We start from the raw sequence: 112,952 nt of genomic DNA, 5'->3' as shown, positions 1-112,952 counted from the left end.
CACCCGCGCGTTCTCGGCCACCCTGCACGCGCTGTGGAGTGAACTGACCGAGGAGCACGTCGAGCGGGCGTTCGCCGCCGCCCCCTTCCTCGCGGAGATCCGCGAGGTGTGCGCCGACATCCGCGCGCGCGGCGAGCACTCCCTGGTCATCACGATGTCGACCGACTTCTTCGCCCGCCGCCTGCTCGACTTCGGCTTCGACGAGGTGGTGGCCTCGCGCTTCCCCGCGCTGCCCTTCCGCGAGCCGCTCGACCCGGCCGATGTCCTCACGCCCCAGGACAAGGTCCGTGTGACCGAGGAGGCCCGCACGCGCGCCGGCATCCCCCTGGAGCGGTGCGTGGCCTACGGCGACTCCCTGTCGGACGCCCCGCTGTTCGGGCACGTGCCGCACAGCGTCGCGGTCAACGCCGACCACCACGTGGCGCGGCTGGCCCGCGCCCGGTACCGGGGCACGAGCCTGATGGGGGCCTACGTCCGGGGCCGCGCGCTGCTCGCCGGGGGCGCGGTGCCCGAGGCGGACGCGGTGGCGGGGGCCGGCGGAGGGCCGGCCGTGGACTAGCCGTCCAGCAGCCGGTCGAAGGCGTCCTCGGGCAGGCCGAGGTCCATGCGGATGCGGAACCGGGTGCGCACGAGTTCCATCAGCAGGTCGTGGACGTAGGGCGAGACGTCCTGGTGGCGGAACCGCTCGATGCCCAGCGTGGCCCAGGTGTGCGCGCCCTTGAGGTCGTCGTGGGCCTGCAGGGTCTCGGCGATGTGGATGTAGGTGGGCAGGTTGCGTGGGCCCTCGGCGCGCAACCGCTCCAACTGGGCGTAGGCGGAGTCGATGAGGTCCAGTTCCAGCAGCGCGCCGGCCTGCAGGGCGCGGGCGTCGATGATGGTGACCCCGCCGTCGTCGATGGCGCGCTGGTAGGCGGCCGAGGCGCGCTCGAACTCCTGGGCCATCTCCCACTGCTCGCCGGCGCGCACGAAGATCTCGGCGCGCGAGATCTCGCTGTCGGCGTCGACGCTGTTGGCCAGGCCCAGGAGTTCCAGGGCGACGTCGACGTGGTCGCCCGACTGGACGGCCCGGAACTCCAGCCGGTCCAGATCGGCGGTCGTCACGCGGGTCACTGCCACCCTCCCTCGCTGGCCGTCGTCCTGCCCGTCGTTGCCCGTTGGCGGTGCGCGGCGCCGGTCGTCCGCCGCACCGCCCTCACCCGCGCGCCGCGCGTTCCAGCGCGCTCCAGAACCCCTGCCGCAGGGCGTCGCGGACCTCGTCGCGCAGCAGGAAGTCGATCGGCAGCGCCGATCCCTGCAGCAGCCGCGCCTCCAGGTCGGAGGGCATGCGCGGGCGGCGGGCCAGCACCGCCTCCATCCACAGGGCCGGCGCGTCGCGCGCGATCGACTCGGCGAAGTCGCTGCCCTCCTGCCGTGCGGCCGTCACCGCGTCGTCGACGCTGCGTGCCGCCGGGGCTCCCGCCGACAGCGGGCCGACGCGCGGTGTGGGGTCGGTGTAGGGCCCGTGCTGGACCCGGTTGTCGGGCTGGGGGCCAGTACCCGGTGCGGTACCCGGTCTGGGTCCGCCGACGCTCCCGTAGCGGGAGTCACCGTCCGTACTGACCCCAAAAGTAGGGTTTGGGCCGGTGTTACCTCCGTACCCCGGATTCTCGCCGGTATTACCCCCGTAGCGCGGGTCCGCCTGCGGCGGTGGGGTGTTGCGGGTTGGCGGGTTGTCGCGGTCGTACTGGTGCCCCGCCATGGAGGGGTGGCCGCCCGTCGGCGGCATCGGGGCCTGGTGCGCCCCGCCCTGGTGGGCGCCGGCCTGGTGGGCGCCTGTGGGGTGCTGGCCGGGCGGCCGGGCCTGCTGCGGTGGCCCGCCGTAGGGGTTCTGGGTGCCGCGCATGCCCGGGTGGGCGCCGGTGCTGGGCGCGGGGAACCCGGTGTCGGCCGGGGGCTGGCTCCCGGCCATGCCGGCGTGCGCACCGGTCACGGGCGGCGGGGTGTGGCCGCCCGAGGGGAAACCGTTGGCGTCGATGGGCCCGGAGTGGTTGGGGCGCGGGCCGTCGACCCCGCCCGCGCCCTGCGGCGCGAGGTGGTCGCCGCCGCGCTGGGCCAGGCTCTGCCGCATGGCCCGCAGCTGGTCCATGGCGCTGCCGGTCATGGCGGGCTGCGCCCCGGTGTTGGCGAACACGGCCTCCAGGCCCGAGGACGCCGGCGGGGTGGGCTCGACCCGGCTGGAGCCCGGGTGCGCCGTCACCGGGCGGCGGGTGACCTCGGGGGCGCTGCGGGAACGCCCGTTGCTGAGCGGGGTGGTGGTCTCGGAGGCGTCCTCGTCGCCCAGGCCCGACAGCAGCGTGACGTAGGGGCGCAGGTGGCCCGCGCCGATCTCGATGAGGTCGTCGCACTCCCGTCGCAGCGCGCGCGAGATGGTCCAGTTGCCCTCGACGGAGATGTGCACGACCGTGACGCGGACGCCGAGATCCTGGACGTCGGCCACGACCTGGGCCATGTCCTCGTCGCCGGAGACGAGCACGGCCTCGCACAGCACGCCGGTGCGGGCGAGTGTGGTCAGGTCCCGTTGGACGTAGCTCTCGACGCCCTCCCGTCTGCCGGGACGGATTCGCGCGGCTCTGAACTTGATACCGGGGATGTCCGCGATTCCGTCCTGCTCCTGGGTCCGGCGGCCGTCGGCGGTCGCCTCGTACCAGTAGCAGCGCAACAGCGGGAGTTGCGTACGGTCGCGCGCCACCTCGTTGAGGAGTTGCACGAGTCCGGCGTAGTCCCATGACACGGAGTCGCGGTTGCGGGTTCCGTGCACTGCCATCGCGCCATCGGCGAGGAGGTAGCCGGCGTCTACGAACAGCGCGCAGCGATCCACGCGACACCGCCCCTTCCCGTTGGTTCGTTCCCCGGGGCGACGGATACGCACCGGGTCCTGCCGGCGTTCGGCACTCGGCCCGCAGACGGGCCGCGCCACAGCCTAACCAAGTCTGTGCCGCCGTGTACCCGGCCCCTGCCGCCTTCAACGCCGCGACGTGCGGGGACGGGGTGCGGATCGGGCCGGACCGGTGCGGCGGCCCGGTAGACCCTCACGTGCGCAGCGGCGCGGTGACCGCCACCGCGCCCGCGAGGTAGGCGTCCTGGGCCGACACCAGCCGGAGCTCGGGCTCGCGCGGCAGCACCGCGGAGAAGCGCCGGACGTCGGCGCCGAACCCGTGGGGGTTGCCGCGGGCGCCCCGGGCGGTGCCGGTGAAGGCGTTGCCGGCCGTGCCGCCGCTCGGCGCCAGGGGGCGGCCGTTCAGCAGCACGCGGTCGCCGCCCAGGCCGGCGTCGCCCTCCCACGCCACGACGTCGACCGTGGCCGGCACGGCCGAGGGCAGCAGCCCGGCCAGCGGCACGCGGGCGCCCTGGGGGTCGTGGAAGACCGGGCGGGCGGAGTCGAGCACCATCGCCTGGTTGACGGGCGCCGCCGGGTCCTCCACGACCACCACCAGGCTCCAGCCGGCGTAGGTGCCCACGCCGGTGCGCTGCGGGATGTCGGCCACCCACCAGCGCCCGCCGCCGTGCGCGCGCACGAGGTCGGTGACCTCGGCGAACGCCTGGTAGACGGGGTATCCGGGCAGGTCGGCGGAGCGCACGGATTCGGCGGTGACCGTGGTGTAGGAGCCGGCGCCGGGGCCGCGCAGGGCCGCCGCGGCGTGGTCGGGTGCGCCGCCGGCGGCCGAGAAGTACAGCCCGGCCCACCGGACCTCGCCCCCCGGCGGCAGCTCCCAGTGCGCCGAACTGGAGGACCGGGTGGCCGGATCGTCGTCGAGGTCCAGGCGGCGCATGCGCCAGAAGTCGTTGTCCGGCCGCACGCCCGAGGGGTCGCGCGCCTCGGCGCACGAGGGCGGGTGGTGGCCGCGGGGCTCGCCGGTGCCGGGGGCCTCGGCTGAGGGCGGCGCCGAAGGGCTCGCCGGGGCCGAGGGCGGCGCCGGACTGGAGGGGACCGGCGGTGCCGGCTCCTGCGGGCGCGGCGGGGCCGCCGGGGAGGCGGTCGGCGGCTTGGGCGCCGGGGGCCGGCTGGGCTGGGGTGAGGTCGGCGGCGGCGGGGCGCTGGGCCACGGCGGGCGGCGGTCGTCGGCCTCGGCCGGGGGCGGCGCCGGGGACTCCGGCCGCGGGGGCTCCGGCGAGCCGTCGGGAGGCGCGGTCGCGGGCTCCTGGAGTTCGTCGGGGTGGAACGGCCACCCGGGCTCCGGGTGCCAGGGCCACCAGTGGCCGTGCGGCTCGGGCGGGGCGCAGGTCTGCAGCGCGCCGCCGACGGTCTCGGCGCGCACCCGGCCTGCGGTGGCGTAGCGGGCGGCGGTGCCGTCGGGGTCGACGCCGCGGCTGCCGGTGGCGGTGGCGCGGACGCCGCCGGAGCGCACCGACACCCGCAGCGCGCCCCCGGAGCCGGCCTCGGGGGAGACGTCGACGTCGATGTACTGGGTGCTGGCCGCGCCGGAGGCGATCCCCGGAGTGGTGCAGCGGCCGCCCTCGGCGGTGGCCGCGCAGCTCCAGTCGCCGGAGCCCTCGGCGAAGGGCACGGCGTTGCCCGCGCGGGCGGACTCGCTGACGGTGACCCCCGCCGGGAGGGTGATGTCGGCGGTGACGTCGTCGTCGGTTGCGCCGCCGGTGTTGCGCACGCTCAGCACCACGATCCCGGCCCGGCCCGGCACGAGCGCGCCGACGGGGTCGATGGCGGCGGTGAACGCCGGGGCGGCGGCCGGCCGCCCCGCGGGCGGCTCGGGGGCCGCGGGACCGGGCGCGGCGGGCGCCGCGGGGTCGGCCGGGCGCGGTTTCGCGCCCGGGGCGGGTTCGGGCGGCCGGGCGTCGGGCGGCGCGGGCGCCCCGGGCGGCGGCGCCGGGCGCGGTTTCGCGCCCGGGGCGGGTTCGGGCGGCCGGGCGTCGGGCGGCGCGGGCCGCGCGCCCGACGGCGCGGGCGGGGCGGGCGGCGCGGCGGCGGGCGGCTCCTCGCGCGGCACGGTCTGCTCGTTGGCCACCAGCGCGACCGCCACCGCCGCGGCGACGGCCGCGGTGGCCGCGCCGCCCGCCACGGCCTGCTGCTGGCCCTTGGGCAGGCGCGCCCACCAGCCGCCGGCCAGCGGACCGGCCGGCAGCGCCGCGAGGTAGCCCGCGGCGGCGGGGCCGGCGAAGAGCGGCAGGACCACCCCGCGCAGCCCGACGTTGACGTCCATCAGCTCGGCGCAGACCTCGCGGCAGTCGGCGCACTCGTCCAGGTGGCGGTCGACGAGGCCGGTGTCGCGCTTGGCGAGCGCGCCGCGCACGTAGGCGCCGAGGCGGTCCAGGGCGGGCCGGCAGGACTCCGCCGCCGACCCCGCCAGGTGCATCTGCAGGTAGGCCTGGCGCAGGCCCTCGCGCGCGCGGTAGGCCAGCGCGGCGACGCTGTTGGGCTTCAGCCCCAGGCTGGGGGCGGCCTCGGCGGGCTTGACGCCCTCGATCTCGGTGTACCAGAGCACCGCCTGCCAGCGTTCGGGCAGCGAGAGGTAGGCGCGGGCGATCAGCGACCGCTCCAGCCCCTCGACCGCGGGGTCCACGAACGGCTCGCCGGAGTCGAGGCTCTCCATCTCGTCGGTGACGACCTGGCGCTTCTCGCCCCGGGCGCGGTCGTAGACGACGTGGCGCAGCGCGGTCAGCAGGTAGGGGCGGAAGCCGTCGCGCGGGCCGCCGCCGCGCCGCACCACCGACAGCACCCGCGTGAAGGTCTCGGCGACCACGTCGTCGACCTCGGCGTCGCCGCGCACCAGCTGGCGGGCCAGGCCGCGCGCCGCCGCCGCGTGGCGCGTGTAGAGCGCCTCGAACGCGTCGGTGTCGCCCTCGCGGACCCGCAGGAGAAGCTCGTCGTCGCCGATGAGTGGCTCTCCGTGATCGCCGTAAGGCTCGGTCATGCCATGCCCTTCCCCCGGTGCGTCCGGCACGCGCGCGCGGCGCCGCACCGGGTCGTCGTGCGCGGTGCGGCCGCCGGTGTGGTGCGGCGTGGGCGGCCGTCGTGGCGAGGCCGCGGAAAAAAATATCCCGCACTCGCGTCATGGCCGCCACCGAACCGAGTGATTCGGGTGAGCACATCGGGGCGCGCCCGCTTCGACCCGCACCGCGCACCGCCGGCAGAGGGGAGTGACATGGGGACGAGTGAGCACACCGGCACCGCCGTGGCGGCCGGGAGGGACGCCAGCGCGCGCCGGCTCCGGCAGGGGTGGTGCAGGCGCAGCCGGCGCGACCGGGGCGAGCCCCACGACGACTGGTGGAGCCCGGCCGTCGAGGCGGTGTGCGCGGCGGTGGTCGAGGACCTGCGCGGCCGCGCCACCGGCGACACCCCCGCCCTCGCGCACGCGTGCGCGCGGCTGGGGCGGGCCCGGGCGCGGGCGGGCATGGGGGTCGGCGCGGCGCTGGAGGACCTGGCGGCGCTGTTCGCCGAGGTCGCCGAGGCGCCGGACACCGCGGGCGGCGCCTACCGGGGCGGGCCGCCGTTCGCGCTGGTCCGGGCGGCGGCCGAGGGCTGGGCCGAGGGCCGCCGGGGCGGCGACCACTGCCAGGACCCGCTGACCGGCCTGTCCACCGCCGCCTACCTGCGCACCCGCCTGGGCGAGCTGTACCGGGGCGGGCTGCCGTGGTCGGGGGCCTGCGGCCACGGGCTGGTCGTCGTGGCGCTGCCGGCCTGGCTGGACCCCTGGCGGCGCACGGCCCGGCTCATCGTGCTCGGCCACGAACTGGGGCGGTTCTTCGCGGCCGGGGAGACGGTGTCGCTGCTGAGCCGCTACCGCGTGGCGGTGGTGGCGGCGGCCTCGGGACGCACCGCGGAGCGGCTGCGGCTGCTGCGCGCCCGCGTGGGGGCCGGCGGCGACGGCACCGAGGTGTGGTCGGTGCCGCTGCCGCCCACCCACGCCGAGGCCGTCGACCTGCTCGACACCATCGCCGCCTCCGAAGACGGGAGGCCCTGACACCGGTCGACTCAGACGCCGTCGGCGCTGCGCGGCCCCGCAGAGGGGGCGTGGGCCCGGTGCCGACGGCCGCCGGACGGCGCGACTCGCGGAGGGGGCGAGCGCGGCCGGCCGGCCGTTACCGGCCCGGCGGCGGTCTTCTGGCCCCGAGGGGCGGCCGCTCGCGCCGGCCGGTAACCACGGGGAGCGCCGCGAGGCGCTTCCGGGAGGCGCGTCCGCAAGGGGAGGCGGGCGCGCCTCCGCCGTTCCGGCCGGGCACGCGCGGGCGCCGGGCGGCGCGGGGCCCCTCTGGCGGGTTCGGGGCTTGCGCTACAGCCGGGCGGCCAGGTCGAGCAGGTCGGCCGCGGTGGGGGCGGGCGCGTCGGCGCGGTCGAGGACCGGCCAGCCGCGCAGGGCGGCCAGCCGGGCGCACGGCGCGAGGCGGGGGTCGCTCAGCAGGTAGCCGCAGGGCGCGTCGGGCCAGTCGGCGGCCATGGGCAGCGGCTCGGTGTCGAACCCGTCGGGGACCGGCACGGCGCCGCTGACGGGGGTGTCGGGGGTGCCGGCGGTTCCGGTGCCGAGCTGGGCGCGGCGCAGGTCGGCGCGGGTGGGCGTGCCGGGCTGCGGCAGCAGGGAGTCGACCAGCAGGTACCCGGCGACGGGGCGGTGGGCGGCGCGCTGGGCGGCGCCGATGCGCGGCAGCAGCGGGCCGGCGGCGCCGTGGGCCACCAGCAGCAGCGGCGCGGGAGGGGCCAGCCGCGCGATCGCCAGCGCGGCGCCGGCGACGTGGCGGGCGGCATAGGGCGGCGCGGGGTCGCCGGGGACCTCGACGGCCGCGGCGGCGGCGCCCAGGCGGCGCAGCTCCCCGGGCAGCGCGGCCCACCACGGCGGCGTCTCCAGCGGACCGGGCACCAGCACCAGGGCGGGTCCGGCCGGGGCGGGGGGCGGCGGGGGCACGGGAGGACCGGAAGGACGGGGGTGTCCGGGGTGTTCGGCCACGCGTCAGCGCCGGGTCTCGGACACGAGCCAGGCCAGGTACTCGGCGCTGCCGCCCTCGATGGGCACGGCGATCACCTCGGGCACGTCGTAGGGGTGCGCGGCGGTGAGGTGGTCCACGAGGTCGCCGAGGCGGTCGCGGGCGGTCTTGAAGGAGACGCGCCACTCGGTGTCGGCGCGGATTTCGCCCTCCCACCGGTAGTGGCTGGTGATCGGCGCCTCGACCTGGGCGCAGGCGGCCAGGCCGCGCTCGACCGCGGAGCGGGCGAGTGCGGCCGCCGACTCGGCGGTGTCGGTGGTGGTCTCGACGCGGACGTGGGCGGGTGCGCCGGGGGCGCCGCCGGGCGTCTGGGTCATGGCCGCCTCACTGCCTCTCTACCGGACGGGGCTTCCAGCGGTCGCCTGTGGACGGCGCGCACGGCGACTCACCGGCACGTTCTAGGCTCGTAGACCATGAGCGACCGCGAAGTTCTGCTGCAGCACATCAACGATAAGGCCGTCGTGCGGGGCCGCGTCACCCTGTCGTCGGGCCGCGAGGCCGACTACTACGTCGACCTCCGCCGCATAACGCTGGACGGCGCCAGCGCGCCGCTGGTGGGGCGGGTGCTGCTGGAGGCCACCGCCGACCTCGGCTACGACGCCGTGGGCGGGCTGACCCTCGGCGCCGACCCCGTCGCCACGGCCATGCTGCACGCGGCGGCCGCGCAGGGCCGGGCGCTCGACGCCTTCGTGGTGCGCAAGGAGGGCAAGGCCCATGGCCTGCAGCGGCGCATCGAGGGCCCCGACGTCGCCGGGCGGCGGGTGCTGGCGGTCGAGGACACCTCCACGACCGGCGGTTCGGTCCTCACCGCCGTCGACGCCCTGCGCGAGGCCGGCGCCGAGGTCGTGGGGGTCGCGGTCATCGTGGACCGGGGCGCGCGCGAGCGCGTCGCCGAGGCCGGGCTGGCCTACCGCGCGGTCTTCGAGGCCGGCGACCTCGCGGTCTGACCGCGCCGGGCGCCGCCGGGCGCGCGCGGGCCGGCGGGGGGCACCGAGGCGGCCGGCCGCACGGGGGTGGGACACGGCCCCGGAAGGCCGGGCGGCGGTCAGGGCTCGACCGTGAAGGTGTGGCCGGGCTCCTCGCCCGAGATGTCGCGCGGCTCGCCGTGAACGTACAGCTCCACCGCCGAGGGGTCGCCGATCGTCACGCTGAGCGGCCGGGACTCGTCGAAGGTGACGTATTCGCCCCGGCCCATGGCGGCGTCGGTGAGCACGTCGCCGCCGGGCACCCGGACGAGCACGTCGCTGGACTCCCCCACCACCTCGATGTAGAGGGTGCCGGTGGTCACCTCGCCGGCCTGGGCGGCGGCGGTGTCGGCGCTCTCGGGCACGGCGGAGTCGGGGTTGCCGGCGGGAAGCGACCGGTAGAGGAAGTAGCCGCCCAGGATGACCAGGGTGATGAAGAGCACGATCGCGCCGGCGATGGCCAGCATCTGGCCGATCCCGCGCGGATCATTGCGATGTCGTCCCACGGTGCTGAATGTAGCGTGTATCACCGGGGACAATCGACGGTGGGAACACACAGACCTGTCCGAACCCGGCCGGGCGGGCGGAAACCAGGGGGTAGACCGCGTAAAGTAGTGGCCGCACACGCACCGTGACCAACGGGACGGGGGCGGCGCCGCGCGCGGCCGTCCTGGTCTAGACCTTTCGTTCGGCTGCCGACTTCGCGATACTTGCTCACGCACAAGGGCACTGCCGGAACAGCACGCGGGACCGCGGGGCCGGCGGAACCGCCTCGTACGACACTCCAGGCCAACCAGGGAGTCAACACCATGCCTATCGCCACCCCAGAGGTCTACACGGAGATGCTGGGCCGCGCGAAGTCCCAGGGCTTCGCCTACCCCGCCATCAACGTGACCTCCAGCCAGACCCTGCACGCCGCGCTGCGGGGCTTCGCTGAGGCCGAGAGCGACGGCATCATCCAGGTGTCCACCGGCGGCGCGGAGTTCCTGTCCGGCGCGACCGTCAAGGACATGGTCACCGGCGCCACCGCGTTCGCCGAGTTCGCGCGCATCGTCGCCGACAAGTACCCGGTCAACGTCGCGCTGCACACCGACCACTGCCCCAAGGACAAGCTCGACGGCTTCGTCCGCCCGCTGCTGCGCGCCTCGGCCGAGCGCGTGGCGCGCGGCGAGCAGCCGCTGTTCCAGTCGCACATGTGGGACGGCTCGGCCGTCGAACTGGAGGAGAACCTCCAGATCGCCGAGGAGCTGCTGGCCGCCTCCAACGACGCCCGCACCATCCTGGAGATCGAGGTCGGTGTCGTCGGCGGCGAGGAGGACGGCATCGTCGGCGAGATCAACGAGAAGCTCTACACCACCCCCGGCGACGCCCTGCGCACCGCCGAGGTCCTGGGCCTGGGCGACAAGGGCTACTACATGACCGCCCTGACCTTCGGCAACGTGCACGGCGTCTACAAGCCCGGCCACGTCAAGCTGCGCCCCGAGGTCCTCAAGGAGGCCCAGGAGGCGGTCAGCGCCAAGTACGGCAAGGCCAAGCCCTTCGACTTCGTCTTCCACGGCGGCTCGGGCTCCACCATGGAGGAGATCCACGCCGCCATCGAGTACGGCGTCGTGAAGATGAACATCGACACCGACACCCAGTACGCCTTCACCCGGCCCATCGCCGACCACATGCTGAAGAACTACGACGGCGTCCTCAAGGTCGACGGCGAGGTCGGCAACAAGAAGGCCTACGACCCCCGCGCCTACGGCAAGGCCGCCGAGGCCGGCATGGCCGCGCGCGTCGTCGAGGCCGCGCAGCACCTCAAGTCCGCGGGCAACAAGATGAAGTAGCGCCCGTCCAGACCGGTCCCTGGTTCCCCACGGACCAGGGGCCGCGCGTGCCCGGCCGCCTCACTTCCTTGGGCGGACGTGGTGGCCGGGCACGCCCCACCGCGCATGCCGCCCCCCGGTGGTCCCCGGCCGCTGGCAGGATGGGGGCATGGACCTGCACAACAACCTGCTGGGCGAACCTCCCGCCACGCACCTGCCCGACCTTCCCGAGGCCCGCGAGCTGCTGGCCGCCGGCACCGACCCCGCCGAGGTCGCCGCGCGGTTCCCCGCCTCCTCCGCCGCCTGGGCGGCCCTGGCCGAGCGCGCCTTCGCCGCCGGCGAGCCCGTCGCCGCCTACGCCTACGCCCGCACCGGCTACCACCGCGGCCTGGACCAGCTGCGCCGCGCCGGGTGGAAGGGCCACGGGCCCGTCCCCTGGGAGCACGAGCCCAACCAGGGCTTCCTGCGGTCGCTGCACATGCTGGGCGCGGCCGCCGGTGCGATCGGGGAGTCCGACGAGGCCGAGCGCTGCGCCACGTTCCTGCGCGACAGCAGCGAGACCGCGGCGCGCACCCTGGCCTCCTGACCGCCCGCCGCGGGCCGCGCCGCCGGCGCCCGGTCCCGCCGCAGCTCAGCGCCGCGACCCCAACATTCCTCGCTTAACGCCCGAGCAGCGGTCGTGTACGCTCAATGCGCAAGGGCCCCTGTCGCTTTCTTGCGCCGGGGGCTTTTCACTGTGTCGTGCACGGTGCCGTCCACGTCGGCCACCGTGCCGTTGTGCGGTGCACCGCGCGAACATCCACGGTCCGATCGGAAGAATGCAGAGGTAGACCCGGATGCCGGCGATCACGCTCGTTGGAGCCCAGTGGGGGGACGAGGGCAAGGGGAAGGCCACCGACCTGGTGGGCAACCGCGTCGACTACGTGGTGCGCTACCAGGGCGGCAACAACGCCGGGCACACCGTGGTCATCGGCGACCAGAAGTACGCCCTGCACCTGCTGCCCTCCGGGATCCTCTCGCCCGACGTGGTGCCGGTGATCGCCAACGGGGTGGTGATCGACCCCGGTGTGCTGTTCGAGGAGCTGCGCGGCCTGCGCGAGCGCGGTGTGAACACCGAGCGGCTGCTGGTCTCGGCCAACGCCCACCTGATCATGCCCTACCACCGGGCCCTGGACAAGGTCACCGAGCGGTTCCTGGGCAAGCGGCAGATCGGCACCACCGGGCGCGGCATCGGCCCCACCTACGCCGACAAGATCTCGCGCACCGGCATCCGCGTGCAGGACATGTTCGACCCCAAGATCCTGCGGCAGAAGCTCGAACTCGCGCTGCACGACAAGAACCAGATCCTGACCAAGGTGTTCAACCGCCGCGGGCTGGAGATCGACCAGGTCTTCGAGGAGTACACCGGCTACGCCGAGGAGCTGCGGCCCTACGTCGCCGACACCTCCCTCATCCTCAACCGGGCGCTGGACGAGGGCCGCACGGTCTACCTCGAAGGCTCCCAGGGCACCCTGCTCGACATCGACCACGGCACCTACCCGTTCGTGACCTCCTCCTCGCCCACCGCCGGCGGGGCGTGCGCGGGCGCCGGCATCGGCCCCACCCGCATCACCAAGGTCGTGGGCATCCTCAAGGCCTACACCACCCGCGTGGGCTCGGGCCCCTTCCCCACCGAGCTGCACGACGAGTGGGGCGAGTGGCTGCGCCAGAAGGGCGGCGAGTACGGGGTCACCACCGGGCGCAACCGCCGCTGCGGCTGGTTCGACGCCCCCATCGCCCGCTACGCCACCCGCATCAACGGCATCACCGACTTCTTCCTCACCAAGCTCGACGTGCTCTCCGGGCTGGAGCGCATCCCGGTCTGCGTGGGCTACGACGTCAACGGCACCCGCCACGACGAGATCCCCATGACCCAGACCGACTTCCACCACGCGGTGCCGGTCTATGAGTACCTCGACGGCTGGAACGAGGACATCTCCCACGCCCGGACCTTCGAGGAGCTTCCCAAGAGCGCCCAGACCTACGTGCGTACCCTGGAGGAGATGGTCGGCGCCCCGATCTCGGCCATCGGTGTCGGCCCGGGCCGCGACCAGACCCTGGAGCTGCGCTCCCTGGTCTGAGCACGTCGCCCCGTCCCTGCCCTCCCCACAACACGCAAAGGGTTCATGAAGTGAAAGCCCTGGTCCTCGGCGGCGGCGGCCGCGAACACGCGCTCGTCCGCGCGCTGTCCCTCGACCCCGGCGTGACCGACCTGCACTGCGCCCCCGGCAACCCCGGCACCTCCGAGCTCGCCGAGAACCACGTCATCAACGTGGTCGACGGCCTGGCCGTCACCCAGCTGGCGGCCCGCATCGGCGCCGAACTCGTCGTCATCGGCCCCGAGGCCCCGCTGGTGGCCGGGGTCGCCGACGCCCTGCGCGAGCGCGGCATCCCCGTCTTCGGCCCCGACAAGGAGGCCGCCCGCCTGGAGGGCTCCAAGGGCTTCGCCAAGGAGGTCATGCAGGCGGCGGGCGTGCCCACCGCGCGCGCCCGGCTGTGCCGCTCGCCCCACCAGGTGGCCGAGGCGCTGGCGGAGTTCGGGCCGCCCTACGTGGTCAAGGACGACGGCCTGGCCGCCGGCAAGGGGGTCGTGGTCACCGAGGACCGCGCCGCCGCCGAGCGCCACGCGCGCGAGTGCGGCCGGGTGGTCGTCGAGGAGTACCTGGACGGCCCCGAGGTCTCGCTGTTCGTCGTCAGCGACGGCGTGCACGCCGTTCCGCTGCTGCCCGCGCAGGACTTCAAGCGCGCCTACGACGGCGACCAGGGCCCCAACACCGGCGGCATGGGCGCCTACGCGCCGCTGCCCTGGGCCCCGCCCGGACTCGTCGACGAGGTCATGGAGACCGTCGTGCGGCCCACCCTGGCCGAGATGGCCCGGCGCGGCGCCCGCTACCAGGGGCTGCTCTACGTCGGCCTGGCGCTGACCTCCGCGGGCCCGCGCGTGGTGGAGTTCAACGCACGCTTCGGCGACCCCGAGTGCCAGGTGGTGCTCGACCGCCTGGCCACGCCCATCGGCGCGCTGCTGCAGGCCACCGACACCGGCGGCCTGCCCTCCGACACCCGCCTGGACTGGCGGAGCGGCGCCGCGGTCACGGTGGTGGTCGCCGCCGAGAACTACCCCGGCGACCCCGTCAAGGGCGACCTGATCACCGGGCTCGACGCCGCCTCGGCGGTCGAGGGCGCCTACGTGCTGCACGCGGGCACCGCCTGGAGCGGCGCCCGCGACCTCAAGGCCAACGGTGGCCGCGTGCTCGACGTGGTGGGCACCGGCGACACCCTCGCCCAGGCGCGCGAGCGCGCCTACGCGGCCGCCTCCCGCATCGAGCTGCGCGGCTCCTTCTACCGCCGCGACATCGCCGAACGCGCCGCCGCCCAGGCGTCCTGACCCCTCCGGAGGAGGGCCCGTTTTCCACAGGTCCTCCTCCGGATGCCCGGTTCCGCTTCGGCACCTGCGAAAATGGGCGCGTGATCGAGCGCTATACCCTTCCCGAGATGGGGCGCGTCTTCTCCGACGCCCATAAGTACGAGCTGTGGTGCCGGGTCGAGACCCTGGTGCTTGAGGCCCACGCCGCGGCCGGCACCGTGCCCGCCGACGTGGTCGAACCCGTGCGCGCCGCGCCGCCGCCCACGCCCGAGCGGGTGGCCGAGATCGAGGCCGTCACCCAGCACGACGTCATCGCGTTCCTCACCGCCTGGGCCGACAACACCGAACCCCGCGACGCCGCGGCCTGGGTGCACTTCGGCATGACCTCCTCCGACCTCCTGGACACCGCGCTGGCCGCCCAGCTGGTCGAGGCCACCGACATCCTCCTGGCCAAGGCCGACACCCTGGTCGCCGCGCTGCGCGACCACGCCCTGGAGCACCGCCACACCCTGCGGGTGGGCCGCACGCACGGCATCCACGGCGAACCCGACGTCTGGGGCCACCGGGTGGCCGACTTCGCGTTCGGCATGGCCCGCTCGCGCGACCGCCTGCGCCGCGCGCGCGAGGCGGTGGGCGTCATGGCCATCTCGGGCCCGGTGGGCACCTACTCCAACATCGACCCCGCCGTGGAGTCCTACGTCGCCGAGCACCTGGGCCTGCGCCCGGCCGACGTCTCCACCCAGGTGGTGCTGCGCGACGGCATCTCCGAGTGGGTGTCGTGCCTGGCGATCATGGCCACGGTGTGCGAGGCGGTGGCCCTTGAGGTCCGCCACGGCCAGCGCACCGAGGTCCGCGAACTGTGGGAGCCGTTCGGCAAGGGCCAGAAGGGCTCCAGCGCCATGCCCCACAAGAAGAACCCCATCATGTCCGAGCGCATCTGCGGCATGGCGCGCAACGTCCGCGCGCAGATCGTCCCGGTCATGGAGGGCATCCCGCTCTGGCACGAGCGCGACATCTCCCACTCCTCCACCGAGCGCATCTCGCTGCCCGACGCCGCGATCGCCACCGACTACCTGCTGAACCTCACCACCAGGCTGGTCACCGGCCTGGTCGTCGACACCGGCCGCATGCGGGCCAACCTCGACTCCACCCACGGGCTCATCTACTCCTCCACCGTGGTCTCCGAGCTGATCGAGACCGGCGCCTCGCGCGAGGACGTCTACGCCCTGGTGCAGACCGCCGCCATGCGCACCTGGGACACCCAGGCGCCCTTCCGCGACACCCTGCGGGCCGAGGCCGCCGCGCGCGGCGTCACGCTCGACGAGGCCCGCCTGGACGAGGTCTGCCGCCCCGAGCGGTTCGTGCGGCGGCTCGACACCGTCTTCGACCGCCTGAAGGACCTGAGCTGAGCCCGGCGCCCCGGCCCCGAGGAGGAACCCCATGAGCGGCTTCGTCGTCAAGCCCGAACCCGTCCAGGTGCCGGGGCTGACCCACCTGCACACCGGCAAGGTCCGCGACCTCTACACCACCCCCTCCGGCGACCTTGTCATGGTCGCCAGCGACCGGGTGTCGGCCTTCGACTGGGTGCTGCCCACCGAGATCCCCGGCAAGGGGCGGCTGCTGACCCGGCTGTCGCTGTGGTGGTTCGAGCGGCTGGCCGACCTCGTGCCCCACCACGTGCTGTCCGACACCCCGCCGCCGGGCGCGCCCGCCGACTGGGCCGGGCGCACCCTGGTCTGCCGCAACCTCGACATGGTCCCCGTGGAGTGCGTGGCGCGCGGGTACCTGGCCGGTTCCGGCCTGGCCGAGTACCGCGCCGGCGGCACGGTGTGCGGGGTGCCGCTGCCCGAGGGCCTGCTCGACGGCTCCCGGCTGGACCCCCCGATCTTCACCCCGGCCACCAAGGCCGCCGTCGGCGAGCACGACGAGAACGTCTCCTTCGAGCACGTCGCCGCGCTGCTGGGGGCCGGGCCCGCCGCCGAGCTGCGCGACCTCACCCTGGCCGTCTACGCCCGGGGCCGCGCCCTCGCCGAGGAGCGCGGCATCGTACTGGCCGACACCAAGTTCGAGTTCGGGCGGGCCCCCGACGGCACCCTGGTGCTGGCCGACGAGGTCTTCACACCCGACTCCTCGCGGTTCTGGCCGGCCGACTCCTGGGAGCCCGGCCGCCCCCAGCCATCGTTCGACAAACAGTTCATCCGCGACTGGTTGACCTCGCCGGAGTCCGGCTGGGACCGCGCGGCCGACACCCCGCCCCCGCCGCTGCCGCCCGAGGTCGTCGAGGCCACCCGCGCCAAGTACGAGGAGGCGGTCACCCGGCTCACCGGGCGGCCCTTTGGGCGGTCCTAGCCGCGCCGCGCGCGACCCCGCCGCACCGCCCGCCGGGCCCCTCCGGCGGGGTCCGCGCCGCGCCCGCGGGGTGCGCCCCGCCACCGCCATTGCCTGCCCCGCAGGCACATCCGTATCGGTGATCCCGGCCACCTTGGGAGCGAACCGTACGCGCAGGACATACAGTGGTACCGGTCCTTTGCCGGGCGGCCGCAACGGTCGAGACGCCGCAAAGGTCTATACAACACCTGCCATCTCCCGGGACCGGGACGGCGACGCGGTCAAATACCTCATCCCCATCGGCGGTATGACACCGTCCGGATCGGGCACACGACCCGTAGTGCCGTTTGACCCCGTCGACCGACTCCGGACATGCGGTGGCGAGCGGGCAGAGCACCTCCATCAGGAACGCTTCGCCCGTTGTCCGCGTCCCACTGCATAGACACGATCCCGACGAGTACGACCCCTAAACCTGAATCGCCTCACGAAGGAGCACATGAGCATGGGCCAGGAGGTTCGTTACCGCGTCCGAGGCGGTCGTCCCCTCAACGGGACGGCATTCATCCAGGGCGCGAAGAACGCCGTGCTGCCGATGATCGGCGCCGCCCTGCTCGCGGCCAAGGGCCGCACGGTGCTGCGCAACGTCCCCATCATCGAGGACGTCAACCGCGCACTTGAGCTGGCCGAGCACATCGGGGCCAAGGTGGAGTTCCACGAGGCCGAGCGCACGGTGGTGATCGACGCCTCCCAGCTCAACGACCCCGAGCGCGCGGTCCTGCCCGCCCACATCGCGGCGCGTTTCCGCGGCTCGGTGCTGTTCGTGCCCGCGCTCATGCACCGCATGGGCCGCGCCCGCATCGAGGGCGTCGGCGGCTGCAACCTCGGCAGCCGCAAACTCGACTTCCACTACCGCGGCTTCGCCCGGCTCGGTGCGAAGGTCACCGAGGACGACGAGCGCAACCACATCAACATCGAGTCTCCCCACCTCACCGGCGGGCACCTCTACCTCGACACCCCCTCCCACACCGGCACCGAGAACCTGATCATGGCGGCGTCGCTGGCCCGGGGCACCACCGTCATCGAGCACGCCGCGCTGGAGCCCGAGGTCCTCGACGTCATCGAGTTCCTCAGCCGCATGGGCGCCAAGATCAGCGGCGGCGGCACCGGCTTCATCACCGTCGAGGGCGTCGAGGAGCTCACGGCGGTCGAGCACACCATCATGTCCGACCGCATCGACGCCGGCGTCTTCGCCATGGCCACCGCCGCGGCCGGCGGCGACGTCAGCCTGGTGGGCGCCAACCTGGAGCACCTGGGTGTGGCGCGCTGGAAGCTGGAGCAGATGGGCGTGGAGTTCGCCCAGCAGGGCGCCGTGCTGCACGTGCGCCGCGAGCCCGGCGCACCCCTGCGCCCCATCAACGCCGTCACCTCGCCCTACCCGGGCTTCGCCACCGACCTCCAGTCGCCGCTGATGGCCCTGGCCACGCTCGCCGAGGGCGAGAGCTACCTGCACGAGGCCATCTACGACGGCCGGTTCGCGCTGGCCGACGAGCTGACCAAGATGGGCGCCAAGATCGAGGTCGACGGCACCCGCGCGATCGTCCACGGCCCCTCCGCCCTGCGCGGCGCGCCCGTGGTGGCCCACGACCTGCGCACCGGGGCCGCGCTGGTGCTTGCCGGTCTGGTCGCCGATGGCGAGACTGTGGTGGCACCTGGTTACCTGGTCGACCGCGGTCACGCTCAGTTCGCCACCCGACTTGCCGCCCTCGGCGCGGACGTGGTACGCGAAAGCGCCGAATAGACACCGAAATCCCAGCACAGGCCGGGGCGGGAGGGCAACCTCCCGCCCGGGCTTTCGGCGTTCTGTGAGAAACGATCTTCATTGGCCCCGCACAATGGGTACGATCTCGGCAATCATGCCGTGACAGGGAACAGGGTCGGGAAACCAGTGGGCGCACATAGTGAAGAGCGTGGAATGGTAGCGGGGAGCAGCCCGAGGTGAGTGCGCAGCGAACTGGCGATCTGACGATTGGTGTCATCGGGCCGCACGAGGTGGTCGAACGGGTCATGCTGATGGGCCCGGGGTCCACGGGGCCGCTCAACGCCAGACTCATCGCCGCCGCGTATCGAGATGAGCAAGAGGCCACCGACAAGGTGCTGCGCCTGGGTTCGGCGATCGACGCGTATCTGTTCGCCAGTCCCGTCCCTTACGAGTTCGCGCGTAAGGCCGGCGTGCTCACCATGCCCGCCACCTACGTGCCGCTGGGCGGCGCCAGCCTGCACGAGGCCCTGCTGCGAGCCACGCTCGACGAGCGGCTCGACCCCACCAAGGCCAGCCTGGACGTCCTGAGCCGCTCCGACGTCGTCGAGGCCTACTCCGAGGTCGACCTCCCCGTCGACGGCATCCACGTCCACGAGGAGCTGACCACCACGGCCCAGCTCACCTCGTTCCACGAGGCCCTGTGGCGGCGCAAGGCCACCCGCATGGCCATCACCTGCGTGCGCGGGGTCGCCGAGCGCCTTGAGGCCATGGGGGTGCCCGTCACCCGGCTGCGGCCCACCAACGCCGGGGTGCGCAGCGCGCTGCAGACCGCGGGCCTGCTCGGCGCCCACCACCGGCTGGAGGAGGCGCAGCTGGGGGTGGTCGTGGTCGACGTGCCCACCCTGCGCGACTCCACGCGCCGCTCCACCCCCCGCTACTGGCGCGACGAGCTGCGCCTGGCCCTGCACCGGCTGCTGCTGCAGGAGGCCCACCGCATCAACGCCACGGCCCACCCCGTGGACGACCACACGTTCATGGTCACGGCCACGCGGGGCTCGCTGGTGGCGGCCACCGAGGGCTTCCGCCAGCCGCCGTTCGTCGACCGCATCAAGGCCGAACTCGGCATCGCCATCGAGGTCGGCATCGGCATGGGCCGCACCACCCAGGACGCCGAGACCCACGCCCGCGCCGCCCTCAGCCGGGCCCAGGCCACGCGGCAGAGCTTCGCCGTCGACCGCGAGGGCCGCTCGCTGGTGCCGGCGCAGCGGGCGCCGCAGCGCCAGTCGGCCGAGCCGCTGCGCACCAAGGGCCGCGAGACCCTGCTGCGGCTGTCGGAGAAGATCGCCGAGGAGGACGGCCCGCTGGTGGTCGACGCCGAGAACGCGGGCCGGATGCTGGGGGTCACCCCCCGCACCGCGCGGCGGCTGCTGCGCACGCTGGTCGAAGAGGGCCTGGCCTGGCCGCTGCCGCCCAACCGCACCCTGCAGCCGGGGCGGCCGCGCCAGCTCTACCGGCTGATCATCGAGAAGCTGGACAAGGACAAGGCCGGCAAGTAGGCGGCGGGAGGGGGCACACCCGCCTCCCGCCGCGGGACGGCGCCGCGCTCAGCCCCGGTTGCGGCGGGGGAACGCGCGGGCGCGGTCCAGGAACGCGTCGTTCTCCTCGGGCGTGCCGATGCTGACCCGCAGCCCCTCGCCGGCGAACGCGCGCACGGCCACCCCGGCCTCCTCGCACGCCTCGGCGAACGCCGCGGTGTCGCCGTGCAGCCGCAGCCACACGAAGTTGGCCTCGGTCGGCGGGACCTCCCAGCCGTCGGCGAGCAGGGAGTCGCGCACCCGCTCGCGCTCCTTGACGGTGGCCGCCACCCGCTCCAGCAGCTCCCGCTCGGCGGCCAGGGACGCCACGGCGGCGGCCTGGGCCACGTGGTTGACCGCGAAGGGCACCATGGTCTTGCGCAGCGCGGCGGCGATGTGCGGGTGGGCCACGCAGAAGCCGACCCGCAGCGCCGCCAGCCCGTAGGCCTTGGAGAAGGTGCGCAGCACCACCACGTTGGGGCGGTCGCCGTAGCGGGCGATCCCGTCGGGGACCTCGGGGTCGCGCACGTACTCCCGGTACGCCTCGTCCAGGACCACCAGCACGTGGTCGGGCACCCGGTCGAGGAACGCGGTGAGGGCGGCCTCGCGCACGGCGGTGCCGGTGGGGTTGTTGGGATTGCACACGAAGACGGCGCGCGTGCGGTCGGTGACGGCCGCGGCGAGGGCGTCGAGGTCGTGGGTCTCCCCCAGGAGCGGCACGGTGACGGGGGTGGCGCCGGACAGCTCCACCAGGAGCGGGTAGGCCTCGAAGGACCGCCACGCGTACAGCACCTCGGCGCCGGGCTCGGCCACCGCCTCCAGCAGCTGCTGGATCAGGCCCACCGAGCCCGCGCCCACGGCGATCCGGTCCTCGGCCACGCCGAACCGGGCGGCCAGCGCGGCGGTGAGGTCGGCGGCGCCGGAGTCGGGGTAGCGGTTGAGGTCGGCGGCCGCGGCCGCGACCGCCTCCAGGACCGAGGGCAGCGGGCCGTAGGGGCTCTCGTTGGAGGAGAGCTTGACGGCGCGGCCGTCGGGTCCGGTCACCTTCCGCCCGGGCTTGTAGGCGGGGATGGAGGCGAGGACCTCCCGGAGATATGGCGGATTCGGCTCCGACACCGTTGTCCTTCCTCGATACTCTGTGCGATATCCAGGCTACGTTCGGCGATCACCGCTCGAAGGCGGGCCTGCGGACCTCAGCGGCAATATCGCACAGAAGAGGAAACAGCACCATGGAGCACCCCCGGACTTCACGGAGGGCGGCGGGCGCGGCACTGGCCGTTGCCGCCGTCCTCGCCCTGAGCGCGTGCGGCGGCACCGAGGGGGGCGGGTCCGCGGCCGAGGCCGACCCCAACGCCGAGGCCGCCGCCCAGCTCAACCAGGCGCAGCTCGTGCAGTACGGCGAGGCCGCGATCGTGCCCGAGCACAGCGAGATGGGCACCTACTCCCGGCTGGTGAGCACCCGCCAGACCGAGCGGCTGCGGGAGTCCACCACCCTCGACAAGCCCGAGTGCATGGACGCCGTGAACGCGTGGGGGCGGCTGCCCGAGGTCCGCGACGCCCCGGCGTCGCTGGCCACGTTCGCGCGGGGCCGCGACACCATCTCCCACACGCTGCTGCGGGTTCCGGCCGAGGCCGCCGAGCAGGCGCTGTCGACCTCGGTGCCCGAGGGGTGCGGCAGGTACGAGGCCGTCCTGGAGGACGGCACCACGGCGTCCTACCGCCTGGAGGAGCTGGACGTCGCCCAGGTCGCGGACGGCTCGCGCGCCTTCGCCGTCGAGACCGAGGTCGAGGGCGAGACCGTGTGGATGTACGGCCTGCTCTACCGCAACGGCGACCACCTGGGCGCCACCTCGGTGCTGGGGCCCAACGCCGAGGACGACTACCGCGACCTCATGGTCGGGTTCACCCGCAAGGCCGTGGAGCGCGAGGACGAGATCACGGCCTAGCCGGGCGCCCCGGCCGGGCGGGCGGGCCCCGGCGCGCCCGCGGGAGTCCACAGCGCGCCGCGCGCCGGGTGGCGCCGCCGCCCCGGATCCACTACAGTTCCCAGTGATCGAACACGTGTTCGATGAAGGGAGTGGGGGGCATGACCACGGCAGCGCACGTCCCAGGTCGGACCGCGCCTCGGCCCGCCGGGGTCGGGCGCGCCCCCCACTCCCCTTTCGACGACCGCCGCGCCCTGCGCCGGGTCGACTGGGGAGCCCGGTCCTCTGCGGCTTTCTACCGGTCTCTAGAAGCCGCTCTAGAGCCGCGTATAGAGTCCGATCCCATGGATCCCGTGCGCAACCCCTACGCACCCGGCGCCGGCCAGCGTCCCCCCGAACTCGCCGGGCGCGAACGCGAGGTCCGCCAGTTCGAGGTCGTCCTCGAACGCGTGGCGCGCGGGCGGCCCGAACGCAGCATGGTGCTCACCGGCCTGCGCGGGGTGGGCAAGACCGTCCTGCTCAACACGTTCCGGTCCATGGCCATCCAGCGGCTGTGGGGTACCGGCAAGATCGAGGCCCGACCCGACCAGTCCATCCGCCGCCCGGTCGCCGCCGCGCTGCACATGGCGCTGCGCGAACTCGCCCCGCGCCACCGGGCGCCCGACCGCATCGAGCACGTGCTGGGGGTCCTCAAGGCGTTCGCCCAGGCCGACTCCGACCCGCCCTCCGGCCGGTCGGGCAGGGGCGCCCGCGGGGGCCCGCGCTGGCAGCCGGGCATCGAGGTCCCGGCGGTGCGCGGCCGGGCCGACTCCGGCGACCTTGAGATCGACCTGGTCGAACTCTTCGTCGACGCCGCGTCGATCGCCACCGACCTCGGTGTGGGGATCGCCCTGTTCATCGACGAGATGCAGGACATCCCGGCCGACGACATCTCGGCGCTGTGCACGGCCTGCCACGAGCTGTCGCAGAACGGCGGGCCGCTGATCGTGGTCGGCGCCGGCCTGCCGCACCTGCCGGCGGTGCTGTCGGCCAGCAAGAGCTACTCCGAGCGGCTGTTCCGCTACGCCCGCATCGACCGCCTCAGCCGCAGCGCGGCCGACCACGCGCTGACCGCGCCGGCCGAGCTTGAGGGCGTGGAGTTCGGCCCCGAGGCGCTGGCCGCCCTCTACGAGATCTCCGACGGCTACCCGTTCTTCGTGCAGGCCTACGGCAAGGTCACCTGGGACCACGCCCTGCACAGCCCGATCACGGCCGAGGACGTCGCGATCGCCGCCCCCGAGGCCGAGGAGGAACTGGCGGTCGGCTTCTTCGGCAGCCGCTACGAACGCGCCACCCCCGCCGAACGCGACTACATGCGCGCCATGGCCGCCCTGGGCGACGACCCCGTGCAGACCACCGAGGTCGCGACCTCCCTGGGCCGCAAGCCCTCCAGCCTCTCGCCGGCCCGCGACAGCCTGATCAAGAAGGGCCTGATCTACAGCGCCGAACGCGGCACGATCGCGTTCACGGTCCCGCACTTCGGCCGCTTCCTGCGCCGCCGCCCGGACTGAGCGCCGACCTCTTCCGTTGTCTAGCGGAATCTAGGGAATTCCCAATACAGGCCTAGAAGGCCTGACACGCGCCCGGCGATGCCGTTCTCTACGCCTGTCTAGACGATCCGCTAGACACGCCTATACTCCGCCAGGGCCGCCCCGCCCCGGCAGCTGACCTCGGGATTCGCATTTCATCCGAAAAGCCACCTGGCCACCTGGTTGGACGCATTGTCACCACTCGTGACCTGCGGTGATGGACAAATACGCGATCTTTGCCCTGACCTGGTGTCCAGGGTTTTCCTATGTCAGGAGGACACCGCATGGTTGATATCGTCTCGCGCTCCGAGTGGGGAGCGCGTTCCCCCCGCGGAAGCGACACCACCACGTGGTCGTCGCGAACCGAGTACATCGTCCACTACTCCGAGGGGCCGACCGACCAGTCCGTGAAGTCCATCCAGGACTTCCACATGGACTCCAACGGGTGGTCCGACATCGGCTACAACTTCCTGGTCGACGTCGAGGGCACCGCGTATGAGGGCCGCGGCTGGCTGGTCATCGGCGCGCACGCCACCGGGCACAACACCTCCGGTATCGGGGTGTGCTTCATCGGCCGCGACGGCGACGCCACCTCCGCCGCGAAGGACACCATCCGCGCGCTCTACGACGAAGCCGTCCGCAAGAAGGGCGGGAGCCTGTCCGCCAAGGGGCACCGCGACGTCGGATCGACCTCGTGCCCGGGCGACGACTTGCACAGCTGGGTCCACAACGGGATGCCCGCCGGCGGCGGGTCAGGGTCTGGGAACGGAGAGGACGACATGGTCGGACTGCGCAAGGGCGACACCGGCGAGCGGGTCAAGTACCTGCAGGTGATCTTGATGAAGGCGGGCTTCGACCTGCCCGAGTACGGTGCCGACGGCCACTACGGCGACGAGACCGAGAAGGCGGTGCTCGCCGCGCGCAAGAGCCAGGGGTCCGAGCAGGACTTCGGCGACCGCATCACCGGCTGGGCCGCCGCCCAGATCATGACCGCCTACGTGAAGAACGTCGCCTAGCAGGCCGCGCTCCGCCAGTTCGGGGGGCGACCTGGCGCCCGCCCGCGGGAGACGGGCCCGTCCGGAGTCGGGGGGCTCGTGTCCCGCCCGGGTGCCGGCCGCGCCGTGGCCCCCGGACACCGGGCGGCCGGGCGGATCAGCAGCCGAGGCAGTCGGTCGAGAACACCTCGGCGCCGTTGACCTCACCGGTGAAGGACCCCTGGACCCCGTCGGTGAAGTCGCGGTCGCCGGTGTCGAAGGAGCCGTTGAACGCGACGTCGGCCCCCTGCTCGGTGGTGCCGGAGCAGTCGGCCGTGATCTCGCCCTCGGTCTCCTCGCCGACCTCGCAGTCCAGTTGGCCCTCGATGGGGAACCCGGCGGAGGCGAACGCGTCCTCGGCCGCCACCCGCAGCCCCTCGGCCGCGACCTCGCCGAAGACCTGCTCGCGCCCCTCGGGCGTACACCCGACCAGCGCCGCTCCGACAGCCAGGACCACCACGGACGCCGCCAACCCGTGCCGCATATGCTCGCTCCCTCGTCGTCGTCGAGAACAGCGTATGCGCGATCGCGGCCCCCGCCCATGGCCCCCCAGGCGGATTCCGCCTCCCCCGTTCGTCTGAGAAGAGGCGTACTCCCCGCGGCCGGCCCGGCCCACCGCCGTCAGTCGGCGGAGCCGTCGGATTTGGGCATGACGTAGCCGCTGACGAAGCCGACCAGGCCGAAGGCGACGGCGGCGGTGATGCTGGGGACGAGGAGGGCGTCGGATGCGGCCGTCACCCAGTCGGGGCGCAGGAGGAGCACACCGGCGGCCTGGGTGGCCACCAGGGCGGTGGCCAGGGCCAGGAACACCAGCAGGGTGGCGGTGAACGCGGCGCGGCAGGCGGTCTGGGCGCGGTCGCGGAGCGGAGCGGGCATGGCGGTGTCCTTTCGCGGCTGTCAGGTGAGGACGGGCAGGACGCCCCAGGCGACCAGGCAGCCGATGAGCATGATCGGGAGCATGTAGTAGACGATCAGCGGCAGGAACGTTCTCTCCGGGCGGGCGCCGGTGAGGCCGGCCGCGACGGAAGATCGAGCCCGACGCCGGCGGTGAGGCGCCCTCGGTGGAGGCGAAGACGAGGATCGCGGTGACGGCCAGGACGGGGTCCACACCCACCGACACCAGGGTGAGCAGGGACACCTGTCCCACGGCGGTGAGCGTGGCGGTCGAGGACAGCGGTCCGGCCACCACGGCGATCAGGACGCCCACAAGCACGGTCACCACGTACTGGTTGAGGTGGAAGCCGGCGAGCAGGGCGTCGATGTCCTCGGCGAGCCCCAGTCCGCTGAGGACCTCGCTGGCGGCCACCGCGAAGAACAGCAGCGCTCCGATGCTGGTGAAGCGGGGCATCGCGGCGGTGATCCAGGTGCCCCACGCACGGGCTCCCCGGGGGAGTTCGCGGCGGCCCACCAGCAGGGCCAGCGCCGTGACCAGCACCGGGATCCAGGTGAGGATGGAGATGTCCTCGACCGAGCCGCCCAACCGGTTGGCCGCGGACAGGAACTCCGCGGCGGGGCCGACGGTGATGGCGATGGGGACGAGCGCGCCCAGCACGATGAGCAAGGCGGACCGGCCCTCGCGCAGCACCTGGCGCAGGGGCCGCAGCTCCTCGTCGGCCACGCGGGGGATCCGGTCGCGGTGGACGAAGTAGAAGACGAGCAGCACCCGCCAGGCCACCTGGTAGAGCCCCGCGCACAGGAGGGCCAGGTAGACCTCGCCCGTGGTCACCATGGAGCCGGCGAACCCGATCATGATCACCATGGAGGCGCTGGGCGGCAGCGCCGCGCCCAGGCCGCCGTTGCCGGCCAGCACGGTCGCGCTGCGCTCGGGGGTCCAGCCGGTGCGCACCATCCAGGGGCCGGTGAAGGCTCCGGTCGCGGCGGTGTTGCCGGAGTTGGAGCCCGAGAGCGCGCCCATCACGGCCGAGCCCGCGGTGTCGACGAGCGCGGGACCGCCCCGCACCCGGCCCACCAGCGAGTTCAGGATCGCCAGGAGGCGGTGGATGAGACCCGTGCGGTCGACCACGTAGGCCATGAAGACGAACGCCAGGGCGGCGTAGAGCACCTCCTCGTCCAGCGCGCCGCGCAGCCCGGCGAGCAGCGCACCGGGGGCGTCGGCGCCGGCGAACGCCGCGGTGACGAGGAGGCCGAAGAGCATGGCCTCGCCCATGTTCCTCTTGAAGGCGACGTTCCAGACGATGATGACGGCGATGAAGGCGCCGAGTGCGACTAGCCCGGTCGGCATGGGGATTCCCCTGTTCAGCGGGTGGGCGGGGCGGACGGGGGGCGGGGGCGCGGAGGCCCGCGCGCGGAGGTGTCAGGGCCGGTCGGCGCGCTCGGCGAGGATGGCCTGGTAGCGGGCGGCCTCGTCGTCGAGCACGGCGCGCGCGCCGGCGAGGGAGCGTTCGGCCTCGGCGGCGGGCACGACGACCACGCCGTCGGAGTCGGCGACCACGATGTCGCCGCGGTGCACCACCACGCCGCCGACCGAGACGTCGGCGCCGACGCGGTAGGGGCCGGACTTGTAGGGGCCCGCCGGCGAGGTGCCCACGGCCCACACCGGGAATCCCGCCTCCCGCAGGGCGCCCACGTCGCGCACGGCGCCGTCGATCACCATGCCGCGCACGCCCCGGTTGACGGCGCGGTGCGCGATCAGTTCGCCGATGAGGGCGCGGGAGGCGTCGCCGCCGCCGTCGACCACGATCACGTCGCCGGGCCCGGCCGCGGTGAGGGCCTGGTGGATGCCCTTGTTGTCGCCGGGGCGGCACAGGACGGTCAGGGCGCGGCCGGCGACACGGGCCCCGGGCCACATGGCGCGCACGCGGGGGTGGACGACGCCGAGGCGTTCGCGGGCGTCGCCGATGGCGGCCGTGGGCACCTGGGCGTAGGCGTCGAGCAGCGCGGTCAGGTCGCGGGGGGCGGTGCGGGTGAAGGCGCGGTGCCGGTCGGCGGTCCCCGCGGTGACCAGGGGCGCGACACCGAGCGAGGCGAGGAGGTCGGCGGCGGCCTCGGACTCGTGGGCGCGGCGCAGCGCGTGCTTGCGCGTCCCCCGGTCGAGCCGGTCCAGCGCCTGCTCGCCTCCGGCGAGTTCGGCGGCGATCTGCGCCCGCACCCACTCCGTCTCGCCGGCCGCGGCGCCCGCGTCCACGGCCTCGGTGATCACCGCGCCGAGCCCCTTCATGAACACGGTCCGCAGGATCTTGCGGCGCGAGGCGTCGCCGGGGACGCCGCCGATCGCGTCCACGGGCGCGCCCAGCGCGCGGAACCGCTCCGCCACCTCGTCGGCGGCGGCGCCGGAGACCACGAGCGCGGTGCGGGGGCCGAACTTGGGCACCGAGCCGATGACGGCGACGTCGGCGTAGCGGGCGGCGGCCTCGCCCAGGGCCGCGGCGACCTCCTGCTTGAGCCGCGGCGACGCCGCGTTGAGGTCGGCGTAGAGGGCGGCGGGCCCCAGGTGGGGGGCGGCCTCGGCCGCCGCGTTGACCGCGTGGGCCGCGGTGACCAGGCTGATCACCAGGTCCGCGCCCCGCACGGCCTCGGCGGTGCTCGCGGCCCGGTCGACGCCCTCAGGCGTGGGCGCCTGCGCCGGGTCGAACCCGGCGACGGCGGCACCGGCCGCGGCGAATCCCGCCGCGTAGATCGTGCCGGCTTCGCCCAGTCCCAGTACTGCGATCCTCATCAGCCCACCCGATTATCACTCTATGATAGAAACATGCATTTAATGAGAGTGTTCATCACAGTGTGAATATCGGTCAAGAGGAGTGGGAAGAAATGAGGAAACTTCTCATACAGTGATAGATTTCGTGGCATGCCCACCCAGGAGGCCGCGTGACCACGACCGGCAACAGCCCGATGCGCTCCGTCCACCGCGCCCTCGACGTGCTCAAGGTCCTGGAACTCGCCCAGCGGCCGCTGCGGCTGACCGACCTCGCCCAGCGCGCCGGCCTGCACGTGGCCACCACCCAGCGCCTGGTCGGCGTCCTCACCGAGCACGGCTACGCCAGCCGCCACGCCAACGGCTACACCGCCGGCCCCGCGGCCCTGTCCACCGCCCACGCGTTCGCCACCACGAGCCCGCTGCGCCTGGTGGCCCGCCCCGTCCTGGAGGAGGTCGCCACCACCACCGGACTGACCGCCTCGCTGTACGTGCGGGTGCAGGACACCCGGGTGCTGATCGACCGTGTGGAGGGCGGGCGGCGCCCCCACTACTCGCTGCCCATCGGCGAGCGGCTGCCGCTGTACCCCGGTGCCGCGGGCAAGGTCCTCCTGGCCGACGAGGACCCGGACGCGGTCGCGGCCCGCCTGGCACCGGTCGCGCTGGCCGACGGCACCCTCCTCGACACCGAGGCCGTCCGCGCCGACCTGCGGCGCGTACGGGAGAACGGCTACGCGGTCTCGGTCGACGAACGCCAGATCGGCACCACCGCCGTGGCCGCCCTGATCACCGACACCGCCGGCCGCCCCCTGGGCTCGCTGGGCCTCAGCGGAGCCACGCCGTCCCTGCGGGACGTCGCCGACACCCCCCTGCCCGCCGACGCCCGCCGCGCCGCCCACACCATCGGCGCCCGCGTGCCCGCCGCCACCTGACTCCCGGGGGCGGCGCCGGCCACGCGAAAGGGGCCCGCCGCGATGCGACGGACCCCTTCTGGCCTGCGGAGGATCGGGGATTTGAACCCCGGAAGGGATTGCTCCCTAACCGCATTAGCAGTGCGGCGCCATAGACCGGACTAGGCGAATCCTCCTGGCTGCGTTAAGGGTACCGATGCCGAGGTGTCCCGCGCAAAACGAATCCCGGCGCGCGGGCCTCAGGTCGTCGCCCGGTCGATGGCGAGGTCGGCGTCCTCGCGGAGTTTGGCGGCCGCGCGGGAGATCGTGCTCTTGACCGTGCCGATGGTGACGCCCAGGCGGCGGGCGATCTGGGCCTCGGTCAGGTCCTCGTAGTAGCGCAGTACCACCACCGTGCGCTGGCGCTCGGGGAGCCGGACGATCGCGCGGTGCACGGTGTCGGCGAGGTCGGTCTTCCACGAGGGGTCGTCGACCCGCTGGTCGGGGATCTGGTCGGTGGGGTAGACGGCGACGCGCTGGCGGCGCCACTCCGAGATCTGGGTGTTGACCATGGCGCGGCGCACGTAGCCGTCGCGGGCGCTGGGGCTGGTGATCCGGTCCCACGCGAAGAAGGTCTTGACCAGGGCGGCCTGCAGCAGGTCCTCGGCGTCGGAGGAGTTGTTGGCCAGCGAGCGCGCCATCCGCAGCAGCGCGGGCCCCCTGCTGCTGACATAGGCGGAGAACTCGTCGTACCTCGACCTGCGTACTGTTCCCGTCACGCGATCACCGACCCGGCTCGTGGGCGGCCCCGGTCGGGTGCGGCCCCGGAGGGCACCCCCGATCACATCGCCCTCGTGACTTTCACTCTGGCACGCAGGGGGTAATCGCGACTTCTGTACACGACCATCTCTGCACAAACCGGACGTTCAACGCCCTGGTGGACGGGCCTCCGCGCACCGGGCCGAGGCGGGGCCCGGGTGTTTCGCCGGGTCCGGACGCGCCGCCCGCCGGACCGTGCCCGCGCCCCGCGCACGCGGACGGCGGGCACCCCTGCGCCCCGGGGTGCCCGCCGCGTTCTCAGCGGTGGGCGGCGCCCTCCGGGGTCACAGCCCCAGCCCCGCCAGCGTGGAACTGATCGCGAGCTGCTCTGAGACGGCGGCCACGAGGCCGTCGGCGGCCGCGGCGATGGGCGCGAGCTCGGCCGCGCTCGCCGGCGCGGACAGCGCCAGCACCAGGGCCGGCACGGCGGCCGCGAGCGTGGCGGCGCGGGCGAGCGCGGCGCGCCGCCGGGACCCGGCGGCGGCGGTGGTGGTGACGGCGGTGCCGCCGGCGGAAGCCGTGGTGGCGGTGGTGTCCATAGGAGTTCCCTTCGCAGAGCGGAGCCGATTCGGTCCGGTTTGTCATCACCGACCGTAATGACGAGCGTGCGACCGGTACGGACATTGATCAATGCTGTTTACGGAAGGTTCTTCATCGGTAACACGCCGCAATGGTTTGTCGCGGCTTGGGCGTGAAGGGCGTCACTCCCGCGAAACACCGGCGTAACGCGGGCGGTCCGGTGCGGCGTGTGGTGCCGCCGGGCAGGTCAGGGAGGCGACAATGGAGGAGAGGCGGGGACCGCACTCGGCGGGCGCGGGCACCGGCCGAGCGGAACCGGCGGCACCGGGAGGGCGGATGCGGGAGCGGACGGCCGATCGGCGGCGGCTGGCCGCCGCCGTACTGGGCGGGCGCGCCGCCCCCGCGTACGCCGAACCTCCCGCCGCCCTCGTGCGCGGCACCGTCCTCGACGTCACCCCGCACCTGCTTGTCGTGGCCACCGCCCAGGGCGAGGACCGCCTGCTCTTCGAGGCCGCCACCACGTTCTGGTGCGGCCGCGAGGCCGGGGTCTCGGCGGTGCGGGTCGGCGACGACGTCGTCGTCCGCTGCCGCCCCGGCGGGTGGGTCGCCGAGCGCGTGTGGGTCCGGCTCGGCCGGGCCACCGGCGTCATCGCCGCCCGGTCCGGCGACACCCTGGAGATCGACGCCGGCCACGGCCGGCCCCGCCGCGAGGTGGTGGTGCCCTACCGCTACTCCGGGCGGATCGGCGTGCGGCACCCCGTGCTCGAACCCGGTTACCTCTTCGACGCGGTGGGCGTGTGGGAGGACGGCGCGTTCCACGCGACCCTGCCGGTCACCACCCAGCCGCCCTTCCCCGTGTGGGACGCCCCGCCGCGCCCACCCGCGCCCCGGCGGTCGGCGGCCGAGCGCGCGGCCGGGGGCGTCCGGCTGTCGGGCACGGTCGCCTGGTACGACCCCGTACCCGCTCCCGGCCCCGGCGCCGATGGTGGGCGGGACGGCACCGCCGCCGACCGATCCCGCCCCGATCCGCACAGCGACCTGCGCGGCGCCGCCTACCCGGCGCTGGACGCCGCGAGCGGCCACGACGGCTGCGACCGCCCCGAGAGCTGCCTCCACCTGCCGCTGATGTCGATCGGCACGACGTTCACCCTGCGCAACGACTGCACCGGTGCCGTCGCCGCGCTCCCGGTGGTGGAGTGCGGCGCGGCGGCGGCGCACTTCTGCGACGTCTGCGCGGTGTGCGACAACGGCGCCCAGGGCCGCCTGGCCCACCTCACCCTGATGAGCTTCCTGGCCCTGGGCGGACGCCCGGAGTCCGGATGCTTCAACGCGACCATGGTGGTGGGCTGACGGTGATGGGCGGTGCGGGGGGAACGAAGCGGGCGGTGCCGGGGGGATGACCGCGATGTCCGAGAGAGCGATGCGATGAGCGCGATGACCGAGGTGATCCGCGAGGTGCAGCTGCCGCTGCTGGCGGTGTTGCTGCTGCTGGGGGCGCTGGCGAAGTCCGCCGACCGGTCGCGGCGCGGGCAGGGCCCGGCGGTCCTGCTTCCGCCGCGCTGGCGCCGGCCGGCCACGCTGGCCAACGGCGCCGCCGAGGGCGTGCTGGCGGTCGCGGTGATGGTGCTGCCGGGCCTGCCGGGCGGCCTCGCGCGCGGGGCCGTCGCCGCCCTGTTCGCCGGGGCGGCGGTCGCGCTCGTGGTGCTGCGCCGCACGGCCCCGGACATGGGGTGCGGCTGCTTCGGCTCGCTGAGCACCACCCCGGTCGACTGGCGCAGCATCACGCGCGGGGCGCTGCTGGCGGTGGCGGCCGGGGTGACCGTGGAACTCCCGGCGACGGGCGCCGGGGTGGTGGCCGCGCCGACGCTCGGCCATGGCGCGGTGCTGGTGGTGGAGGTGGCGCTGCTGGCCGCGCTCTCGCCCGAACTGGTGGAACTGCGGAAGCGGGCGCTCAGCGGCACCCCGTGCGAGGTGCGGGAGGTGCCGGTCTCCACGGCGCTGGCCCGGCTGCGCGCGAGTGACGTGTGGCGGACGAACGCGGGCCTGGTGGTCGCCGACGATCCCGAGGACGTGTGGCGGCAGGGCTGCTGGAGCCTGGCCGCGTTCGCGGGCCGCCGCGACGGCCGGGACGTCGACGTCGTCTTCGCGATCCCGGTGGAGGGCCGCCGCCCGGCGGTCCGCGCGGCCGTGACCGACCGCGAGACCGGCGAGGTACTGGCGAGGTTCGGCGCGGTAGGGGATGGGGAACGGGAAGAGCGTGCCGAATCCCCGGCCGAGCGCCCGGACACGGGAACCGGCGGACGCACCGCCCGAGCGGTGGCCACGGCCCCGGCGGGGCAGGACTGACCGGCGGAGGGAGCGGTGGGCGGCGCCCGCAAGCCTGCCCTGCGGGGCGTCCAGTCGAATCACAGAAGTGGCTGAAAACGGAGCAAGGGCCGGATAGCGTTCCAGGTCATTTAGGGTGTTCTCCCACGCGCGGGGATGGACCTCCTAGGTCCGGGAAATCTCCCGGACCTCGCGAGTGCTCCCCGCGCAGCGGGGATCCTCCGCCATCACATGCAACATGCAGTGCCCGGCACCCTCGCCCTTCGGGCGGCGCCGGGCACTGCCTTCCTGCCTTCTTCTCCGCTACACCTTCAGGTCGGTCAGCCCGTCGGCGTCCACTCTCACGCTTTGCGCCGTCCACTCCCTGGCCTGCTCGCTGATCGTGCAGCCGAGCCCCGGCCGGTCCGGGATGTGCATGCGGCCGTCGGCGATCGTCAGGCGCTCGTTGAACAGCGGCTGGAGCCAGTCGAAGTGCTCCACCCACGGGTCGATCTCGTAGGCCGCCGCCAGGTGGACGTGAATCTCCATCGCGAAGTGCGGGGCCATCCGCACCCCCGCCCGCCTGCCGCTTTCCATGATGCTGAGGAACGGCGTCACCCCGCCGACGCGCGGGGCGTCGGGCTGCATGAAGTCCACCGCCCCGATCCGGATCAGGTCCTCGTGCTCCCGGGCGCTCGTCAGCATCTCGCCCGTGGCGATCGGCGTCGCCAGCTCACGCGCCAGGGCCGCGTGCCCCTCCGCGTCGTAGGCGTCGAGCGGCTCCTCGATCCACACCAGGTCGAACTCCTCCAGCGTGCGCCCCATCCGCACGGCCGTGCTGCGGTTCCACTGCTGGTTGGCGTCCACCATCAGCGGGAAGTCGCCCAGCTCCTCCCGCACGGCGGCGACGCGCCGCAGGTCCTCGCGGTTGTCGGGGTGGCCGACCTTGATCTTGATCCCGCCGATACCCGCCGCCCGCGCCGCGCGGGTGTTCTCCACGACCTGCTCCAGCGGCGTCGACAGGAAGCCGCCCGAGGTGTTGTAGCACTGGACCGCGTCGCGGTGGGCGCCCAGCAGTTTGGCCAGCGGCAGCCCGGCCCGCTTGGCCTTGAGGTCCCACAGGGCGATGTCGATCGCCGCGATCGCCTGCGTGGCCAGGCCGCTGCGCCCCACCGACGCGCCCGCCCACACCAGCTTGGTCCACAGCCGCTGGATGTCGCTGGGGTCCTCGCCGATCAGCTCGGGCGCGACCTCCCGGGCGTGGGCGTACTGGCCCGGCCCGCCGGCCCGCTTGGAGTAGGTGTAGCCGACCCCCTCCCACCCCTCCTCGGTGCGGATCTCGGCGAACAGCATCGACACCGAGGTGAGGGGCTTCTGCCGGCCCGTGAGCACCTTGGCGTCGCTGATCGGCGTGGCCAGCGGCAGGTCCACGCGGGACAGGGCCACCGAGGTGATCCGGTCGGCGGTTGCGGCCCGGTCGCGGCCGGCGAGGGACTGGGGCTGTGTGGTCATCGGTTCTCCGGATCCTCGTGGTGGTGGAGGAGGTGCGGGCGCGCGGCGGTCACGCCACCTTCTGGACCAGGGCGGCCAGTTCGCCGCGCTCGGACTCGGTGAGGCCGGTCAGCGGCGGGCGGACCGGGCCGCCGTACCGGCCGACCGCGTCCAGGCCGGCCTTGACGATCGACACCGCGTACCCGCGCGCGCGGTCGCGGATGTCCAGGTAGGGGATCACGAACTCGTTGAGCTTGCGGTACACCGCCTCCCGGTCCTGGGCGCGGACCGCCTCGAAGAACCCCAGCGCGAACTCGGGCGCGAAGTTGTACATGGCCGAGGAGTAGGTGCTGACTCCCAGTTGCAGCAGCGGCAGCGCGAAGGTCTCGGCCGTGGGCAGCCCGCCGATGTAGATGAGCCGGTCCCCCACGCGGGCGTAGGTGCGGGTCATCGCCTCGATGTTGCCGACGCCGTCCTTGAGCCCGATGAGGTTGGGGTTGCGGTCGGCGAGCACCGCGACGGTCTCGTCGGTGTAGATCGCGTTGGCGCGGCTGTAGGCGATGACGCCGAGGTCGGTGGCCGCGCAGACCGCGCTCACGTGCTCGATCAGGCCCGCCTGCCCGGCCTCGGTGAGGTAGGGCGGCAGCAGCAGGACGCCGTCGGCCCCGGCCTCCTGGGCGGCGCGGGCCTGGGCGACCGCCGCGGCGGTGCCGCCGGTGGCGGGGGCCACCACGGGCACGGTGCCGCCGACCTCGTCCACGGCGGTGCGCACCACTGTGTCGATCTCGGCGGGGGTGAGGGAGAAGCCCTCGCCGGTCCCGCCGGCGGCGAACAGGCCGGAGACGCCGTGTCCGGCCTGCCAGGCGAGGTGCTCGCGGTAGCGCGCCTCGTCGAAGGCCAGGTCGCGGTCGAAGTGGGTGACGGGGAAGGACAGGAGGCCGGACTTCAGCCGGTCGGCGAGGTCACCGGGGTGCATCGTGTTCACGCGCGTCCTTAGATCGGCAGGTCAAGCCCGCCCAGGCGGGGGGTGGTGTGTTGTGCGTAACCGTACGGACCGGTTTTCGATGCTGTCCAAGACAATCTGAACATCGTCCGATACCGCCACGGCATCGTCACGCGCCGCCCGCGGCGCCGCCGCGTGCCGCGCCCCACACCTCCAGCGCCCGGTGGATGACCGGGTTGCGCGACTCCCGCAGCCAGATGACGTGCAGCTCCACCGGGTCCTCGGGCAGTCCGGCGAGCTGCTTGTAGACCACGCCCGCCACGCCGAGCCCGGTCGCCGACGCGGGCACGAACGCCACCCCGCGGCCGGCCGCCACCAGCCAGACCATCGTCAGCACCTGGCTCACCGTGTGCACGACGTTCTGGTGGGCGATCGGCATCAGCCCCACCACCAGGTCGTAGAAGTAGCGCGCCTTGGTCGGCGAGTGCATGATCAGCGGGACGTCGACCAGGTGCTCGACGCTCAGCGCGCCGTCGCGGCGCGCCAGCGGGTGGGCCGCGGGCACCGCGAGCAGCAGGCCCTCGCGGTGCAGCACCCGGGAGCCGAACACGTCGGTGTCGAAGGGCGGGCGGGCCAGGCCGACGTCGAGTTCGCCGCCGAGCAGGGCGTCGACCTGCTCGCGGGTGACCATCTCGAACAGGTCGACGTCGATCTCGGGCAGCTCGCGCTCCAGCGTGTTGAGCAGCCGGCCGAGCACGCCGTAGGACGACGCGGCGGTGAACCCGATGCGCAGGGTGCCCCGCGACCCCGCGGAGATGCGCCGGGCGAGGTCGGGCGCGCTTTCGGCGAGCGCGAGCAGGCGCCGCGCCTCGGTCAGGAACGCCTCGCCCGCGGCGGTGAGCACCACGCGGCGGCTGTCGCGTTCGAGGAGCCGCACGCCGACCTCGCGCTCCAGCTTCTGGACCGGGGTCGACGGCACCGCGGTGCCCTTCACCGGCGGCTCCCCCACCCTCACCGCCGTCCTGGGCGAGGAGGTCGACGTCGCGGCCGTCCAGCTCGGCGAGGCCATCGCCCAGATCGAGGCCGGCGAGCTGGTGCCGCTGGTGACCTTCTCCGAGGACACCAACCAGTACCTGCCCGACGTCCCCACCGCGGTGGAGGAGGGCTACGAGGTGCGCGTCTCCCAGTACCGCGCGGTCGTGGCGCCCGCCGGCACCCCCGAAGAGGTGGTCGAGGAGCTGCGGACGGCATTCACCGCGGTCTTCGAGACCGACTCCTACCGGTCGTTCAACGAGGACAACCTCCTCACCCCGCACGAGATCGAACCCGCCCAGGTCACCGAGGAGTGGACCGGCTACCTGGAGGAGTACCGGGGCATGGTCGAGGAGTACGGGATCGACCTGAGCGAGGAGCGGTGAGCGCGCGCCCGGTCGAGCGCCCCGGCGGGGGCGAGGACGCGGCCGCCGCGACCGCCCCCGCCGAGGACGCGTCCGTGCCCGGGCCGCGCCCGGCGGCGCCCGCGCCCGCCGGCGCCCTCGAGGGCGCCGGGCCCGCCCCCGGCGCCACCGACGGCCCGGCCGACCCCGACGAGCCCGCGGCGGCGCCGATGGGCCCGGTGGCCAACGCCGCCGTCGCGCTGGTGGTGATGGCCCTGGGCGGCGCCGGGATCGCCGGTTCGTGGTCGCTGGGGGTGGGCACGCCCGCCGAGCCCTCGGCCGGCACCTGGCCCCTGCTCATCAGCGCCGCCATCACCGTCCTGGGCGCGGCCCTCCTCCCGCAGCTACGCAGCACCCGCGACACCGAGGTGTTCTCCGCGGCGAGCTGGCGGGTGGTGGCCGCGCTCGCGACCATGGTCGCCTTCGTCGCGGTGGTCGGCGTGATCGGCTTCGAGATCCCCTCGGCGCTGCTGGCCTTGGTCTGGCTGCGCTTCCTCGGCGGGGAGTCCTGGCGGCTCTCGGCCATCGCCTCGGTGGCCATCGTGGCCGCCTTCTACGTGGTGTTCGTCGGCCTGCTCGCCGTGCCGATCCCCCACCTCTTCTAGGCCCGCACCCCGGCCGCCCCTCTCCTAGGAAGTGGCATGGATTCCCTGACCCCCATGATCGACGGGTTCGGCGTCGTCCTCGAACCGGTCAACCTGCTCTACTGCCTGATCGGCGTCGTGGTCGGCATGCTGGTCGGCGTCCTGCCCGGGCTCGGCCCCGCCGCGACCATCGCGATCCTGCTGCCGATCACCTTCGGCACCGAGCCGGTGACCGCGGTCATCATGCTGGCCGGCATCTTCTACGGCGCCCAGTACGGCGGCACCATCACCTCGGTGCTGCTGCGCCTGCCCGGCGAGGCGTCGTCGGTGGTGACCGTCTTCGACGGCCACGCCCTGGCCCGGCAGGGCCGCGCGGGCACGGCGCTGGGGGTCGCGGCGATCGGCTCGTTCGCGGGCGGCACCCTGTCCATCGTGGCGCTGTCGCTGCTCGCGCCCGTGGTGGCGGGCTTCGCCCTGGACTTCGGTCCGCCCGAGTACACCGCGCTGGCGCTGCTGGGCATCCTGCTGGTGGCCACGGTGGGCAACGGCGGCCGGCTCAAGGCGGTCATCGCCGCCTGCCTGGGGCTGCTGCTGGCGACGGTCGGCCGCGACACCTTCACCGGTGCCGAGCGCTTCACCTTCGACTCGCTGTCCCTGGCCGACGGCCTGGACTTCGTGCCGATCGCCATGGGCGTCTTCGGCATCGGCGAGATCCTGCACAACCTGGAGCAGCGGCACACGGCCGCGGCCGCGCCCGCCACGGTGGCCAACGCGTGGCCCTCGTGGGCCGACCTGCGCCAATCGGCCGGCGCCATGGGCCGCGGCTCGGTGCTCGGCTTCCTGCTGGGAATCCTGCCCGGCGGCGGCGCCACACTGTCGTCGCTGGCGGCCTACGCGGTGGAGAAGCGCCGCTCCCGCACGCCCGAGCGGTTCGGGCGCGGCGCGGTGGAGGGCGTGGCCGCGCCGGAGACCGCCAACAACGCGGCCTCCACGTCGTCGTTCATCCCGCTGCTGACCCTGGGCATCCCGGCCAACGCCACCATGGCGATGATCTTCGGCGCGCTGCTCATCCACGGCGTGCAGCCCGGCCCCGAACTGGTCTCCGCCGAGCCGGAGCTGTTCTGGGGCGTGGTCAACTCGATGTACATCGGCAACATCCTGCTGCTGATCATGAGCATCCCGCTGGTGGGGCTGTTCGTGAAGATCCTGCGGGTGCGGGCCGCGATCCTGGCGCCGATCACCGTGCTGATCACCCTGGTGGGCGTCTACACCGTGCGCAACAGCGTGTTCGACATCGCCCTGGTCATCGTCTTCGGCCTGCTCGGCTACCTGATGAAGAAGTTCGGGTTCGAGCCGGGGCCGCTGGTGCTGGCGTTCGTGCTGGGCTCGCTGCTGGAGAGTTCGCTGCGCCGCTCGCTGCTGCTGTTCGACGGCGACCCCACCGGGTTCCTCACCCGGCCGATCTCGGGGACGCTGCTGGTGGTGCTGGTGGCCGTCGTGGCGGTTCCGCCGCTGGTCTCCCTGCTGCGGCGGCGCCGCGCCCAGGCGCGGCCGGCGGAGGCGGAGGACACGCGGGTGTGACCCGGGGGCGGGGGAACGCAACCGCGCCCGGCCGCGTCCAACCCGGCGGGTTCCCCCATCCCTTCCCCCGAACCGAGGAGTGCCGCAGATGCGATCCCCCGTCAGGGCCGTGGTTCCGCTGATGGCCCTCGCCTTCCTGCTGTCCGGGTGCGGCCTGGGCGGCGGCGAGGGCCAGGAGGCCGCCGACGACACCGGCGGCGGCCAGGAGGACGGCGGCGGTGGCGGCGGCTCCGCCTCCACCGAGACCACCGAGGTCGTCGCCGAGGACACCTGGCCCTACACCGTGGCCGACGGCGAGGCCGAGGTGCAGATCCACGCGCTCCAGGTCCAGGGCGACCTCATGCACCTCACGGTCACCATCACCGCCGGCGACACCGGCGACGGCCAGGACGGCGCGAGCATGTACGACCTGTGGAGCAGCTTCGGCGCCTACCCCTACCTGGTCGACTCCGTGAACCTCAACCGGCACGAGGTCGTCCGCGCGGGCAACGCCCACCGGCTGGGCCCGGACGTGGTCGAGACCACGCTGACCTTCGGCGAGCCCCGCGAGGTGAGCTACACCTACGCCGCCCCGCCCGAGGACGTGGAGACCATGGACCTTTATGCGGGCAGCCTGCCGCCGGTGACCGGCATCCCGGTGCAGCGGTGACGGCGCCGCGCAGCGGGGCGGTGGCGCTGGCGGCGCTGCTGGTCCTCGGCCCGGCGCTGCCGGCCGCCGCCGACCCCGAGGTGGGCCCGGCCGACCTAGAGAGGTCGGTCGAGGCGATCGACCCCGACGGCTCGGTCGAGCCGATCGACCTGGAGAACTTTATCACGCCGCTGGAGTCGGAGGAGGTCCGGGGCGGAACCACCACGGTGACGGTCTCCGCCGACGTGCTGTTCGAGTTCGACGAGGCCGCGCTCACCGGCAACGCCCGGCAGCAGTTGGCCGACATCGCCGAGCGGCTGCGCGGGGCCACGGGCACCGTCGAGGTGGTCGGCCACTCCGACGGCCTGGGCGAGGACTCCTACAACCAGGACCTCTCCGAGCGCCGCGCCGAGGCGGTGCGCGACGCCCTGCTGGACGAGCTTGGCGCCGACGCGCCGGAGATCGAGGCCAGCGGACGCGGCTCCGAGGAGCCGGTGGCCGAGGAGACCGACGACCAGGGCAACGACGACCCCGCCGGCCGCGCGCAGAACCGCCGCGTGGAGATCGTGTTCGAGGGCGGATAGCCGGCCCGCGGGCCGCGCGCCGAGGGCGGCGGCCCGCCCGCGCCGACTCCGCTCCGCAGGTCACCACGGCCCACCTGCTCGGCGCCATGGTGGCCGAGGGCACCAACCTCGCCCTGCACGTCCTCAAGGTGCTGGAGATCGACCCCGCCCGGATCGACCGCGGACTCCGTGACACCGACCCCGCCGCCGAGTCCGCCGGTTCCGCCGCTGAGGACCGTTCGGTCCTCTACAGCCCCACGGCCGCCGCCGCGCTCGAACGCGCCGCCTCCGAGGCCGTCGGGCTGGGCCACAACTACGTCGGCTGCGAACACCTGCTGCTGGGCCTGATCGCCGAACCCGACGGCGCGGCCGGGCAGCTGCTGCGCGACCTCGGCGCCGAACTCCGCCTCACCCGCCGCACGGTCAGCGCCGCCCTGGCGGGCTACGTGCACCTGCGCGCCCAGACCCCCGCGCCGGCGGCGAGCCACCCCGAACGCGCGCTGGCGGCGGCGCTCCAGCAGCACCTCCAGCCGCTGGTGCGGCGCGTCGAGCAACTGGAGCGGCGCATGGGTCCGGGGCTTTAGGGGCGGCCGGGCCCGCCGGGCGCCCGTCGGCGCGCCGCCACCCGCGCGGCCGCCGGCGACTGCCCCGGCGCGCGGCGGGTACTGGGCCGCCCATGACCGCGATGCTCGAATCAGGCGCCTGGGGCCTGCTGGCGGGGTCCGCGCTGCTCGTGGGGGCCGTCCTGGGCTACGCCCTGCGCGTCCCCCGCCTGGTGGCCGCCTCGGTCATGGCCTTCGGCGCGGGCGTGCTGCTGTCGGCGGTGTCGTTCGAACTCCTCGCCGAGGCCCACAGCGAGGGCGGGCTGGTGCCCACGGTGGCGGGCACCCTCGTCGGCGCGGCCGCCTACACCCTGGGCGACCTCGCCCTGGCCCGGCGGGGAGCGCGGCACCGCAAGCGGTCCGGGCCGCACCGCCGCCCGCCCTCCGAACAGGAGCGGTCCGGCTCGGGGCTGGCGCTGGCATTGGGGGCGCTGCTCGACGGCGTGCCGGAGTCGGCGGTCATCGGGGTGGGGATCGCGCACGGCGGCGCGGTCAGCCTGGTGACCGTGGCGGCCGTCTTCATCAGCAACCTGCCCGAGGGCCTGTCCAGCTCGGCGGGCATGCGGCGCTCGGGGCGCGGCCCGGCCTACGTGTTCGGCGTGTGGGGCGGGATCGCCGCGGCGGGCACGGTGTCGGCCGTCCTGGGCTACGCGGTGGTGGGCGGCCTGCCCGTGCCCGTGGTGGCGGCGGTCACCGCGGTGGCCGCGGGCGCCATCCTCGCGATGATCGCCGACACCATGATCCCCGAGGCGTTCGAGGACACCCACCTGGCGATGGGCGTCATCACCGTCGCCGGGTTCCTTCTCTCCTTCGCGCTGTCCCACCCCTAGCCCGCGCGCGCGTGGGTGAACGGCGGCGCCGGGGTAGGGGGTGCCCCATGACCGAGCAAGATCCCCGGAAGGACCCCGACGACTGGGCGACCGGCGAGGAGCCCGCCACGGGGCCGCAGCTGAGCTACCTGGAGACCCTGGCCCGCGAGAGCGGGGAGGAGGTCCCCGAGAACCTCACCAAGGCCGAGGCGTCGCGGCTGATCGACGAACTGCGCAAGCGGTCCCCGCGCACCGACTGACCGCCGGCGCGGCGTCCGGGTCGGGCCGTCCTCACCCGGCCGCGGCCGGCGGGACGTCCAGCACGAGCTTGCCCACGAACCGCTTCTCGGCGAACGCCCGCTGCGCCGCGCCGATCTCGGCCAGGGGGTAGGTGTCGGCGATGACCGGGGCGAAGGCGCCGCGCCGGGCCTCCTCGACCAGGCGGTCGTAGTGGGCGGGGGTCCACATGGCCGAGCCGACGATCCGCCGGGTGTGCAGGTAGAGGCGGCGGATGTCGAGGGTGATCTCGGCTCCGGCGATCGCGCCGGCGGTCACCAGGCGGCCGCCCTCGCCCAGGGCGTCGACGAGGTCGGGGAATGCGGGCCCGCCGACCACGTCGGCCACCACGTCGACGGGGGCGTCCAGGTGCTCGCGGGGGACCGCGCCGCGCTCCAGGACCCGGTCGGCGCCGGCCGCCGCGACCTGGTCGCGCTTGTCGGCCGTCGTGACGGCGACCACCGTGCAGCCGCGCGCCCGCGCCAACTGCACCAGGGCCAGGCCCACGCCGCCCGACGCGCCGGTGACCAGCACACGTTCGCCCGGCGCCAGGCCGACGCGCTCCAGCATGCCCACGGCGGTGCCGTAGGCGATCGGGAGGGCGGCGAGTTCGCGGTCGGAGAGCGGGCTGGCGCCCACGTCGTGGGCGCGGCGCGCCTCGACCGCCGCGAACTGGGCGAACCCGCCGTCGCGTTCGCTGCCGAGCAGGCCCACGGCGTTGGCGTGGGGGCTGTCGGAGTCGTAGAGGGCGCCGTCGACCAGCACCCGCTCGCCGAGCCGGGCGGGGTCGACGCGCGCGCCCACGCCCACGATCCGCCCGGCGATGTCGCCGCCCTGGACGCGGGGGAAGTCCAGCGGCACCCCGCGCCAGCCGCCCACCGCCGAGGGGTCGCCCGCGGTTCCGTAACCGCCCTCGCGGCTCCACACGTCGGTGTTGTTCATGCCGGCGGCGGCGACGGCCACGAGCACCTGGTCGTCGGCGAGCCCGGGGGTGGGGACGTCGTGGCGGACCTCCAGCGCCTCGGGGCCGCCGTGGCGGGTGAGGACGACGGCGGTCATGCGCTCGGGCACCGGGTGAGCCGTGCGGCCCCACCGGTTGAGGTCGGCCACCGGTGTCACCGGGGCGGTGCCCGGCCCGGACTGCGCGGGTGCCCCCGTCGTGGGCCGCATGTGCCGTCTCCCTTCGCCTGAAGTAACCATACCGGTCAGTATACATATGCGGCCGGCGTCGGCCCGGCAGGGTGGAGGGGCGTGGCGCGCGGAGGCCGGCCGCCGGGCCGGGCCGCCGTCAGTCCGTGAGCGGCTTGGCGAGTTCGGCGAAGACGAGGTCGGGGCGCTTGGGCAGCCCGAACCGGGGGTCGCCGTAGGGGAACGGCTCGAAGCGGCCGGTGCGCCGGTAGCCGCGGCGCTCGTAGAAGGCGATGAGGTCCTCGCGCTGGTGCAGGACCGTCATACGCATGCGGCGGCACCCGAACTCCTGGCGGGCGACCCGCTCGGCCTCGGCCAGCACGCGCGCGCCGAGTCCGCCGCCCTGGGCGTCGGGCCGCACGCAGAACATGCCGAAGTAGGCGTCGCCGCCCGCGGCGCCGTCGGCGCCGGGTCCGCCGGCCAGCTCGCAGCAGGCGACGGGGTCGCCGCCGACCTCGGCGACGATCACCCGGGTGCCGGGGCGGGCCAGCAGCTCGGCGATGCCCTCGGCGTCGACGCGCTGGCCGCCCAGCAGGTCGGCCTCGGTGGTCCAGCCCTTCCGGGAGGAGTCGCCGCGGTAGGCGGAGTTCACCAGCTCGACCAGCAGCGGGATGTCGGCCTCGTCGGCGAGGCGGAACACCGGCGCGGCACCGCCGCCCGCCGTCGCGGCGCCGGGCTGACCGTTATCGGCCATGGCGTCCTCCTCTTGGCTCTCCCCCGAAACGGACAACGGACCACTCTACTCAGCGGCCCCACGGGCACCGCGGCGGTACACGACTTCCCAACCACCCGACTCCGGACATCCCACACACCTCCTTCATACCGCTCTGCCAGACTCCCCCCGGGGGGGTGCGATGAACGGTGGGGCCAAGGACGGCCGGGCGGAACTGGCGCGTCTCGAACGGACGGTCGTCTGGGTGACGCGCGGCACGACGGCCGTGGGGATCGCCGTGGGCGGGATGGGCGCGTGGATAATGGCCGCGGCGTTCCTGTCGGGGGGCGGCGCGGCCGACCCGGCGCCACGCGACCTGTGCGCGCTTATCGCCCCGCGGGAGATGGACACGGCCGTCCCGCTGGCCCGCGTGGAGCACCGCGCGGACCCCCGCCACGACGTGCTCAACCGCGCCGAGTGCACCGCCACCAGCGGGGACGGCCGCCAGGCGGACGGCCGCCGCGGCGACCTGGCGGTCGTGCTGGAGCGGCACGGCACCACCCGTTTCGGCAGCGGCTGGGCCGAGGCGCGGGAGGCGTTCGACTGGTCGCGGGCGTACGCGGCGGGCGACGGCTCCGCTCCGCGCGCGGTGCCGGACCTGGGGGAGGCCGCGTTCGCCGAGTCCGGACCGGCGGACTCCGGGGGCGCCGCGGGCGCGCGGGCCGAGGTCACGGTCCTGCTGGGCCGGGACGTCCTGTCGGTCTCCTACACGGCCGAACCGAGCACGCCCGACCTGGCCCGCGAGGCGGCCGAGGCCGTGGCGGCGACCGTCCTGGCGGACCTGTGAGCAGGGGCACGCGCGCGGCCGTGCTCGCCGTGGTGGCGGGGCTGGTCCTGGCCCTGGGCTCCGGGGCTGTGAGCGTGTGGTTCCACACCGCCCAGGAGGCCGACCGCCGTGCCGAGGTCGAGCGGAACCGCCCCGAGGCCCCGACCGCCTTCCCCGACCCGTTCGCGGGCCCGGGGCGGCGCTGAGGACCGGGCCCGCCGATTCGCCGGTGACACCGCGCCGCCGTAGGATCGCGGCCCCGATACGTCCGTGATCAAAGGGGATTCCATGGCCTTTCCGTTCGACCCGGAGCAACCGGTGCCCGACCCGCTCACACCGGAGGCCGCGGCCCGCGTCCTCGACGAGCGCCGCCAGTCGCTTCCGGCCTGGATCCAGGCGAGTCGCGACGCGGTCGTCTACCTGGGCGAACTCTCCCGCTGGGACCCGCCGGAGACCCTGCTGGAGAACCCGAGCCACGGGCTGACCCACATGAGCACGATCTGCGGGGTCGAGGACCTGACCGCGTTCCGGATGATCGGCTACGACCCCTTCGACCTGCTGCTGACCACCTACTGCGCGGAGTACATGTTCAGCGACGTCGGCGGCACGTGGGTCCTGGACGAGGACCCGGAGTCGCCGACCTTCGGCCGCTTCCTCATCGGCGCCTTCGACACCGCTCGGCCCGAGGCCACGGTCGACGTCTACGCCGCGGTCACCGCCTTCCTGGAGGAGCCCGAGGGCCGCGACCTGGAGAGGCTGCTGGAGTCCCTGCAGGAGGCGATGGGCGCCCCGGTCGGGGTCACCGACACGTCCTTCCCGTAAACGACCGCGGAGGCGGGCGCTCCGCGCGGCAGGCGCGGGAGCGCGCCCGCCGGGACCGGCCAAGCCACGCGGGGACACCGGGTTGCCCGAGCCGCCCGGCACCCCCGTCGCTCAAGGCGGCCGGTGCCGTGGAGGTGCGGCGCCGTGGCTGCCCGGGGTCCCGGTGTCCCGGAGGCCCGGCGTCGCGGCGGTGCGGTCGTGGCCGACCTGTCCCCGGAGGGGCGGTCACCGGAAGGCCGCCCAGCCCGGCACAACGGCGGCGTGTCAGGAAGCGGACGCGGCCACCGCGGCCTCCCACTCGAACCCGTCCGGGTCGGTGAAGTCCGTGAAGTCCCCACCACTGCCGCCGATGACGACCCGGTGCGACCCGCTGCCCTCGGGCGCCACCCCGAGGTCCTTGGCGAGGGCGCGGCGCCGGTACAGCGCCAGCTTGACGCGGCCCTCCTCGGCGGTGAACTGGACGTAGGTGCGGCCGAAGCTCTTGTCCACGGCCATACCCTGGCCGACGTAGAACCGCTTGCTCGCGACCACGTCCTCGACCCCCAGCAGGAGCACGAACTCCTCGATCCGCCGCGAAGCGGGGGCGGTGTTCCGCTTGGCCGAGGTCGCGACCTTCCAGACGGTCCCGTCGGGGGCCCGCAGGACCCCGCCGTAGCCCCAGAGCGACTTGGTGGCGGGCTTGAGCGCCGTGGCGCCGGCGTCGAGGGCGGCGCCGACGAGCAGGTCGACGTCGGCCGGCTGCGCGACGGTGAGCGCCAGGGTGAACCCGCGGAAGCCGGCGGTCGCGGCCTCGGAGGCCCGCACCCGGATCGGCGCGTACGGCCCGAGGAAGGCGGAGTAGAACCGCTCAGCGTTCGCGGTGTCGGCCACGGACAGGGTGATGTTCTCGATGTCTGCCATGCCCATGACGCTACGGGGGACGCCCCCAGGGGCGCTTCTCGATTCCTGACGGGTCCGGCGCCCACCGCTGTCGGGGCCGCTCAGTCCAGGTCGGACAGGTCGAGGACGAACCGGTAGCGGACGTCGCTGCGCCGGAGGCGGTCGAACGCCTCGTTCACCCGCGCTGAGGGGAGCACCTCGACGTCGGCGGTGATGCCGTGGGCGGCGCAGAAGTCGAGCATGGCGGCGGTGGCGGGCCTGCCGCCGCTGCCCGCGGACGTGAGCCGCCTGCGGCCGATGAGCAGGTCGGTGGTCTCCACGGTGACGGGGCCGAGGTGCCCCAGGTGGCAGAGCGTGCCGTCCAGCGCGACCAGCCGCAGGTAGGGACCGAGGTCGTGCGGGGTTGAGACGGTGTCGACGACCACGTCGAACCGGTCGCGGGCCTCGGCCATGCGCGCCGGGTCGGTGGAGACGATGAGCCCGTCGGCGCCGAGCCGGCGCGCGTCGCCGGCCTTGCCCGGCGAGCGGCTGACGACCGTGGCCTCGGCGCCGAGGCCACCGCGAACTTGACCGCGAGGTGGCCCAGCCCGCCCAGCCCTGCGACCGCCACGCGGCTTCCCGGCCCCACGCCGAGGGCGCGCAGGGGTTCCCAGACGGTGACACCGGCGCACAGCAGCGGGGCGGCGGCGGCAGGTTCCAGGCCGGCGGGGAGGGGGTGGGCGAAGCGCTCGCCGACCACGTACTCGCGGGCGTAGGCCCCGAGCGTGACCGTCCCGTCGCGGCGGTCGGCGCCGCCGTAGGTCAGGGTCGGGAAGTCGCGGCAGAAGTTCTCCTGGCCGGCCAGGCACATGGGGCACGCGCCGCAGGAGTCGACGATGTTGCCCACGGCTACCGCGTCGCCGACGCGGAAGCGGGTGACGGCGGAGCCGGTGCCGGTCACCACGCCGGTGAACTCGTGCCCGGGTACCAGCGGACCGTCCCCGTCGCCGCCCCAGGTGCTGAGGGCGTGCAGGTCGCTGTGGCAGACCCCGCAGTAGTCCACCCGGACGACGAGGTCGTCGGGGCGCGGGTCGCGCCGCTGAAGCGGCGCCCGCCGCAGGCGCGGCGGCGAACCGGCGGCGCGCCGACGCCCGCGGGACGCGAAGCAAACCGACTGTTCTGTTCGGTACCGTGGAACGCATGCCGGACCGTCCCCTGACCTCGCGCGGAGCCGCCACCTACGAGCGCATCATCGAGGTGGCGACACGGGAGTTCGCCGAGCACGGGATCGCGGGCGCCCGCGTCGAGCGGATCGTCGCGGCGGCGCGCACGAACAAGGCGCAGCTCTACGCCTACTTCGGGAGCAAGGACGGGCTGTTCGACGCCGTCTTCTTCGGCTCCCTGCGGCGCATCATGGACGTCGTCCCGATCGACGCCACCGACCTCGCCGACTGGGCCGTGCGCCTCTACGACGAGTACCTCCGCCGCCCCGACCTCATCCGCCTGGCCACCTGGGCCCGCCTGGAGCGCCGCCCGGCCGGCCACCTGGTCGACGACCCCGACCGCCTCGACGACCCCAAACTGCGCGCCATCGTCGAGGCCCAGGCCGCCGGCCGCGTCCGCCAGGGGGACCCGTTCGACCTGATGGCCATGGTGATCGCCATGTCGATGGCGTGGTCACCGGTCAGCAACGTCTACGCCGCCACGGAGGACGAACCCGCGGAAACCCACGACCGCCGCCGCGCCCTCCTCCGAGCCAGCGTCCACCGCGCGATGGCCCCCGACCGGGAGGGCGCCGCCCCGTAGGGGCGCCGACTCACGCGTCGGCCAGCACCGCATGAGGGCCGCGACCGGCGCACAGCCACCCGCCCGGTAGACCACGGCGGGGATGGTGACGTACCTGCGGCGTCAGCGAGACGCTGCGGAGACGGGAGAGTCCCTTTCGCCTGTCATATGCGCGCACTACCCTTCACCGGGACTCTCGCCGATCTTCGTCCCCGCGTTCGGAGCCGCCCCATGAGCGATGCCTACTCCCCTGTCCCGGCACTGAACCTCCTCAACGAGTTCGACCAGCAAAGCGGAAGCGAGTACTACTCGCACGGGTTCGAAACCACCACCTTCGGCGAGCACGGCATCGTCGCGACCTGGTCGAAGGAGCAGGAGTTCCTCGACAGCTTCCTCTGCTTCGCCTATGCCAACCACTCCGGCTCCGTCTATGCACTCTGGCGCATAGACGAACGTGAGGACCTGGGCACCCTCCCCGTTGTGGTGTTCGGGGACGAGGGCGGAATCGGTGTCGTTGCCCGAAACCTCGTGGACCTGTTTCGCCAACTGGGGTGCGATTGGTGGCAGTGGCCCGGCTGGGACGGGGCCCAGTTCGTGAAGCGCGACGATCCAGGCGACGAGCCCAGCCCGCGACACGAGGAGTACCTTGCGTGGTTGCGTGGGAACTTCGGCCTCACCCCGCCGGACGACCCCAACGACCTGCTGGCTGAGGCCGAGGAGGAGTTCGGGCCCCGGTTTGAGACCTGGCTTGAGCGCTTCGCTCCGGACGAGTGATCAACACGGGACTGCGGCTGATCCGGCCGCCGTCGCTCTATTCCGATGCAGGACTCGTTCTGCAGAACGAAGAGGGCCTCGGATGATCTCCGAGGCCCTCTTACCTTGTATTTCCCTGTCGGGGTGGCGGGATTTGAACCCACGACCTCTTCGTCCCGAACGAAGCGCGCTGCCAAGCTGCGCTACACCCCGATTGCTGCGCCCCCAAGTCTAACGGACCCGGTGGGGTGGTCGCACCGCCTTATGGGTGGGGCGGGTGAGAGGGGTGGGGCGGGGTACCGGGGTCGGTGGGTTGGGAAACCTCTCTAGAGACATCGGCCGGGTGTGGACGGCGGGGTTGTCGCGGCGCGACCGCGGGGTCACGTTGAGGGTATGGACGGTGCGAGACGAGCCGCCGGGCCCGCTCCGGCGGTTCCGTGGTGGGTTCGGCTGTCGCGGTGGCTGAACGGAAGCCGGGTGTGCTCGGTGCCCGACTGCATCGCGTTGACCGAGCCGGTCGAGGACCACTGCCCGGTCCACATCCGCGAGGTGCGCGCCGCGCTGCGGGGGCGGCGGTGCGCTGTGGACCGGTGCGTCCGGGCGCGGGACGGCGGCGACACCCTGTGCTCTCGGCACCGGGAGGAGGCGCTGATCTCGCTCGCGCGTGCGGCGACCGGTCCCGCCGCCGGCGGCGGGACCGGACCCGCCGCCGACGGCAGGGTGCGGCGGTGGAACACCGGGTGAAGGCCGCCGGCCGTGCCGGCCCCCGGTGCCTTGCTGGATCCCGCGGGGGGCGCCGTGCCGCGTGGGCCGCCTAGACGGCCGCCTGCAGGGCGTCGTGGGCCTGCTGGGCCTCCGGGGCGCCCAGGCCGGAGAAGAGTTCGGCCGACGCGGCCAGGAACTCGATCGCGCGTTCGCGGTCGACCACCTCCGGCGGCAGGGTGCCCATCCGCATCAGGGCGCGGCCCTCCACGTGGCGCTCCTCGCGCTTGCGGGCGAGGTCGAGGGCGCTCTCCTGGGCCTGGCGGGCCTCCTCGAAGCGGCCGGCCTCGGCGTAGGTGGCGCCCAGTTCGGTGAGGATCTCGGCGTCGGCGCTGTGCTGGCCGGTCTCCTCGCCCATGTCCAGGGCCAGCAGGTGGGACTCGATCGCGGCCTCGATGTCGCCCTTGCGGCGCAGCGCCACCGCCATCGCGTTGCGGATGTAGATCTCGTCGCGCTGCGACCCGATCAGCTGCGCCAGCTTCAGCGCCTCCGACAGGTAGGAGAACGCGCGCTCCAGGTTGTCCTGCTGGGTGTTGACCTCGCCGAGGATGCGCAGCACCTGGGCCGAGGTCTCGTACTGGCCCTCCTCGTGCTTGATCTTCAGCGCCGACTCGCAGAACTCGACGGCCTTGTCGTAGTCGCCCAGCACCTGGTACATCGCGGCGATGTTGGCCCGCTGCAGGCCCTCCAGCGCGCGGTCGCCCACCGACACCGCGTACTCGAACACCTTCCACGCGCACGACAGGGCGTCGTGGAAGCGGCCCATCCGGTCGTAGACCACGCTCAGGCTGGAGTACACCCGCGCCTGGCCGCGCTCGTCGTCGATGGCCGCGAGGATGTCGCGCGCCTCGTTGAGCAGGCCCAGCGCGTGCTGGAAGCGGCCCGACAGGCAGTGCGCGATCCCCAGGCCGATAAGGGTCGCCGCGCTGCCGCGCTCGTTGCCCTTGGCGCGGCTGGCCGCCAGCGCCTTCTCCTGGGTCGACAGCAGCAGTTCGGTCTGGCCGTGGTTGGCGTAGTGCCGCCACAGGGAGTCGGCCAGCTGCCATGCCTCGTCGTCCAGCCCCGAGGCGGCGTAGAAGTCGACCGCCGAGGCGAGGTTGTCCTGGTGCCGCTCGAACCACGTGGTGGCCTCGGTGCGGTTGGCCAGCCGGCTCTGGTAGCGCGAGGACTTCTGGGAGTCGACCTCGAAGTGGTGCCCGCGCGGTCCCAGCATGTCGGCGGCGCGGTTGGCCATGTCGAGGTAGTGGTCGGCCAGCCGCCGGCGCGCCGCCGCGGCCTCGCCCTCCGGGAGGTCGGTGGCCGCCTTCTCGCGGGCGTAGGCGCCGAGCAGGTCGTGGAACCGGTAGACGTCGACGCTGGGCTCGTCGAACAGGCACACGCTGACCAGCTCCTGGAGCAGGTCGTCGGCCTCGGGCGGGTCGCGGTCCAGCAGCGCCGCCGCGCCGTGCAGGTCGACCGTGCCCCCGATCATCACGCCCAGGTGCAAGAACGCCTCGCGCTGCTCGTCGTTGAGGCTCTGGTAGGACAGCTCGAAGACCGCCTCGACGCTCTGGCCGTCGATCCGCAGCTCGCGGAACATCCGCTGGTGCTCGCCCAGCCGCAGCTTGACGTGCTGGAACGTCCACCGGGGCCGGCTGAGCATGCGCCCGGCCACGATCCGCAGCGCCAGCGGCAGCCCGCCGCACAGCCGCACGACCTCGCGCGCCTCGGCCTCCTCGTGGGCGACGCGGTCCTCGCCCAGCACGGTGGAGAACAGCCGCAGCGAGGACTCCGGGCTCAGCATGCCCAGCGCGATGTACTGCGCCCCGCTGACCCCGGGGAGGTCCTGGCGCGAGGTGACGATGGTCAGCGACCCCGGCGCGGCCGCCAGCAGCGGGCTGATCTGCGCGAAGTTCGCGGCGTTGTCGAGCACGATGAGCACCCGCCGCCCGGCCAGGCTGGCCCGCCACAGCGCCGCGCGCTCCTCGACCGACTCGGGGATGGTGTCGGGCTGCACGCCGATGGCCCGCAGCAGGCTGCCCAGCGCCGACACCGCCGTGATCGGGTCCTGCTCGACGGTGTAGCCGTAGAGGTCGATGAACAGCTGGCCGTCGGGAAAGCACTCGGCCAGCCGGTGCGCGCCGTGCACCGCCAGCGTGGTCTTTCCGGCACCGCCCGGACCGGTGATGACGGCGATCTCGGCGCGGCCCTCGTCGCGTTTGCCCAGGGCCAGCAGCCGCTCCAGGTCGCGTTCGCGGCCGGTGAAGTCGGGGATGTCGCGGGGGAGGTCGTTGCGCGGCACGAAGTCGCGCGGGCGTTCGGCGGGGTCGGCGGCCGGCGGGGACGCCACGGGCTCGGCCACCCGCGACAGGTCGATGGCGCCGGCCAGCCGCCCGGGCCCCGACTCGGTGTCGCGCAGGATCTGCTGGTGCAGCTCCATGACCTCGGGGCTGGGGTCGACCCCCAGCTCCTCGGCGAGGTACTCGCGGGTCTCCTGGAAGGCGGTGAGCGCCGCCGCGCGCTGCCCGCTACGGTACAGCGCGGCGATCAGGTAGTACTGCAGGCGCTCGCGCAGCGGGTCCTCGCGGACCAGCGGGGTGAGCCGGGTGATGATCTCGGAGTAGCGGTGCAGCGAGAACGCGCACTGCGCCCAGGCGGTGCGTGCCGCCCAGCGCTCCTCCAGCAGCGGCTGGGAGACCGCGTACCACAGGTGCTCCGAACCCGTGCCCGAGAAGGGGTTGCCGCGCCAGCAGCCCAGCGCCTTGTCCCACAGCACCACGGCCTCGGCGGGGTCGTCGGCGGCCTCGGCGCGCGCGACCAGGCCGCGGAAGCGGTGGAGGTCGACGTTGTCGGGCTCGACCGCCGCGAGGTAGCCGCCGGCGGTGGTCTGGATGACATCGGGAAACGCGCGCCGCAAATGCGAAATCTGCACTTGAATCACGGAGCGTGCCGTGCGCGGGGGATTGTCGTTCCAGAGGAACTCGATCAGCCGCTCGACCGTTACTTCCTTGCCGAGATCGACCAGAAGCGCGCCCAGGACACACCGCTGCCGCGGTCCGCCGACCGGGACCGGTGCACCATCCGACCAGGCCGAAATGGGACCCAGCACGCCAAAATTCACGAATAGCACTCTAGCAAGGCCATTCGCGGCGGCGGGAGAAATCGCCGCCGCACGCTGAGCACCCCTCCTAATGCCCAGCGTACGGCGGCGGTGAAACGGCCGCGACGGCCGTTAGCGATCGGCCGGCTCCGGACGCTCGGCGGGGCGTTCGCCCTGCTTGGGCTCGGTCTCCTGGGGAGCCGGCGTGGTCGAGACGGGCGCGGGCTCGCCGCCCTGCTCCGGGTCGGGCTCGGAGAACGGCTCCAGCCGCGCGGTGATGCGCGCGAACTCGATGTCGACCATCGGGTCGGCGACCGGCGTCAGCGTCATTGGTTGCTCCTTGTGTCAGTGGGGCGAGGGCTAGGGCCAGTCGATGGCCGGGTCGTCCTCGTCGGTGAACTCGACGTCGTCCTCGTCCTCAAGCGGTAGGAAGTCGTCCCCCATGGGCTCCAGCCGCGCCGTGGCGGGCACCTCGATGCCCGCGGTGATCAGCGCGAACTCGATCTCTTCGACGCGCGGGTCCGCGGCCAGGATCCCGGACATAGGTACTCCCTTGAGTTCGGATGACGCACAGGCGGTTGCCGGGCGGCCCGGACCGGACCACCGGCCGCACCGCCTCCCCCGAGAGCGCGCGCGGACGCGGGGTTCCCGCGTGCCCGCAGCAGCGCGGGGCCGCGCAGGTCGGGCTCCCCGCCGACCTGCCTTCTCGGCCCCGGCACCCGGTTCAACCGGCGCCCGCGGGCCGTCCTCCCGCGGGTACCGGTTTCGCCGAGTGTGCCTTGAGCCTAGGAAGCCGGTCTTGCGCCCGCCTTACAGTCCGCTTTCGGCCACGGCGGCCCCGCCGTAAGACGCCGCGCGGCCCCGCCGCCGCCCGCCCCCGCCGCCGGTGACCGGCCGCCCCACCTGCGGGTTTCCCCGACCACCGCCCGCCCTGGGGAATCTGTCCGCATCAGGCCGCGAACGACACGACCGGGCGTGTTGCCCCTAGACTTCCTCCCCGTGGCACACCACGCTCCCCACCCCGAAGGCCCGGGCGGCGGCATCCTCCCCGAGGGCCGGTTCGCGCGTGCCCTCATCGCCCTGGGGGGCAGCGTGCTGCTGACCGTCTCGGCGGTGGCCATCTGGGCCGCCGGCGGCTTCGAACCCGCCGACGCCGCGCCCGCCTCGCCGCCGGGCACCAAGGTCGAGACCCGGCAGTTCACCCTCACCCCGCACGAGGCCGTCTTCACCGAGGACCCCGACACCGGCCTGACCGTGCTCCAGGTGCGCGCCGACCTCGTCTCCAACGACACCCAGCCGTTCTGGGCCGACAGCATCGACCAGTCCATCGAGGTGGAGTTCCCCTCGGGCAAGCTGGAGACCACCATGCTCACCGTGAAGTACACCCGCCATCCCGCGGGCGTGGTGAGCGAGATCCAGCCGGACATGCCCGAGGAGGCCCTGCTGGTGTGGTCGCTGGGCGAGCCCGACAAGAAGGACGAGGACTGCGACGACCCCCTCGCCCGGCTGGAGTGCGAGCGCGAGCAGGCCGAGGTCGACTGGGACGCCCTGCTGGAGGACCCCCCGGACCTCGGCCCCGTCGTGGCCGAGGAGCGCGAGGTCACCCTCACCGTCCACCAGAACGTCTACCAGCCCGGGTTCACCGACCAGTCCGAGCGCTGGTTCTCCGAGGACGACGTCGCGGCCGAGGTCACGCTCCCGGTGACGGTGGAGGTCTAGGCCCTCATGGCGACCGCACTCCCGCGCCGCGCTCTCACCGTGGCCTCCTGCGCGGTCCTGCTCGTGCTGATCTTCGTGGCGCAGTCCATGCTGCCGGGCGAGACCGACGACACCGAGCCCATCGCCTTCTCCGGCGAGGTCGGCACCGAGGTCGACGCCGATCAGTTCACCATCACCGCCAGCGAGGCCCGGATCGCCGCCTCCGTCCAGGACGAGGGCGGGCTGGGCGGCGGCGCCGCCCTCAAGCCGCACGGCGTGTGGGTGGTGGTGCCCGCCCGCATCACCTCCCAGCACGCTCCGCTGGGCACCGTGGAGGCCCGGTTGGCCATGGGCGACGGCTACACCTACTCGGTGACCTCCTGGCTGTACAACGGCCTGGGGACCGGCAGCGGCCCCACGCTCAGCCCGGGGATCTCCGTGGGCGGCGCGTTCGTGTTCGAGGTCCCCAAGGACCGGCTGGTCGACCCCGTCCTCCAGGTCAGCGCGCGGGAGTCCCTCGACGCCCGGCTCAGCGCCCGCGCCGACATCGACCTCGGCCTCGGCGAGGACGAGATCGCCGAGATGACCGCCTCGCCGGAGGAGTCCATCTCCATCCCGGCGCCGGCGCAGATCCCGTGATCCCGTAGAAAGCCGCTGACATGCACCCCGACGATCCCCGCAGGCGCGGACAGCAGCCCCCGGGCCCGCCGCCGCCCGGACCGGGCTACGGGCCGCCCCCGGGTCCGCCGCCCGGCCACCGCCCGCCCTACGGCCCTCCGCCCGGCCCGCCGCAGGGGCCGCCGCCGGGTCCTTTGCCGCCGGGGCCGCCCCCCGGCGCCCCCAACCCCTACCGGATGCCGCCGGGCCCGCCCCCCGGGCACCGCCCGGCCGGACCGCCCCCGGCCCAGCCGCCCACCGGCCCCCACCCCGCCCCCGGCCGGTTCGGGCCGCCGCCCCCGCCGGGCGCCCCCTCGTTCGGCCCGCCCCCGGCGCGGCCGGGCCCGCCGCCGGGCGTGCCCCCCGCCCCTCCCGGCCCCACGGCACCCCCCGAGGGGCGCCGTGGAACGCGGCTCTCGGAGCCGCGCCGCACCGGGCCGTGGTGGCGTCGCGCCCAGCTGCCCTCCATCGCGGTGCTGGTCGTGATGGTCCCGGTGGCCTTCGGCGTGCCGTGGTGGCTGGAGCGGCGCTCGGCCCTCCAGGACGGATCCATGTACCCCATCGCCGAGGCGGTGCCCGAGGGCCAGGACGAGGTGGACCTGCTCGGCAACACCTGGTCGCTGGACGAGGTGGCCGTGGGCGAGGTCGAGGACGCCGCGCCGCCGCCCGAGGGCGCGGTGGTGGTCGACGCCTTCTTCACCGTGGTGCCGGGCGAGGGCCGCGCGGCCAAGCTGCTGGGCACCTGCGCGGTGCGCGCGGTCGAGGGCGACGGCGAGCGCTGGTGGGGCACCGCCTCCGGCTACGACATGCGCCCCAGCGTCGCCGACGCGATCGCCCCCGACTACGGCTGTTTCGACGAGGAGGGCAAGCCGCTGAAGGCCGGCGAGGAGGTCCGGGTCGCGGCGACCTTCGTCGTGCCCGAGGACGCGGTCGACGGCCTGGCCTTCGAGGTCGCCACCGACATCACCACCGACCCCGAGGCGGAGCCGGCGCCGCAGGCTGTGCGCTTCGAGCGGTAGCGGCCGGCGCGGTTCCGGGGGCCGGGCCCGCGCGGGTCCGCGCCGCCGCCTCAGCCGACGCGGCCGGGCACCCGCGCCCGGCGGCCCGTGCTCGCCGCGGTCACACTGCGCAGGGTGATCTCGAAGGTCACCGCCAGCAGGCACACCCGCAGCACGTGCCGCACCGCCTCCACCGCGAGGTGGACCGGCTCCAGCAGCGGCCACCACCAGCCCAGGAAGTCGTGCGGCCCGATCAGGACGAACACCCCGCGCTGGAGCCAGTCGCAGCCCAGCTCGATCAGCACATAGTTCAGGCAGAACCCGAGGAAGAAGACCGGGCTGGCGCGCAGGATGAACCGGAAGGCGTTGAGGAAGGGCATGTAGCGCTCGGCGGTGTCCTGCCGGGCGAACCTGCTGATCTGGTGCACGAACCCGCGCCGGTCGCCGGTCAGCAGCTCCTCGACCTTGGCGGCCCGGGTGCCCTTGCGGAACAGCGCCTCGTGCCGGTCGATCTCGGCGCCGAAGATCACCGCGGCGATGGTCAGCCACACCAGCGGCTGCGTGACGCCCTCCCAGAAGACCGTGGCGGCGGCGCCCAGGCCCTGCAGCATCGCCAGGTAGCCGGCCTCCAGCGGCAGGGAGGTGGCCTCGCCCAGGCTGCGCACGGCCTCCAACAGGGCGCCGGTCGACTCCACCCACACCCGGCGGTCGGCCGCCCACTCCTGGATGGACCCGAAGATGTGCGCCGTGGAGAAGCACGCGAAGAACATCCAGTTGGCCTCGAAGACCACCGACAGCAGTCCGAGCGCCTTGTTGTCCGTCCTGGTGTAGTAGCGGTCGCAGACGACGCGCAGCAGGTAGGCGCTGAGGGCGATCGCCAGCGGCAGGCCGAGCGCGTTGAGGAACGCGGCGTCGGTCCACATGCCAAAGCCCCGCTCGTTGAACAGGGTGGTCGTGTACTGGCGGAACTCGTCCTCGAAGACGCCCCAGGCGTTGTAGAAGATCAGGAACGGCAGGATCGCCATGGCGACCGCGTCGACCCAGCGCCGCTCGCGCTCGCCCAGCGTGCCCGTGCGCGATGACACCAGTTCGGTGTCGACGGTGGGCAGGGCCGGCCGCAGCATGTGGAACATCACGATGAACATCGTGAGCTCGACCAGGGTGGCCAGCGCGACGCCGATCAGCGCGATGTTCTGGTCGAAGTCGGCCACGAAGACCAGGCTGCGCATGAGCATGTCGTGGATGAAGGACCCGACCAGGTACACGCACAGCAACGGCGCCCAGTACCGCCTCGCGAGGTCGAGGGTGTAGAGGGGCAGTCTCACGACCGATACCGCCGCCGAGGGTGCCGGGGCGGGGGCCGGTGGCGCCGTCCTGAAGGTCATCGCTGTGGAATTTTAGCGGTCCGCCCCGTTTCGGGGGGCTTGGGCACTGGCCGGAGTCGGCCGTGATGTGCAGGGTGGTACAGGCGGCGGTGTCCCCCGCTGGACACTGGTGCGAGGCACAGACGGCGAGCGGCGCGGGGCGCCGGCCGCCGCGGCGCAGGGGCGCCGCGGCCGACCTGGAGGTGGGATGAGCGCGGATGCGGGCGACGGCGACGGCTGGGTCCACCTGCCCGACGGCACACGCCGGTGGGGCCGCTACGGCAGCGCGGGCCTGCTGCTGTGCGCGGACTCCGCGGGCGCGGGCGGCGGCCGGGTGCTGATGCAGCACCGCGCGGTGTGGAGCCACCAGGGCGACACCTGGGGGGTGCCCGGCGGCGCCCTGAACAGCGACGAGGACTCCGTGTCGGCGGCGCTGCGCGAGTTCGGCGAGGAGGTCGCCGGCGAGGTCGGCGAGATCGAACTGATCGGCGTCCACCGCCAGGAGCACACGGTGTGGCGCTACGACACCGTGCTGGCGCGCACGCCGGCCGCCGCCCGCCTGGAGCCGGCCAACTGGGAGAGCGACGACCTGCGCTGGGTCGATGTCGCCGACATCGACGGGCTGCGGCTGCTGCCCGCGTTCGGCCGCACCTGGCCGCTGCTGCGCGAGGCGCTGGCGCACCGCCTGGCGCTGGTGGTCGACGCCCCCGCCGTGCCGGCGGTGGCGGGCGCGGCCGGCGGCCGCGACGGCGGCGGGGGCGGGGACCGCGACGCGGCGCTGCTGCGGCTGCGCGACGACCTCGCGGCCCTCAGCGCCGCCGGGGTCGCCGCCGACGCGCTTCCGGCCGGGCTCGCGCCCGCCGGGCTGCACCTGTGGTACCCGCGGACGGTGCTGCTGACGGGCGGCGCCGGGAGCGCCCCGCCCCCCGTGGCGGGCGTGGAGGTGGTCGCCTCGGCGGCCGGCGCCCTGCCGGTCTCCGCGCGGCCCGAGGCGTTCACCGTGGTCGTCACCGACCGCCCCGACGCCTTCGCCGGGGCGCGGCGCACGGCCGTGGTGGGCCCCGAGTGGCTGGAGGCCGCGGCGCCCGCGGTCGTCCGGCGCGACCACTCCGGGCGGACCTGAGCGGCCCTCACCGGGCGGCCGGGCCTTGCCGCGGCGCGCCCGGCCGGGCACTCAGCGCCCCGGCCGCTCGTTGGGCGGGGTGGGACCGTTCGGCCGCGCCCCGCGGTCGGCCCATTGCCTTGTGCCGGGCCCGCGATGGCCGGGACACGCGGCAGGTGCCGGAACCCTCCGTCAGGGGTAAGTCAGGGATGTGCCCTGATGTAGGTCCGCCACCGTGCGGGCATCCTTGGCGGAGACAGGCTGGACGGCCCGGCTCGGACCAAGCCGGACTCAAAGGAGCAGACATGACGCTGGAGCGCGGAAACTCGCTTATGCCCGTGCACGCGGCGACACTGATGTGGCCCACCGGCATCGCCACGGGGGCGGGCGCGGTCGCCGGTGCGCTGTCCTTCCTTCTCGCGCTGCCGGCGGTCACCATCGCCGGCCCCATCGGCACCGCCATCTTCTGGTTCGCCCTGGTCGGCGGCGGTGTGGCCCTGCTGGGCGGCAAGGGCGACCGCCGCGCCCGCCGCTGGGCCGGGCAGTACCCCTGGCGCTTCGCGGGCGGCCCGGCCGTGCTCGCGGGCATCGGCATCACCCTGGCCTCCCTCTTCAGCATGGGCTTCTTCGGCGCGGTGGTCACCGGTGTGGCCTCCGCCGCCGTGATCTGGGTCGTTCTGGGGATCATCGGTATGGTCGCGGGGAACAAGGCCGCCTGATCCCGTTGTTGCACGGGGTCTGAGCCGGGAGCCCGCTCCCGGCGCACACGACGGCAAGCTCACACAACGGGGAACGACCAAGCGCTCTATGTCGACCAGTGCTCGTCAGAGGATGATCGAGCGTGTCCGCGGGCTCCTCCGGATGGCGGAGGACCCCGCGGTCACCGATGCCGAGAGCCAGGCGTTCACCGCCAAGGCCGCCGAGCTGATGACCCGGCACGCCATCGCCGAGGCCGAGGCCCGCGCCGAGCGCGGCGAGGCCGCGGAGTCGGTCTCGCGGCTGGACTTCCCCGTCTCGGGGGTCGGCGGCCACGGCAAGGCCCGCGTCAAGGCGCTGGCCGGGATCGCCGCCGCCTACGGCTGCCAGTCGGCGGTGCGGGGCAACACCTCGGCCAACACCGAGCGCACCCTCATCATCGTCGGCACGGTCACCGCGCTGGACGCGCTGCGGGTGCTGCTGCCCTCCATCAGCATGCAGATGGAGGCGTCGGCGCGCTTCACCGCGCGCGAGCACATCGCCAACCTGCGCGAGCTGCGCAACTACGACCGCTCGGCACTGGCCACCGAGCGCAGCCGCTTCTACCGGTCGTTCGTGCGCGCCTACGGCTACGCGGTGGCCGAGCGAATCCGGGAGTTCCGCGCGCGCCTGCGCGAGGACTCCGCGGCCGGGGGCTCCGCCGGCGCCTCCGGCGGCGGCGCGGACGGCGCGGGCGGTTCCGTGGGCGCCGAGGTCGTGCTGCGCACCGACGTCGACCGGGTCCGCGAGGACTTCCAGCGCCGCTTCCCGCAGCTCAAGCCGACCCGGCCCGAGCGGACCCACCACCGCGCCGGGTACCGGGCGGGCTACCAGCGCGGACGCCGGGCGCAACTGGGCATGGAGACTTCGGTCGGGCAGGGCGGCGGCTCGGCTTTGACCGAAAGCGAGTAAGCCGAGGTCGGCAGCGTCGTCCACACGCCCCCGCCATTATCTACAAGTTGTGGATAACCCTGTGGGCAACGCGCGGGAAAGCCGCGCGTTTTGTGGAGCGGTCAAAAAAGCCTGTGGATAAACCCCGATTGGCCGACTTCTTTTCTCCACTCCCCGCTTCATCCGCCGATTCCCGGCCGCCTCCCGGTGTTCACTTCCGGACGCCCTGGCCGGGCGGACGGCGCGTCCCATACGGCGGTCTAGGCGTTCGGCCCCGCCCGCGCCTGCCCCATTCGCCCCGGCACACCACCGGGGAAACGCACATCCGAAACAGCGGATGGCCGCGCAATGGTCGCGCCGCGGCCGAAGGCCCGCGGCGGGAGTTCCCCGGCCGGGCGCCGGGATTTCCCGGCGGGTGTCCGGCGGCTTTGCGTGGGAAGCCAAGGGGTGCGGGCCGCGCCGTTTTCCCATGGGCACCGCCCGCGCCACCGCCCGCCGCGGCCACGCCGCCCGGCGCGATCCGGCCGCGGAGGGTGACGCAGACCACTCCCATGGGAGAGAGTGGGAGAGGCACGTACCGCCGCACCGCTCAGGGGGTTCACCGCAATGAACTCAGCCACCCTCGTCCAGCCGTTCCGCCGGTACAAGACGGCCCTGCTGCTGACCTACCGCAGCGACGGTGTCAGCGCGCAGAGCACGCCCGTCAGCGTGGTCGTGGCCGACGACCGGGTCATCTTCCGCACCTGGCAGGAGTCGGGCAAGGCCAAGCGGCTCAGCCGCAACTCCGACGCCGACCTGCGTCCGTGCACGTTCCGCGGCGAGCCCCGGGGCACGGCCGTGCGCGGCCACGTGCGGCTGCTCGAAGGAGCCGAGGAGCGGCGCGCCTCGCTCCTGCTGGCGCGCCGCCACCCGATGCTCCAGGGCTGGGTGGTGCCGATGTCGCACCGGCTGCTGCGCTACCGCACCCAGCACTACGAGTTCACGCCGCTGGACATCAACCACGACATCGAGAACATGGAGGGCTGCCCCGACTAGCCGCCGCTAGGGCACCCGCAAGGGCATGACCAGGTAGCGGAACTCCGAGGGCGCGGAGGGGTCGGCGGGGACGTCGGACACCACCACGGGCTTGGTGGGCTGGGTGAAGTCGATGCGGGCGGACTCGGTCTGCACGGCGCCCAGGCCGTCGAGGAAGTACTCGGGGGTGAACGCCACCCGCAGGGGATCGCCGCTGAACTCGACGTCGAGGGCCTCGGCCGCCTGGGCGTCGTCGCCCGAGCCTGCCTCAAGGACGACCTCGCGCTCGGTGAACGAGAGCCGCAGCGGGGTGTTGCGGTCGGCCACGAGGGCGACGCGCTTGACGGCCTCGATCAGCGGACCGGTGGGGACCGTGGCGCGCGCCGCGGACTCGGCGGGGAAGCGGTTCTGGTAGGGGATGAAGTCGCTGTCGATGAGCCGCGTGGTGGTGCGCCGCCCGCTGTTGTCGAAGCCGATCATGCCGTCGCCGTGCGCGGCGGCGCCCGGGGCCGCCGCGGACAGCGCGATGTCGACGTTGGACCCGGGCGCCAGCGAGCGCGCGATGTCGTGCAGCGTGCGCGCGGGCACCAGCGCGGCGGTGTCGAGGTCGGGGATCTCGGGCTTCCACCACAGGTGGCGCACGGCGATGCGGTAGCGGTCGGTGGCCGCCAGGGTGAGGGTGTCGCCCCGGAAGGCGATATTGACCCCGGTGAGCATGGGCAGGGTGTCGTCGCGGCTGGCCGCCGGGGTGACCTGGCGGACGGCGGCGGTGAATGCCTCCGCGCCGACCTGGCCCGTGGTGCGCGGCATGTCGGGCAGGGTGGGGTAGTCCTCAAGCGGCAGGGTGAGCAGGGTGAACTTGGCGCTGCCGCAGGTGACGAGCACGCGGGCGCCGTCGGCCCGCAGCCGCAGCGGCGCGGCGGGGAGGTTGCGGGCGATCTCGGCGAGCAGGCGGCCCGAGACCAGCACGGCGCCGGGGGCCTCGACGTCGACGTCGAGTTCGGCGCGGGCCGAGACCTCGTAGTCGAAGCTGGACAGCCGCAGGGTGGAGGAGCCCTCGGCGATCTCCAGGCGCATGCCGGCCAGCACCGGCATGGCCGGCCGCGCGGGCAGCGCCCGCGCGGTCCAGGCCACGGCCTCGGCGAAGGAGTCGCGGTCGGCTCCGAAGATCACGGCCGCCCCGCCTTCGGGGCGGTGCCCGCGGAGGGTTCGGGGCGGGCGGGCGCGGCGCAGGCGGCGGGGTCGGCGGCGCCCGGGGCGGCGCGCCGGGCGGCCGACGCCCGCAGCGCGGCGCGGGCGCGGAGGACGGCGCGCACCCGCACGCCGGATGCCGGTTGAGCGGTGGTGGACATGGCTGCCCCCGTGTGCGATCGCGAGTGGTCGCCGGCGGGATTGCCGACATTTCCCACGCTACCCAGGAGGTACGACATTTCCCGGGCCGCGGCGGCGCCCCGCGCGGGCCGGCTCCGCGGCCGGCTCACTCGGTGGGTTCGCTCGGCCGGGTCCGTGGTCGGACCGGACGAGGTGCGGGCCGCCGCCGTCCGCTCCGGCCGGTCAGGAGGCGTTGGGCTTGAGGGTCCACACCACCGTCATGGCGCCGGTGGGGGTGCCCTCGGCGGTGCGCAGCTCGATGTCGACGCCGAACTCCGGGCGCTCGCCGGCGTCGAGTTCGGCCACCACCTCCGCGCGCGGCCGCGCCAGCCGGGCCTCGGCCAGCACCTCGCCCATGGCGAGCCTGCGGTAGCGGATCTCGGCGCTGACCGCCAGCGGTACCGCGCGGTCGAGCAGGTCGCCGAACGTGCCGATCACGATGGCGCCCGACGCGGACTCGGCGAGGGTGAACATGGCGCCCGCGTGCGGGCCGCCCACGTGGTTGTGGTGGTCGGGGTTGTCGGGCAGCCGCAGCACGGCGCGCCCGTGGTCGAGTTCCACGAACTCCACGCCGAGGGTGCGGGCGAAGGGCACCGCGGCGAGGAATCCCGATTTCACAAACTCCGCCGTGTCGGCGTCCATGGTCGTCATGCCGCCTGATCCTACTCATCGGTAACATAAGCCGCCACCCTCGTTCCGCCTTCGGCGTAGGTCCTCGCCGCGTTCGCGGGCGCCGCATATGCTGTCGGCGCCCCGGCCCTGGCGGGCCGCGCGAGAAGGGACGCCCATGTTGCTGGCCGCCGAGGAGACCCCGCCTTCCTGCCGCCCGTGGTGCTGCTGCTGTGCGCCGCCGCGCTGATCGGCTACCTCAGCATCCAGCTGCGCATCGTGCCCATCGTGGGGTTCCTGCTGGCGGGCGTGGTGATCGGCCCGCACCAGCTCGGCCTGGTCGCCACCACCGAGACCGTCGAGGCCGCCGCCGAGATCGGCGTGATCCTGCTCCTCTTCACCATCGGCATCGAGTTCTCGCTGGAGCGCCTGGCCGCCATCCAGCGCTACGTGCTGGTGGGCGGCGGACTCCAGGTGCTGCTGGCCGTCGCCGTCACCGCCGGGCTGGTCATGGCCTTCGGCGCCGACTGGCGCACCGGGGTGTTCACCGGGTTCCTGGTGGCCCTGTCCTCGACCGCCATCGTCCTCAAGGTGCTGGCCGCCGCCGGCCGCACCACCTCCACGCTGGGCCAGGGCAGCGTGGCCGCGCTGATCTTCCAGGACCTCGCCGTGGTGCTGATGGTCCTGCTCGTGCCGCTGCTGGGCGGCCAGGGCGAGGGCCCGCTGGAGATCGCCCGCGCCCTGGGCACCGCCGCGCTGGTGCTCGTGGTCGTGCTGGTCGTGGCCCGCAAGGTCATGCCGCCGCTGCTGGAGCGGGTGGCCCGCGCCTGCTCACCCGAGGTCTTCCTGCTCACCGTGGTGGCCATCGGCATGGGCACCGCCTACCTCACCTCGCTGGCCGGGGTGAGCGTGGCGCTGGGCGCCTTCCTGGCCGGGCTGGTGGTCAGCGAGTCGCGGCACAGCGCCCACGCGCTGGGCGAGGTCCTGCCGCTGCAGATCCTCTTCAGCGCCACGTTCTTCGTCTCCATCGGCATGCTGCTGGACCTGCGCGCGCTGCTGGAGCTGTGGTGGCTGGTGCTGCTGCTGGCGGCGGCCGTGGTGGTGGTCAAGGCGGTCACCGGCGCCCTGGCGCTGTCGGCGCTGGGGGTGGGCGCCTCCACCGCCGTGGCGGGCGGGCTGCTGCTCGCCCAGATCGGCGAGTTCTCGTTCGTGCTGCAGCGCTCCGGTGCCGCCGTCGGCCTGGAGCCGGCCGGGCTGGGCGCCGACGGCGAACAGGTGCTCATCGCCGTGACCGTACTGCTGATGACCGCCACCCCCGCCCTGTCCGCCCTGGGCGACCGCCTGGGGCGCGCGGTCGGCGCCCGCCGGCGCCGCCCGGCCGCCGCGTCCGCCGCGCCCGAGGACGTCCCGGCCCCCGGCTCGGCCGCGCCGGTCCTGGTCTCCGGCTACGGTCCGGTCGCCGCCGAACTCGCCGCGGGCCTGCGCGGCCGGGGCATCCCGGTCACCGTGACCACGCTGAGCCCCGACCTCGCCGCCGTGGCCGAGGCCGCCGGCCACACCGTGGTGCGCGGCGACCCGCTGCGGCGCAACGTGCTGGAGGAGGCGGGGCTGTTCACGGCCGCGGCCGTGGTGATCGCCGAGAACTCCGCCGAGGAGACCGCGCAGATCGCCGCCGTGGTGCGCCAGCTCGTGCCGGACACCCCGATCCTGGCGCGGCCGGTCGACACCGCCGACCCCGCCGAGCTGGCGCCCGCCGGAGTGCACCGGGTGGTCGACACCGCCCGCACGGTCGGCGCCGCGCTGACCGACAGCGTGCTGCGCCGCCTGGGCCGCGGCGTCGCGCCCCCCGGCGACCACCCCGACCCCCACGCGGTCGTGGACTTCGCCGCCGACCCCGACTCCTCCTGCCCGCACCTGGTCCAGATCCGCCCGGTCCTGCCGGCGGCGGCCGGGTGCGTGGACTGCCTGCGGGCGGGCGAACGCGACTGGGTGCACCTGCGGCTGTGCCTGACCTGCGGGCACGTGGGCTGCTGCGACTCCTCGCCCAACCGGCACGCCTCGGCGCACGCCCACGCCGCCGACCACCCGCTGGCCGCCTCGGCCGAGCCCGGCGAGGACTGGGCCTGGTGCTTCCTGGACCAGACGCTGATCGGCCGCCGGGAGTAGCCGGCCCTGTTCAGGAGTGCGGCGCGGCGCGGACCGTGAGGTTGCGCGACCTGCGCGGCGCGGCGGTGGACTGGCGGACCAGCAGCGTGGTCGGCAGCTCCACCTGCGCGGTGCTGGGCCGCCCGGTCTCGACGATGTCGGCGGCGAGTTCGGCGGCGCGCACGCCCATCTCGAACACCGGCTGGGCGACCGTGGTGAGGTCGAGCAGCTCGGCGAAGTCGCTGCCGTCGAACCCGATGACCGAGATCGCCTCGGGGATCTCCAGCCGCGAGCGCCGCAGCACCCGCAGCGCGCCCATGGCGACGTCGTCGGACTCGGCGAACACGGCGGTGGGCGGGTGCGACACCGACAGCAGCCGCCCCATGGCCAGCGCGCCGCCGTCGTGGCCGGGCCGCTCGCTGACCACGAACGGCTCGGCGCCGGCCTCGGCCATGGCCTGCTCGTAGCCCCGGCGCCGCTCCTGCGAACTCCAGGAGAAGCCGGTCTGGTCGCGGGTGTGGATGTAGGCGATGCGCGTGTGGCCGAGGTTGAGCAGGTGCTGCGTGGCGCCCCGGGCCGCGCCGGTGTTGTCGATGAAGACGCTGGGGCGGCCCTCGACGCGCTGGCTGCAGAACACCACGGGCAGGCCCAGCTCGTCGAGCTGCTTGATCTCGCCCTCGTCGAGGTCGAGCGACACCGCCACCACGCAGTCGACGTTGCTGCGCAGCGGCAGCGAGCGGACGTAGCCGTCCAGCTCCTCGACGTCGCCGACCTGGTACACGAGCATGTCCAGCTCCGCCGCGCGCAGCCGGGTGTTCATGCCGGCCAGGGCCACGCCGAAGAACCACGGCTGGAGGAAGGGCACCAGCACGGCGATGCGCCCGGTACGGCCGGTGACCAGGCTGGAGGCGCCGCGCGAGACCACGTAGGAGAGTTCGGCCGCGGCGCGCAGCACGTTCTCGCGCACGGCGGGGGCCACCCCGGGCGCGCCGCGCAGCGCCCGGGACACCGTCGAGAGCGAGACACCGGCGCGCTCGGCGACGTCGCTCATCCGCGGATGCTCAGCAGGCGCCATGCCGACGATGGTATGCACCGCCGAATCCGGTGGCAACGCTCCCGGCCCGGGAGGGGCAAGCGAAACCCCGCCGACGTGGGATTATCCGTAACCGCGGTCGGACGAGCACGGAAAGTGCGGCATCGTTTGCACCGCGCGCACCGGGCGGCCCGGCGGCCGCAGGCGCCCCGGCGGCACCGCGTCGGGCGCGCCGAGGGGCCGGGCGGCCGCGGACCGCTGCGCTATGCTGTGCCCCGGCTGCCCGGCCACGCGGTCGGCGGCACGGGAGGGTTCGCATAGCGGCCGAGTGCAGTGCTCTTGAAAAGCACAAGATCCCTAACGGGGTCTCGTGGGTTCGAATCCCACACCCTCCGCTCTCCCCCGGACACCGCCGCGCCGGCGGTTCCGCACCGCGCCCGCCGGCCGCGGGCGGCGCGGCCGGCGGGCGGGTCGCTCCGCGTCAGCGCGGCCAGGCGAACGCCTCGCCCACCGTCGCCGCCAACTGCAGGTAGGCGTCGCGGGTGGCCGGCGCCAGGCGGTCCAGGTCGATCTCGGCGCCCTCCTCCAGGTGGGCGTCCCAGGGCACCCGCACCACGGCGCGGCAGCGGCTGGCGAAGTGCTGCTCCAGCCGGTCGAGGTCGACCGCGCTCTTGCCGGTGCGCACCATCGAGAGCACCACCACCGCCCCGCGCACCAGCGAGCCGTACTGGTGGGCCTCCAGCCAGTCCAGGGTGGCGCTGGCGCTGCGCGCGCCGTCGACCGAGGCCGAGCTGACCAGCACGACCTGGTCGGCCAGGCCCAGCACGCCGCGCATCGCCGAGTGCAGCAGCCCGGTGCCGCAGTCGGTGAGGCAGATGGAGTAGTAGTGCTCCAGCAGCCAGGAGACCTCGCGGTAGTCCTGCTCGCTGAACGCCTCGGAGACCGCGGGGTCGCGGTCGGAGGCGAGGATCTCCAGCCGGCTGACCGCCTGGGAGGTGAACCCCCGGATGTCGGCGTAGCGGGTGATGGAGTCCTTCTCGTTGAGCAGGTCGCGGATGGTGGCGGCGGTCTCCAGCCGGACCTTGTCCGACAGCGTCCCCCGGTCGGGGTTGGCGTCGACGGCCAGCACGCGGTCGCCGCGCAGCGACGCCAGCGTGGAGCCCAGGCCCACCGTGGTGGTGGTCTTGCCGACCCCGCCCTTGAGGCTGAGCACGGCCACGCGGTGGTGGCCGCCGGCGACGTGGGTTCGGGCGCGCGCGGTCAGCTCGGCGCGGCGCTGCTCCGCCGCCGACTCCCCCACGTCGACCAGCCCGAACGTCGCCGTGTGCAGCATCTTGCGCCAGCCCGAACTGGGCCCGCGCCGCCTGCCGCCGACCAGGGTCTCGGCCCGCAGGTCCTCGGAGGTCTCCGGGCGGCCGGCCTGCCCCGGATCGGCGCCCTGCGGGGAGTCGCCAGCCAGGTGGGCGTGGTACTGGAACGGCTGGGCGGGGTGGGGACCCGTGGCGGGCCTGGCGGCGGGGCCGGTGAGCGGCTGCGCCGCCGGGGGACCGTAGGGCGGGCGGCCCCCGCCGTGGCCCCGGTAGGGGTCGTAGGCGGGACCGCCGCCGGTGGGCGGGCCGTAGGCCGGCGCGCCGCCGGACTGCGGGCCGGTGGGCGGGCGCTGGGCGGCGGCCTCGGCGCCGGCGCCCCACTCGGGCGGAGGCGGCGGGGCCGTGGTGCCGCGCGGGTCGGGCACGGCGTAGCCGGAGTCGGGCGACCACGCCTCGGGCGGCGGCGGGGCGCCGTCGGCGGAGCCGCCGCCGGGGGCGGCGGACGCCGGCTGGGGGCCGGTGGGCGCGGACGGCGGAGCCCAGGCGGGCGCGGCGGCGCCCGGCCGGGCCGCGGTCGGGGGCAGCGGCGGCAGCTGCTCGGGTTCGGGCACCTCCTCGGAGGCGGGCGCGGGGCCGGCGGCCGGCGGTTCGGCGGGCCGCACGCGCGGCGGCCGCCCGGGGCCGTCGCCCACGGCCGGGGCCGCGCTGGAAGCGGGGTCGTCCTCCTCCGGCGGCGGACCCACCGGCTCGGCGGAGGTCCAGGCCGGGGTGTCGTCGGCGGGCCGGGTGTGGGGACCGGCGTGCTCCGGGAGCCCTTCGGGCGGCTCCCACCCCGGTAGCGGGCCGGGGCGGCCGGGGCCGGAGGTGTGGTGCAGCCCGTTGAGCTGCGGGCCGCTGGGCGCGGCGGGCGGCTCGGGCGGGCTGAAGGGCGCGGCGGGCGGACCGGGCGGCGCCCAGGCCGAGGCCGCGGGCTCCGGCGCCCCCTCGCCGGTGCCGGCGGCCGGGTCCGCCGCGGGGCCGGGGTCGGCGGCGGGCGGCTCGGGCGGGAGCCGGGACGCGGTGGGCTCCGCCTCGCCGGAGTCGGCGGTGCGCGCGGGCTCCTCCGGCTCGGCGGCCAAAGCGTCGGGCACGGCGGCCGAGGCGGCGGGGTCGTCGCGTTCGGCGGGCTCGGGCACGTCCGCGTCGGGAGCGGGCGGCACCGGGTCGGCGGCGGGAGCGAGATCGGCCTGCGGCGGTGCGGGCGGCTGCCATGTGCCCTCGGCGGGCGGCGCGGGCGCGGCGGCCGGCGGTGCCTGCTGGTCGTCCAGGCGCAGGGTGGGGTCGTCGGCGGTGTCCGCGGTCGGCCGCGCGGGCTCCGGCGCCGGATCGGGGGCCGGGCGGGCCTCGGGCGCGCCGTCAACGGGCACGAACGGGCGGCCGGTCGTGGGGGTACCCGGCACCGGGCCGGGGGAGGCGGGCCGCATCGGGCGGCCGTTGAACGCCACGGGCGGCGCCTGCCGCTCGGGCGCGATCGGCCGCGGCGGGGCAGGGGGCTCGGGCGGGCGGCGCTCACCGGGGTGCGCCGAGGGCGGCTGGTGCCAGCCGTAGCCCTCCTGGCCATGGGAGCCGCGGGGCGCGGCGGGTTCGCCGCGCGGGGGTTCGGCGGGGGAGCCGTAGCCCGGCTCCTCGGGCGCCGGGCCCTGCGGGGAGGCGCTGCGCGGCTCGGGGCCCTGGCCCCTCGGCGGCCCGTAGCCGTAGGGGTCCTGGCCCTGGGCGGGCGCGGGGGGCTGGGAGTGGGGCCCCGGCGGGGCCGGCTGCTGTCCGTACCGCTCGTGCGGCTGCGGAGCCTGCGGGCCGTCGAACGGACCCGCGCCTTCGACGGCGTAGGGCGGTGGGGGAACGGCGCCTTCGTCGATGGCATAGGGCGGCGGCGGGGGAAGGGCGGCTTCGCCGAACCACTGGTCGGCCGGAGAGGGATCCGGCTCCGCGACGTGCCGAGGGTCGCGCTCGGCGCCCTGGTCGTGCCCCCTGTCCCACGCACGCGTACCGGCATGCTCCGAACCGTCGTGCTCTCGGTGTGCCAACGCGGTTCTCCTCAAGAGACGCTTGCTCAGGTGCGCGATGTCCGATCGCTGCCGCCTGATCTGCTCCATGGGGGAACCGGCAGACCAGACCCGGACTCACGATTATTCTCCCCTCCGTCAACAAAGATACGAACCGGCGCCAAAACCGGTCACCGCCGATGACGCACCGCGACGGGCGCGACGGCCGCCCCGGCACCCCGGCCGGGCGGGCGCGGTCGCGCCCGGGGCGGGGTGGGTAGCGTGCAGGCATGCACGCGATCGTCATCAGCGAACCCGGCGCCCCCGACGTCCTCACCTGGTCCGAGGTCCCCGATCCGGTCCCCGGCACCGGCGAGGCCGTCGTCGAGGTCACCGCGACCGCGGTCAACAGGGCCGATGTCAACCAGCGCCAAGGCAACTACCCGCCCCCGCCCGGCGCACCGGAGTACCCCGGACTGGAGTGCTCCGGGCGGATCGCCGAACTGGGGCCGGGCACCGCCGACTCCGGATGGTCGGTGGGCGACCCCGTCTGCGCGCTGCTCAGCGGCGGCGGCTACGCCGAGCGCGTCGCCGTTCCGGTGGGCCAACTGCTGCCCGTGCCCGAAGGCGTGGACCTGGTGGCGGCGGCGGCGCTGCCCGAGGTCGCGTGCACGGTGTGGTCCAACGTGTTCATGATCGGCCGGCTGCGCGAGGGCGAGACCCTGCTGGTCCACGGCGGCGGCAGCGGGATCGGCACCTTCGCCGTCCAGCTCGCCCACGCGCGCGGCGCCCGCGTCATCACCACCGCCGGCAGCGCCGACAAGCTCGCGCGCTGCCGCGAACTGGGCGCCGACGTGGGCATCAACTACCGCGAGGAGGACTTCGCCGCGCGGGTGAAGGAGGAGACGGGCGGCGCCGGCGTCGACGTCATCCTCGACATCATGGGCGGGGCCTACCTGGAGCGCAACGTGCGCTCCCTGGCCGTCAACGGGCGGCTCACCGTCATCGGCCTGATGGGCGGCCGCTCCGCCGAGCTGGACCTCGGCCGGATGCTGGTCAAGCGCCTGTCCGTGCACGCCACGACCCTGCGCTCGCGCCCGGCCGCGGAGAAGGCGGAGATCGTGGCGGGCGTGGTCGAGCACGTGTGGCCGCTGGTCGAGGCGGGCACGATCCGGCCTATCGTGGATCAGACGCTGCCGCTGCCGCGCGCCGCCGAGGCGCACCGCATCATGGAGTCCAGCGCGCACGTCGGCAAGATCGTGCTGACCCGCTGACCGCCAGACCACCGGGACCCCCGGTGCGCCCCGTCCGCGGGGACGGTCCCCCAATCACGCCGCAAGGTGAGGATTCATGAGCAACTTCAACGAGGAACAGCAGCCCCAGGTGCTGGTCGTGGGTTCCGGCGGCGCCACGGGCGCCGGCGACACGCAGGGCGAGGAGGGCTCCGGCCAGCGCCCGCTCAACGAGATGGTCGAGCAGCCGGCGAAGGTCATGCGCATCGGCAGCATGATCCGCCAGCTCCTCGACGAGGTGAAGGCCGCGCCGCTGGACGAGGCCAGCCGGGTCCGGCTGCGCGAGATCCACACCAACTCCATCAAGGAGCTGGAGGACGGCCTGGCGCCCGAACTGGTCGAGGAGCTGGAGCGGCTGACCCTGCCGTTCACCGAGGACGGCACCCCCAGCGACGCCGAGCTGCGGATCGCCCAGGCCCAGCTGGTGGGCTGGCTGGAGGGCCTGTTCCACGGCATCCAGACCACCCTGTTCGCCCAGCAGATGGCCGCGCGCGCCCAGCTGGAGAACATGCGCAAGGCGCTGCCGACCGGCATGGTGGCGGCGCAGGACCCGGAGGGCCGCGGCGGATCCGGCCCCTACCTGTAGGGGACCGGGCGCGGCGGGGCCGCGGCCCCGCCGCGCCGCACGGCCCTACTTCTTGACGGGTTCGAGGACGTCGCGGCCGACGAACGGGCGCAGCGCCTCGGGCACGACCACCGAGCCGTCGGCGCGCTGGTGGTTCTCCAGCAGGGCGACGATCCACCGGGTGGTGGCCAGCGTGCCGTTGAGCGTGGCGGCGTGGCGCGGCTTGCCGGAGTCGTCGCGGAACCGGATGTTGAGCCGGCGCGCCTGGAAGTCGGTGCAGTTGGAGGTGGAGGTCAGCTCGCGGTAGCGGCCCTGGGTGGGCACCCACGCCTCGCAGTCGTACTTGCGCGCGGCGCTGGCGCCGAGGTCGCCGCCGGCGATGTCGACCACCCGGTAGGGCAGCTCCAGCTTGTCGAGCATCTCGCGCTCCCAGGCGAGCAGCCGCAGGTGCTCCTCGTGGGCGTGGTCGGGATGGGTGTAGACGAACATCTCGACCTTGTTGAACTGGTGCACGCGGATGATGCCGCGGGTGTCCTTGCCGTAGGACCCGGCCTCGCGGCGGAAGCACGGCGACCACCCGACGTAGCGGGTGGGCAGGGACTCCGCGGGCAGGATCTCGCCGGCGTGGTAGCCGGCCAGGGGGACCTCGGAGGTGCCGACCAGGTAGAGGTCGTCGGCCTCCAGGCGGTAGACCTCGTCGGCGTGGGCGCCCAGGAACCCGGTGCCGTCCATGGTCTCGGGCTTGACCAGTACCGGCGGGATCATCGGGGTGAACCCGTTGGCCGCGGCCTGCTGCATGGCGAGGTTGAGCAGGGCGAGTTCGAGCTGGGCGCCGACCCCGGTGAGGAAGTAGAAGCGCGCGCCGGAGACCTTGGCGCCGCGGTCGGTGTCGATGGCGCCGAGCAGTTCGCCCAGCTCCAGGTGGTCGCGCGGGGTGAAGTCGAACTCCCGGGGGGTGCCGACCTCCTCGACCACGACGAAGTCGTCCACGCCGCCGACCGGGGTGTCGTCCTCGACGATGTTGGGGACCTCGCGCAGCAGGCGGTCGAGGTCGGCCGACAGCTCGCCGGCCTCGGCCTCGGCCCGCTTGACCTCGGCGGCCAGTTCCTTGGCGCGGGCCAGCAGGGACTCGCGCTCCTCGGGCGCCGCCGCGGAGACCGACTTGCCGACGCTCTTCTGCTCGGCGCGCAGGCCCTCGAAGCGGGTGAGGGCGGCGCGGTGCCGGGAGTCCAGGTCGAGCAGGCGGTCCACGACGGCGTCGTCTTCGCCGCGGACGCGCTGCGAGGCACGCAGTCGGTCGGGTGAGTCTCGGAGAGCACGAAGGTCGATCACGGTTGCAGGCTACCGGGGTTCGCGCGCACCGACATCCGGTTTCCCCAGCCGCCGGCCGGCGGGCGCGGGACGGAGAAAACGCGGAAACCCGCGCGGTCCGGCGTCATGACCGGGCCGCCGCGCCGTGTCACCACCGGCGGGCGCCGCGGGCGGCGCGGTCCGGGGCGCCCGCCGCCTACGACGACGAAAGGCAGGAGACCGTGACCGTGACCCCGACGGCCCCCGCGCGGCAGCCGTGGCCGATGAAGGCGCTCGGCGCCATGACGGCGGCCGAGATCCTGGCCGCGCTGGAGCGGCTGGCCTGTGTCCGCCCCGAGGACGCGGCGCTGGAGCGGGCGCTGCACCGCCAACTGGTCCGCGCGGTCGAGCGGGAGCGGGCCGGGGCGCGCGGCGCGGCCGCGCCGGCGTAGCCCGCGGGCCGGGCCGGGCTCAGCCGGGCTCGCCCGCGCGGACGCGGGCGAGCCAGCGCTCGGCCTCGTAGAAGTCGGCGCTGGTGGTGCCGCGCGGGGGCAGGAACGGGCTCAGCTCGGTGCCAAGGCCGACCCGCGGGTAGCTGCCGAGAAAGCGGACCTCCTTGCAGATCCGGCGCAGGCCCATCAGCGCCTCGCCGACCGCGGGGTCGGCCACGTGGCCGTCGGCGTCCAGGCAGAAGCAGTAGCGGCCCAGGCCGTCGCCGGTGGGGCGGGACTCCAGGCGGGTGAGGTTGACCCCGCGCACGGCGAACTGCTGGAGCAGTTCGATCAGCGCGCCGGGGTGGTCGTCGGCCAGGAAGGCCACGAGCGAGGTGCGGTCGGCGCCGGTGGGCTCGGGCAGGGGCTGGGGGCGCACCAGCTGGATGAACCGGGTGGCGGTGTCGGAGCGGTCGCCGATGCCCTCGGCGAGGGCGTTGAGCCGGTAGCGCTCGCCGGCCACGCGCGCGCAGACCGCGGCGTCGTAGGGCGCGCCGGGTTCGGCCACCGCCTGGGCGGCGGCGGCCGTGGAGGAGACCGTGAAGACCTCGGCGTCGGGCAGGTTGCGCGCCAGCCAGCCCCGGCACTGGGCGTAGGCGTGCGGATGGGTGGCCACCCGCTTGACGTCGGCCAGCGCCACCCCGTCGCGGGCGAAGAGGGTGAACCGCACCGGGAGCGCGGTCTCGGCGGCGATCAGCAGCGGGTCGCCGTTGATCAGCTCCGCCATGGTGGCGCTGACGCCGCCCTCCAGGGAGTTCTCCAGCGGCACGACGCCGCCGGCGACCTCGCCCCGGCGGATGGCCGAGAACACCGCGTCGACCCCGGGGTAGGCCACGAGGTCGGCCTCGGGCGCCTGGGGCATGAGCGCGCGCAGGGCGGCCTCGGTGAACGTGCCCTCGGGACCGAGATAGGCATAGCGCATATCCGCCAGGTTATACCCGGGAGCGGTGGTGCGGCCGTGACATGGGAAGACCCGGGACCGCACGCGGCGGCCCCGGGCCACCCGCACGGGACGGCTAGTTCGCGGCCCCCTGCGCTTTGCGCACCGGGGCCGCGCCCGGTGCGGCGCCCAGGGTGCGCACCGCCGGCTGGTCGGCGGCGGGCTCGGGCGGGGCCTCGGGCGCCGGCGGCGACACCGCCGGCCCGGCCGAAGGCTCGGCCGGCGCGGGCTGGGGGACGCGCGCGCCGGGCACCTTCCGCGGCGCGGTGGCCGCCGCCGGGGCGTCCTCGCCGGCGACCTCGCTCGGCGCCTGGCCGAGCCGGGCCGCGCGGATGGCGCGGTACTCCTCGGGCGACAGCGCCTCCAGGGCGCGGCCCTTCTCGATGGCCTTGGCGTAGGTGCGGGACTCGGTGCGGCCGTTGATCGAGGTCACCACGACACCGTCGCCCACCGCGTTGAGCAGGGCCAGGGAGAACGAGCGCGCGCCCGACATCTCCTCCAGGGCGTCGTAGCGCACCACGGCGACGTCGCGGAGCGCGCGGGCGTCCACCCCGCTGCCGTCGGGCAGCATGCGCTCGATCATGGAGCGGCAGTCCTCGATCGAGGAGCGGGCGGTCAGGAACGCGTAGGTGCCGACCGCCAGACCGCCCAGTCCGGCCAGCACGCCGACAACGACCAGAGACGTAGTCAAGGTAGTAACCACACCGCGCAGCCTAGCCGCTACGGAGTGTCACGGGAACGATACTCTCCGCGTTTCGGGAAACCGGCCCCATGCCGGACGAACGTTCGCGAGGCGGCCAGCGCCGCCGCGCGTGCCTCGGCCGACAGCCGGCGGGCCCCGCGCTCCAGGGCGGGGCCGAGTTCGCGCTCGGCCAGCGCGCGCCCGACGTCGGCGAACTGCCGCGCGCGGTGGGCCTGGGCTCGCAGGTCGGTGCCGGTGGGCCGGTGCTCCAGGGGGACCTCGACCTCCACGACCCGCATGCCCCGGCGCAGCACGTCGACGGTCAGGCCGGTCTCGACCCCGAACCCGGCGGCGAGCGGGCGGGCGGCCTCGAACGCCGCCCGCGTCAGGCAGCGCTGGCCGCTCAGCGGCTGCTCGGGCTCCCAGCCGGTGGCGCGGCGGATGCCCTCGCGGGCCAGCCGCACGACGAAGCCGTGGCCGCCCAGCCGCATCCGCGTGGCGGGGAACAGGGCGATGGTCATGTCGGCGTCGCCGGCGCGCACGGGCTCCACCAGCGGCGCGGCGCCGGCGGCGGTGTCGCCGAGGTCGGCGTCGAGGAACAGCAGGTGGCGCGGGGGGCGGGCGGGGGGCGCGGCGCACTGCTCGATCAGGCGCACGCCCTCGGCGCCGGTCTCCATCGCCGCGCCCTTGCCGCGGTTGCGGGCGTGGCGCAGCACGCGGGCGCCGGCCGAGGCGGCCACGGCGGCGGTGGAGTCGCGCGAACCGTCGTCGACGACCACGACAAGGTCGGCGCCGGGCAGGAGGGCGGAGGCGCGCACGGTGGCGCCGACGCGATCGGCCTCGTCCTTGGCGGGGATGATGACCGCGACCGCGCCGCCGGGACCCGGGTTATCGGTCATCGGGCGCCGCCTAGGCGGTGGAACCGGAACCGGCCGCCATGGGGAGGGCGTCGAGGGAGTCCTGGACGGTGAACACGGAGATGAGGCCGGTGACCTCAAGGATCTTGCGCACCGCCGGCTTGGGGGCGACCAGTTCGAGGGTGCCCTTGCGTTCGCGGGCCCGCTTCATGGCCGACAGCAGCACGCTCATACCGGTGGAGTCGCAGAACTCCACGCCCGACATGTCGATGACCAGCCGCCGGGCGCCGTCCTCAAGCGCGTTCAGCAGCCCGCTCTGCAGTTGCGGTGCCGTATAGAGGTCAATCTCGCCGCGCACAGTGACCACTGCGCAATCGCCCTGAGACTGACTTGAGATCTTCAACTCCACAGTCGAGACTGTAGCGCCCACCAGGAGTGGTGGCCACATCGCCGACGGCGTTTCGCTCCATCGGTCACGGTCTGCGGCCAAGAATCCGGGCTACCCGGAAACGCACGCTGTGCGCGGCGGATCACGCCCAGGTGGCGTGGCTGCGCGCGCTCCACGCGCGCTCGCCGGGGTCCGCCGGGGCGCCGCGGCGGTCGCCGCCGACGGCCGGCGCCGGCGGGCCCGGCCACGCGGCCGCGCGCGGGGGCCGCGGCGCGGGCGCGGGGACCTCGACCTCAAGGACGGCCCAGACGGTGGTGACGGTGTCGTCGACCTCGGTGCCCCACTTGGCGGCGAGGTGCTCGACGATGCCCAGCCCGCGCCCGCCCAGGGCCGACAGCGAGGGGCGGGCCAGCCGGGGCAGGGTCTCGGCGCCGCCGTCGCGGACCGAGACCTCCAGCCACGAGGCCGCGGTGTCGGTGCCGCCGACCTCCCAGCAGACCTGCACACACCCCGGCGGGAAGGGGTCGGGCAGCGGCGCGGCGTGGCGCAGGGCGTTGCTCAGCAGTTCGCTGAGGACGATGGCGGCGTCGTCGATCTTGCCGGTCTCGATGCCCGAGGCGCGCAGGTCGGAGCACATGCGCCGGCGGGCGCTGGTCACGCTCGACGGAGCGTGCGGCAGCAGTACGTTCCTCGACACGTCCCTCTCCCGTTCGTCGGCGCGTCCGTTCGCAAAACGGGAGCACGAGCCTGCCGCCCACGTCCCGACCCGGTTGATGCCGGTATTGGTCTGGTCGGTTCGCGGCAAAGTCCTGGTATGCGACCCTGCCAGGGCCGAAATGCCCCGTTACCCACCCCCGGAAACACATCATCGCCGCTGATGTCAGGTGCGGCGTCCACCGGGGGCCCGGTGAGCGGGACGCGAACGGCGCGCACAGCCCTTTAACCGCTATTTGTCCGGCTTGTCGGCTTCGCCGGGAGGCGCCGACTGTAATGTGAATCTCATCCGGGTGCCGCCCGCCGCGCGCCGGTGCGCGGTGACGTCGCCGCCCTGGGCGCGGGCCAGCCGGCGGGCGATGTAGAGCCCCAGCCCGATCCCGCCGAACCTGCGGCGGTCGCCGGCCTCGCCCTGCACGAACCGGCCGAAGATGCGCTCCTCGTCGCCGGGCGCGATCCCCACGCCCTCGTCCTCGACCGAGACCGCCACGCGGCCGTCCTCGACCGCCGCGCTCAGCACCACCCGGCCGCCCTCGGGCGAGTACTTGAACGCGTTCTCCAGCAGCTGGCCCACGATCACGTCGGTGGCCGTGGGGTCGCCCAGGGCCCAGGGCAGCCGCTCGGGCAGCTCCAGCAGCAACGTGTGCCGCGCGGAGAACGGGCGGAACGCGGTGGCGCTGTCGCGCAGCAGGCGTTCGAGGTCGAATGGCCCGCCGCCCCGCTGGTCGCCCTCGCGGGCGTCGGCGCCCAGCAGCAGGTTCTCGACCAGCCGGGCGAGGATCGCCGAGCGGTCGGCGATGGTGTCCACGGCCGCCCGCCGCGAGCGGTCGTCGAGCTGGTCCCAGCGCCCCGCCAGCGTGCTGGCGAACCCCTGCACGACCGTGATCGGCGTGCGCAGTTCGTGCCCGGCCGTGGCCAGGAAGAGGTCCTTCTCCTCTTCCAGCGCCTTGGCCTGGCTGATGTCGCGGAAGTCCACGACCCGCTCCCCGGTCTCGGGGATGTCGGTGATGAGGATCTCCAGCCACCGGCCGTTGTCGAGGCGGTGCCGGATGTTCTCGCCCTGGGCGGCCGGCAGCGGGAAGGGCGGGTGGCGCCCGACCGCCTCGGCGGCGGTGTAGCCGGTCAGCTCGGCGGCCGAGCGGTTCCACTTGCGCACCAGGCCGCTGGCGCCCAGCACCGCGATCCCGTCGGCGCTGGAGTCGACCACGGCGTGCTCGTGCGCCCGCTGCCGCACGATCTCGCGGTAGGCCATGGCGTTGCCCAGCGCCACCCCGGCGTGGGCCGCCAGGAGTTCCAGCAGCTCCAGCTCGATGTGGCCGACCTTGCGCCGGCTGTAGAGGGCGTAGAGGGCGCCGTAGGGCCGCCCCTGGACGTTGGACACGCCCAGCGCGATGGTGTGCAGCCCCTCCAGGTCGGCCCAGATGAGGTCGTCGAGGCTGCGGGTGTCGTCGGTGGCCAGCAGCACGGTCTTGCCGCTGCGCAGCAGCTCCCCGAACAGGCTGGTCTCCAGCGGCGCACGGTAGCCGCGCAGGTGGTCCGACAGCTGGGTGAGGCTGACCAGGCGCAGCTGATCGTCCTCGATGAGCGCGAACCCGCCGGCGTCGGCGCCGGTCAGCTCGGTGAGGCTGTGGGCGATCCGGTCCAGCACGGCGTCGAGGTCGAGGTCGGCGTTGATGTCGGCGACCACGTCGGTGAGCCGGCGCACCAGCCGCGCGCGCTCGGTCATGCGGCTCTGCACCGCGCCGATGTCCTCGTAGGCGTGGTAGACGGTGGCCCAGCCGGTGAGCCCGCCGGAGCCGTCGAACAGGCAGCTCGTGGCGACCCGGACGTCGACCACGCTGCCGTCGCGGCGCAGCCGCCGGCTGACGATGGTGAGCGGCCCGCCCGCGCGCACCCGCTCCAGGATGGCGTGGTGCTCGGCGGTCAGCTCCTCGGGGACGATGGGCAGCGGGCAGCCGACCACCTCGGCCGCGCTCCAGCCGAACAGCCGCTCGGCCGCCGGGTTCCACAGGACCACCCGCAGGTCGGTGTCGACGGCCACGATCGCGTCGGCCGCGCACGCCAGGACGGCGTCGGCACTGGGGAGGGGACGATCGGGGGCCACCTCGACATAGTGCCACCCGCGAGCCGGACCGCGGCCCGGGTTTGGCCAAAACCCGCCATTCGGACGGGGGCCGCGGCGGCGGCCGGCTCAGCGGCAGGTGGCGGGCTCAGACGACCTTCGGATCGGCGCCGGTCTCGCTGACCATGCCGCGCCCGGCCAGCGCCCACGCCTGCATGCCGCCTGCGACGTTGGCCGCCTGCCACCCGGCGTCGTTGAGCGCCTGGACGGCCTGGGCGGAGCGCCCGCCGATCCGGCACACCACGTAGATCTGGCGGTCCCGGGGCACCTCGGCGGCCCGCTCGGGGAGCTGGTGCAGCGGGATGTGCAGGGCGTCGGGCGCGTGCCCGGCGCGCCATTCGTCGTCCTCGCGGACGTCGAGCACGAACCCGTCCGGCGGCACGGTGCTGACCTCGACGACAGGCACACTCTCAGCGAACACGCGGGCTCTCCTTAGACCTGGCGGGCCGGCCGGGGCGGGGGTGCCCCCGCGCCGCCGGCCTTCGGCGACCTTGCGTGGCCGCGGCGACACGGAGGGAACCGGTCGGGGCCGCGCCACGTCGAACAGGGTATGCGCACGCTCATCCCGGCGACCGCGCTGGCGGCCGCCGTTCTGCTCACCGCCGGATGCGGCGCCGACGAGGTCCGCACGGAGCCCGGCCCCGGTGCCGAGGGCTCCGGCGGGTCGCCGGGCGCCCACACGCCCGACACCGAACTGACCATCCACATCACCGCCGACGAATCCGCCCAGCCGGACGCGGCGCAGAGCGGGGCCGCCTCGTCGGCGCCGCCCGACCCCGCGCACTGGACGCTCACCTGCTCCCCGGCGGGCGGCGACCACCCCGACCCCGAGGCCGCCTGCGCCGACCTGGCCGACGCCGGGGGCGCCGACGCCTTCGCCGAGGTCCCCGACAACCAGCCGTGCACCTTCATCTACGGCGGCCCGCAGGTGGCGCGGGTCGAGGGGCACGTCGAGGGCACCGAGGTCGACACCGAGTTCACCCGCTCCGGCGGCTGCGAGATCGACCGCTACGACACCATGGGCGCGGTCCTTGCCCCCTAGTCGCGGGCGCCGCCGCACCCGCGTACCGGCATGTCGGCATATCGGCACGCGCGGCCGGCACCGAAGACATCGGGGAAACCAGCGGAGAACCGCGGAGGAACACCGAAGGGCGGGGCCGCCAGTACGCAGCGAACAACGGGGAAACGGAGAAACGCGATGAGCCCCGCCGCGTGCAGCGGCGGGGCTCATCGATGGCTCCGGGAGAATCCGGTGAAAGAACCGGTCTCCAGTGGGCGAGGAGGGATTTGAACCCTCACATCCTTTCGGACACACGGACCTGAACCGTGCGCGTCTACCGTTCCGCCACCCGCCCGAGTGACTTGCATATGCTGGCACATGCCGACAGTGTGTTCAAACGCGATCTCACACCTGGTGGCTGCGCCGACCGCCGGTCCGGGGATCCGGCGTCATCGCCTGGCGACAGACACCAGGCTAGCACGGTCCCGGCATAGGTCGTGCACGCTTTTCCGCCCGCCGCGGCGCTCCGCTCCGCGCTCCCCGGACCGACCCGTTCGCCCCGATATCCACAGGGAGGGGCGCGCGTGAGTCCAAGGGCACGGCAACCCGGTTACGATCGTCAGTACATGCGGAGTGGAGTAAGGGAGGTACCTCGTGGGAGTGCTCCAACGCTTCGAGCGCAGGCTTGGAGGCATGATCGAAGGCACCTTCGCCCGTGCTTTCAAGTCCAAGCTCGAACCCGTCGAGATCGCCAGCGCCGTCCAGCGTGAAATGGACGAGCGCGCCGCAATCGTCGCCCAGGGCCGGACCCTGGTGCCCAACGACTTCGTGGTGGAGCTTTCCGCCGAGGACGCCGAGCACATGGACGCCCTGGCCGACACCATCGGCCAGGAACTCGCCAAACTGGCGCGCGACTACGCCACGGAGCAGGGCTACTCCTTCGTGGGTCCGGTGCGCGTGCACTTCAAGTCCGAAGCCGATCTCCAGATGGGCCGGTTCCGGATCCGCTCCGGCGTGATCCGCGGGTCCACGGTCGAGAGCGGCGAGATCCGCACCTCGGTCGCCGACCAGCCGCGCAACCCGGCCGACGCCCAGGGCCACCCCCGGCTGCTGATCTCCCCCGGCGGCGCCACGGCCGAGGGCTCGCCCGCCAGCCAGGGCATGCAGCAGTCCTTCGTCCTCAACACCCAGGTCACCCTGCTGGGCCGGGGTACCGACTGCCACCTGCGCCTCGTCGACAACGGCGTCTCGCGCCACCACGCCGAGATCCGCGTCGAGGACGACGAAGCAGTCCTCGTCGACCTCGGCTCCACCAACGGCACGTTCGTCAACGGCCAGCAGGTCAAACGCGCCCGCCTGGTCGACGGCAGCCGGATCAGCCTGGGCCGCACCACGATGACCTTCCGTCGGGACTGACCGCCCCGCCAACCCATCCGCAACCAAACCCGCTCCCGTGGCGTCACACAAGGAAGCGATTCCCACCACCCGTCCACGCGTCGGCCGGAGCCCACGGCCCCGGCGGCCTGAACAGGGCGATCGATCCCGATGAATCCCTCCATTGAGATCGTTGGGCTTTTCCGCCACGATCTCCTAGGGTTCGACGCCAGTAGACGCGGTGGCGGCTGACGACGACCGCCACCTCGCCGGAGCACGACAGGGGCTGAAGAGCAGTTCAATGTCCGACTTGACCCTCATGCTGATCAGGATCACGTTCCTCTGCGTGCTGTGGCTGTTCGTGATCTTCGCGGTCGGAGTCATCCGAACCGACCTCCTCGGCCCCGCAAAGAGCAAGTCCAAGCGCAAGCGCTCCGAACGGCGCGCCCCCGCCGATACCCGTGCCCCGCGCCCCGCACGCTCCCCGCGCGCCCCCAAGGGCCGCCGCAACGAACCGCGCTCCCTCGTGGTCACCAAGGGTCCGCTCGCCGGCACCTCGCTCAACCTCTCCCCCCAGCAGCCGATCATCATCGGCCGGGCCAACGACGCCACGCTCGTCATCAACGACGACTACGCCTCGGGTCGGCACGCCCGGATCTTCTCCGACAACGGCCGCTGGATCGTTGAGGACCTCGGTTCGACGAACGGCACCTACCTGGGCCAGCAGCGGCTGACCCACCCCCAGCCAATCTCGGTCGGACAACCAATCCGCATCGGCAAAACCGTCCTGGAACTGCGCAAATGACAATCGCTCTCCGATACGCGGCGTACTCCGACGTAGGATGCCTCCGCGAAGGCAACGAAGACTCCGCCTACGCCGGCCCGTACCTCCTCGCGGTCGCCGACGGAATGGGCGGACATGCGGGCGGTGAGATCGCGAGCGCCATCGCGATCTCGACGCTGATGACCCTGGACGAGGACGTCCCCACGACCGAGGCCATGGTGGGCTCCCTCCAGCAGGCGGTCGAGCACGCCAACAACCTGCTCGCCCAGCGGGTCAAGGAGGAGCCCCGGCTGGAGAACATGGGCACCACCCTAACCGCCATGCTGTGGTCGGGTGCGCGCGTCGCCATGATCCACGTCGGCGACTCCCGCGCCTACCTGCTGCGGGGCGACGAGTTCGGGCAGATCACCCACGACCACACCCTCGTGCAGACCCTGGTGGACGAAGGCAAGATCACCGAGGAGGAGGTCGCCACCCACCCCCAGCGGTCCCTGCTGCTGCGCGCGCTCGACGGCCGCAGCCAGGTGGACCCCGACATCTCCATCAGCGAGGCCCGCGTCGGCGACCGCTACCTGCTCTGCTCCGACGGCCTCTCCGGCGTGGTCAGCCCCGAGACCATCCGCGAGACCCTGGCCACCGAGCGCAATCCCGACGCCGCCGCCCGCCGCCTGATCGACCTCGCCAATCGCGGCGGCGGCCCCGACAACATCACCGCCGTGGTGGCCGACGTCATCGACACCGCCACCGACCCCGGCGGCCCCACCCAGGAGCCCGCCGTGGTGGGCGCGGCCGACCAGCGCCGCGAACCCGTCATGACCCCCGACACCCCCGCCGGGCGCGCCCAGGGCCTCAACCGCGGCGCCGGCGACACCGCCGAGATGGCGCGGGTCCCCGCCTTCGAGCCGCCGCCCGAGGAGCCCGACGAGCCCGAGCGCCGCACCCGCAGCTGGTGGCCCATGATCATCGCCTTCGTGGTGCTCGTCGCGATCATCGCCGGCGCGGGCTACTACTTCGGCACGCGCTACCTCAGCAGCCAGTACTTCCTCGGCCCCTCCGAGAACGGCGACACCGTGGCCCTCTACCAGGGCCTGAGCACCGACGTCGCCGGCTACGACCTCGCCGAGCAGATCGAGGACACCCAGATCCCCATCGACGGCCTGCCCGAGACCGAGCGCAACGCCGTCAACTCCACCATCCCCCTCGACAGCCGCGACGAAGCCGACGGCCGCATCGCCGAACTGCGCGAGACCGCCGACTCCTGCTCGGCCGACCCCGACTCCTGCGGCCTGGAGGGCCGGCCCGCCGGCGGCCGGCAGCAGGACCAGGGCAACGGCCAGGACGGACCGGGCGGGCAGGGCGGCGAGGCCACCCCGTCTCCCGGCGCCGCCGTCGGACACGCCGTCCAGATCCCGCTGGGAGGGGATTGACGTGACGCTCTCGACCCCGACCAAGCGCCCGCCGGCGGCCGAGGCCCCCACGGCGCTTCCGCCGGTCAAGCGGCGCAACGCCGAACTCGTCATGACGCTGTTCGCGATCGCGCTGACGCTCTACGCCATGATCGAGGCCGGCCTCACCCGCAACAACGAGATGCCGCCCAGCCTGTTCCTCTACGGCGGGCTGTTCGGCGGCCTGGCGATCCTGGCGCACTTCTTCATCCGGTTCTTCGCGCCCTGGTCGGACCCCCTGCTGCTGCCCCTGGCCACCCTGCTCAACGGCCTGGGCATCGCCATGCTGTGGCGGCTGGGCGAGGCCACCGGCGACACCTCGCGCGCCAGCGCCATGGACCAGCTCATCCTGACCGCCGCCAGCATGGTGGTGTTCGCGGGGATCATCTACTTCCTCAAGGAGCCCCGCACCCTCCAGCGCTACCCCTACATCATGGCGGTGGGCGCGGTGTTCCTGCTGCTGCTGCCGCTGACCCCGCTGGGCAGCGAGATCAACGGCGCCCGGCAGTGGGTGAACTTCGGGTTCACCTCGCTGCAGCCCTCGGAGTTCGCCAAGATCGCCCTGGTGGTCTTCCTGTCGGGCTACATGGTCACCAAGCGCGACGTGCTCGCACTGGCCAGCCGGCAGATCAAGATCGGCCCCGTCAAGGTGCTCGACCTGCCGCGCATGCGCGACACCGCGCCCATGGCGGTCATGTGGGGCTTCTGCATCATCGTGCTGGTCATCCTGATGAACGACCTCGGCACCTCGCTGATGCTGTTCGGCACCTTCCTGGCCATGATCTACGTGGCCACCCAGCGCGGCTCCTGGATCGTCATCGGGCTCACCGCGTTCTTCGGCGCGTGCGCGGCCATCTACCCGTTCGTGCCGCACTTCCGCGTCCGCATGGTCACCTGGCTCGACGCCTTCCGCCCCGACGTGTTCTGCACCGACGAGGCCTTGGCCAACCCCGAGTCCTTCTGCGTGACCTCCGGCAACAGCCAGCAGCTCGTGCAGGGCCTGTTCGCGCTGGCCGAGGGCGGCATGACCGGCACGGGCCTGGGCGGCGGCCAGCCCGGCTACGTCCCCGAGGTCCAGAACGACTTCATCTTCACCGCCTTCGGCGAGGAGCTGGGCCTGGCCGGGATCATGGTCATGCTGATGGCGCTGGCGCTGCTGGTCGAGCGCGGCATGCGCATCGCGCTGGCGTCCAAGGAGCTCTTCATCAAGATGTTCGCGTCGGGGATCTCCTTCCTCATCGCCTTCCAGACCTTCGTCGTCATCGGCGGTGTCACCCGGGTGATCCCCATGACCGGTGCCACGATCCCGTTCGTCGCCAAGGGCGGTTCGGCCCTGCTGTCGAGCTGGATCATGGTCGCCCTGCTGATGCGCATGAGCAACAACGCACGCAAGCCCGCTCCGCAGGCCATCCAGGACGAGGGCGCGACCCAGGTGATCCAGCGATGAACAAGCCCATCCGCCGCCTCTCCATCTTCGCGCTGGCGCTGTTCGGCGTGCTGCTGCTGAACGTCTCCTACATCCAGGCGTTCGCCGCCGAGGACCTCCGCGAGCACCCGTTCAACCGCCGGCAGTTCGCCGAGAGCCTCAACACCCACCGCGGCTCGATCCGCGTGGGCAGCCAGGAGGTCGCCTACTCCGAGCCCGTCGGCGGCGACAGCGACCAGTACCAGCGCGTCTACGAGAACGGCCAGCTCTACGCCCCGGTTGTGGGCGCGTTCCGCGCCGGCTCGGCCACCGGCATCGAGGCCGCCGAGAACTCCTTCCTCGACGGCTCCCACGAGTCGCTGGCGGTGAACAACTTCCGCGACATGCTCACCGGCGAGGAGCCCAAGGGCGCCGACGTCACGCTCACCATCAACGCCGACGCCCAGCAGGCCGCCATGGAGGGCCTTGAGGCGCTGGGCAAGAACGGCGCGGCCGTGGCGCTCGACCCCGCCACCGGCGCGGTGCTGGCCTCCTACTCCAACCCCTCCTACGACCCCAACAGCGTGGCCAGCGTCACCGAGACCGACCAGGCCGCCGAGAACTGGACCGACCTTGAGGCCGCCGAGCAGCAGCCGCTGCTCAACCGCGGCCTCAACCAGCGCTACCCTCCGGGCTCGACCTTCAAGATCGTCACCGCCGCGGCGGCCCTGGAGAACGGCGCCAGCCCCGACTCCACCATCGACGCGCCCGAGACCCTCGACCTCGGCGCGCCGCTGCCCAACGCCTGGGGCGGGCCGTGCAACAACGGTGCGCCCGACTCCCTGGCGCACTCCATCGAGATCTCCTGCAACACCTCCATGGCCAACTGGGCGATCCAGCTGGGCGGGCAGGCCATGCAGGAGCAGGCCGAGGCGTTCGGGTTCAACCAGGGCGACATGGAAATCCCGCTGCCGGTCACCGAATCCCTGTCCCCGCTGGAGACCGATCCCAATATCCTGGGCCGGAGCGGGATCGGCCAGGCCAACATCGAGGCCACCCCGCTGCAGATGGCCATGGTCGCCGCCGGCGTGGCCAACGACGGCGACGTCATGAAGCCCTACCTGGTGGAGTCGGTGCGCAACTCCAACCTTGAGGAGGTGGACTCCGCCCAGCCCGAGGTGTACTCCACCGCCATCAGCCCCGGGACGGCGGCCGACCTCACCGAGATGATGATCGGCGTCACCGCGGGCGACGAGGCGTCGGGGCCGACGGCCCAGATCCCCGGTATCGACGTCGCCGGCAAGACCGGAACCGCCGAGACCGCGAGCGGCCCCACGCACAACTGGTTCATCTCCTTCGCACCGGCCGACGACCCCCAGGTCGCCGTGGCGGTCGTGGTCGAGCACGGCGGCGGCAGCGGCGGCACCCTTGCCGCGCCGATCGCGCGGGAGATCATGGAGGCTGTGATCAACGAGTGAGCGACAACGACCCGGGCGCCCCCGAGCCCACGGGGGCGGATTCCCTCGCGGGCACGGTGCTCAGCGGCCGCTACCGGCTGGAGGAGCAGATCGGCTCGGGCGGTATGGGTACCGTCTGGCGAGCCGAGGACACCCTGCTCAACCGCCCGGTCGCGGTCAAGCTGCTGCACCCGGCGCAGATGGCCGAGCCCACGGCCCGCGAACGGTTCCGCACCGAGGGCCGGATCACCGCGGGCCTGTCCCACCCCGGCATCGCGCAGGTCTACGACTACGGCGAGCAGGACGGCCGCGCGTACCTGATCATGGAGCTGGTGCTGGGCGAGCCGCTGTCGTCGATCCTGCGCCGCAACAACGGCCTGGAGCCCAGCGTCACCCTCGACATCGTGGGCCAGTCCGCGGCCGCGCTGGCGGCCGCCCACGCGCGCGGGGTGGTGCACCGCGACATCAAGCCGGGCAACCTGCTGGTCACCAAGGACGGCACGGTCAAGCTGACCGACTTCGGCATCGCGCGCGGCAACGAGTCGGTCACCCTCACCCAGACCGGCATGGTCATGGGCACGGCGCAGTACATCTCGCCCGAGCAGGCGTCCGGCCGCCCCGCCACGTTCGCCTCCGACCTCTACGCGCTGGGCGTGGTGGCCTACGAGTGCCTGGCCGGGGAGCCGCCGTTCACGGCCGACACCCCCCTGGCCCTGGCCCTGGCCCACACCCGCGACGACCCCCCGCCGCTGCCCGACCACGTGCCCGACCCGGTGGCCGGGTTCGTGGCGCAGCTGCTGGAGAAGGCCCCCGACGACCGCCCCGGCTCGGCCGGGGAGGTCGCGGCCGCGGCGCAGCGGCTGCGCCTGGGCATGAGCGCCGACCAGGGCGGCGCCACCACCGCCATGGACCTGCCCGATCCCGCGCAGACCATGGTCGCCGGCGCCGCCACCGCGCCGAGCAGGTTCACCCCCGTGGGCGGAAACCGCGGCACGTCCGCGTCCACCCCTGGCGGCGGGCGGTCGTCGGATAGGGTTACCCGGGGCGCCTCGGACAGCCGGCGGGCGAGCCTGCCCATGGTCCTCGCGGCCGTGGCGGCCACCGCGGTGCTGGTCCTGGGCGTGGTCTGGGCCGGTCGGATCTTCGGATCGCAGGATCCCGAGGCCAACACCACCGGCAACCCCGGCTCCAGTCCTTCGGCGTCCCCGAGCGACAACGGGGAGCCGTCGCCGCAGGAGAGCCAGACCGTGGAGCAGGACCCCGGCACCGACGGCACCGAGTGGGGCGGCGGCGGCTCCACCGACTACGACTCCGAGCCCAGCGCGCCGGCCTCGACACCGCCGAGTTCGCCGCCGGCCGAGGACGACGACTCCACCGACCTCCCACCCGAGCCGGACGACACGGCCACGGAGGAGCCGGGAGACGGGGGGACACCCCCCGTGAACCCTCCCGTCCCCGATGACGAAGGCGACGAGTCCGGCCGCGGAGGGGAGACGGGCCAGAACTGACCGCGATGGTGCGGCGGACCACCACTCGCCAGGCGACGCGGGACCCCCGCGCGCCGCGGAGATGACGAGGAACTGTTCACGACATGTCTCAGCCACGGCTACTCGGTGGCCGCTACGAGCTCGATCAGGTCATCGGGCGCGGCGGCATGGCCGAGGTCTACCGCGCCCGTGATCTGCGGCTGGACCGCATGGTGGCCGTCAAGACGCTGCGGCACGACCTGGCCCGCGACCACACCTTCCAGGCGAGGTTCCGGCGCGAGGCGCAGTCCGCGGCCTCGCTGAACCACCCCTCGATCATCGCGGTCTACGACACCGGCGAGGACGTGGTCGACGGCCTGTCGATCCCGTACATCATCATGGAGTACGTCGACGGCCGCACCCTGAAGGAGCTGCTCGACGACGACCGCCGGCTGCTGCCCGAGCGCTGCGCCGAGGTCACCGACGGCATCCTGCGCGCGCTGGAGTACAGCCACCAGAACGGGATCGTCCACCGCGACATCAAGCCGGCCAACGTCATGCTGACCCGCCAGGCCGAGGTCAAGGTGATGGACTTCGGCATCGCGCGGGCCATGAACGACAACCAGGCCACGATGACCCAGACCTCCCAGGTCATCGGAACCGCGCAGTACCTCTCGCCCGAGCAGGCGCGCGGCGAGCGGGTCGACGCCCGCAGCGACATCTACTCCACCGGCTGCGTGCTCTATGAGCTGCTCACCGGCCGGCCGCCGTTCACCGGCGACTCCCCGGTGTCCATCGCCTACCAGCACGTGCGCGAGCAGCCCGTGCCGCCCACCCAGGTCGACCCCGAGATCCCGACCTGGCTTGAGGACATCACCCTGCGCGCGATGACCAAGGACCGCGAGGAGCGGTACCAGTCGGCCGAGGAGATGCGCCAGGACATCCAGCGCGGGCTGCAGGGGCTGCCCACCGAGGCCCGCACCATGGCCATGGCCGCCGGGTCCACCACCGCGCTGCCGCCGGTCGAGGACCGGCGCGACCGCTACGACGACGACCGCTACGACGACTACGACGACCGCGACGAGGGCGTGGGGCGGCGCAACGCGCTGTGGATCGTGCTCGCCGTGCTCGTGGTCGCCGCCCTGGGGTTCGCGGTGTGGCTGTTCAACCAGCCCAACGCCGACAGCATCGCCATCCCCGACGTCGAGGGCATGAGCCAGGAGGAGGCCCGCGCCGAGCTGACCGACGCGGGCTTCGAGGCCGACGCCATCGAGACCCGGGAGCAGAACCACGACGAGATCCCCGAGGGCGATGTCATCGGCACCGATCCGCCGGCCGGCGAGGAGCGCAGCCCCACCAGCACCATCACGCTGCTGGTCTCCACGGGGCCGGGCTCCCAGGAGGTGCCCGACGTCAGCGGGCAGGACCGCGACACCGCGGCGCAGACCCTGGACGACGCCGGGTTCGAGGTGGGCGACACCACCGAGGAACCCTCCGACTCCGTCCCCGAGGGCCAGGTCATCCGCACCGACCCCCGCGCCGGCACCAACGCCGACCCCGGCAGCCAGGTGAACCTGGTGCTGTCGTCGGGTCCGGAGCCCACGGTCGTGCCCGACCTGAGCGGCATGAGCCGCGAGGAGGCCGAGGGCGCGCTCGGCGACCTCGGGCTGTCGGCGAGCTTCAGCAGCGAGCCCAGCGACGCCGAGCCCAACACGGTGATCCGCCAGGACCCCGGTGCCAACGCCGAGGTCGAGCCCGGAACCACGGTCAACGTGGTGCTCGCCGAGGAGCAGGAGGAGCCCAGCACTCCGCCGCCGGACCAGTCCTCGCCGCCGCCCGGGCAGTCCTCGCCGCCGCCGGGCTGGCCCACCGACTTCCCCTGGCCGCCCGGCGAGTGACCGCCGGTCGAGCCGCCGCCCGGGTCGGGCGGGTCCGCCGCCGCGGATGTGCCCGACCCGGGGCCCGGACCGACTTGGAACCGGTCTTCGCAGGTCAGTAGGCTTGCAGTAGCACTAACGGGTGTTACGGACGTCCCATCCCCACCCGACTGGGCGTAGACTGGAGCATCCGTCACGCGTCCATTCCGGCCGATTCGTTTTTGGAGCAGCGACCGTGCCCAAGTCCCGCAACGATCGCAAGAAGAAGGCCGTCTACACGCCCCCGCCGTCGGCGGCCAAGCCGAAGGTCAGCCCGCGCTGGCTGGCACCGCTGATGATCGCGTGCGGCGTGTTCGGCGTCTTGTGGATCGCGGTGTACTACATCGCCGGGGCGTCGATCCCCTACATGCGCGACTGGGCGGAGTGGAACCTCGCCATCGGGTTCGCGGGCATCATCGCGTGCATCATCTTGTCCACACGCTGGCACTGAGCGCGTCGTCGCAGGTCGCGGGCGCATCCCGCGGCTGAATCACCAGCGGTCACCGGCTTGTCCACAGAGTTATCCACAGGCTGTGGGTAGCTCTTCTCGGCATGCCCGCAGGCCGGACGGGCAGCGGCCCCCGCCGCGTCCGGCGGACCGGACACGGCGGGGGCCGCGGGCCCGCGGGTCCGCGGCCCCCGCACGAGCAGGCGTGGGCGGGGTGTCAGCGGCCGCTTAGAGGCCCATCAGCGCCGTCCCGGCCACCGCGCCCGCGGCCAGCAGCGCGACCACGCCGGCCGTGGCCAGCGCGTGCGCGGCGGCCTGGCCGCGCCGCCGGGCGGCGCCCGGACGCCCCGAGCCCGGCGGCAGGTAGGCGTAGGCGGCCGCCAGCAGCAGCCCGGTGACCAGCCCCCCGATGTGCCCGGTCCAGGAGATGTTGGGCACCAGGAAGGTGATCAGCAGGTTCACCGCCAGCAGGCCGACCACGAACCGGGTGTCCAGCCGCAGCCGGCGGCCGATGACGAACACGGCCCCGAACAGGCCGAAGATGGCGCCCGAGGCGCCCACGGACATGGTCTGCGGCACCACGAGCAGGCTCAGCACCGACCCCCCGACCGCGCTGAGCACCCACAGCGCCAGGTAGCGGGCGTGGCCGAGCACGGTCTCGACCTGCTGGCCCAGCACGTACAGCGCCATCCCGTTGAACAGCAGGTGCATGACGCCGCCGTGCAGGAACGCGGCCGTGAGGAGCCGGTACCACTGGCCGTCGACGACGGCGTAGTAGCCGGACATCCCCAGCAGCCCCACCAGCTGCGGCACGGCGAGCTGGGCGACGAACCCCAGGCCCATCAGGCCCAGCAGGACCCACGTCACCAGGGGCCGGTCGGCGACCCGCCCCCCGAACACGGTGCGGGCCTGGCGCATGCCGCGCCGCCCCTCGGCCACGCACTCGGGGCAGTGCTGGCCGACCGGCGCCTCGCGGATGCAGTCAGGGCAGATGGGCCGGTCGCACCGCGAGCACCGCAGATAGGTCTCGCGGTCGCGGTGGCGGTAGCACGTCGGCACGGCCGCGGCACCGGGTTCGGTGCCGCCGGTCGGGGAGGAGGCCATGGGCGCCGGCCGCCCTAGGAGCGCTCGATCTCGACGGAGGAGATGACCACGTCCTCCACCGGGCGGTCCTGGGCGTTGGTCTTGACGCCGGCGATGGCGTCGACGACCTCGGTGCCCGAGACCACCTCACCGAAGATGGTGTGCTTGTTGTTCAGCCAGTCGGGGGTGCCGACCGTGATGAAGAACTGCGAGCCGTTGGTGTTGGGGCCGGCGTTGGCCATGGCCAGCAGGTAGGGGCGGTCGAACTTCAGCGAGCTGTCGAACTCGTCCTTGAACTTGTAGCCGGGGCCGCCGCGGCCGTTGCCCAGGGGGTCGCCGCCCTGGATCATGAACCCGCTGATGACGCGGTGGAAGATCGTGCCGTTGTAGAGGGGCTCGGTGCTGGGCCGTCCCGTGGTGGGGTCGACCCACTGCTTGGTCCCCTCGGCCAGGCCGACGAAGTTCTCGACCGTTTCGGGCGCCTGCCGGGCGAAGAGCCTGACGGTGATCGTCCCCTTGGTGGTGTTCAGCCGCGCGAGGGGCTGACCGTTGACCTCGGACACCTGGGTGCCTTTCCGTTGCGTTCGCTTGCGCGGTCCACGTTACCCGCCTTCCCGCGCGGGGTTCGTGGGCGCCGGCGCGCGCCGGGCGCCCGGGGGGCCGGGGCGGGTCGGGTCCGTCCCCGGGCGGGCCGGGAGCGGCCAAATGGGGCGCGGCTACCCGCAGGCGTGTCGAACCGGTGTGAACCCGCCCCAGCGGATATGTTGAGGTAACACGTCGATAACGTCGGAAAACGCCGATCGGGACGGGGTTGTGCCGCACCAGGCCCGGCGCGCGCGCATAGGTCGTGCCGCATCGGGCAAGTGCAACCCAGACGCAGACAGTAAAGGAGGTCACCGTGCCCATGACACTGAAGCGCCACAAGGGCGGCTTCGAGACTGAGGCGGCACTGGCCCGGTTGCAGGAACTCGCACGCGAATCGTCCGACCGGTTCGCCCCCTACGCCGAGCAGGCCAGGGACACCGCGGCACAGCGCCTCAACCAGGCCCGCGGCTGGACCGCCCCCCGGCTCGAAACCGCGGCCCAGCGCGTCGAGGACACCGTCGCGCCGCGCGTGGCCGGCCTCCTCAGCCAGGCGGCGCAGCGTGTGGAGCCCCCCAAGGCCCGCCGGAGCGGGCGGCGCGTCCCCCGCGCCGTGCTCGTGCTCGGTGTGGCGGCGGCCGGCGCCGCCGCCGTCTACGGCGTGCTGCGGCTGCGCCGCGCCGCGCAGGACGCCACCTGGCAGGAGAACCTCGACCAGGCCCGCGAGCAGGTCCGCGAGACCCGCGACCAACTGGCGGCCAAGGCGCGCGACGCCAAGGCCCGGGTGTCGGGCACGGCGTCCGACCTCAAGGCCGACGCCGAGGAGGCCAAGGACACCGCGGCCGCCGGCGGCAAGCAGGCGGCCAGCGACCTGAACGGCAAGGTCAGCAAGTAGCGCGCCCCTGGCGGGCGCGCCGCGCCCCAGGCGCGGACAGGCACGGCGGTGGCCCCGTCGCTTCGGCGACGGGGCCACCGCCGTGTACGCGAGGCGGCCGACGCGGGGGCGGGGCGGGTGGCCGGCGGGCGGGCTAGGAGTCGCGCACCGGCCGCCAGGTCAGCGGGTAGCGCCAGGTGCCCTGGGCGAGGGTGGCGATCGCGGCCACGGCCGGCAGGAACACCCAGCCCAGCACCAGGAACACGAACGCCACCGCCGGCAGGATCAGCCAGCTCAGCATCAGCAGGACCACGGAACCGGCCATGACGGTGATCTGGTAGTTGAGCGCCTCCAGGATGTGGCGGCGCACGTAGGGGGCGGTGTCGCGGGCCACCAGCAGCATCAGCAGCGGGCCGAACACCGAGGCGTAGCCGGAGAAGTGCGCGACCGAGGCCAGCAGGCGCTCCGAGGGGTTGGAGGAGACCTCGGGCTCGGGCCCGGCGGCGCCCGGCCGGGGCGGCCACCCTCGCGCGCCGCGCTGCTGGGGGACCACGTCGGCCAGCAGCGGCTGGAGGTCGGCCGGGAACTTCGCCTTCAAGGCGAGGTCGAGGCGCTCCTCCAGCTCGGCCTCGTCCAGCTGCCCCAGGGCGTATGCCTCACGCAGCGCCTCCATGGCGGAGTCGCGGTCGGCGTGGGTCAGGCGCACCTGGGCCGTGCTGGGGTTCCGGCGTGGGGCGGGGCTCCACCGTCCGCCCGGGGACGGTGGAGACGGCGGTTCGTGCACTGCCACCATCAACTCCTCGACGCACCTCGACACTGGGCCGCCGCGAGGCGGCGGGGACTGCCCGTCTCCCATCATGCGCGGGGGTCCGGCCGCACGGTATGGGGGAAGCCCCTGAGCCTCCCCTGGTTCGCGGATTCCCACCGGGCCTCGCCCCATCCACAATATGCGCCGCGTCCCGCCGGGGCACGTGATGTGCGCCCCCATCCCGTCCGGGCGCCCCGGGTCCGGAGGGGAGGGAGTGCCAGAGCAGGCGCGGCACCGCCCGTACCGTCCGCGCCCGTTCGGCAGGGGTGCCCACCGGCACCACCTGCAGGTCGGTGGCCCCGGCCTCGCCGTAGCGCCACGGCTGGGCGGCCCCCTCCGCCTCGTCCCCGGCCTTCGGCGATCTGGGCCGCGCCCGCCCAGGTGACGACCGCGCCGGTGTCAGTGGCCCTGGAAGCGGAGGCGGCCGACTCCTGCGCGCGGGGGCTGAGCGCGCTGCCGGCGGGCTCGGGCTGAGGGCGGTCGCCGGGGCGCGGAGGGAACCGGTCGCCACGAAGCGTTACCGTGGAGAGTTGGGTAGTGACCCAAAGTAGCGTTTGCGCGTGCCCGGTGCGCACCGGCCGGGCACCGGGCCACGGGTCGGCGCGGCCGCGAGCGGCCGGCGCCGTCGAGGGGGGAGTCGCGATGACCGCAGGACCCAGGCACGAGACACGGGCGGAGCAGCCCTATGTCGCCATCCCGGCCAAGGTGACCGGGCGCGGCCGGGCCGCCGCGCTGGTGGCCGAGGTCCAGGAGTGGCTGCACCGCAGGGGCGTGGGGGCCGCCGGGCCGCCGTTCCTGCGGTACTGGGTGATCGGCGGGGGCGGCCGGGAGCACATCATCGAGGTCGGCGCGCCGGTGCGCGGGCACGTCGCGGTGGAGGGCGACGGCCGGGTGGTGGCCGGGTCCATCCCGGGGGGCTCCTACGTCACCCTGGCGCACACCGGCGACCCCGAGCGCATCGACACCGCCCACGCGCGGCTGCAGGACTGGGCCAGCGGGCAGGGCCTGACCTGGGACAACCGGGGCGAGGGGCCCACCCAGGTGTGGGGCGGGCGGTTCGAGTTCCTGCTCAGCGGGTTGGCGGGTGCGGCGGGCCCGTGCTCGGTGGAGATCTCCTACCTGGTGCGCCCGGCCTGAGCCCGGCCGCGCGCCGGGTCGGGCGGCGGCCCGGCCGCCGCATCAGGCGGGGCCGCCCGCGAGTTCGCGGCGCAGGTACTCCCCCGTCACCGATCCGGGCGCCGGGGCGAGCGCGGCGGGGGTGCCCTCGAACACCACCGTCCCGCCGCGCCGCCCGGCCTCGGGGCCGATGTCGATGACCCAGTCGGCGTTGCGGACCACCCCGAGGTCGTGCTCGGCCACCACCGCCGTGCCGCCGCGGTCGACGATCCGGTCGAGCAGCTCCAGCAGCGCGTCGACGTCGGCGGGGTGCAGGCCGGTGGTCGGCTCGTCGAGCACGTAGACCGCCGCGCCCTCGCGCATGCGCTGGGCGAGTTTGAGGCGCTGCAGCTCTCCGCCGGAGAGCGTGCTCAGCGGCTGGCCGAGCGCGAGGTAGCCCAGCCCGGCCTCGCGCAGGGTGCCCACGCCGCGCAGCACGGCGGGGTCGGTGAAGAACTCCGCGGCCTCGTCGGCGGTCATGGCCAGCACGTCGGCGATGCTGCGTCCGGCCAGCCGCAGTTCCAGCACGTCGGGGCGGAACCGCCCGCCGCCGCACTCCTCGCACACGGCGGTGACCGGTTCCAGGAACGCGAGGTCGGTGCGGACCGTGCCGCGGCCGCGGCAGGTGGGGCAGGCGCCCGCGGAGTTGAAGCTGAACAGGCCGGGCCGCACGCCGTGGGCGGCGGCGAACAGCCCGCGCACGGTGTCGAGGACGTCGACGTAGCTGCCGGGGGTGGCGCGCGCCGAGGCGCCGACGGCGGACTGGTCGACCACGACCACACCGGGGTGCTGGGCGGGGAGCGCGCCGGTGACCAGGCTGCTCTTGCCCGACCCGGCCACCCCGGTGACGGCGGTGAGCACCCCGGTGGGGATCTCCACGGTGATCCCGCGCAGGTTGTGCAGGTCGGCGCCGCGCACGGTCAGCGCGCCGGTGGGGGTGCGCACGGCGGGCTTGAGCCGGCGGGGCTCGGTGAGGCGGCGGGCGGTGAGGGTGCCGGCGCGGCGCAGCCGGTCGACGGGGCCCTCGAAGACCACGCGCCCGCCCCGCGTGCCCGCGCCCGGACCCATGTCGACCACGTGGTCGGCCAGGGCGATGAGGGAGCGGTCGTGCTCGACCAGCAGCACGGTGTTGCCCTGGTCGCGCAGCTCCAGCAGCAGGCGGCCGAGCCGGTGCACGTCGCGCGGGTGCAGCCCGGCGCTGGGCTCGTCGAACACGTAGGTGAGCCCGGTGAGGCCGGACCCCAGGTAGCGCACGGTCTTCAGGCGCTGGGCCTCGCCGCCGGACAGGGTGGTGGTGGCGCGGTCGAGGCTGAGGTAGCCCAGGCCGACGTCGGCCACGCGGCGCAGGACGGCCAGCGCGGTGGCGATGACCGGACGGGCGGCCCGCTCGTGGGGGCGGGTGCCCAGCCCCTCGGCGATGCCCTGGAGTTCGGCGACCAGGTCGGTGATCTCCAGCGCGGCCAGTTCGGTGATGGTGCGCCCGGCGACGGTCGAGGCGCGCGCCGCCTCGTTGAGGCGGGTGCCGCCGCACGCGGGGCAGATGCCGCCCACGGCGACGCGCTCGACCGCCTCGCGGGTGCGCGCGCCCATGGAGTCGAGGTCGCGGCGAAGGTAGCGGCGGGTGATGGCCTCGACCACGCCCTCGTACTCGTTCTGGTAGACGCCGCGGCGGCTGGCACGTTTCACGCGAAACCCTTTGCCGTGGAGCAGCAGTTCGCGCTCCTCGGCGGTGAAGTCGCGCAGCGGCTTGTCGGGGTCGAACAGCCCGGACTCGGCGTAGAGCTGCCAGGAGGGAGTGCCCACGGCCATGGCGGGGAAGCGGATGGCGCCCTGGTTGAGACTGCGGTCCTCGTCGAGCAGCCGCGCGGTGTCCACGCGCGTGGCGCGGCCCAGACCGTCGCACTCCGGGCACATGCCCTGGGGGTCGTTGAACGAGTAGGCGGAGGCGGGCCCGGCGCTGGGCTCGCCCAGGCGGGAGAACAGCACGCGCAGGACGGGGTGGACCTCGGTGGCGGTGCCCACGGTGGAGCGGGAGTTGCCGCTCAGCGGGCGCTGGTCCACGACGACGGCGGCGGTGAGGTTGTCGACGGCGTCGGCACTGGTCCGCTCGCGCAGCGGCATGCGGTTGCGCACGAACGCCGGGAACAGCTCGTTGAGCCGGCGCTGGGACTCCGCCGCGATGGTGTCGAACACCAGCGAGGACTTGCCCGAGCCCGACACCCCGGTGAACACGGTGAGCCTGCCCTTGGGAATGCGCAGCGAGACGTCCCTGAGGTTGTTCTCGCGGGCGCCGATGACGGTGATGGGCGCGGCGGCGCGGTCGGTGGTCACGGAGGCTCCCCCCAATCAGCTATGGCTAATAGCCATAGCTAAAGCTACCACCATGAGGCGATGCGTTAGGCTCCGGCCATGGCGACCACACACGCATCGGCCCCCGGTGGCGACCGCCGCCGGCAGCGGCGGGCCGCCACCAAGGCCGAGATCCTGCGGATCGCGGTGGAGCTGATGGCGGCCGAGGGCGCGGGCGGGCTCAGCCTGTCGGCGATCGCCCGGCGCATGGGCATCCAGCCGCCGTCGCTGTACAAGTACTTCGCCTCGCGCAACGCGGTCTACGACGCGCTGTTCGCCGAGGGCCAGCGGGCGTTCTCGGCGGCGCTGCGCGAGGGCGCCGAGGGCGCGCCGCCCGGGCTGCCCGCCCTGGAGGCGGGGGTGACCGCCGGCCTGCGGTGGGCGGTGGAGCACCCGCCGCTGGCGCAACTGCTGTTCTGGCGCCCGGTGCCGGGGTTCGCGCCCTCGGCGGAGTCCTACGCGCCCGCGCTTGAGGCGGTGGGGCGCATCGCCGACCTGGTCGCCGGAGCCGTGCGCGAGGGCCACCTGCACCCCGACGCCGCCACCGACGAGGGGCGCGAGGTCCTGGCGGTGCTGCTGGCCGGGGTGGTCACCCAGCAGTTGGCCAACGAACCCGGCACCCCCTTCGCCGAGGGCCGGTTCTCCCGCCGCACCCCAGTGGTGCTGGAGGCGTTCCGGCTGCGCTACCCGCCGGACGCCGCCTGACCGCACCGCGCCCCGCCTCACCGCGCGGGCGGCGCGCGGCGCGGCGGGCGTGGCCGGTCCCGGCCGCCTGGGTGTGGCTACTCAGGCGCGGGGGCGGGGGCACCGCCAGACTGGTCGGCATGACGAACACAGCGCACGACACCTGCCCCTGCCGGATGTGCTCGCGAACCGTACTGCGCCCCTGGCTGCGCCCGGCCCGCGCGCACCTGACCGGGCGCCCCGGCGCCCCCTCCCGCCCGGCGCACCCGCGCCCGGAGGCGCCGGGCACCCGAGCGGCCGGGGCCTCCGCCGCGCACCGCGCGCCCCGCGCGGCCCACTGACCCCCGTGCGGCGCCCGCCTCTCCCCGACAACCCCGCGGTCCGCCTTCGCGCCCGCCTCGCCGTTGACCCCGCCTCCCCGGCCCGGCCGCCCGGCCCGCCGCGGCGACGGGACGAACGTCACACCCCCGCGCGCCCGCGGGGGCGCGTCTCCGAAGATCCGCGCATCCGCATGTCACACGCCTGAATCCGACGCCCTGGAGGGCGACCGCCACCGCGGCGGGCCGCCGGCAACGCCATTGACCTCGACTTAAGTCGAGCTTTTAGCCTCGCTCGTGAAGTCCCCACCGCAGGGGGCCGACGTGGAGGCGAGGCGTGACATGAGTGCTGATCCGGCCGATCCGGCGCAGCGGGCGACCTGGCGGGAGTGGACCGGGCTGGCCGTGCTGACCATCCCGCTGTTCATGCTCGCCGCCGACATGACGGTGCTGATGCTGGCCATCCCCTCCATCAGCGCCGACCTGCGGCCCAGCGCGTCGCAGACGCTGTGGATCATGCACGTCTACGGCTTCCTCATCGCCGGGTTCCTCATCACGATGGGGCGCCTGGGCGACCGGCTGGGCCGGCGCCGGCTGCTGCTCACGGGCACCGCCGCCTTCGGCGCGCTGTCGGCGGCCGCCGCGTTCGCGCCCACCCCCGAGGCGCTCATCGCCGCCCGCGCGCTGCAGGGCGTGGCCGGGGCGGCGCTGATGCCGTCGGTCTACTCGCTGCTGCGGCCGATGTTCCCGCTGCGCCGCGAGTTCACCTTCGCGCTGGCGGTGGTGGTGAGCACCTTCACCGTCGGGGTGTCGCTGGGCATGCCGCTGGGCGGCCTGCTGCTGGCGCACTTCTGGTGGGGATCGGTGTTCCTGGTCAACGTGCCGCTGACCGCCCTGCTGCTGGTGCTGGGGCCGCTCCTGCTGCCCGAGTACCGCAGCCGGGCGTCGGCGCCTCTGGACCTCGCCAGCGTCGCGCTGTCGCTGTTCGCGGTCCTCGGAGTCGTCTACGGGGTGCAGGACGCCGCCGAGCACGGCGCGACCTGGCCGGCGGGCGGCGCGATCGTCGGCGGCGCGGTGCTGGGCACCGTGTTCGTCCGGCGCCAACTGCGGCTGCGCGACCCCTTGCTGGACCTGCGGCTGTTCGCCAACCGCGCCTTCAGCGTGTCGCTGGTGGGCGTGCTCGTCGTGGCGATCGGGATCATGGGCGCCGAGTTCTTCCTGGCGCAGTACCTCCAGTCGGTGCTGGGGCTGACACCGCTGCGCGCGGGCCTGCTGATGATCCTGCCCTCGACGGTCGTGCTCGTGGGCACCATGGCCGCGCCCGCCCTGGCGCGGCGGTTCCGGCCCGCCTACGTCATGGGCGCCGGGCTGCTGGCGACCACGGCCGGGTACGCGTCGATCGCCGTCCTGGGCGACAGCGCCGGACTCGCCGTCGCGCTCGCCGCCCTGCTCGTGGCGTTCGTCGGGCAGGGCCCCACCTGGACGCTGGGCAGCGACCTGATCATCGCGAGTTCGCCGCCCGAGCGCGCCGGGTCGGCCTCGGCGATGCAGGAGGTCAGCGGCGAACTCGGCGGCGCGCTGGGCGTGGCGCTGGTGGGCAGCGCCGGCGCGGTGGTCTACCGGGCGGGGATGGCGGAGTCGGCCCCCGCCGGGCTGCCCGCCGAGGTCGAGGAGGCGGCGCGGGGCAGTGTCGGCGGCGCGCTGGCGGCCGCGGAGTCGCTGCCCGGCGCTACGGCCGCCGACCTGGTGGCGGCGGCCCGGGACGCGTTCACCGCTGCCGCCCAGACCAGCTTCCTGATCGCCGCGCTGGCCACGGGCGCCGCCGCCGTCCTGGTGGTGGTGCTGCTCCGCCACGTCCGCGCCGAGTCCGACGCGCCCGAAGCCCCGGAACCGCCCAAACCGTCTGAACCGTCCGAGCCCGCGCCGGACTCCGTGCCCGGGTGAGGCGCGCCGGCCCCTCAGCCGGCGGTGAGGTGGGGGTGCCGTTCGGCCAGGGCGCGCAGCGCCCGCTCGTCGGCGCTGCCGGGCGCGGCCGAGTAGGTCAGCAGCACCTGGCCGGGGTCGGCGGGCAGCGGCAGCTTCTCGAAGTGCAGGGTGAGGGCGCCGGCCTCGGGGTGGTGCAGGGTGTGCGTGCCGTGCGGGTTCTCCTCGACCAGGTGGGTCTCCCACAGTTCGCGGAACTCCGGGCTGGCGCGGCGCAGGCGCTGCACCACCGCGCACAGCCGCGGGTCGTCGGGGTCGCGGCCGGTGTCGGCGCGCAGCCGGGCCGTGACGTCGCGGCGCAGAGCCGACGCGTCGGCGTGCAGCGCGGCGCTGCCGGGGTCGAGGAAGACCAGGTGGGCGATGTTGAGGTGGGCCTCGGGGAGGTCCTCGATACCGGGCCACAGCAGCGCGCCCATCCGGTTCCACGCGAGCAGGTCCAGGCCGGGGCCCAGGATGTAGGCGGTCACGCCGGTCATGGCGTTCAGCAGCGCGTGGAGTTCGGGCCGCACGGCCGCGCGCGGGGCGTCGGGCGGGGCGCATCCGGGGTCGGTCCGCGGCCGGGCCAGGTGTGCGGCGAGGTTGTCGAGGTAGGCCCGCTCGTCCCGGTTGAGGCGCAGGGCGTCGGCCAGGGCGTGCAGCACCTCGGGCGAGACCGCGCGGCCGCGGCCCTGCTCGATGCGGGTGTAGTAGTCGACGCTGACCCCCGCGAGCAGGGCGACCTCCTCGCGGCGCAGCCCCGCGACGCGGCGCCGGTTCACCCCGGCGGGCAGGCCGACCCGCTCGGGGGTGAGCGCCGCGCGGCGGGCCCTGATGAGGAAGCGGCCGAGTTCGTCGTCCCTGTGCACCATGGCCACCAGCCTAGCCAGCCTGGTACCGGCAGACCCAGGCTGCACCGGGCCTGGTCCGGCCGCCGCGCCCGGAGCAGGGTGGTGACCGTTCCCGGACGGGCCGCGTCCGGGCCGCCACTCACCTGAGCGAGGTTTCACATGGAACGCCGCATCCTCGGAGCCACCGGTATCTCCGTCAGCGAGTTCGCGCTGGGCGCGATGATGCTCGGCGCCTGGGGCAACCCCGACCACGACGCGTCGGTCGCCATGGTGCACCGGGCGCTGGACGCCGGGGTGAACTTCATCGACACCGCCGACATGTACTCCGACGGAGAGTCGGAGGTCATCGTCGGCAAGGCCCTCAAGGGCCGCCGCGACGACGTCGTGCTGGCCACCAAGTTCCACAACCCGATGGGGCCCGACGCCAACCACCGGGGCAACTCCCGCCGCTGGATCATGCGGGCGGTCGAGGACAGCCTTCGGCGGCTGGACACCGACTGGATCGACCTCTACCAGATCCACCGGCCCGACCCCGCGACCGACATCGAGGAGACCCTGGCGGCGCTGACGGACCTGGTGCGCGCCGGCAAGATCCGCGCGTTCGGCACCTCGGCGTTCCCCGCCGAGGAGCTGGTGGAGGCCCACTGGACGGCCGAGCGGCGCGGGCTGCTCAAGCCGCGCAGCGAGCAGCCGCCCTACTCCATCCTGGCGCGCGGGATCGAGGCCGGCGTCCTGCCGACGGCGCGCCGCCACGGCATGGGCGTGCTGACCTGGAGCCCGCTGAGCGCGGGCTGGCTGTCGGGCAGGTACGGCGGCCCGGACGGCGCCGACCCGGCCACGGCCCACCGCAGCGGCCAGCTGTCGCCGATGTATGACTTGTCCCTGCCGGGCAACGCCGCCAAGCTGGCCGCGGTCACCGAACTCCACAAGGTCGCGGCCGACGCGGGCCTGACCCTGCCCCAGCTGGCGATCGCCTTCGTGCTGAGCCACCTGGACGTGACGTCGGTGATCATCGGCCCGCGCACCCCCGAGCAGTTGGAGGGCCTGCTGTCGGCGTCGGGCCTGCGCCTGTCCGACGAGATCCTCGACCGCATCGACGAGATCGTCCCCCCGGGCACCGACGTCACCCGCGACGCGACGTTCTACGTCCCCCCGTCCGTGACGGACCCGCGCCGGCGCCGCCGCTCCCGCGCGGCCTGACCCGCCCACGCGTGGGCGTCGAACGCGCGTCGGCCGCCCCGGTCGTGGACCCGGGCGGCCGATGCGGTGCGTTCTGCCTGCGAGAACCCTGGTGGAGCCAAGGGGAGTCGAACCCCTGACCTCCGGTATGCAAAACCGGCGCTCTGCCAGCTGAGCTATGGCCCCGATTGGATCAGAGACGAGCATACCGCTAGGCGGGCGGTGCCGGTTGCCGGGTTTTCGGGGGCGGCGGCGGGGCTCACCATGGGGTTGGCGGGGCCGGGCATGGTGGGCCGGGGACGCGGCGCTAGAGGGTGACGGGGAGCAGGGCCAGGCCGCGGGTGGCCTTGTTGCGGGTGAAGCGCACCGGGTCGCCGGCCAGGCGGATGCCGGGGAACCGCTCCAGCAGGCGCGTGAACATGATCCGGCCCTCCAGGCGGGCCAGGCCCGAGCCGATGCAGTGGTGCGGGCCGTGCAGGAAGCTCAGGTGCGAGCGCGCGTTGGGGCGCCACGGGTCGTAGGTGTCGGGGTCGGCGAAGACCCGCGGGTCGCGGTTGGCGGCCGGGAGGATCTGGAACACCTGCTGGCCGGCGTCGATCTCCGTCTCGCCCAGGACGACCGGCTCCGTGGTCAGCCGCAGGTCGAAGTGCACCGGCGGCTCGAAGCGCAGGATCTCCTCGACCGCGGCGTCGACGGCGCCCTCGGCGACCACCCGCGCCGTGGTCTCGGGGTGCTTGAGCAGCAGCTCCACGCCGTTGCCCAGCAGGCCGATGGTGGTGTCGTTGCCGGCCGCGAACAGCAGCATCAGCTGGGCCAGCACGTCGCGCTCGTCGACCGGCTCGCCGTCGTCGTCTGCCAGGTGCGCCACGGCCGAGATGAGGTCGTCGCGCGGGTCGTCGCGGCGCAGGTGCAGGATCTCGGCGAGGGCGTCGATCAGCTCGCCCTGGCCCAGCACCGCCTTCTCCTGGGCCTCGCCGTGGATGCTGATGTCGAGGGTGGCGCCCATGTCGCGCGACCAGGACCGCCACTGCGCGAGGTCCTCGTCGGTCTCGAAGGGCGCCCCGAGCACGCCGGCGATGACGGCCACGGGCACGAGGTTGGCGACCTCGTCCATGAAGTCGATGGTCTGCCCGGGCCGCAGCCGGTCGAGCCGGTCGGCGACCACGCGCTCGACCAGGTCGCGCCAGCGGCCGTTGAGGGCGGTGTTGTTGAAGTGCGGGGACAGGATCCGGCGCAGCCGGGTGTGGTCCGGCGGGTCGGTGACCATGAACTGGCGCGAGGCCACGTCGATGCTGGCCACCTGGCGGGGGTCGGCGGGGTTGTGCTCACTGACCGGCCCCGCCCAGAAGTGCTCCGACGAGTACACCCGCGGGTTGCGGCACATCTCCAGGATGTGCTCGTGGCGGGTGGCGAACCACGCCTGCATCGGCTCGCACCACTGCACGCCGTCGCCGCTCTCGCGCAGCGCCGCGTACAGGGGGTAGGGGTCGTCGTTCTCCGGGTCGAGCAGGCCCAGCATGGCTTGTGCGGGTTGCAGGGAAGTATGGGTCACGCGCGGCGTCCCCTCGATAGATGAGCGGATTTGCGGGATCATGCATCCGTACGGGCCTGATTGTGCACACGTGACCTTGGTAAAAGCAACAGTGTGTGTATTTGAAGTAGGCTGAGGGTCATGCCTCGTCCTCCGGTCGGCGCGGACTCGGCCTCACCTGCGCAGCCGGAGCGCGCCCCCCACGTCCACCGCCGCCTGGAGCGGACCCGCGCCCGGCTGGTCGCCGCGGCCGAGGAACTCCTGGGCGAGGCGCCGGTGGCGCGCCTGACCGTCACGGCCGTGACCGACCGGGCCGGCCTGCGCTCGCGCAAGACGTTCTACAGCCACTTCCCCGACGGCGTCTGCGGACTGCTGCGCGCGCTGATCGCCGCGCGCCGGGAGGAGATGCGCGAGGTCATCCGGCCCGCGCCCGGCGAGCCCGCCGAGGACTACCTGCGCCGGTCCGCCATGGGCGTGCTCGACACCTGGCGCGGGCGCGCCCCGGTGTGGCGGGCCACCCTGCACCTCGACCAGCTCGGCCCGCAGGGGGCGGCCCTGGAGCGCGAGTGGTCCGCGGTCCTGCGCTCGTGGGCCGAGGTGATGTCCGCCAGGGTGCGCGAGGCCCACACCGAGCGCGGCACCCCCGCACCCGCCAACCTGGAGGCGCGGGTCGGCGCCTGGCTGACCGGCGCGGGGTTCGTCCTCTCCCGGCTGCTCTCCTCGCCCGAACACACCCCCGCCGAGGAGGCGGCCACCGCCGCGGCCCTGGTCGACACCCTGGTGGCGGCCTGCGGACTGGAGCACACGACCGCCGCGCCCGCCGGCTGACCGGCGCTCCGGCACCCTCCGGCGCGGGCACCGCCCGCCCCGCACGCCCCACACGCACCGAAAAGTGGCGCGATCCACGGGACCAACGCCGGTAGCGCGCCGCCCCAGGCGGGTACACAATTCCCATGTCCGCCATGCCCACTTTGGGAGATACATGCGGATAGCGCGGTCCGGTCAGCCCCGGGCCGCGGCCTCCTGTCCATCCCCTGCCCTGTGGGAGCTGCCCGTGGCCCCGTCCCCCGACACCGAACCCGACCGCCCCACCTCCGCGATCTACGAGCGCGCACCCCTTGCCACCGCCTACGACAAGCTCGTGTGGGGGTTCAGCTTCAAGCCGTGGGCCTGGGGTCCCACACTCGAACGGATCCTCGGGTTCTACGGCCGGCACCTCAGCGCCGACCACCTGGAGGTCGGCGTCGGCACGGGGCTGCTCCTCCAGCGGGCCAACCGCCCCCACTTCGACCGCCTGCACCTGCTCGACGCCAACCCCGGACCGCTGCAGGAGACCGCCGAACGCATGGCGCGGCACCGTCCGCTGACCACCCGCGCCGACGCGCTCGCCGACTGGGGAGACATGGGCGCGCCGTTCGCCTCGATCGGCTGCATGAACGTGATCCACTGCCTGCCCGACCCCCACCGGCGGGGCATCGCCGCCAAGACCGCGCTGCTGGACTCGGCGGCCGCGGTCCTGGCGCCGGGCGGCACGTTCTACGGCTGCACGCTGATGCCCGGCCAGCCGGGCCTGCTGCGGCGGCCCTTCGCCGCGCCTATGATGGCCCTCTACAACCGGCTGAAGTGGTTCTCCAACCGCGCCGACACCCCCGCCGACCTGGAGGCGGAGCTGAACAAGCGCTTCACCGGCGTGCGGGTGTGGGTCGAGGGCAGCCTGGTGCTGTGGCAGGCGGCCAAGTCGGTCTGAGGCTCACGGGGCGGCCGGGTACCCCGGGCCGCCCCGCACCGCACCGCTCCGCGCGGCCGCGGCTCAGGCCAACCCGGCGTTGCGGCGCGCCTCGGCGATGCGCGTCCGGCAGGTGTCGGCGTCGAGCATCCACGCCAGCTGGGTGGGGTCGCACACGCCCGTCACCCAGGCGTCCTGGATCTCCGGCAGCGTGAACACGGCCTCCAGCAGCTCGGGGAAGTAGTCCGGCCGCTTGGACTCGTCCCAGAAGTTGGCCACCAGCAGCTCGGTGAACCACGCGGCGTACTGCCCGGTCTTGCGCCAGAAGCGGTCGAACGCCTCCTCGCCCCACTCGGCGGTGAACGGCTGGTCGCCGTGGGCGCGGATCGCGTCGAAGTAGGTGCGCGCGCACGCGGCCGCGTTGGCGTGCTGCTGGCCCGAGACCGGGTCCACGCTGATCACCGCGTCGGCCATGCCCAGCACCATGCCGCCGCCCGCCAGGGTGGCGACCGGACGGCGCACCTGCGGCCGGATCTCCTCCATGATCACCGACCCGCGGTCGACGAGCTGGGCGCTGTGGCAGCGCCGGGCCACGTCGGGCGCGTACTCCCACAGCTGCTCCAGCAGCCACGACAGCCGCAGCTGCGCGATCTGGTCGGGGGTGTCGCTGGGCCGGCCCAGCCGCTCCTGCCAGGCCAGGGCGTCGGCGCCGTTCGGGCCGACCTCGCCCTTGACGAAGATCGTGGTAGCCGGGCCGTAGGCGGTGAGCTGGGGGACGACGAAGATGTTGCCGGCGCCCGGCACGGACACGACCTCCAGGCCGCGCTGGCGCGCCTCGGGGTTCTCCGAGGGCTCCACGTCGAACATGCTGGCCTGGGTGATGCGGCCGGCGAAGGCGCCGCCGGTCCGCGAGGGGTCGCGGTCGAAGAGCGCGCCCAGCTCGCCCGCGCCGACGGCGATGACCGTCAGGTCGAACATGCCGCGCGTGAAGAATTCGAGGTCGGACAGCGTGCACCCCTGCACGACGACCTTGCCGCCGCGGTCCTCGAAGAACTCCAGCCAGTCGGCCATCTTCAGCCGGCTCTCCACCGCCAGGGCGGTCCCGGCCGCGTTGGCGCCGCCGAACTCCATGGGGGGCATGCCCGGAGCCCGCAGCGAGAAGTGGATGCCCGGCGCCGTGGGCGCCTCCTCCCACTGGGGGAAGAACAGCCCGGCCTCCCGCTCCATGGCCAGCGTGGCGGGCCAGGTCATGGCGAACGGCTTCGTGCGGCCCCGGCGGATCTCGGTGGAGGTCTGGCCGGTCATCACGGTGACGTCGTAGCCGGCGCCCAGCAGCATGTGGGCCAGCGTCAAGCCGCTGTAGCCCGCACCGACGATCAGGATCTTGCGCATGGCTCTCCTCGCACACACGGGGGCGGCGCACGGGCGCAAGGGGTACCCCAGCCGCGTGCCCGGCCGGGCCCCGGTGTGCTCCGCGCCGCGGTCTCCGGGGGGCAGGCCGGGCCCGCTAACGCCTGTGGCGCCGGGGATTCGGCCTGGTGATCATGGAGTATCGTCCCATAGGTCACCGGTGTCCCGGCGAGTCCAAAGTCTCTTCTTCACACCGGCTTCCCACCAGAGGACAGAGGCGGTCGCGCGCGGGTCGGGGACCGCGCCGCGGCGGGGGTGTGCGCGCTGGGAGAAGGGCGCCGGGCCGACCGGAACGAAGCGCCGCGAGTGGGCCGGAAATCCGCCCGCGGACGGCACGTGCGGTCGGAGGCGGTGGAGGACCGATGAGCACGCCGACTCGGCCGCGCCGAGCCGACCGGGCCGGCGGCCATCGGAAGGAGAACCCTCCCGCCGCCGGTGTCGCGGGCGGCGGAACGGACCAGGGCATCGCACCGCACCGCCCCTGCCGGGGCGCGGCGGCCGGGGCCGGGGGCACGGGCACGCCTGCGGTGGCGCCCGGAAGCGTGGGGGCGCAGGGGACGACGCCCGCCCACGGCTTCGGGTACACGAAAAACGCGTCGGGCCGCCGGCGCGGCGGGGCGCCGAGGCCGACGGGGGACCGGTCGGGTCAGTTGTCGCCGGCCGTGGCCTCGGTCCAGAGGTCAAGCTCGGCGCGGTCGGCCTGGATCTTGCGGTACACGGCGAACGCGCCGAGGGCCACCAGCACGAGCACGATGATCTTCTTCACGGTGTGCACCCCTACTTCGATCACGGATACGGGTATCGGACAGCGACGCGGCGGCCTGGAGGTCGAGAGGGCGGCGCGGGCGCCGGACTCCCTACCCGTCTCCTGAGCGGAAGGCGTCACTAGAGAACTTTATGGGGTTGTCTCCCCAGCAGACTAGCAACCCGGCCGCCGGGTTCCCGCCCGACGCGGCGGGGGACTCACGTCAGCAGCGAAAGGCGTTTCAGCGTCGTCAACGTGGCCTCGGGCGAGCTGGCCGCCGCGGTCAGCCGCCGCCAGACCTCCTGGCAGGCGGCCACCGCGTCCTCCGACTCCACGATGCCGCCGCCGTGGGTGGCCTCGACGAACGCCAGCGACGCCTCGCCCTCGTCGAACTCCAGCACGGTGAACGGCCCCGCGCTGCCGGCGTGCAGCCCCGCCGAGGTGGGCAGCAGCCGGATCACCACGCGGTCGTGGCCGCGGCCGAGGTCGATGAGCCGGCGCAGCTGGGCGTGCAGCAGTTCGGGGTCGCCGCTGACCCGGCGCAGCGCGTCCTCCTCGACGACGGCGTGGTAGCGCTCCAGGGAGTCGCGGTCGAGCACCTCCTGCCGCTTGAGGAAGGCGGCCACCATGCGCTCCACCCCGGTTTCGTCGTAGCCCTGGGAGCGCGCCAGCGCGGCGGTGTACTCGGGCACCTGGAGGAGGTCGGGGACGACCATGCCGGCGTAGGTGTCGATGGCCACCGCGCCCGCCTCGTTGCCGACGTAGGCCGAGGAGATGACGTCCTCGTACTCCGTCCACCAGGGGCGCAGCCGGGACTCGCGGACCATGGTGAGGATGGCCTCGCGCTGGCCGCCCGTGACACCGTAGAGCTTGAGCAGCGCGGAGACCTCCATAACCGAAGGCCATTTGCGGATACCCGTCTCGATATGTCCGAGTTTGGCGGGGGACCATTCAAGTACGTCGGCGACGTCGCTGAGGGTCATTCCTGCTTGGACGCGTCGTCGGCGCAATTCCGCAGATAGGCGACGGCGTCGAACAGTGGGGCTGGTCATGGCGCCTGTCCCGTACACGCTGAGTACCGGTGTTGTGGCACTAGAGAAGCACCAGACCTAGCCTCTAGCAATGCGTTTCTAGAAATTGGTCCCCGATTTCGACGCTTTGCCTGTCACGGCCCGGTACCGCACGTGCCGTCCCCGCGCTGGAAGAGGCGGCATATCACCAGCGTGAGCCCTGTTAACCCGCCACGCAGCGTAAGACGCCGCGAAGTCGGGGAACGCGGGAGGCCGACGGCGGATTGGCGACCGTCCGGATCGCGCTCCTTCGGGCGGCCCCAATGCGCGCCGCACGGCGGCCAAGAAGCGCGGGAAGACCGGGAGCCCCCGCCGGTCACGGGTGACCGGCGGGGGCTCCGGGGAGGAAGGGGTGCGCGAGAGGGCCGGCGCGGAGGCCGACGGGCGCAACGGCGGGGACACCGGCGGACGCGGAGGTCAGTGCAGGACCTTCAGCCCCACCACGCCGCTCACGATCAGCACCAGGCACACGATCTTGGCCGTGGTCACGCCCTCGCCGAGCCACGTCATGCCGATGACGGCGGTGCCGACCGCGCCGATACCGACCCACACCGCGTAGCCGGTGCCCACGGGGATGGTGCGCAGCGCCAGCGCCAGGCCCGACATGCTCAGCAGCAGGGCCACGCCGAAGACGACGGACGGCCACAGCCGGGACAGGCCGTTGGACGCGGCCAGCGCGGTGGCCCACACGCTTTCGAGAAGACCGGACAGAACAAGAAGAACCCAGGCCATGAACGCCTCCGAGGTCGACTCAGTGCTTACCGCGCCGTCTTGTCACTGCCGGGTACGGCGCACCTCGTCCGGGGGCGGCCGCTCGGAGGCTGCCCACCAGCGACAACCCGTGGCACCTGCGGGGTATTCCGGCCGGCCGGCGGTGTGACGGGTCGGCCCCCACCGGCCGTGACCGGTCGCGTCCGGGCGCCGCGGGTGTCGTCGCGAGGGCATACGATGCAAAGTGAATCGACGGGAGTATGCACCCGTGCACAGGCAAGGAACCCCATGAGCTATCCGATGAACGACACCGAGCAGCTCATCGCCGACGCCGAGGAGGAGCTCCCTCCGCCCATGCGTTCGCGGTTGATCGCCAAGCTGCGCAAGGGCGTCCACATCGATGACGCCGCGCGTGAACTCGGTGTCAGCACCCAGCGCGTGTTCTCGGCCGCGCGCATCCTCACCACCTTCGGCGAGCAGCTCGACTCCACGCTCACCGCCGAGCGCGATCCCGCGCTGCCGCACGGCACGGTCACCGGCTACAACAAGCGCTGCCGCTGCCCGCAGTGCCGGGGCGCGGTGAACCGCAGCCTCTGACCTGCGCGGCGCCGATTCCCCGCGGGTCTGCCCCGCAGGGTCCGCTCCCCACCCGGGCCGTCCCTCTCGGCCGCAGTACCCGCCGCCGCCCTTGCCGCGGCCCAGCCGCCGTCCCGGTCGGCCCCAGTGGCCGCCGCCCAGCGGCCAGGGCGGATCATCAAGCCGATGATCAGCGGCTTTACGTGCGGTCTACCATCGCGCCTTCCCCGTTTACCCAGAATTATCCAGCGGAACCGACCTTTTAGGCTTATTGATCTTCAAGCTGGGGAAACCGCACACCATGAACGAGCGTGTGGACTGGGCCGCGATGAGCGACGAAGAGTTCATGGCGCTGCTGCGCCAGCTTCTGGAAAGCCCGGGGGTCGACTCCGACGACGACTAGCCCTCACCACCGCCCCTGCTTCGTGGTGACGGCCGCACGCGGCCTCTGAACTCCCTCGCCGCGTGCGGGTGTGCCGCGTGCCCCTGGTCGCGCGGCCTCGTCAGGACGCGTCCTCGCGCGGTCGGCCCGTGCCGCCGACGGCCTCCGCCGGCTCCTCCCCGGCCGCCTCGGTGGGCGCCTCAGTGGGAACGGCCCCGACGCGGGGCCGGGGCGGGTCCGATATCTTCAGCCGGGTCTCCACCCCGAGGAAGCGGCCGATGTCCACCACCTCGGCCACGACGCCCTGCGGCAGCTCGGGCGCCAGCGCGCCGAACGGCTCCACGACGATCGTGCGGCGGTCGGCCGCCCACTTCCAGCGCGCCACGGCCCGGCCGTTGACCAGCACCGCCGGATGGATGATCCCGCCACCCGGCACCACCGCGTGCGCGTGCCGGCCGGGCAGCGCGAACCCGCGGTCCTTGTAGCCGAGCAGGTAGGAGTCGAACGCGCCGACCAGGCGCACCTGCCACGGTGAGGGCGGGGAGGGCAGCGACTCCGCGAACTCGCGCGGGGCCAGCATCGGACCGTAGGGAGTGGCGACCTCCTCGGTGTCCTTCGCGACCAGCTCCCAGCCGCGCCGCGCCATGGCGGCCGGAAGCCCCGACCACGCGGCGAAGTCGGCGAGGCCGGCCGGCCCGTGTCCCCAGAGGTAGCGCCGCGCGAGCTTGGCGAGGGCGGAGTCGGTGTCGCGGGAGTCCCAGGTGCCCACCCACTCGCGGGTGAGGACGTAGGTGGCCTCGCCGTCCTCCCGGTCGGGCCCACGGCAGATCAGCCCCCGCAGGGAGGCGTAGGAGACGAGGTGGGCGGGGGCCTGGCCGACGGTCGGGACGGGCACGTCGGCCTTCACGAGTTCGTCGACCAGTTCGGCGCGGGTCAGCGCCCGGCCTCCGGAGAGGAGGTCCGCCATCGCCGACTCGGCACGGGCGCACAGGTCGTCGTCCAGCCCGAGTTCGGACCGGCGGCGGGCGGTCTTGGCCACGAAGACCGGGCCGAGCAGGCCCACCATCCACCCCGCGTCCGCGGCCGGGATCGCGTGGAGGGTGCCGCGCATGGCCCACGTGCGGATGATGGAGCGCTCTTCGGCGATGGCCCGGCGCACGTCCGCCACGACAAGCCCCGACGTGCGGGCGCGCACGGCCAGGCGCGACGCGTTGAGATCCTGCGCCTGGACTGCGGCGGCCCCGCGGACGGCACCGACGACGCCGGCCGCGGGCGGGCCCATGAGCAACTGGGCGTTCATGCGGGCGGCGCGCAGGCCCTCGGCGTCCAACTCGATCGGCATCGATGGATCCCTTCATGGACATGTCGACGTAACGACAACATTGCCACTAGTTCACCCCTGGGACGACCACGAGTAGGGAAGGGATCGCTTCCTGTAGCACGCGGGGGAGGGAACCCGGGGTCGGAGGGCAGGCCAGGGCGCGCCCGCGGGGGAGAGGACGGGGAGAGAAGAAGGACGAGGAGGACGGTGGGTGCCCCGGAGGCGGCGGCGGGTCGGGCCGGCGGCGGTGATCCGGGAGCCGCTGGAGAACGAGCCCTGGGGGAGAGAAGAGCGGGGAGCGCGTGGCGGCTCGCAGGCCCATCCGAATTCCGGGCATAAAAAAAAAAGGGGGTGGAGCCCCAAAAGACTCCACCCCCAACAAGAATTGCGGCAGCAACCTACTCTCCCACCCCACAACAGGGCAGTACCATCAGCGTAAAGAGGCTTAACGACCGGGTTCGGAAAGAGACCGGGTGTGACCCTCCCACCATAACCACCGCAAACCCAACCCCCACACCCACCAACAAAGCAGGCCCAGGGAAAACAATGAACAATGTGCGCGAACACCCAGCATCCATGGCGGACAAGCCCTCGGCCCATTAGTACCGGTCAGCTCCACGCCTCACAACGCTTCCACCACCAGCCTATCAACCCAGTCATCAACTGGAAGCCTTACCCCCACAACAGGGCAGGAGACCTCATCTCGGAGCAAGCTTCCCACTTAGATGCCTTCAGCGGTTATCTCTCCCGAACGTAGCCAACCAGCCATGCCCCTGGCGGAACAACTGGCACACCAGCGGTTCGTCCGTCCCGGTCCTCTCGTACTAGGGACAGCCCTCCACAAGTCTCCAACGCGCGCAGCGGATAGGGACCGAACTGTCTCACGACGTTCTAAACCCAGCTCGCGTGCCGCTTTAATGGGCGAACAGCCCAACCCTTGGGACCAACTCCAGCCCCAGGATGCGACGAGCCGACATCGAGGTGCCAAACCATCCCGTCGATACGGACTCTTGGGGAAGATCAGCCTGTTATCCCCGGGGTACCTTTTAGCCGTTGAGCGACACCACTTCCACACGCCGGTGCCGGATCACTAGTCCCTGCTTTCGCACCTGCTCGACACGTCCGTCTCACAGTCAAGCTCCCTTGTGCACTTACACTCACCACCTGATTACCAACCAGGCCGAGGGAACCTTTGGGCGCCTCCGTTACCCTTTAGGAGGCAACCGCCCCAGTTAAACTACCCACCAGACACTGTCCCCGAACCGGATCACGGCCCAAGGTTAGATGCCCGAAACAGCCAGAGTGGTATTTCACCAACGCCTCCACCACCACTAGCGTGACAGCTTCACAGGCTCCCACCTATCCTACACAAACCATCCCAAACACCAATGTCAAGCTATAGTGAAGGTCCCGGGGTCTTTCCGTCCTGCTGCGCGAAACGAGCATCTTTACTCGTACTGCAATTTCACCGGGCCCGCGGTTGAGACAGCGGGGAAGTCGTTACGCCATTCGTGCAGGTCGGAACTTACCCGACAAGGAATTTCGCTACCTTAGGATGGTTATAGTTACCACCGCCGTTTACTGGCGCTTAGATTCCCAGCGACACCCCTCCGAAAAAGGGGCTGACCAGTCCTCTTAACGTTCCAGCACCGGGCAGGCGTCAGTCCGTATACAGCGTCTTACAACTTAGCACGGACCTATGTTTTTAATAAACAGTCGCTTCCCCCTGGTATCTGCGACCCCACCCAGCTCAAGACGCAAAGGCCCATCACCAGACAGGGCTCCCCTTCTCCCAAAGTTACGGGGACAATTTGCCGAGTTCCTTAACCACGGTTCACCCGAACGCCTCGGTATACTCTACCTGACCACCTGCGTCGGTTTCGGGTACTGGCCGC

The 112,952-nt window shown here is 73.8% G+C and carries 105 protein-coding genes, 5 tRNA genes, 2 rRNA genes, 1 pseudogene and 1 riboswitch (2 of these 114 running past the window's edge); of the genes and pseudogenes, 60 read left to right on the top strand and 53 right to left on the bottom strand.

All coding sequences use genetic code 11. The annotated features are described in order from the left end of the window. Positions 1-559, top strand: partial view of an HAD family hydrolase gene (locus HNR12_RS17560; protein ID WP_179768637.1) — the 3' portion only. 137 nt of this gene lie to the left of the window's left edge; the window shows 559 of its 696 coding nt (coding positions 138-696); its start codon lies beyond the left edge, outside the window; it ends in the stop codon at positions 557-559. On the opposite strand, the gene HNR12_RS17555 is transcribed toward HNR12_RS17560, so the two are convergent. From HNR12_RS17555 to HNR12_RS29205, 3 genes are all read right to left on the bottom strand, one after another. Further along, positions 556-1,110 carry a hypothetical protein gene (locus HNR12_RS17555; RefSeq protein WP_179768635.1) on the bottom strand — a complete coding sequence of 185 codons (555 nt, stop codon included), beginning with the start codon at positions 1,108-1,110 and terminating at the stop codon, positions 556-558. The two genes, HNR12_RS17560 and HNR12_RS17555, sit on opposite strands and share 4 nt — an antisense overlap. A gap of 82 nt (positions 1,111-1,192) precedes the next feature. Then, positions 1,193-2,857 carry an NYN domain-containing protein gene (locus HNR12_RS17550; protein WP_179768633.1) on the bottom strand — a complete coding sequence of 555 codons (1,665 nt, stop codon included), beginning with the start codon at positions 2,855-2,857 and terminating at the stop codon, positions 1,193-1,195. Between the two features lie 211 nt (positions 2,858-3,068). Then, on the bottom strand, positions 3,069-5,906 hold the full coding sequence (locus tag HNR12_RS29205) for a sigma-70 family RNA polymerase sigma factor (RefSeq protein ID WP_179768632.1): 2,838 nt from the start codon (positions 5,904-5,906) through the stop codon (positions 3,069-3,071). Positions 5,907-6,137: 231 nt separating this feature from the next. On the opposite strand from HNR12_RS29205, the gene HNR12_RS17540 reads away from it, so the two are divergent. Continuing rightward, complete coding sequence (locus HNR12_RS17540) at positions 6,138-6,956, top strand: hypothetical protein (protein ID WP_179768630.1); 819 nt, start codon at positions 6,138-6,140, stop codon at positions 6,954-6,956. A gap of 309 nt (positions 6,957-7,265) precedes the next feature. Here the strand turns inward: HNR12_RS17540 and HNR12_RS17535 are convergent, their stop codons facing one another. Then, a complete protein-coding gene (locus HNR12_RS17535; RefSeq protein ID WP_179768628.1) occupies positions 7,266-7,892 on the bottom strand; it encodes a hypothetical protein in 627 nt (208 codons plus the stop codon). A gap of 45 nt (positions 7,893-7,937) precedes the next feature. Further along, a complete protein-coding gene (cutA, locus tag HNR12_RS17530) occupies positions 7,938-8,288 on the bottom strand; it encodes a divalent-cation tolerance protein CutA (protein ID WP_179768627.1) in 351 nt (116 codons plus the stop codon). A gap of 96 nt (positions 8,289-8,384) precedes the next feature. Here cutA and pyrE point away from each other — a divergent pair, with 96 nt between their 5' ends. Continuing rightward, on the top strand, positions 8,385-8,918 hold the full coding sequence (gene pyrE / locus HNR12_RS17525; protein ID WP_179768625.1) for an orotate phosphoribosyltransferase: 534 nt from the start codon (positions 8,385-8,387) through the stop codon (positions 8,916-8,918). A 98-nt stretch (positions 8,919-9,016) separates the two neighbouring features. On the opposite strand, the gene HNR12_RS17520 is transcribed toward pyrE, so the two are convergent. After that, on the bottom strand, positions 9,017-9,442 hold the full coding sequence (locus HNR12_RS17520) for a RodZ domain-containing protein (protein ID WP_372451085.1): 426 nt from the start codon (positions 9,440-9,442) through the stop codon (positions 9,017-9,019). 303 nt (positions 9,443-9,745) lie between these two features. Here HNR12_RS17520 and fbaA point away from each other — a divergent pair, with 303 nt between their 5' ends. The 8 genes from fbaA (at position 9,746) to HNR12_RS17480 (ending at position 19,793) form a co-directional block, all read left to right on the top strand. Beyond that, entirely contained in the window at positions 9,746-10,768 is a 1,023-nt protein-coding gene (gene fbaA, locus HNR12_RS17515; RefSeq protein ID WP_179768623.1) for a class II fructose-bisphosphate aldolase, read from the top strand. Between the two features lie 148 nt (positions 10,769-10,916). Continuing rightward, positions 10,917-11,333, top strand: coding sequence for a DUF3151 domain-containing protein (locus HNR12_RS17510; protein ID WP_179768621.1), 417 nt, complete (start codon positions 10,917-10,919; stop codon positions 11,331-11,333). 250 nt (positions 11,334-11,583) lie between these two features. Continuing rightward, positions 11,584-12,867 carry an adenylosuccinate synthase gene (locus HNR12_RS17505; RefSeq protein WP_179768619.1) on the top strand — a complete coding sequence of 428 codons (1,284 nt, stop codon included), beginning with the start codon at positions 11,584-11,586 and terminating at the stop codon, positions 12,865-12,867. Positions 12,868-12,917: 50 nt separating this feature from the next. Continuing rightward, the gene (purD, locus tag HNR12_RS17500; protein ID WP_179768617.1) at positions 12,918-14,171 is read left to right on the top strand and encodes a phosphoribosylamine--glycine ligase; all 1,254 of its coding nucleotides are present in this window, start codon (positions 12,918-12,920) and stop codon (positions 14,169-14,171) included. A gap of 80 nt (positions 14,172-14,251) precedes the next feature. Beyond that, a complete protein-coding gene (purB, locus tag HNR12_RS17495) occupies positions 14,252-15,559 on the top strand; it encodes an adenylosuccinate lyase (protein ID WP_179768615.1) in 1,308 nt (435 codons plus the stop codon). 31 nt (positions 15,560-15,590) lie between these two features. Next, the gene (locus HNR12_RS17490; RefSeq protein WP_179768613.1) at positions 15,591-16,499 is read left to right on the top strand and encodes a phosphoribosylaminoimidazolesuccinocarboxamide synthase; all 909 of its coding nucleotides are present in this window, start codon (positions 15,591-15,593) and stop codon (positions 16,497-16,499) included. A gap of 475 nt (positions 16,500-16,974) precedes the next feature. Beyond that, a complete protein-coding gene (gene murA / locus HNR12_RS17485) occupies positions 16,975-18,276 on the top strand; it encodes a UDP-N-acetylglucosamine 1-carboxyvinyltransferase (RefSeq protein ID WP_179768611.1) in 1,302 nt (433 codons plus the stop codon). 251 nt (positions 18,277-18,527) lie between these two features. After that, on the top strand, positions 18,528-19,793 hold the full coding sequence (locus tag HNR12_RS17480; protein ID WP_179770681.1) for a transcriptional regulator: 1,266 nt from the start codon (positions 18,528-18,530) through the stop codon (positions 19,791-19,793). Positions 19,794-19,841: 48 nt separating this feature from the next. On the opposite strand, the gene hisC is transcribed toward HNR12_RS17480, so the two are convergent. Next, the gene (hisC, locus tag HNR12_RS17475) at positions 19,842-20,927 is read right to left on the bottom strand and encodes a histidinol-phosphate transaminase (RefSeq protein ID WP_179768609.1); all 1,086 of its coding nucleotides are present in this window, start codon (positions 20,925-20,927) and stop codon (positions 19,842-19,844) included. A gap of 113 nt (positions 20,928-21,040) precedes the next feature. Between hisC and HNR12_RS17470 the strand changes: the two genes are divergently transcribed. The 3 genes from HNR12_RS17470 to HNR12_RS17460 all read left to right on the top strand — a co-directional run bounded on the left by HNR12_RS17470 (position 21,041) and on the right by HNR12_RS17460 (position 24,320). Further along, on the top strand, positions 21,041-21,757 hold the full coding sequence (locus tag HNR12_RS17470) for a hypothetical protein (RefSeq protein ID WP_179768607.1): 717 nt from the start codon (positions 21,041-21,043) through the stop codon (positions 21,755-21,757). A 323-nt stretch (positions 21,758-22,080) separates the two neighbouring features. Continuing rightward, the gene (locus HNR12_RS17465) at positions 22,081-23,286 is read left to right on the top strand and encodes an ATP-binding protein (protein WP_179768605.1); all 1,206 of its coding nucleotides are present in this window, start codon (positions 22,081-22,083) and stop codon (positions 23,284-23,286) included. Positions 23,287-23,588: 302 nt separating this feature from the next. Beyond that, entirely contained in the window at positions 23,589-24,320 is a 732-nt protein-coding gene (locus HNR12_RS17460; protein WP_179768603.1) for a peptidoglycan recognition protein family protein, read from the top strand. A 136-nt stretch (positions 24,321-24,456) separates the two neighbouring features. Here HNR12_RS17460 and HNR12_RS28585 read toward each other — a convergent pair whose 3' ends face one another. Together HNR12_RS28585 and HNR12_RS17440 are read right to left on the bottom strand one after the other, a co-directional pair. Further along, on the bottom strand, positions 24,457-26,580 hold the full coding sequence (locus HNR12_RS28585) for a TRAP transporter large permease subunit (RefSeq protein WP_246425114.1): 2,124 nt from the start codon (positions 26,578-26,580) through the stop codon (positions 24,457-24,459). A gap of 72 nt (positions 26,581-26,652) precedes the next feature. Further along, complete coding sequence (locus HNR12_RS17440; RefSeq protein WP_179768597.1) at positions 26,653-28,014, bottom strand: RraA family protein; 1,362 nt, start codon at positions 28,012-28,014, stop codon at positions 26,653-26,655. Positions 28,015-28,163: 149 nt separating this feature from the next. On the opposite strand from HNR12_RS17440, the gene HNR12_RS17435 reads away from it, so the two are divergent. Beyond that, on the top strand, positions 28,164-28,922 hold the full coding sequence (locus tag HNR12_RS17435; protein ID WP_179768595.1) for an IclR family transcriptional regulator: 759 nt from the start codon (positions 28,164-28,166) through the stop codon (positions 28,920-28,922). A gap of 66 nt (positions 28,923-28,988) precedes the next feature. Here the strand turns inward: HNR12_RS17435 and HNR12_RS17430 are convergent. The 3 genes from HNR12_RS17430 to HNR12_RS17420 all read right to left on the bottom strand — a co-directional run bounded on the left by HNR12_RS17430 (position 28,989) and on the right by HNR12_RS17420 (position 30,238). Continuing rightward, positions 28,989-29,077: transfer RNA gene (locus HNR12_RS17430), tRNA-Ser, on the bottom strand. A gap of 63 nt (positions 29,078-29,140) precedes the next feature. Next, on the bottom strand, positions 29,141-29,659 hold the full coding sequence (locus HNR12_RS17425; RefSeq protein ID WP_179768593.1) for a SigE family RNA polymerase sigma factor: 519 nt from the start codon (positions 29,657-29,659) through the stop codon (positions 29,141-29,143). Positions 29,660-29,983: 324 nt separating this feature from the next. Next, positions 29,984-30,238 (bottom strand): hypothetical protein, encoded by a 255-nt coding sequence (locus tag HNR12_RS17420; protein WP_179765515.1) that lies wholly within the window; start codon positions 30,236-30,238, stop codon positions 29,984-29,986. A 316-nt stretch (positions 30,239-30,554) separates the two neighbouring features. On the opposite strand from HNR12_RS17420, the gene HNR12_RS17415 reads away from it, so the two are divergent. Both HNR12_RS17415 and HNR12_RS17410 read left to right on the top strand, forming a co-directional pair. After that, positions 30,555-31,568, top strand: coding sequence for a hypothetical protein (locus HNR12_RS17415; RefSeq protein ID WP_179768591.1), 1,014 nt, complete (start codon positions 30,555-30,557; stop codon positions 31,566-31,568). 84 nt (positions 31,569-31,652) lie between these two features. Continuing rightward, positions 31,653-32,564, top strand: coding sequence for a MauE/DoxX family redox-associated membrane protein (locus tag HNR12_RS17410; protein WP_179768589.1), 912 nt, complete (start codon positions 31,653-31,655; stop codon positions 32,562-32,564). A 282-nt stretch (positions 32,565-32,846) separates the two neighbouring features. Here the strand turns inward: HNR12_RS17410 and HNR12_RS17405 are convergent, their stop codons facing one another. The 3 genes from HNR12_RS17405 to HNR12_RS17395 form a co-directional block, all read right to left on the bottom strand. Continuing rightward, entirely contained in the window at positions 32,847-34,034 is a 1,188-nt protein-coding gene (locus tag HNR12_RS17405; protein ID WP_179768587.1) for an L-talarate/galactarate dehydratase, read from the bottom strand. A gap of 49 nt (positions 34,035-34,083) precedes the next feature. Further along, positions 34,084-34,989 (bottom strand): 5-dehydro-4-deoxyglucarate dehydratase, encoded by a 906-nt coding sequence (kdgD, locus tag HNR12_RS17400; RefSeq protein WP_179770680.1) that lies wholly within the window; start codon positions 34,987-34,989, stop codon positions 34,084-34,086. 136 nt (positions 34,990-35,125) lie between these two features. After that, the gene (locus HNR12_RS17395) at positions 35,126-35,950 is read right to left on the bottom strand and encodes a LysR substrate-binding domain-containing protein (protein WP_179765514.1); all 825 of its coding nucleotides are present in this window, start codon (positions 35,948-35,950) and stop codon (positions 35,126-35,128) included. On the opposite strand from HNR12_RS17395, the gene HNR12_RS17390 reads away from it, so the two are divergent. From HNR12_RS17390 to HNR12_RS17355, 8 genes are all read left to right on the top strand, one after another. Continuing rightward, the gene (locus HNR12_RS17390; protein WP_218903486.1) at positions 35,940-36,374 is read left to right on the top strand and encodes a tripartite tricarboxylate transporter substrate-binding protein; all 435 of its coding nucleotides are present in this window, start codon (positions 35,940-35,942) and stop codon (positions 36,372-36,374) included. The two genes, HNR12_RS17395 and HNR12_RS17390, sit on opposite strands and share 11 nt — an antisense overlap. Beyond that, positions 36,371-36,997, top strand: a complete 627-nt coding sequence (locus HNR12_RS17385; RefSeq protein ID WP_338119783.1) for a tripartite tricarboxylate transporter TctB family protein — start codon at positions 36,371-36,373, stop codon at positions 36,995-36,997. Before HNR12_RS17390 ends, HNR12_RS17385 begins: the two co-directional genes overlap by 4 nt. Before the next feature lie 36 nt (positions 36,998-37,033). After that, entirely contained in the window at positions 37,034-38,557 is a 1,524-nt protein-coding gene (locus HNR12_RS17380; protein WP_179768584.1) for a tripartite tricarboxylate transporter permease, read from the top strand. A gap of 88 nt (positions 38,558-38,645) precedes the next feature. Beyond that, positions 38,646-39,206 (top strand): hypothetical protein, encoded by a 561-nt coding sequence (locus HNR12_RS17375; protein WP_179768582.1) that lies wholly within the window; start codon positions 38,646-38,648, stop codon positions 39,204-39,206. Further along, positions 39,203-39,769, top strand: coding sequence for an OmpA family protein (locus HNR12_RS17370; protein WP_179768580.1), 567 nt, complete (start codon positions 39,203-39,205; stop codon positions 39,767-39,769). Before HNR12_RS17375 ends, HNR12_RS17370 begins: the two co-directional genes overlap by 4 nt. Beyond that, complete coding sequence (locus tag HNR12_RS17365) at positions 39,766-40,332, top strand: Clp protease N-terminal domain-containing protein (protein WP_308118716.1); 567 nt, start codon at positions 39,766-39,768, stop codon at positions 40,330-40,332. Before HNR12_RS17370 ends, HNR12_RS17365 begins: the two co-directional genes overlap by 4 nt. Before the next feature lie 101 nt (positions 40,333-40,433). After that, the gene (locus tag HNR12_RS17360) at positions 40,434-41,180 is read left to right on the top strand and encodes a ZIP family metal transporter (RefSeq protein ID WP_246425112.1); all 747 of its coding nucleotides are present in this window, start codon (positions 40,434-40,436) and stop codon (positions 41,178-41,180) included. A 47-nt stretch (positions 41,181-41,227) separates the two neighbouring features. Then, the gene (locus HNR12_RS17355; protein ID WP_179768577.1) at positions 41,228-41,419 is read left to right on the top strand and encodes a DUF3072 domain-containing protein; all 192 of its coding nucleotides are present in this window, start codon (positions 41,228-41,230) and stop codon (positions 41,417-41,419) included. 31 nt (positions 41,420-41,450) lie between these two features. Here HNR12_RS17355 and HNR12_RS17350 read toward each other — a convergent pair whose 3' ends face one another. Further along, positions 41,451-42,605, bottom strand: coding sequence for a zinc-binding dehydrogenase (locus tag HNR12_RS17350; protein WP_246425111.1), 1,155 nt, complete (start codon positions 42,603-42,605; stop codon positions 41,451-41,453). Positions 42,606-42,723: 118 nt separating this feature from the next. Then, positions 42,724-43,317, bottom strand: coding sequence for a GNAT family N-acetyltransferase (locus HNR12_RS17345; protein WP_179768575.1), 594 nt, complete (start codon positions 43,315-43,317; stop codon positions 42,724-42,726). 223 nt (positions 43,318-43,540) lie between these two features. Here HNR12_RS17345 and HNR12_RS17340 point away from each other — a divergent pair, with 223 nt between their 5' ends. From HNR12_RS17340 to HNR12_RS17330, 3 genes are all read left to right on the top strand, one after another. Further along, on the top strand, positions 43,541-44,122 hold the full coding sequence (locus HNR12_RS17340) for a hypothetical protein (protein WP_179768573.1): 582 nt from the start codon (positions 43,541-43,543) through the stop codon (positions 44,120-44,122). Beyond that, on the top strand, positions 44,119-44,307 hold the full coding sequence (locus HNR12_RS17335) for a hypothetical protein (RefSeq protein WP_179768572.1): 189 nt from the start codon (positions 44,119-44,121) through the stop codon (positions 44,305-44,307). The genes HNR12_RS17340 and HNR12_RS17335 overlap by 4 nt, the downstream gene beginning before the upstream one ends. Positions 44,308-44,389: 82 nt before the next feature. Continuing rightward, on the top strand, positions 44,390-44,923 hold the full coding sequence (locus HNR12_RS17330; protein WP_179768570.1) for a hypothetical protein: 534 nt from the start codon (positions 44,390-44,392) through the stop codon (positions 44,921-44,923). Positions 44,924-45,187: 264 nt separating this feature from the next. On the opposite strand, the gene HNR12_RS17325 is transcribed toward HNR12_RS17330, so the two are convergent. The 3 genes and pseudogenes from HNR12_RS17325 to HNR12_RS28575 form a co-directional block, all read right to left on the bottom strand. After that, complete coding sequence (locus tag HNR12_RS17325; RefSeq protein WP_179768568.1) at positions 45,188-45,823, bottom strand: glyoxalase; 636 nt, start codon at positions 45,821-45,823, stop codon at positions 45,188-45,190. Positions 45,824-45,903: 80 nt separating this feature from the next. After that, a complete protein-coding gene (locus HNR12_RS28580; protein ID WP_338119782.1) occupies positions 45,904-46,473 on the bottom strand; it encodes a zinc-binding dehydrogenase in 570 nt (189 codons plus the stop codon). Positions 46,474-46,568: 95 nt separating this feature from the next. Then, a pseudogene (locus tag HNR12_RS28575) lies at positions 46,569-46,844 on the bottom strand (alcohol dehydrogenase catalytic domain-containing protein); the annotation flags it as partial. Positions 46,845-46,981: 137 nt separating this feature from the next. Here HNR12_RS28575 and HNR12_RS17315 point away from each other — a divergent pair. Both HNR12_RS17315 and HNR12_RS17310 read left to right on the top strand, forming a co-directional pair. Further along, entirely contained in the window at positions 46,982-47,587 is a 606-nt protein-coding gene (locus tag HNR12_RS17315) for a TetR family transcriptional regulator (protein ID WP_179768566.1), read from the top strand. A 210-nt stretch (positions 47,588-47,797) separates the two neighbouring features. Continuing rightward, a complete protein-coding gene (locus HNR12_RS17310; RefSeq protein WP_179768564.1) occupies positions 47,798-48,340 on the top strand; it encodes a hypothetical protein in 543 nt (180 codons plus the stop codon). A gap of 118 nt (positions 48,341-48,458) precedes the next feature. On the opposite strand, the gene HNR12_RS17305 is transcribed toward HNR12_RS17310, so the two are convergent. After that, positions 48,459-48,532 (bottom strand) — tRNA-Pro (locus HNR12_RS17305). 273 nt (positions 48,533-48,805) lie between these two features. Between HNR12_RS17305 and HNR12_RS17300 the strand changes: the two genes are divergently transcribed. Continuing rightward, positions 48,806-49,063 carry a hypothetical protein gene (locus HNR12_RS17300; RefSeq protein WP_179768563.1) on the top strand — a complete coding sequence of 86 codons (258 nt, stop codon included), beginning with the start codon at positions 48,806-48,808 and terminating at the stop codon, positions 49,061-49,063. A gap of 70 nt (positions 49,064-49,133) precedes the next feature. On the opposite strand, the gene HNR12_RS17295 is transcribed toward HNR12_RS17300, so the two are convergent. The 3 genes from HNR12_RS17295 to HNR12_RS17285 form a co-directional block, all read right to left on the bottom strand. Next, positions 49,134-51,977: an ATP-binding protein gene (locus HNR12_RS17295; RefSeq protein ID WP_246425110.1), complete on the bottom strand. Its 2,844-nt coding sequence runs from the start codon at positions 51,975-51,977 to the stop codon at positions 49,134-49,136. A 315-nt stretch (positions 51,978-52,292) separates the two neighbouring features. Beyond that, positions 52,293-52,490, bottom strand: coding sequence for a hypothetical protein (locus HNR12_RS17290; protein WP_179768559.1), 198 nt, complete (start codon positions 52,488-52,490; stop codon positions 52,293-52,295). A gap of 30 nt (positions 52,491-52,520) precedes the next feature. Next, positions 52,521-52,703 carry a hypothetical protein gene (locus tag HNR12_RS17285; RefSeq protein WP_179768557.1) on the bottom strand — a complete coding sequence of 61 codons (183 nt, stop codon included), beginning with the start codon at positions 52,701-52,703 and terminating at the stop codon, positions 52,521-52,523. A 456-nt stretch (positions 52,704-53,159) separates the two neighbouring features. On the opposite strand from HNR12_RS17285, the gene HNR12_RS17280 reads away from it, so the two are divergent. The 3 genes from HNR12_RS17280 (at position 53,160) to HNR12_RS17270 (ending at position 55,534) form a co-directional block, all read left to right on the top strand. Continuing rightward, positions 53,160-53,879, top strand: a complete 720-nt coding sequence (locus HNR12_RS17280; RefSeq protein WP_179768555.1) for a hypothetical protein — start codon at positions 53,160-53,162, stop codon at positions 53,877-53,879. 6 nt (positions 53,880-53,885) lie between these two features. Further along, the gene (locus HNR12_RS17275; protein ID WP_179768553.1) at positions 53,886-54,497 is read left to right on the top strand and encodes a hypothetical protein; all 612 of its coding nucleotides are present in this window, start codon (positions 53,886-53,888) and stop codon (positions 54,495-54,497) included. A gap of 491 nt (positions 54,498-54,988) precedes the next feature. Continuing rightward, entirely contained in the window at positions 54,989-55,534 is a 546-nt protein-coding gene (locus HNR12_RS17270) for a hypothetical protein (RefSeq protein ID WP_179768551.1), read from the top strand. 50 nt (positions 55,535-55,584) lie between these two features. On the opposite strand, the gene HNR12_RS17265 is transcribed toward HNR12_RS17270, so the two are convergent. After that, complete coding sequence (locus HNR12_RS17265; RefSeq protein WP_179768550.1) at positions 55,585-56,838, bottom strand: hypothetical protein; 1,254 nt, start codon at positions 56,836-56,838, stop codon at positions 55,585-55,587. 247 nt (positions 56,839-57,085) lie between these two features. Between HNR12_RS17265 and HNR12_RS17260 the strand changes: the two genes are divergently transcribed. The 4 genes from HNR12_RS17260 (at position 57,086) to HNR12_RS17245 (ending at position 60,640) form a co-directional block, all read left to right on the top strand. Beyond that, positions 57,086-58,000 (top strand): NUDIX domain-containing protein, encoded by a 915-nt coding sequence (locus HNR12_RS17260; RefSeq protein WP_179768548.1) that lies wholly within the window; start codon positions 57,086-57,088, stop codon positions 57,998-58,000. Between the two features lie 284 nt (positions 58,001-58,284). Then, entirely contained in the window at positions 58,285-58,698 is a 414-nt protein-coding gene (locus HNR12_RS17255) for a hypothetical protein (protein WP_179768546.1), read from the top strand. A gap of 112 nt (positions 58,699-58,810) precedes the next feature. After that, complete coding sequence (locus HNR12_RS17250) at positions 58,811-59,626, top strand: DUF2786 domain-containing protein (RefSeq protein ID WP_246425109.1); 816 nt, start codon at positions 58,811-58,813, stop codon at positions 59,624-59,626. Positions 59,627-60,211: 585 nt separating this feature from the next. After that, positions 60,212-60,640 (top strand): PPOX class F420-dependent oxidoreductase, encoded by a 429-nt coding sequence (locus HNR12_RS17245; protein ID WP_179768542.1) that lies wholly within the window; start codon positions 60,212-60,214, stop codon positions 60,638-60,640. A 6-nt stretch (positions 60,641-60,646) separates the two neighbouring features. Here HNR12_RS17245 and dnaN read toward each other — a convergent pair whose 3' ends face one another. From dnaN to HNR12_RS17230, 3 genes are all read right to left on the bottom strand, one after another. Continuing rightward, on the bottom strand, positions 60,647-61,792 hold the full coding sequence (gene dnaN, locus HNR12_RS17240) for a DNA polymerase III subunit beta (RefSeq protein WP_179768540.1): 1,146 nt from the start codon (positions 61,790-61,792) through the stop codon (positions 60,647-60,649). Continuing rightward, the gene (locus tag HNR12_RS17235; protein WP_179768538.1) at positions 61,789-61,971 is read right to left on the bottom strand and encodes a hypothetical protein; all 183 of its coding nucleotides are present in this window, start codon (positions 61,969-61,971) and stop codon (positions 61,789-61,791) included. Before HNR12_RS17235 ends, dnaN begins: the two co-directional genes overlap by 4 nt. Positions 61,972-62,173: 202 nt before the next feature. Beyond that, complete coding sequence (locus HNR12_RS17230) at positions 62,174-62,641, bottom strand: DUF4442 domain-containing protein (protein WP_179768536.1); 468 nt, start codon at positions 62,639-62,641, stop codon at positions 62,174-62,176. A gap of 177 nt (positions 62,642-62,818) precedes the next feature. On the opposite strand from HNR12_RS17230, the gene HNR12_RS17225 reads away from it, so the two are divergent. Further along, complete coding sequence (locus HNR12_RS17225; RefSeq protein ID WP_338119781.1) at positions 62,819-64,765, top strand: cation:proton antiporter domain-containing protein; 1,947 nt, start codon at positions 62,819-62,821, stop codon at positions 64,763-64,765. A gap of 10 nt (positions 64,766-64,775) precedes the next feature. On the opposite strand, the gene HNR12_RS17220 is transcribed toward HNR12_RS17225, so the two are convergent. Next, on the bottom strand, positions 64,776-65,819 hold the full coding sequence (locus tag HNR12_RS17220) for a LacI family DNA-binding transcriptional regulator (RefSeq protein ID WP_246425108.1): 1,044 nt from the start codon (positions 65,817-65,819) through the stop codon (positions 64,776-64,778). A gap of 264 nt (positions 65,820-66,083) precedes the next feature. Between HNR12_RS17220 and HNR12_RS17215 the strand changes: the two genes are divergently transcribed. After that, positions 66,084-66,172, top strand: a tRNA-Ser gene (locus HNR12_RS17215). 86 nt (positions 66,173-66,258) lie between these two features. Here the strand turns inward: HNR12_RS17215 and HNR12_RS29780 are convergent. Continuing rightward, a complete protein-coding gene (locus HNR12_RS29780; RefSeq protein ID WP_394353916.1) occupies positions 66,259-69,150 on the bottom strand; it encodes a nucleotide-binding protein in 2,892 nt (963 codons plus the stop codon). A gap of 248 nt (positions 69,151-69,398) precedes the next feature. Between HNR12_RS29780 and HNR12_RS17205 the strand changes: the two genes are divergently transcribed. Together HNR12_RS17205 and HNR12_RS17200 are read left to right on the top strand one after the other, a co-directional pair. Further along, on the top strand, positions 69,399-70,382 hold the full coding sequence (locus HNR12_RS17205; RefSeq protein WP_179768534.1) for an NAD(P)H-quinone oxidoreductase: 984 nt from the start codon (positions 69,399-69,401) through the stop codon (positions 70,380-70,382). A gap of 76 nt (positions 70,383-70,458) precedes the next feature. After that, the gene (locus HNR12_RS17200; RefSeq protein WP_179768532.1) at positions 70,459-70,986 is read left to right on the top strand and encodes a bacterial proteasome activator family protein; all 528 of its coding nucleotides are present in this window, start codon (positions 70,459-70,461) and stop codon (positions 70,984-70,986) included. 45 nt (positions 70,987-71,031) lie between these two features. On the opposite strand, the gene serS is transcribed toward HNR12_RS17200, so the two are convergent. Continuing rightward, positions 71,032-72,297: a serine--tRNA ligase gene (serS, locus tag HNR12_RS17195; protein ID WP_179768530.1), complete on the bottom strand. Its 1,266-nt coding sequence runs from the start codon at positions 72,295-72,297 to the stop codon at positions 71,032-71,034. A 206-nt stretch (positions 72,298-72,503) separates the two neighbouring features. On the opposite strand from serS, the gene HNR12_RS17190 reads away from it, so the two are divergent. Then, positions 72,504-72,707 (top strand): hypothetical protein, encoded by a 204-nt coding sequence (locus HNR12_RS17190; protein ID WP_179765513.1) that lies wholly within the window; start codon positions 72,504-72,506, stop codon positions 72,705-72,707. Between the two features lie 19 nt (positions 72,708-72,726). On the opposite strand, the gene pheA is transcribed toward HNR12_RS17190, so the two are convergent. The 7 genes from pheA to HNR12_RS17155 all read right to left on the bottom strand — a co-directional run bounded on the left by pheA (position 72,727) and on the right by HNR12_RS17155 (position 78,870). Further along, positions 72,727-73,668: a prephenate dehydratase gene (gene pheA, locus HNR12_RS17185; protein WP_179768528.1), complete on the bottom strand. Its 942-nt coding sequence runs from the start codon at positions 73,666-73,668 to the stop codon at positions 72,727-72,729. A gap of 94 nt (positions 73,669-73,762) precedes the next feature. Further along, on the bottom strand, positions 73,763-74,377 hold the full coding sequence (locus HNR12_RS17180) for a DUF4446 family protein (RefSeq protein ID WP_179768526.1): 615 nt from the start codon (positions 74,375-74,377) through the stop codon (positions 73,763-73,765). Between the two features lie 29 nt (positions 74,378-74,406). Then, positions 74,407-75,267: a glycosyltransferase family 2 protein gene (locus HNR12_RS17175; protein ID WP_179768524.1), complete on the bottom strand. Its 861-nt coding sequence runs from the start codon at positions 75,265-75,267 to the stop codon at positions 74,407-74,409. A gap of 10 nt (positions 75,268-75,277) precedes the next feature. Then, a complete protein-coding gene (locus tag HNR12_RS17170; protein ID WP_308118944.1) occupies positions 75,278-75,634 on the bottom strand; it encodes an STAS domain-containing protein in 357 nt (118 codons plus the stop codon). 121 nt (positions 75,635-75,755) lie between these two features. Continuing rightward, positions 75,756-76,310 (bottom strand): ATP-binding protein, encoded by a 555-nt coding sequence (locus tag HNR12_RS17165; protein ID WP_338119780.1) that lies wholly within the window; start codon positions 76,308-76,310, stop codon positions 75,756-75,758. 249 nt (positions 76,311-76,559) lie between these two features. Beyond that, positions 76,560-78,431 carry a PAS domain-containing sensor histidine kinase gene (locus HNR12_RS17160; protein WP_179768521.1) on the bottom strand — a complete coding sequence of 624 codons (1,872 nt, stop codon included), beginning with the start codon at positions 78,429-78,431 and terminating at the stop codon, positions 76,560-76,562. A 106-nt stretch (positions 78,432-78,537) separates the two neighbouring features. Next, positions 78,538-78,870 (bottom strand): rhodanese-like domain-containing protein, encoded by a 333-nt coding sequence (locus tag HNR12_RS17155; protein ID WP_179768519.1) that lies wholly within the window; start codon positions 78,868-78,870, stop codon positions 78,538-78,540. A 129-nt stretch (positions 78,871-78,999) separates the two neighbouring features. Here HNR12_RS17155 and HNR12_RS17150 point away from each other — a divergent pair, with 129 nt between their 5' ends. After that, complete coding sequence (locus HNR12_RS17150) at positions 79,000-79,491, top strand: SSI family serine proteinase inhibitor (RefSeq protein WP_179768517.1); 492 nt, start codon at positions 79,000-79,002, stop codon at positions 79,489-79,491. A gap of 230 nt (positions 79,492-79,721) precedes the next feature. On the opposite strand, the gene HNR12_RS17145 is transcribed toward HNR12_RS17150, so the two are convergent. After that, a tRNA-Leu gene (locus HNR12_RS17145) sits at positions 79,722-79,804 on the bottom strand. Positions 79,805-80,103: 299 nt separating this feature from the next. Between HNR12_RS17145 and HNR12_RS17140 the strand changes: the two genes are divergently transcribed. The 8 genes from HNR12_RS17140 (at position 80,104) to HNR12_RS17105 (ending at position 89,747) form a co-directional block, all read left to right on the top strand. After that, entirely contained in the window at positions 80,104-80,865 is a 762-nt protein-coding gene (locus HNR12_RS17140) for an FhaA domain-containing protein (protein WP_443729148.1), read from the top strand. A 259-nt stretch (positions 80,866-81,124) separates the two neighbouring features. Next, entirely contained in the window at positions 81,125-81,628 is a 504-nt protein-coding gene (locus HNR12_RS17135; protein ID WP_179768515.1) for an FHA domain-containing protein FhaB/FipA, read from the top strand. Continuing rightward, entirely contained in the window at positions 81,625-83,034 is a 1,410-nt protein-coding gene (locus HNR12_RS17130; RefSeq protein WP_179768513.1) for a Stp1/IreP family PP2C-type Ser/Thr phosphatase, read from the top strand. Before HNR12_RS17135 ends, HNR12_RS17130 begins: the two co-directional genes overlap by 4 nt. Positions 83,035-83,125: 91 nt before the next feature. Then, complete coding sequence (locus HNR12_RS17125; protein WP_179770672.1) at positions 83,126-84,499, top strand: FtsW/RodA/SpoVE family cell cycle protein; 1,374 nt, start codon at positions 83,126-83,128, stop codon at positions 84,497-84,499. After that, the gene (locus tag HNR12_RS17120) at positions 84,496-85,935 is read left to right on the top strand and encodes a peptidoglycan D,D-transpeptidase FtsI family protein (RefSeq protein ID WP_179768511.1); all 1,440 of its coding nucleotides are present in this window, start codon (positions 84,496-84,498) and stop codon (positions 85,933-85,935) included. Before HNR12_RS17125 ends, HNR12_RS17120 begins: the two co-directional genes overlap by 4 nt. After that, positions 85,932-87,422 carry a serine/threonine-protein kinase gene (locus HNR12_RS17115; RefSeq protein ID WP_308118676.1) on the top strand — a complete coding sequence of 497 codons (1,491 nt, stop codon included), beginning with the start codon at positions 85,932-85,934 and terminating at the stop codon, positions 87,420-87,422. The genes HNR12_RS17120 and HNR12_RS17115 overlap by 4 nt, the downstream gene beginning before the upstream one ends. A gap of 83 nt (positions 87,423-87,505) precedes the next feature. Next, complete coding sequence (gene pknB / locus HNR12_RS17110) at positions 87,506-89,278, top strand: Stk1 family PASTA domain-containing Ser/Thr kinase (RefSeq protein WP_179768509.1); 1,773 nt, start codon at positions 87,506-87,508, stop codon at positions 89,276-89,278. A gap of 214 nt (positions 89,279-89,492) precedes the next feature. Beyond that, the gene (locus HNR12_RS17105; protein ID WP_179768507.1) at positions 89,493-89,747 is read left to right on the top strand and encodes a cell division protein CrgA; all 255 of its coding nucleotides are present in this window, start codon (positions 89,493-89,495) and stop codon (positions 89,745-89,747) included. A gap of 225 nt (positions 89,748-89,972) precedes the next feature. Here the strand turns inward: HNR12_RS17105 and HNR12_RS17100 are convergent, their stop codons facing one another. After that, complete coding sequence (locus HNR12_RS17100) at positions 89,973-90,848, bottom strand: rhomboid family intramembrane serine protease (protein ID WP_179768505.1); 876 nt, start codon at positions 90,846-90,848, stop codon at positions 89,973-89,975. Between the two features lie 14 nt (positions 90,849-90,862). Next, a complete protein-coding gene (locus HNR12_RS17095; protein WP_179768503.1) occupies positions 90,863-91,390 on the bottom strand; it encodes a peptidylprolyl isomerase in 528 nt (175 codons plus the stop codon). 335 nt (positions 91,391-91,725) lie between these two features. Between HNR12_RS17095 and HNR12_RS17090 the strand changes: the two genes are divergently transcribed. Beyond that, positions 91,726-92,304 carry a hypothetical protein gene (locus tag HNR12_RS17090; protein ID WP_308118675.1) on the top strand — a complete coding sequence of 193 codons (579 nt, stop codon included), beginning with the start codon at positions 91,726-91,728 and terminating at the stop codon, positions 92,302-92,304. A 133-nt stretch (positions 92,305-92,437) separates the two neighbouring features. On the opposite strand, the gene HNR12_RS17085 is transcribed toward HNR12_RS17090, so the two are convergent. Further along, positions 92,438-92,989 carry a DUF1707 and DUF4870 domain-containing protein gene (locus HNR12_RS17085; RefSeq protein WP_179768501.1) on the bottom strand — a complete coding sequence of 184 codons (552 nt, stop codon included), beginning with the start codon at positions 92,987-92,989 and terminating at the stop codon, positions 92,438-92,440. 744 nt (positions 92,990-93,733) lie between these two features. On the opposite strand from HNR12_RS17085, the gene HNR12_RS17080 reads away from it, so the two are divergent. After that, the gene (locus HNR12_RS17080; RefSeq protein WP_179768499.1) at positions 93,734-94,228 is read left to right on the top strand and encodes an AraC family transcriptional regulator; all 495 of its coding nucleotides are present in this window, start codon (positions 93,734-93,736) and stop codon (positions 94,226-94,228) included. Positions 94,229-94,270: 42 nt separating this feature from the next. On the opposite strand, the gene HNR12_RS17075 is transcribed toward HNR12_RS17080, so the two are convergent. Beyond that, on the bottom strand, positions 94,271-96,577 hold the full coding sequence (locus HNR12_RS17075; RefSeq protein WP_179768497.1) for an excinuclease ABC subunit UvrA: 2,307 nt from the start codon (positions 96,575-96,577) through the stop codon (positions 94,271-94,273). Positions 96,578-96,655: 78 nt separating this feature from the next. Between HNR12_RS17075 and HNR12_RS17070 the strand changes: the two genes are divergently transcribed. Both HNR12_RS17070 and HNR12_RS17065 read left to right on the top strand, forming a co-directional pair. Further along, positions 96,656-97,300, top strand: coding sequence for a TetR/AcrR family transcriptional regulator (locus HNR12_RS17070; protein WP_179768495.1), 645 nt, complete (start codon positions 96,656-96,658; stop codon positions 97,298-97,300). A gap of 638 nt (positions 97,301-97,938) precedes the next feature. Continuing rightward, positions 97,939-99,540: an MFS transporter gene (locus HNR12_RS17065; protein ID WP_179768494.1), complete on the top strand. Its 1,602-nt coding sequence runs from the start codon at positions 97,939-97,941 to the stop codon at positions 99,538-99,540. A gap of 14 nt (positions 99,541-99,554) precedes the next feature. Here HNR12_RS17065 and HNR12_RS17060 read toward each other — a convergent pair whose 3' ends face one another. Continuing rightward, positions 99,555-100,427: a helix-turn-helix domain-containing protein gene (locus tag HNR12_RS17060; protein ID WP_179768492.1), complete on the bottom strand. Its 873-nt coding sequence runs from the start codon at positions 100,425-100,427 to the stop codon at positions 99,555-99,557. 138 nt (positions 100,428-100,565) lie between these two features. On the opposite strand from HNR12_RS17060, the gene HNR12_RS17055 reads away from it, so the two are divergent. Continuing rightward, positions 100,566-101,606 carry an aldo/keto reductase gene (locus HNR12_RS17055; protein WP_179768490.1) on the top strand — a complete coding sequence of 347 codons (1,041 nt, stop codon included), beginning with the start codon at positions 100,566-100,568 and terminating at the stop codon, positions 101,604-101,606. 89 nt (positions 101,607-101,695) lie between these two features. Here HNR12_RS17055 and HNR12_RS17050 read toward each other — a convergent pair. Further along, a tRNA-Ala gene (locus HNR12_RS17050) sits at positions 101,696-101,771 on the bottom strand. Positions 101,772-101,892: 121 nt separating this feature from the next. Further along, a complete protein-coding gene (locus HNR12_RS17045; RefSeq protein WP_179768488.1) occupies positions 101,893-103,137 on the bottom strand; it encodes a cytochrome P450 in 1,245 nt (414 codons plus the stop codon). 120 nt (positions 103,138-103,257) lie between these two features. Between HNR12_RS17045 and HNR12_RS17040 the strand changes: the two genes are divergently transcribed. Continuing rightward, positions 103,258-103,944 carry a TetR/AcrR family transcriptional regulator gene (locus tag HNR12_RS17040; protein ID WP_179768486.1) on the top strand — a complete coding sequence of 229 codons (687 nt, stop codon included), beginning with the start codon at positions 103,258-103,260 and terminating at the stop codon, positions 103,942-103,944. A gap of 226 nt (positions 103,945-104,170) precedes the next feature. Next, entirely contained in the window at positions 104,171-104,863 is a 693-nt protein-coding gene (locus HNR12_RS17035; RefSeq protein ID WP_179768484.1) for a class I SAM-dependent methyltransferase, read from the top strand. A 63-nt stretch (positions 104,864-104,926) separates the two neighbouring features. Here the strand turns inward: HNR12_RS17035 and HNR12_RS17030 are convergent, their stop codons facing one another. From HNR12_RS17030 to HNR12_RS17015, 4 genes are all read right to left on the bottom strand, one after another. Further along, positions 104,927-106,234, bottom strand: a complete 1,308-nt coding sequence (locus tag HNR12_RS17030; protein ID WP_179768482.1) for a styrene monooxygenase/indole monooxygenase family protein — start codon at positions 106,232-106,234, stop codon at positions 104,927-104,929. 664 nt (positions 106,235-106,898) lie between these two features. Next, positions 106,899-107,018: a DLW-39 family protein gene (locus HNR12_RS17025; protein WP_217783044.1), complete on the bottom strand. Its 120-nt coding sequence runs from the start codon at positions 107,016-107,018 to the stop codon at positions 106,899-106,901. A 197-nt stretch (positions 107,019-107,215) separates the two neighbouring features. After that, entirely contained in the window at positions 107,216-108,049 is an 834-nt protein-coding gene (locus tag HNR12_RS17020; protein ID WP_179768480.1) for a helix-turn-helix domain-containing protein, read from the bottom strand. Positions 108,050-108,484: 435 nt separating this feature from the next. Beyond that, a complete protein-coding gene (locus tag HNR12_RS17015) occupies positions 108,485-108,799 on the bottom strand; it encodes a DMT family transporter (protein WP_179768479.1) in 315 nt (104 codons plus the stop codon). Between the two features lie 28 nt (positions 108,800-108,827). After that, positions 108,828-108,886: riboswitch (guanidine-III (ykkC-III) riboswitch) on the bottom strand. Between the two features lie 180 nt (positions 108,887-109,066). Here HNR12_RS17015 and HNR12_RS17010 point away from each other — a divergent pair. Then, positions 109,067-109,375 carry a hypothetical protein gene (locus tag HNR12_RS17010; protein ID WP_179768477.1) on the top strand — a complete coding sequence of 103 codons (309 nt, stop codon included), beginning with the start codon at positions 109,067-109,069 and terminating at the stop codon, positions 109,373-109,375. Between the two features lie 482 nt (positions 109,376-109,857). Here the strand turns inward: HNR12_RS17010 and HNR12_RS17005 are convergent, their stop codons facing one another. The 3 genes from HNR12_RS17005 to HNR12_RS16995 all read right to left on the bottom strand — a co-directional run. After that, complete coding sequence (locus HNR12_RS17005; RefSeq protein ID WP_179768475.1) at positions 109,858-111,078, bottom strand: winged helix DNA-binding domain-containing protein; 1,221 nt, start codon at positions 111,076-111,078, stop codon at positions 109,858-109,860. A gap of 364 nt (positions 111,079-111,442) precedes the next feature. Continuing rightward, positions 111,443-111,558, bottom strand: a 5S ribosomal RNA gene (gene rrf / locus HNR12_RS17000). A gap of 77 nt (positions 111,559-111,635) precedes the next feature. After that, positions 111,636-112,952 (bottom strand): 23S ribosomal RNA (locus HNR12_RS16995); it runs 1,780 nt beyond the window's last position.

The organism is Streptomonospora nanhaiensis (genome assembly GCF_013410565.1).
GTDB classification, from domain to species: domain Bacteria; phylum Actinomycetota; class Actinomycetes; order Streptosporangiales; family Streptosporangiaceae; genus Streptomonospora; species Streptomonospora nanhaiensis.
The sequence above is the reverse complement of the archived record's forward strand: the minus strand, read 5'-3'. Positions and strand labels throughout refer to the sequence as shown.

Coding starts and splice junctions, on each gene's coding strand:
- HNR12_RS17250 (WP_246425109.1), top strand. CDS start 58,811: ATGATCGAGCGTGTCCGCGGGCTCCTCCGGATGGCGGAGGACCCCGCG.
- HNR12_RS17470 (WP_179768607.1), top strand. CDS start 21,041: ATGGAGCACCCCCGGACTTCACGGAGGGCGGCGGGCGCGGCACTGGCC.
- fbaA (WP_179768623.1), top strand. CDS start 9,746: ATGCCTATCGCCACCCCAGAGGTCTACACGGAGATGCTGGGCCGCGCG.
- HNR12_RS17120 (WP_179768511.1), top strand. CDS start 84,496: ATGAACAAGCCCATCCGCCGCCTCTCCATCTTCGCGCTGGCGCTGTTC.
- HNR12_RS17310 (WP_179768564.1), top strand. CDS start 47,798: ATGAGCGATGCCTACTCCCCTGTCCCGGCACTGAACCTCCTCAACGAG.
- kdgD (WP_179770680.1), bottom strand. CDS start 34,989: ATGCACCCCGGTGACCTCGCCGACCGGCTGAAGTCCGGCCTCCTGTCC.
- HNR12_RS17360 (WP_246425112.1), top strand. CDS start 40,434: ATGCTCGAATCAGGCGCCTGGGGCCTGCTGGCGGGGTCCGCGCTGCTC.
- HNR12_RS17260 (WP_179768548.1), top strand. CDS start 57,086: ATGAGCGCGGATGCGGGCGACGGCGACGGCTGGGTCCACCTGCCCGAC.
- HNR12_RS17350 (WP_246425111.1), bottom strand. CDS start 42,605: ATGCGGCCCACGACGGGGGCACCCGCGCAGTCCGGGCCGGGCACCGCC.
- murA (WP_179768611.1), top strand. CDS start 16,975: ATGAGCATGGGCCAGGAGGTTCGTTACCGCGTCCGAGGCGGTCGTCCC.
- HNR12_RS17255 (WP_179768546.1), top strand. CDS start 58,285: ATGACGCTGGAGCGCGGAAACTCGCTTATGCCCGTGCACGCGGCGACA.
- HNR12_RS17150 (WP_179768517.1), top strand. CDS start 79,000: ATGCGCACGCTCATCCCGGCGACCGCGCTGGCGGCCGCCGTTCTGCTC.
- HNR12_RS17510 (WP_179768621.1), top strand. CDS start 10,917: ATGGACCTGCACAACAACCTGCTGGGCGAACCTCCCGCCACGCACCTG.
- HNR12_RS17355 (WP_179768577.1), top strand. CDS start 41,228: ATGACCGAGCAAGATCCCCGGAAGGACCCCGACGACTGGGCGACCGGC.
- HNR12_RS17005 (WP_179768475.1), bottom strand. CDS start 111,078: ATGCCGATCGAGTTGGACGCCGAGGGCCTGCGCGCCGCCCGCATGAAC.
- HNR12_RS17465 (WP_179768605.1), top strand. CDS start 22,081: ATGGATCCCGTGCGCAACCCCTACGCACCCGGCGCCGGCCAGCGTCCC.
- HNR12_RS17055 (WP_179768490.1), top strand. CDS start 100,566: ATGGAACGCCGCATCCTCGGAGCCACCGGTATCTCCGTCAGCGAGTTC.
- HNR12_RS17205 (WP_179768534.1), top strand. CDS start 69,399: ATGCACGCGATCGTCATCAGCGAACCCGGCGCCCCCGACGTCCTCACC.
- HNR12_RS17415 (WP_179768591.1), top strand. CDS start 30,555: ATGCGGGAGCGGACGGCCGATCGGCGGCGGCTGGCCGCCGCCGTACTG.
- HNR12_RS17245 (WP_179768542.1), top strand. CDS start 60,212: ATGAACTCAGCCACCCTCGTCCAGCCGTTCCGCCGGTACAAGACGGCC.
- HNR12_RS17100 (WP_179768505.1), bottom strand. CDS start 90,848: ATGGCCTCCTCCCCGACCGGCGGCACCGAACCCGGTGCCGCGGCCGTG.
- HNR12_RS17290 (WP_179768559.1), bottom strand. CDS start 52,490: ATGACGCTGACGCCGGTCGCCGACCCGATGGTCGACATCGAGTTCGCG.
- HNR12_RS17020 (WP_179768480.1), bottom strand. CDS start 108,049: ATGACCAGCCCCACTGTTCGACGCCGTCGCCTATCTGCGGAATTGCGC.
- HNR12_RS17345 (WP_179768575.1), bottom strand. CDS start 43,317: ATGGCCGATAACGGTCAGCCCGGCGCCGCGACGGCGGGCGGCGGTGCC.
- HNR12_RS17175 (WP_179768524.1), bottom strand. CDS start 75,267: ATGACCGATAACCCGGGTCCCGGCGGCGCGGTCGCGGTCATCATCCCC.
- HNR12_RS17490 (WP_179768613.1), top strand. CDS start 15,591: ATGAGCGGCTTCGTCGTCAAGCCCGAACCCGTCCAGGTGCCGGGGCTG.
- HNR12_RS17405 (WP_179768587.1), bottom strand. CDS start 34,034: ATGACCACACAGCCCCAGTCCCTCGCCGGCCGCGACCGGGCCGCAACC.
- pknB (WP_179768509.1), top strand. CDS start 87,506: ATGTCTCAGCCACGGCTACTCGGTGGCCGCTACGAGCTCGATCAGGTC.
- HNR12_RS17440 (WP_179768597.1), bottom strand. CDS start 28,014: ATGAGGATCGCAGTACTGGGACTGGGCGAAGCCGGCACGATCTACGCG.
- HNR12_RS17220 (WP_246425108.1), bottom strand. CDS start 65,819: ATGGCGCCTGCTGAGCATCCGCGGATGAGCGACGTCGCCGAGCGCGCC.
- HNR12_RS17460 (WP_179768603.1), top strand. CDS start 23,589: ATGGTTGATATCGTCTCGCGCTCCGAGTGGGGAGCGCGTTCCCCCCGC.
- HNR12_RS17010 (WP_179768477.1), top strand. CDS start 109,067: ATGAGCTATCCGATGAACGACACCGAGCAGCTCATCGCCGACGCCGAG.
- HNR12_RS17410 (WP_179768589.1), top strand. CDS start 31,653: ATGACCGAGGTGATCCGCGAGGTGCAGCTGCCGCTGCTGGCGGTGTTG.
- cutA (WP_179768627.1), bottom strand. CDS start 8,288: ATGACCCAGACGCCCGGCGGCGCCCCCGGCGCACCCGCCCACGTCCGC.
- HNR12_RS17030 (WP_179768482.1), bottom strand. CDS start 106,234: ATGCGCAAGATCCTGATCGTCGGTGCGGGCTACAGCGGCTTGACGCTG.
- HNR12_RS17070 (WP_179768495.1), top strand. CDS start 96,656: ATGGCGACCACACACGCATCGGCCCCCGGTGGCGACCGCCGCCGGCAG.
- HNR12_RS17080 (WP_179768499.1), top strand. CDS start 93,734: ATGACCGCAGGACCCAGGCACGAGACACGGGCGGAGCAGCCCTATGTC.
- HNR12_RS17125 (WP_179770672.1), top strand. CDS start 83,126: ATGACGCTGTTCGCGATCGCGCTGACGCTCTACGCCATGATCGAGGCC.
- HNR12_RS17230 (WP_179768536.1), bottom strand. CDS start 62,641: ATGACGACCATGGACGCCGACACGGCGGAGTTTGTGAAATCGGGATTC.
- HNR12_RS17235 (WP_179768538.1), bottom strand. CDS start 61,971: ATGTCCACCACCGCTCAACCGGCATCCGGCGTGCGGGTGCGCGCCGTC.
- HNR12_RS17015 (WP_179768479.1), bottom strand. CDS start 108,799: ATGGCCTGGGTTCTTCTTGTTCTGTCCGGTCTTCTCGAAAGCGTGTGG.
- HNR12_RS17375 (WP_179768582.1), top strand. CDS start 38,646: ATGCGATCCCCCGTCAGGGCCGTGGTTCCGCTGATGGCCCTCGCCTTC.
- HNR12_RS17505 (WP_179768619.1), top strand. CDS start 11,584: ATGCCGGCGATCACGCTCGTTGGAGCCCAGTGGGGGGACGAGGGCAAG.
- HNR12_RS17380 (WP_179768584.1), top strand. CDS start 37,034: ATGGATTCCCTGACCCCCATGATCGACGGGTTCGGCGTCGTCCTCGAA.
- HNR12_RS17315 (WP_179768566.1), top strand. CDS start 46,982: ATGCCGGACCGTCCCCTGACCTCGCGCGGAGCCGCCACCTACGAGCGC.
- pyrE (WP_179768625.1), top strand. CDS start 8,385: ATGAGCGACCGCGAAGTTCTGCTGCAGCACATCAACGATAAGGCCGTC.
- HNR12_RS17065 (WP_179768494.1), top strand. CDS start 97,939: ATGAGTGCTGATCCGGCCGATCCGGCGCAGCGGGCGACCTGGCGGGAG.
- HNR12_RS17200 (WP_179768532.1), top strand. CDS start 70,459: ATGAGCAACTTCAACGAGGAACAGCAGCCCCAGGTGCTGGTCGTGGGT.
- HNR12_RS17420 (WP_179765515.1), bottom strand. CDS start 30,238: ATGGACACCACCGCCACCACGGCTTCCGCCGGCGGCACCGCCGTCACC.
- HNR12_RS17285 (WP_179768557.1), bottom strand. CDS start 52,703: ATGTCCGGGATCCTGGCCGCGGACCCGCGCGTCGAAGAGATCGAGTTC.
- HNR12_RS17060 (WP_179768492.1), bottom strand. CDS start 100,427: ATGGTGCACAGGGACGACGAACTCGGCCGCTTCCTCATCAGGGCCCGC.
- HNR12_RS17330 (WP_179768570.1), top strand. CDS start 44,390: ATGGCCTTTCCGTTCGACCCGGAGCAACCGGTGCCCGACCCGCTCACA.
- HNR12_RS17135 (WP_179768515.1), top strand. CDS start 81,125: ATGTCCGACTTGACCCTCATGCTGATCAGGATCACGTTCCTCTGCGTG.
- HNR12_RS17275 (WP_179768553.1), top strand. CDS start 53,886: ATGGCGACCGCACTCCCGCGCCGCGCTCTCACCGTGGCCTCCTGCGCG.
- HNR12_RS17325 (WP_179768568.1), bottom strand. CDS start 45,823: ATGGCAGACATCGAGAACATCACCCTGTCCGTGGCCGACACCGCGAAC.
- HNR12_RS17040 (WP_179768486.1), top strand. CDS start 103,258: ATGCCTCGTCCTCCGGTCGGCGCGGACTCGGCCTCACCTGCGCAGCCG.
- HNR12_RS17540 (WP_179768630.1), top strand. CDS start 6,138: ATGGGGACGAGTGAGCACACCGGCACCGCCGTGGCGGCCGGGAGGGAC.
- HNR12_RS17130 (WP_179768513.1), top strand. CDS start 81,625: ATGACAATCGCTCTCCGATACGCGGCGTACTCCGACGTAGGATGCCTC.
- pheA (WP_179768528.1), bottom strand. CDS start 73,668: ATGCGCTATGCCTATCTCGGTCCCGAGGGCACGTTCACCGAGGCCGCC.
- HNR12_RS28585 (WP_246425114.1), bottom strand. CDS start 26,580: ATGCCGACCGGGCTAGTCGCACTCGGCGCCTTCATCGCCGTCATCATC.
- HNR12_RS29205 (WP_179768632.1), bottom strand. CDS start 5,906: ATGACCGAGCCTTACGGCGATCACGGAGAGCCACTCATCGGCGACGAC.